General features: G+C 62.8%; 114 protein-coding genes and 4 tRNA genes (1 of these 118 cut by a window edge). 56 read left to right on the forward strand and 62 right to left on the reverse strand.

Going from position 1 to position 110,365, the window contains the following annotated elements; genetic code table 11:
- Nucleotides 1-551 (reverse strand): GTP-binding protein (locus RFM68_RS13705; RefSeq protein ID WP_224630379.1); only part of this gene is annotated, 551 nt, incomplete at its 3' end.
- 228 nt (nt 552-779) lie between these two features.
- Here RFM68_RS13705 and RFM68_RS13710 point away from each other — a divergent pair.
- Nucleotides 780-1,667 (forward strand): DMT family transporter, encoded by an 888-nt coding sequence (locus RFM68_RS13710; RefSeq protein ID WP_320233742.1) that lies wholly within the window; start codon nt 780-782, stop codon nt 1,665-1,667.
- A 62-nt stretch (nt 1,668-1,729) separates the two neighbouring features.
- Here RFM68_RS13710 and RFM68_RS13715 read toward each other — a convergent pair whose 3' ends face one another.
- The gene (locus tag RFM68_RS13715) at nt 1,730-1,987 is read right to left on the reverse strand and encodes a GlsB/YeaQ/YmgE family stress response membrane protein (protein WP_027170387.1); all 258 of its coding nucleotides are present in this window, start codon (nt 1,985-1,987) and stop codon (nt 1,730-1,732) included.
- Between the two features lie 128 nt (nt 1,988-2,115).
- Between RFM68_RS13715 and RFM68_RS13720 the strand changes: the two genes are divergently transcribed.
- Nucleotides 2,116-2,571, forward strand: coding sequence for a YidB family protein (locus RFM68_RS13720; protein WP_320233517.1), 456 nt, complete (start codon nt 2,116-2,118; stop codon nt 2,569-2,571).
- A gap of 77 nt (nt 2,572-2,648) precedes the next feature.
- Here RFM68_RS13720 and RFM68_RS13725 read toward each other — a convergent pair.
- Nucleotides 2,649-2,722, reverse strand: a tRNA-Gly gene (locus RFM68_RS13725).
- A gap of 87 nt (nt 2,723-2,809) precedes the next feature.
- A tRNA-Tyr gene (locus RFM68_RS13730) sits at nt 2,810-2,894 on the reverse strand.
- A gap of 198 nt (nt 2,895-3,092) precedes the next feature.
- On the opposite strand from RFM68_RS13730, the gene RFM68_RS13735 reads away from it, so the two are divergent.
- The gene (locus RFM68_RS13735; protein ID WP_320233518.1) at nt 3,093-3,956 is read left to right on the forward strand and encodes a TrmH family RNA methyltransferase; all 864 of its coding nucleotides are present in this window, start codon (nt 3,093-3,095) and stop codon (nt 3,954-3,956) included.
- A gap of 159 nt (nt 3,957-4,115) precedes the next feature.
- On the opposite strand, the gene RFM68_RS13740 is transcribed toward RFM68_RS13735, so the two are convergent.
- From RFM68_RS13740 to gcl, 3 genes are all read right to left on the reverse strand, one after another.
- Nucleotides 4,116-5,000 carry a 2-hydroxy-3-oxopropionate reductase gene (locus RFM68_RS13740; RefSeq protein WP_320233519.1) on the reverse strand — a complete coding sequence of 295 codons (885 nt, stop codon included), beginning with the start codon at nt 4,998-5,000 and terminating at the stop codon, nt 4,116-4,118.
- 107 nt (nt 5,001-5,107) lie between these two features.
- Nucleotides 5,108-5,905, reverse strand: a complete 798-nt coding sequence (otnI, locus tag RFM68_RS13745; RefSeq protein WP_320233520.1) for a 2-oxo-tetronate isomerase — start codon at nt 5,903-5,905, stop codon at nt 5,108-5,110.
- A gap of 27 nt (nt 5,906-5,932) precedes the next feature.
- Nucleotides 5,933-7,714, reverse strand: a complete 1,782-nt coding sequence (gcl, locus tag RFM68_RS13750; RefSeq protein ID WP_320233521.1) for a glyoxylate carboligase — start codon at nt 7,712-7,714, stop codon at nt 5,933-5,935.
- A 202-nt stretch (nt 7,715-7,916) separates the two neighbouring features.
- Between gcl and bhcR the strand changes: the two genes are divergently transcribed.
- Both bhcR and RFM68_RS13760 read left to right on the forward strand, forming a co-directional pair.
- On the forward strand, nt 7,917-8,738 hold the full coding sequence (bhcR, locus tag RFM68_RS13755) for an HTH-type transcriptional regulator BhcR (protein ID WP_320233522.1): 822 nt from the start codon (nt 7,917-7,919) through the stop codon (nt 8,736-8,738).
- Nucleotides 8,739-9,165: 427 nt separating this feature from the next.
- On the forward strand, nt 9,166-9,642 hold the full coding sequence (locus RFM68_RS13760; protein WP_320233523.1) for a hypothetical protein: 477 nt from the start codon (nt 9,166-9,168) through the stop codon (nt 9,640-9,642).
- Between the two features lie 117 nt (nt 9,643-9,759).
- Here the strand turns inward: RFM68_RS13760 and RFM68_RS13765 are convergent, their stop codons facing one another.
- Nucleotides 9,760-10,071: a BA14K family protein gene (locus RFM68_RS13765; protein ID WP_320233524.1), complete on the reverse strand. Its 312-nt coding sequence runs from the start codon at nt 10,069-10,071 to the stop codon at nt 9,760-9,762.
- A 293-nt stretch (nt 10,072-10,364) separates the two neighbouring features.
- Nucleotides 10,365-10,532, reverse strand: a complete 168-nt coding sequence (locus tag RFM68_RS13770) for a hypothetical protein (protein WP_320233525.1) — start codon at nt 10,530-10,532, stop codon at nt 10,365-10,367.
- Nucleotides 10,533-10,688: 156 nt separating this feature from the next.
- Here RFM68_RS13770 and RFM68_RS13775 point away from each other — a divergent pair.
- Nucleotides 10,689-10,764: transfer RNA gene (locus tag RFM68_RS13775), tRNA-Thr, on the forward strand.
- Nucleotides 10,765-11,035: 271 nt separating this feature from the next.
- A complete protein-coding gene (locus RFM68_RS13780; RefSeq protein WP_320233526.1) occupies nt 11,036-12,169 on the forward strand; it encodes an acyltransferase family protein in 1,134 nt (377 codons plus the stop codon).
- Here RFM68_RS13780 and RFM68_RS13785 read toward each other — a convergent pair.
- Entirely contained in the window at nt 12,072-12,686 is a 615-nt protein-coding gene (locus RFM68_RS13785) for a TetR/AcrR family transcriptional regulator (protein WP_320233527.1), read from the reverse strand. The two genes, RFM68_RS13780 and RFM68_RS13785, sit on opposite strands and share 98 nt — an antisense overlap.
- 93 nt (nt 12,687-12,779) lie before the next feature.
- On the opposite strand from RFM68_RS13785, the gene RFM68_RS13790 reads away from it, so the two are divergent.
- From RFM68_RS13790 to RFM68_RS13820, 7 genes are all read left to right on the forward strand, one after another.
- Entirely contained in the window at nt 12,780-13,862 is a 1,083-nt protein-coding gene (locus tag RFM68_RS13790; RefSeq protein WP_320233528.1) for a polyamine ABC transporter substrate-binding protein, read from the forward strand.
- 8 nt (nt 13,863-13,870) lie between these two features.
- The gene (locus tag RFM68_RS13795; RefSeq protein ID WP_320233529.1) at nt 13,871-14,716 is read left to right on the forward strand and encodes an ABC transporter permease; all 846 of its coding nucleotides are present in this window, start codon (nt 13,871-13,873) and stop codon (nt 14,714-14,716) included.
- Nucleotides 14,717-14,718: 2 nt separating this feature from the next.
- Nucleotides 14,719-15,501, forward strand: a complete 783-nt coding sequence (locus tag RFM68_RS13800) for an ABC transporter permease (protein ID WP_320233530.1) — start codon at nt 14,719-14,721, stop codon at nt 15,499-15,501.
- On the forward strand, nt 15,498-16,562 hold the full coding sequence (locus RFM68_RS13805) for an ABC transporter ATP-binding protein (RefSeq protein WP_320233531.1): 1,065 nt from the start codon (nt 15,498-15,500) through the stop codon (nt 16,560-16,562). The genes RFM68_RS13800 and RFM68_RS13805 overlap by 4 nt, the downstream gene beginning before the upstream one ends.
- Before the next feature lie 3 nt (nt 16,563-16,565).
- Complete coding sequence (locus RFM68_RS13810; protein WP_320233532.1) at nt 16,566-17,324, forward strand: MBL fold metallo-hydrolase; 759 nt, start codon at nt 16,566-16,568, stop codon at nt 17,322-17,324.
- A 439-nt stretch (nt 17,325-17,763) separates the two neighbouring features.
- A complete protein-coding gene (locus RFM68_RS13815) occupies nt 17,764-18,537 on the forward strand; it encodes an NAD kinase (RefSeq protein ID WP_320233533.1) in 774 nt (257 codons plus the stop codon).
- Nucleotides 18,538-18,830: 293 nt separating this feature from the next.
- Entirely contained in the window at nt 18,831-20,372 is a 1,542-nt protein-coding gene (locus tag RFM68_RS13820; protein WP_320233534.1) for a DEAD/DEAH box helicase, read from the forward strand.
- 88 nt (nt 20,373-20,460) lie between these two features.
- Here the strand turns inward: RFM68_RS13820 and RFM68_RS13825 are convergent, their stop codons facing one another.
- From RFM68_RS13825 to RFM68_RS13860, 8 genes are all read right to left on the reverse strand, one after another.
- Nucleotides 20,461-21,069, reverse strand: coding sequence for a hypothetical protein (locus RFM68_RS13825; RefSeq protein ID WP_320233535.1), 609 nt, complete (start codon nt 21,067-21,069; stop codon nt 20,461-20,463).
- Nucleotides 21,070-21,311: 242 nt separating this feature from the next.
- Nucleotides 21,312-21,962: a YiaD family glycine zipper/OmpA-like lipoprotein gene (locus tag RFM68_RS13830; RefSeq protein WP_320233536.1), complete on the reverse strand. Its 651-nt coding sequence runs from the start codon at nt 21,960-21,962 to the stop codon at nt 21,312-21,314.
- A gap of 144 nt (nt 21,963-22,106) precedes the next feature.
- Entirely contained in the window at nt 22,107-22,475 is a 369-nt protein-coding gene (locus tag RFM68_RS13835; RefSeq protein WP_320214026.1) for a GFA family protein, read from the reverse strand.
- A 153-nt stretch (nt 22,476-22,628) separates the two neighbouring features.
- Nucleotides 22,629-23,006: a hypothetical protein gene (locus tag RFM68_RS13840; RefSeq protein ID WP_320233537.1), complete on the reverse strand. Its 378-nt coding sequence runs from the start codon at nt 23,004-23,006 to the stop codon at nt 22,629-22,631.
- A 294-nt stretch (nt 23,007-23,300) separates the two neighbouring features.
- Nucleotides 23,301-23,705: a GFA family protein gene (locus tag RFM68_RS13845; protein WP_320233538.1), complete on the reverse strand. Its 405-nt coding sequence runs from the start codon at nt 23,703-23,705 to the stop codon at nt 23,301-23,303.
- Nucleotides 23,706-23,735: 30 nt separating this feature from the next.
- Nucleotides 23,736-24,867, reverse strand: a protein-coding gene (gene prfB / locus RFM68_RS13850) for a peptide chain release factor 2 (protein WP_320233539.1) whose coding sequence is annotated in 2 segments (ribosomal slippage) — nt 23,736-24,800 and nt 24,802-24,867 — 1,131 coding nt in all. Because the reading frame shifts where the segments join, the coding sequence is not laid out codon by codon here.
- Between the two features lie 126 nt (nt 24,868-24,993).
- Nucleotides 24,994-27,450 (reverse strand): penicillin-binding protein 1A, encoded by a 2,457-nt coding sequence (locus RFM68_RS13855; RefSeq protein WP_320233540.1) that lies wholly within the window; start codon nt 27,448-27,450, stop codon nt 24,994-24,996.
- A gap of 229 nt (nt 27,451-27,679) precedes the next feature.
- Nucleotides 27,680-28,966, reverse strand: coding sequence for an N-acetylmuramoyl-L-alanine amidase (locus tag RFM68_RS13860; RefSeq protein WP_320233541.1), 1,287 nt, complete (start codon nt 28,964-28,966; stop codon nt 27,680-27,682).
- 616 nt (nt 28,967-29,582) lie between these two features.
- Here RFM68_RS13860 and RFM68_RS13865 point away from each other — a divergent pair.
- Nucleotides 29,583-32,513: an Rne/Rng family ribonuclease gene (locus RFM68_RS13865; protein WP_320233542.1), complete on the forward strand. Its 2,931-nt coding sequence runs from the start codon at nt 29,583-29,585 to the stop codon at nt 32,511-32,513.
- A gap of 121 nt (nt 32,514-32,634) precedes the next feature.
- Here the strand turns inward: RFM68_RS13865 and RFM68_RS13870 are convergent, their stop codons facing one another.
- Together RFM68_RS13870 and RFM68_RS13875 are read right to left on the reverse strand one after the other, a co-directional pair.
- Entirely contained in the window at nt 32,635-33,564 is a 930-nt protein-coding gene (locus RFM68_RS13870) for a glutaminase (protein WP_320233543.1), read from the reverse strand.
- A gap of 5 nt (nt 33,565-33,569) precedes the next feature.
- Nucleotides 33,570-34,718, reverse strand: coding sequence for a pyridoxal phosphate-dependent aminotransferase (locus RFM68_RS13875; protein WP_320233544.1), 1,149 nt, complete (start codon nt 34,716-34,718; stop codon nt 33,570-33,572).
- A gap of 186 nt (nt 34,719-34,904) precedes the next feature.
- Between RFM68_RS13875 and RFM68_RS13880 the strand changes: the two genes are divergently transcribed.
- The 6 genes from RFM68_RS13880 to aat all read left to right on the forward strand — a co-directional run bounded on the left by RFM68_RS13880 (nt 34,905) and on the right by aat (nt 40,252).
- Nucleotides 34,905-36,317: a M48 family metalloprotease gene (locus RFM68_RS13880; RefSeq protein ID WP_320233545.1), complete on the forward strand. Its 1,413-nt coding sequence runs from the start codon at nt 34,905-34,907 to the stop codon at nt 36,315-36,317.
- A 59-nt stretch (nt 36,318-36,376) separates the two neighbouring features.
- Nucleotides 36,377-37,204, forward strand: a complete 828-nt coding sequence (locus RFM68_RS13885) for a DsbA family protein (RefSeq protein ID WP_320233546.1) — start codon at nt 36,377-36,379, stop codon at nt 37,202-37,204.
- 132 nt (nt 37,205-37,336) lie between these two features.
- A complete protein-coding gene (gene aroQ, locus RFM68_RS13890) occupies nt 37,337-37,771 on the forward strand; it encodes a type II 3-dehydroquinate dehydratase (protein ID WP_320233547.1) in 435 nt (144 codons plus the stop codon).
- Between the two features lie 26 nt (nt 37,772-37,797).
- Nucleotides 37,798-38,259 (forward strand): acetyl-CoA carboxylase biotin carboxyl carrier protein, encoded by a 462-nt coding sequence (gene accB / locus RFM68_RS13895; RefSeq protein WP_320233548.1) that lies wholly within the window; start codon nt 37,798-37,800, stop codon nt 38,257-38,259.
- A 19-nt stretch (nt 38,260-38,278) separates the two neighbouring features.
- Nucleotides 38,279-39,622 (forward strand): acetyl-CoA carboxylase biotin carboxylase subunit, encoded by a 1,344-nt coding sequence (gene accC / locus RFM68_RS13900; RefSeq protein WP_320233549.1) that lies wholly within the window; start codon nt 38,279-38,281, stop codon nt 39,620-39,622.
- 12 nt (nt 39,623-39,634) lie between these two features.
- Nucleotides 39,635-40,252 carry a leucyl/phenylalanyl-tRNA--protein transferase gene (gene aat, locus RFM68_RS13905; protein WP_320233550.1) on the forward strand — a complete coding sequence of 206 codons (618 nt, stop codon included), beginning with the start codon at nt 39,635-39,637 and terminating at the stop codon, nt 40,250-40,252.
- On the opposite strand, the gene RFM68_RS13910 is transcribed toward aat, so the two are convergent.
- The 3 genes from RFM68_RS13910 to RFM68_RS13920 form a co-directional block, all read right to left on the reverse strand.
- Nucleotides 40,243-40,629 carry a hypothetical protein gene (locus RFM68_RS13910; RefSeq protein ID WP_320233743.1) on the reverse strand — a complete coding sequence of 129 codons (387 nt, stop codon included), beginning with the start codon at nt 40,627-40,629 and terminating at the stop codon, nt 40,243-40,245. The two genes, aat and RFM68_RS13910, sit on opposite strands and share 10 nt — an antisense overlap.
- A gap of 63 nt (nt 40,630-40,692) precedes the next feature.
- Nucleotides 40,693-41,262: a DUF2155 domain-containing protein gene (locus RFM68_RS13915; RefSeq protein ID WP_320233551.1), complete on the reverse strand. Its 570-nt coding sequence runs from the start codon at nt 41,260-41,262 to the stop codon at nt 40,693-40,695.
- A 133-nt stretch (nt 41,263-41,395) separates the two neighbouring features.
- A complete protein-coding gene (locus RFM68_RS13920) occupies nt 41,396-41,794 on the reverse strand; it encodes an NADH:ubiquinone oxidoreductase subunit NDUFA12 (RefSeq protein WP_320233552.1) in 399 nt (132 codons plus the stop codon).
- 214 nt (nt 41,795-42,008) lie between these two features.
- Between RFM68_RS13920 and panB the strand changes: the two genes are divergently transcribed.
- Entirely contained in the window at nt 42,009-42,848 is an 840-nt protein-coding gene (gene panB, locus RFM68_RS13925; RefSeq protein ID WP_320233553.1) for a 3-methyl-2-oxobutanoate hydroxymethyltransferase, read from the forward strand.
- Nucleotides 42,845-43,696, forward strand: a complete 852-nt coding sequence (panC, locus tag RFM68_RS13930) for a pantoate--beta-alanine ligase (protein WP_320233554.1) — start codon at nt 42,845-42,847, stop codon at nt 43,694-43,696. Before panB ends, panC begins: the two co-directional genes overlap by 4 nt.
- 24 nt (nt 43,697-43,720) lie before the next feature.
- Here panC and RFM68_RS13935 read toward each other — a convergent pair whose 3' ends face one another.
- The 7 genes from RFM68_RS13935 to RFM68_RS13965 form a co-directional block, all read right to left on the reverse strand.
- Nucleotides 43,721-44,419: an AIM24 family protein gene (locus tag RFM68_RS13935; RefSeq protein ID WP_320233555.1), complete on the reverse strand. Its 699-nt coding sequence runs from the start codon at nt 44,417-44,419 to the stop codon at nt 43,721-43,723.
- A gap of 180 nt (nt 44,420-44,599) precedes the next feature.
- The gene (locus RFM68_RS13940) at nt 44,600-45,091 is read right to left on the reverse strand and encodes a GNAT family N-acetyltransferase (protein WP_320233556.1); all 492 of its coding nucleotides are present in this window, start codon (nt 45,089-45,091) and stop codon (nt 44,600-44,602) included.
- A gap of 4 nt (nt 45,092-45,095) precedes the next feature.
- Nucleotides 45,096-46,595 carry an Asp-tRNA(Asn)/Glu-tRNA(Gln) amidotransferase subunit GatB gene (gene gatB, locus RFM68_RS13945; RefSeq protein ID WP_320233557.1) on the reverse strand — a complete coding sequence of 500 codons (1,500 nt, stop codon included), beginning with the start codon at nt 46,593-46,595 and terminating at the stop codon, nt 45,096-45,098.
- A gap of 115 nt (nt 46,596-46,710) precedes the next feature.
- On the reverse strand, nt 46,711-47,142 hold the full coding sequence (locus RFM68_RS13950; protein ID WP_320233558.1) for a CBS domain-containing protein: 432 nt from the start codon (nt 47,140-47,142) through the stop codon (nt 46,711-46,713).
- Between the two features lie 201 nt (nt 47,143-47,343).
- A complete protein-coding gene (locus RFM68_RS13955; RefSeq protein WP_320233559.1) occupies nt 47,344-48,078 on the reverse strand; it encodes a rhomboid family intramembrane serine protease in 735 nt (244 codons plus the stop codon).
- Between the two features lie 233 nt (nt 48,079-48,311).
- The gene (locus tag RFM68_RS13960) at nt 48,312-48,662 is read right to left on the reverse strand and encodes a hypothetical protein (RefSeq protein ID WP_320233560.1); all 351 of its coding nucleotides are present in this window, start codon (nt 48,660-48,662) and stop codon (nt 48,312-48,314) included.
- Nucleotides 48,663-48,832: 170 nt separating this feature from the next.
- Nucleotides 48,833-50,236, reverse strand: a complete 1,404-nt coding sequence (locus tag RFM68_RS13965) for a S8 family peptidase (protein ID WP_320233561.1) — start codon at nt 50,234-50,236, stop codon at nt 48,833-48,835.
- Between the two features lie 358 nt (nt 50,237-50,594).
- On the opposite strand from RFM68_RS13965, the gene RFM68_RS13970 reads away from it, so the two are divergent.
- From RFM68_RS13970 to RFM68_RS14000, 7 genes are all read left to right on the forward strand, one after another.
- Nucleotides 50,595-52,130, forward strand: coding sequence for a tyrosinase family protein (locus tag RFM68_RS13970; protein ID WP_320233562.1), 1,536 nt, complete (start codon nt 50,595-50,597; stop codon nt 52,128-52,130).
- A gap of 55 nt (nt 52,131-52,185) precedes the next feature.
- Nucleotides 52,186-52,902: a copper chaperone gene (locus RFM68_RS13975; protein ID WP_320233563.1), complete on the forward strand. Its 717-nt coding sequence runs from the start codon at nt 52,186-52,188 to the stop codon at nt 52,900-52,902.
- A 365-nt stretch (nt 52,903-53,267) separates the two neighbouring features.
- Complete coding sequence (locus RFM68_RS13980; protein WP_320233564.1) at nt 53,268-53,906, forward strand: PAS domain-containing protein; 639 nt, start codon at nt 53,268-53,270, stop codon at nt 53,904-53,906.
- Between the two features lie 172 nt (nt 53,907-54,078).
- Nucleotides 54,079-54,696 (forward strand): PilZ domain-containing protein, encoded by a 618-nt coding sequence (locus tag RFM68_RS13985; protein ID WP_320233565.1) that lies wholly within the window; start codon nt 54,079-54,081, stop codon nt 54,694-54,696.
- Between the two features lie 269 nt (nt 54,697-54,965).
- Nucleotides 54,966-55,565, forward strand: coding sequence for a transglutaminase-like cysteine peptidase (locus RFM68_RS13990; RefSeq protein WP_320233744.1), 600 nt, complete (start codon nt 54,966-54,968; stop codon nt 55,563-55,565).
- 207 nt (nt 55,566-55,772) lie between these two features.
- Nucleotides 55,773-56,525: an NYN domain-containing protein gene (locus tag RFM68_RS13995; RefSeq protein ID WP_320233566.1), complete on the forward strand. Its 753-nt coding sequence runs from the start codon at nt 55,773-55,775 to the stop codon at nt 56,523-56,525.
- 93 nt (nt 56,526-56,618) lie between these two features.
- The gene (locus RFM68_RS14000; protein WP_320233567.1) at nt 56,619-57,170 is read left to right on the forward strand and encodes an ankyrin repeat domain-containing protein; all 552 of its coding nucleotides are present in this window, start codon (nt 56,619-56,621) and stop codon (nt 57,168-57,170) included.
- A gap of 24 nt (nt 57,171-57,194) precedes the next feature.
- On the opposite strand, the gene RFM68_RS14005 is transcribed toward RFM68_RS14000, so the two are convergent.
- Both RFM68_RS14005 and RFM68_RS14010 read right to left on the reverse strand, forming a co-directional pair.
- On the reverse strand, nt 57,195-57,722 hold the full coding sequence (locus RFM68_RS14005; RefSeq protein ID WP_320233568.1) for a gamma carbonic anhydrase family protein: 528 nt from the start codon (nt 57,720-57,722) through the stop codon (nt 57,195-57,197).
- Between the two features lie 19 nt (nt 57,723-57,741).
- Nucleotides 57,742-58,137, reverse strand: a complete 396-nt coding sequence (locus RFM68_RS14010; RefSeq protein ID WP_430694859.1) for a DUF6949 family protein — start codon at nt 58,135-58,137, stop codon at nt 57,742-57,744.
- Between the two features lie 60 nt (nt 58,138-58,197).
- Between RFM68_RS14010 and RFM68_RS14015 the strand changes: the two genes are divergently transcribed.
- Nucleotides 58,198-58,926, forward strand: coding sequence for a hypothetical protein (locus tag RFM68_RS14015; RefSeq protein ID WP_320233570.1), 729 nt, complete (start codon nt 58,198-58,200; stop codon nt 58,924-58,926).
- 37 nt (nt 58,927-58,963) lie between these two features.
- On the opposite strand, the gene RFM68_RS14020 is transcribed toward RFM68_RS14015, so the two are convergent.
- Nucleotides 58,964-60,067 carry an NAD(P)/FAD-dependent oxidoreductase gene (locus RFM68_RS14020; protein ID WP_320233571.1) on the reverse strand — a complete coding sequence of 368 codons (1,104 nt, stop codon included), beginning with the start codon at nt 60,065-60,067 and terminating at the stop codon, nt 58,964-58,966.
- 99 nt (nt 60,068-60,166) lie between these two features.
- Between RFM68_RS14020 and RFM68_RS14025 the strand changes: the two genes are divergently transcribed.
- Complete coding sequence (locus tag RFM68_RS14025; RefSeq protein WP_320233572.1) at nt 60,167-61,405, forward strand: cytochrome P450; 1,239 nt, start codon at nt 60,167-60,169, stop codon at nt 61,403-61,405.
- A 21-nt stretch (nt 61,406-61,426) separates the two neighbouring features.
- On the opposite strand, the gene RFM68_RS14030 is transcribed toward RFM68_RS14025, so the two are convergent.
- From RFM68_RS14030 to RFM68_RS14065, 8 genes are all read right to left on the reverse strand, one after another.
- A complete protein-coding gene (locus tag RFM68_RS14030) occupies nt 61,427-61,759 on the reverse strand; it encodes a type II toxin-antitoxin system RelE/ParE family toxin (protein ID WP_320233574.1) in 333 nt (110 codons plus the stop codon).
- Nucleotides 61,725-62,015, reverse strand: a complete 291-nt coding sequence (locus RFM68_RS14035) for a ribbon-helix-helix domain-containing protein (protein WP_320233575.1) — start codon at nt 62,013-62,015, stop codon at nt 61,725-61,727. The genes RFM68_RS14030 and RFM68_RS14035 overlap by 35 nt, the downstream gene beginning before the upstream one ends.
- A gap of 81 nt (nt 62,016-62,096) precedes the next feature.
- Nucleotides 62,097-62,441 carry a cupin domain-containing protein gene (locus RFM68_RS14040; protein ID WP_320233576.1) on the reverse strand — a complete coding sequence of 115 codons (345 nt, stop codon included), beginning with the start codon at nt 62,439-62,441 and terminating at the stop codon, nt 62,097-62,099.
- Nucleotides 62,441-63,721 carry an O-acetylhomoserine aminocarboxypropyltransferase gene (locus tag RFM68_RS14045; protein WP_320233577.1) on the reverse strand — a complete coding sequence of 427 codons (1,281 nt, stop codon included), beginning with the start codon at nt 63,719-63,721 and terminating at the stop codon, nt 62,441-62,443. Before RFM68_RS14045 ends, RFM68_RS14040 begins: the two co-directional genes overlap by 1 nt.
- 159 nt (nt 63,722-63,880) lie before the next feature.
- Entirely contained in the window at nt 63,881-64,402 is a 522-nt protein-coding gene (locus RFM68_RS14050; protein WP_320233578.1) for a CoA-binding protein, read from the reverse strand.
- Nucleotides 64,399-65,178 (reverse strand): GNAT family N-acetyltransferase, encoded by a 780-nt coding sequence (locus RFM68_RS14055; RefSeq protein WP_320233579.1) that lies wholly within the window; start codon nt 65,176-65,178, stop codon nt 64,399-64,401. Before RFM68_RS14055 ends, RFM68_RS14050 begins: the two co-directional genes overlap by 4 nt.
- Nucleotides 65,165-65,947, reverse strand: a complete 783-nt coding sequence (locus tag RFM68_RS14060) for an AAA family ATPase (RefSeq protein WP_320233580.1) — start codon at nt 65,945-65,947, stop codon at nt 65,165-65,167. The genes RFM68_RS14055 and RFM68_RS14060 overlap by 14 nt, the downstream gene beginning before the upstream one ends.
- Before the next feature lie 44 nt (nt 65,948-65,991).
- Nucleotides 65,992-66,813, reverse strand: coding sequence for an enoyl-CoA hydratase (locus tag RFM68_RS14065; RefSeq protein ID WP_320233581.1), 822 nt, complete (start codon nt 66,811-66,813; stop codon nt 65,992-65,994).
- A 152-nt stretch (nt 66,814-66,965) separates the two neighbouring features.
- Here RFM68_RS14065 and RFM68_RS14070 point away from each other — a divergent pair, with 152 nt between their 5' ends.
- The 4 genes from RFM68_RS14070 (at nt 66,966) to rpsI (ending at nt 69,065) form a co-directional block, all read left to right on the forward strand.
- Nucleotides 66,966-67,415, forward strand: a complete 450-nt coding sequence (locus RFM68_RS14070) for a PaaI family thioesterase (RefSeq protein ID WP_320233582.1) — start codon at nt 66,966-66,968, stop codon at nt 67,413-67,415.
- Nucleotides 67,416-67,462: 47 nt separating this feature from the next.
- Nucleotides 67,463-67,861 carry a type II toxin-antitoxin system HicB family antitoxin gene (locus RFM68_RS14075; RefSeq protein ID WP_320233583.1) on the forward strand — a complete coding sequence of 133 codons (399 nt, stop codon included), beginning with the start codon at nt 67,463-67,465 and terminating at the stop codon, nt 67,859-67,861.
- 269 nt (nt 67,862-68,130) lie between these two features.
- Nucleotides 68,131-68,595 carry a 50S ribosomal protein L13 gene (rplM, locus tag RFM68_RS14080; RefSeq protein WP_140684827.1) on the forward strand — a complete coding sequence of 155 codons (465 nt, stop codon included), beginning with the start codon at nt 68,131-68,133 and terminating at the stop codon, nt 68,593-68,595.
- Complete coding sequence (gene rpsI, locus RFM68_RS14085; protein WP_320233584.1) at nt 68,595-69,065, forward strand: 30S ribosomal protein S9; 471 nt, start codon at nt 68,595-68,597, stop codon at nt 69,063-69,065. The genes rplM and rpsI overlap by 1 nt, the downstream gene beginning before the upstream one ends.
- 91 nt (nt 69,066-69,156) lie before the next feature.
- Here the strand turns inward: rpsI and RFM68_RS14090 are convergent, their stop codons facing one another.
- Nucleotides 69,157-70,065, reverse strand: coding sequence for a LysR family transcriptional regulator (locus RFM68_RS14090; RefSeq protein ID WP_320233585.1), 909 nt, complete (start codon nt 70,063-70,065; stop codon nt 69,157-69,159).
- A gap of 95 nt (nt 70,066-70,160) precedes the next feature.
- On the opposite strand from RFM68_RS14090, the gene RFM68_RS14095 reads away from it, so the two are divergent.
- A complete protein-coding gene (locus RFM68_RS14095; protein ID WP_320233586.1) occupies nt 70,161-71,033 on the forward strand; it encodes an aldo/keto reductase family oxidoreductase in 873 nt (290 codons plus the stop codon).
- A gap of 195 nt (nt 71,034-71,228) precedes the next feature.
- Here the strand turns inward: RFM68_RS14095 and RFM68_RS14100 are convergent, their stop codons facing one another.
- A complete protein-coding gene (locus RFM68_RS14100; protein WP_320233587.1) occupies nt 71,229-72,287 on the reverse strand; it encodes a glycerophosphodiester phosphodiesterase family protein in 1,059 nt (352 codons plus the stop codon).
- 83 nt (nt 72,288-72,370) lie between these two features.
- Complete coding sequence (locus tag RFM68_RS14105; protein WP_320233588.1) at nt 72,371-73,585, reverse strand: acyltransferase family protein; 1,215 nt, start codon at nt 73,583-73,585, stop codon at nt 72,371-72,373.
- Nucleotides 73,586-73,710: 125 nt separating this feature from the next.
- On the opposite strand from RFM68_RS14105, the gene speB reads away from it, so the two are divergent.
- From speB to RFM68_RS14125, 4 genes are all read left to right on the forward strand, one after another.
- A complete protein-coding gene (gene speB, locus RFM68_RS14110) occupies nt 73,711-74,712 on the forward strand; it encodes an agmatinase (RefSeq protein ID WP_320233589.1) in 1,002 nt (333 codons plus the stop codon).
- A 29-nt stretch (nt 74,713-74,741) separates the two neighbouring features.
- Entirely contained in the window at nt 74,742-75,674 is a 933-nt protein-coding gene (gene argC / locus RFM68_RS14115) for an N-acetyl-gamma-glutamyl-phosphate reductase (protein WP_320233590.1), read from the forward strand.
- Nucleotides 75,675-75,680: 6 nt separating this feature from the next.
- Entirely contained in the window at nt 75,681-76,514 is an 834-nt protein-coding gene (locus RFM68_RS14120) for an aminoglycoside phosphotransferase family protein (protein WP_320233591.1), read from the forward strand.
- An 84-nt stretch (nt 76,515-76,598) separates the two neighbouring features.
- Nucleotides 76,599-76,916, forward strand: coding sequence for a hypothetical protein (locus tag RFM68_RS14125; protein WP_320233592.1), 318 nt, complete (start codon nt 76,599-76,601; stop codon nt 76,914-76,916).
- 3 nt (nt 76,917-76,919) lie between these two features.
- On the opposite strand, the gene RFM68_RS14130 is transcribed toward RFM68_RS14125, so the two are convergent.
- Nucleotides 76,920-78,011 carry a COX15/CtaA family protein gene (locus tag RFM68_RS14130; protein WP_320233593.1) on the reverse strand — a complete coding sequence of 364 codons (1,092 nt, stop codon included), beginning with the start codon at nt 78,009-78,011 and terminating at the stop codon, nt 76,920-76,922.
- Nucleotides 78,012-78,161: 150 nt separating this feature from the next.
- Between RFM68_RS14130 and RFM68_RS14135 the strand changes: the two genes are divergently transcribed.
- The gene (locus tag RFM68_RS14135) at nt 78,162-78,377 is read left to right on the forward strand and encodes a DUF2842 domain-containing protein (protein WP_320233594.1); all 216 of its coding nucleotides are present in this window, start codon (nt 78,162-78,164) and stop codon (nt 78,375-78,377) included.
- 6 nt (nt 78,378-78,383) lie between these two features.
- Here RFM68_RS14135 and RFM68_RS14140 read toward each other — a convergent pair whose 3' ends face one another.
- A complete protein-coding gene (locus RFM68_RS14140) occupies nt 78,384-79,442 on the reverse strand; it encodes a polysaccharide deacetylase family protein (RefSeq protein ID WP_320233595.1) in 1,059 nt (352 codons plus the stop codon).
- A gap of 90 nt (nt 79,443-79,532) precedes the next feature.
- Between RFM68_RS14140 and RFM68_RS14145 the strand changes: the two genes are divergently transcribed.
- Both RFM68_RS14145 and RFM68_RS14150 read left to right on the forward strand, forming a co-directional pair.
- Nucleotides 79,533-80,750, forward strand: a complete 1,218-nt coding sequence (locus tag RFM68_RS14145) for a GNAT family N-acetyltransferase (RefSeq protein ID WP_320233596.1) — start codon at nt 79,533-79,535, stop codon at nt 80,748-80,750.
- A gap of 127 nt (nt 80,751-80,877) precedes the next feature.
- Entirely contained in the window at nt 80,878-81,114 is a 237-nt protein-coding gene (locus RFM68_RS14150; RefSeq protein ID WP_320233597.1) for a metallothionein, read from the forward strand.
- A gap of 98 nt (nt 81,115-81,212) precedes the next feature.
- On the opposite strand, the gene RFM68_RS14155 is transcribed toward RFM68_RS14150, so the two are convergent.
- Together RFM68_RS14155 and RFM68_RS14160 are read right to left on the reverse strand one after the other, a co-directional pair.
- A complete protein-coding gene (locus RFM68_RS14155; RefSeq protein ID WP_320233598.1) occupies nt 81,213-81,647 on the reverse strand; it encodes an FKBP-type peptidyl-prolyl cis-trans isomerase in 435 nt (144 codons plus the stop codon).
- Between the two features lie 285 nt (nt 81,648-81,932).
- Nucleotides 81,933-84,158 (reverse strand): GumC family protein, encoded by a 2,226-nt coding sequence (locus RFM68_RS14160; RefSeq protein ID WP_320233599.1) that lies wholly within the window; start codon nt 84,156-84,158, stop codon nt 81,933-81,935.
- A gap of 264 nt (nt 84,159-84,422) precedes the next feature.
- Here RFM68_RS14160 and RFM68_RS14165 point away from each other — a divergent pair, with 264 nt between their 5' ends.
- The 5 genes from RFM68_RS14165 (at nt 84,423) to RFM68_RS14185 (ending at nt 89,229) form a co-directional block, all read left to right on the forward strand.
- Complete coding sequence (locus RFM68_RS14165; RefSeq protein ID WP_320233600.1) at nt 84,423-84,986, forward strand: polysaccharide biosynthesis/export family protein; 564 nt, start codon at nt 84,423-84,425, stop codon at nt 84,984-84,986.
- Between the two features lie 10 nt (nt 84,987-84,996).
- Entirely contained in the window at nt 84,997-86,127 is a 1,131-nt protein-coding gene (locus RFM68_RS14170; RefSeq protein ID WP_320233601.1) for a glycosyltransferase, read from the forward strand.
- 98 nt (nt 86,128-86,225) lie between these two features.
- Entirely contained in the window at nt 86,226-87,761 is a 1,536-nt protein-coding gene (locus tag RFM68_RS14175) for an undecaprenyl-phosphate glucose phosphotransferase (RefSeq protein WP_320233602.1), read from the forward strand.
- Nucleotides 87,762-87,850: 89 nt separating this feature from the next.
- Nucleotides 87,851-89,098, forward strand: coding sequence for an O-antigen ligase family protein (locus RFM68_RS14180; protein ID WP_320233746.1), 1,248 nt, complete (start codon nt 87,851-87,853; stop codon nt 89,096-89,098).
- Between the two features lie 54 nt (nt 89,099-89,152).
- A tRNA-Pro gene (locus RFM68_RS14185) sits at nt 89,153-89,229 on the forward strand.
- 132 nt (nt 89,230-89,361) lie between these two features.
- Here the strand turns inward: RFM68_RS14185 and RFM68_RS14190 are convergent.
- Nucleotides 89,362-89,595 (reverse strand): hypothetical protein, encoded by a 234-nt coding sequence (locus RFM68_RS14190; protein ID WP_320233603.1) that lies wholly within the window; start codon nt 89,593-89,595, stop codon nt 89,362-89,364.
- A gap of 34 nt (nt 89,596-89,629) precedes the next feature.
- On the opposite strand from RFM68_RS14190, the gene RFM68_RS14195 reads away from it, so the two are divergent.
- The 3 genes from RFM68_RS14195 (at nt 89,630) to RFM68_RS14205 (ending at nt 92,732) form a co-directional block, all read left to right on the forward strand.
- Nucleotides 89,630-90,127 carry a hypothetical protein gene (locus RFM68_RS14195; protein WP_320233604.1) on the forward strand — a complete coding sequence of 166 codons (498 nt, stop codon included), beginning with the start codon at nt 89,630-89,632 and terminating at the stop codon, nt 90,125-90,127.
- 21 nt (nt 90,128-90,148) lie between these two features.
- On the forward strand, nt 90,149-90,862 hold the full coding sequence (locus tag RFM68_RS14200; RefSeq protein WP_320233605.1) for an STM3941 family protein: 714 nt from the start codon (nt 90,149-90,151) through the stop codon (nt 90,860-90,862).
- A gap of 1,414 nt (nt 90,863-92,276) precedes the next feature.
- Nucleotides 92,277-92,732 (forward strand): YybH family protein, encoded by a 456-nt coding sequence (locus tag RFM68_RS14205; protein ID WP_320233606.1) that lies wholly within the window; start codon nt 92,277-92,279, stop codon nt 92,730-92,732.
- A 289-nt stretch (nt 92,733-93,021) separates the two neighbouring features.
- Here RFM68_RS14205 and RFM68_RS14210 read toward each other — a convergent pair whose 3' ends face one another.
- The gene (locus RFM68_RS14210) at nt 93,022-93,387 is read right to left on the reverse strand and encodes a hypothetical protein (RefSeq protein ID WP_320233607.1); all 366 of its coding nucleotides are present in this window, start codon (nt 93,385-93,387) and stop codon (nt 93,022-93,024) included.
- Between the two features lie 175 nt (nt 93,388-93,562).
- Between RFM68_RS14210 and RFM68_RS14215 the strand changes: the two genes are divergently transcribed.
- Nucleotides 93,563-94,891 (forward strand): alpha/beta hydrolase family protein, encoded by a 1,329-nt coding sequence (locus RFM68_RS14215; protein WP_320233608.1) that lies wholly within the window; start codon nt 93,563-93,565, stop codon nt 94,889-94,891.
- A 694-nt stretch (nt 94,892-95,585) separates the two neighbouring features.
- Here the strand turns inward: RFM68_RS14215 and RFM68_RS14220 are convergent.
- Nucleotides 95,586-96,125 carry a hypothetical protein gene (locus RFM68_RS14220; protein WP_320233610.1) on the reverse strand — a complete coding sequence of 180 codons (540 nt, stop codon included), beginning with the start codon at nt 96,123-96,125 and terminating at the stop codon, nt 95,586-95,588.
- An 80-nt stretch (nt 96,126-96,205) separates the two neighbouring features.
- Nucleotides 96,206-97,216, reverse strand: a complete 1,011-nt coding sequence (locus RFM68_RS14225) for a sugar-binding transcriptional regulator (RefSeq protein WP_320233611.1) — start codon at nt 97,214-97,216, stop codon at nt 96,206-96,208.
- A 153-nt stretch (nt 97,217-97,369) separates the two neighbouring features.
- Between RFM68_RS14225 and RFM68_RS14230 the strand changes: the two genes are divergently transcribed.
- Nucleotides 97,370-98,149 (forward strand): hypothetical protein, encoded by a 780-nt coding sequence (locus RFM68_RS14230; protein WP_320233612.1) that lies wholly within the window; start codon nt 97,370-97,372, stop codon nt 98,147-98,149.
- Between the two features lie 17 nt (nt 98,150-98,166).
- Here RFM68_RS14230 and ptsP read toward each other — a convergent pair whose 3' ends face one another.
- The 5 genes from ptsP to RFM68_RS14255 all read right to left on the reverse strand — a co-directional run bounded on the left by ptsP (nt 98,167) and on the right by RFM68_RS14255 (nt 102,932).
- Complete coding sequence (gene ptsP, locus RFM68_RS14235; protein WP_320233613.1) at nt 98,167-100,149, reverse strand: phosphoenolpyruvate--protein phosphotransferase; 1,983 nt, start codon at nt 100,147-100,149, stop codon at nt 98,167-98,169.
- Nucleotides 100,150-100,247: 98 nt separating this feature from the next.
- Nucleotides 100,248-100,628 carry a PTS glucitol/sorbitol transporter subunit IIA gene (locus tag RFM68_RS14240; protein ID WP_320233614.1) on the reverse strand — a complete coding sequence of 127 codons (381 nt, stop codon included), beginning with the start codon at nt 100,626-100,628 and terminating at the stop codon, nt 100,248-100,250.
- Nucleotides 100,629-100,653: 25 nt separating this feature from the next.
- Entirely contained in the window at nt 100,654-101,658 is a 1,005-nt protein-coding gene (srlE, locus tag RFM68_RS14245) for a PTS glucitol/sorbitol transporter subunit IIB (protein WP_320233615.1), read from the reverse strand.
- Between the two features lie 16 nt (nt 101,659-101,674).
- The gene (srlA, locus tag RFM68_RS14250; protein WP_140541310.1) at nt 101,675-102,442 is read right to left on the reverse strand and encodes a PTS glucitol/sorbitol transporter subunit IIC; all 768 of its coding nucleotides are present in this window, start codon (nt 102,440-102,442) and stop codon (nt 101,675-101,677) included.
- 52 nt (nt 102,443-102,494) lie between these two features.
- Entirely contained in the window at nt 102,495-102,932 is a 438-nt protein-coding gene (locus tag RFM68_RS14255) for a transcriptional regulator GutM (RefSeq protein WP_320233616.1), read from the reverse strand.
- A 191-nt stretch (nt 102,933-103,123) separates the two neighbouring features.
- Between RFM68_RS14255 and RFM68_RS14260 the strand changes: the two genes are divergently transcribed.
- A complete protein-coding gene (locus RFM68_RS14260) occupies nt 103,124-103,765 on the forward strand; it encodes a hypothetical protein (RefSeq protein WP_320233617.1) in 642 nt (213 codons plus the stop codon).
- Nucleotides 103,766-103,846: 81 nt separating this feature from the next.
- Nucleotides 103,847-104,521 (forward strand): HAD family hydrolase, encoded by a 675-nt coding sequence (locus RFM68_RS14265; protein ID WP_320233618.1) that lies wholly within the window; start codon nt 103,847-103,849, stop codon nt 104,519-104,521.
- A 19-nt stretch (nt 104,522-104,540) separates the two neighbouring features.
- Here RFM68_RS14265 and RFM68_RS14270 read toward each other — a convergent pair whose 3' ends face one another.
- The 5 genes from RFM68_RS14270 to RFM68_RS14290 form a co-directional block, all read right to left on the reverse strand.
- Complete coding sequence (locus tag RFM68_RS14270; protein WP_320233747.1) at nt 104,541-105,707, reverse strand: DUF930 domain-containing protein; 1,167 nt, start codon at nt 105,705-105,707, stop codon at nt 104,541-104,543.
- Nucleotides 105,708-105,847: 140 nt separating this feature from the next.
- Nucleotides 105,848-107,266 carry a pyruvate dehydrogenase complex dihydrolipoamide acetyltransferase gene (locus RFM68_RS14275; RefSeq protein ID WP_320233619.1) on the reverse strand — a complete coding sequence of 473 codons (1,419 nt, stop codon included), beginning with the start codon at nt 107,264-107,266 and terminating at the stop codon, nt 105,848-105,850.
- Between the two features lie 3 nt (nt 107,267-107,269).
- The gene (locus tag RFM68_RS14280) at nt 107,270-108,268 is read right to left on the reverse strand and encodes an alpha-ketoacid dehydrogenase subunit beta (RefSeq protein ID WP_320233620.1); all 999 of its coding nucleotides are present in this window, start codon (nt 108,266-108,268) and stop codon (nt 107,270-107,272) included.
- Nucleotides 108,268-109,296 (reverse strand): thiamine pyrophosphate-dependent dehydrogenase E1 component subunit alpha, encoded by a 1,029-nt coding sequence (locus tag RFM68_RS14285; RefSeq protein ID WP_320233621.1) that lies wholly within the window; start codon nt 109,294-109,296, stop codon nt 108,268-108,270. The genes RFM68_RS14280 and RFM68_RS14285 overlap by 1 nt, the downstream gene beginning before the upstream one ends.
- Before the next feature lie 2 nt (nt 109,297-109,298).
- Nucleotides 109,299-110,365 carry the 3' portion of an NAD(P)H-dependent oxidoreductase gene (locus RFM68_RS14290; protein WP_320233622.1) on the reverse strand. It continues 262 nt past the right edge of the window, so 1,067 of the gene's 1,329 nt are visible here — the last part of the coding sequence; its start codon lies beyond the right edge, outside the window; the stop codon is at nt 109,299-109,301.

Consider the following 110,365-nt stretch of genomic DNA (forward strand, 5'->3'; position numbering starts at 1 on the left):
TCCTCGCCGATGGTCTTGTTGGAATCTTCCAACGCCGCCAGCGCCGAACCCTTGACGATCGGAATGTCGTCGCCGGGGAACTCGTTCTTCGACAAAAGCTCGCGAACCTCGAGCTCGACCAGCTCCAGGAGCTCGGCGTCGTCGACCTGGTCGACCTTGTTCAGGAACACAACGATCGACGGCACGCCGACCTGGCGGGCAAGCAGGATGTGCTCGCGGGTCTGCGGCATCGGGCCGTCGGCGGCCGAAACCACCAGGATCGCGCCGTCCATCTGCGCGGCACCGGTGATCATGTTCTTCACATAGTCGGCGTGGCCGGGGCAGTCGACGTGGGCATAGTGGCGGTTGGCCGTCTCATACTCGACATGCGCCGTCGAGATCGTGATGCCGCGGGCCTTTTCTTCAGGCGCAGCGTCGATCTGGTCATAGCGCTTGTATTCGCCAAAATACTTCGTGATCGCCGCCGTCAGCGACGTCTTGCCATGATCGACGTGACCGATCGTGCCAATGTTCACATGCGGCTTGGTGCGCTCGAATTTACCTTTTGCCATAGTCTCTTTCCTTGGACGGCCTTGACCTTCAGTTCAGTCGAATGCGGGGCGATTAGCGACAACGGCTGAAAAACACAAGTGCCTTGTGGCTGAGCGAATTCTCGCTCGACCCGAACCAATGGTCGATTTCGGTGGGATATGGCGCGGATATAGGGACGCCGGACATAAAATCAAAGGCTCCGGGCTGGCCCATTGCCGCAGCAACGCGGCTCTGATCTTGTCCGCCGGATGCAGTTCATTCCGGCAAATTTCCGTGGCCCGTTGTTCATGATCGTCTCGACGGGATCCTACCTCGTCAACGACACGATGATGAAGCTCGCGACCGCCGGGCTGCCGCCCTATGAAGTGCTCCTGCTGCGCGGCGCGGCCGCGACGCTGTGGGGCGTGCCGCTGCTCCTGATGCTGGGTTATGCCAGGCATATCCCGCTGCTCTTCGAGCGCAAGGTGCTGCGCCGCAACCTGTTCGAGCTGCTGGCGATCCTCTGCTACGTTGTGGCTCTGGCCAACATGCAGATCGCGGATTCGACGGCGCTCGGGCAGGTCACGCCGCTCATCGTGCTGGTCGGCTCCTCGATGCTGTTCGGCGAAAAGATCGGCGCCACGCGCATGGCGCTGATCGGCCTTGGCTTTATCGGCGCCCTCATGGTGGCGCAGCCGACCATGCAGGGCATTTCGGTCTACGCCCTGCTGGCACTCGGCAACGCGGCCTTCGCGGCGGTGCGCGACCTTGCCGGCCGCAAGGTGGGCGCCGACGTGCCCGGCATGATCGTCGCCATCTCCGCGGTCGTGGTGGTGCTGGTCGGGTCAGCCGCGGCGCACCTTGTCTCCGAGCACTGGGTGATGCCGGAGGGACGTCATCTGCTCCTGATCGCGGGTGCAGGCCTGTTCCTGATCTTCGGCCACTTCTTCATCTTCATGGCCTACCGCGTCGGGCCGACAAGCGCGGTGGCACCGTTCTATTACTGCTTCACCGTCTGGGCGGTCATTTCGGGGCTGCTGGTGTTCGGGCAGTTTCCGAACGCGCTCGCCGTCTGCGGCATCCTGCTGGTGACGGCCAGCGGCCTGGCGATCGTCTCGCTCGACGAAAGAAAGCGCCGGCTGGCCATGGTCGCCTGACGACGGGCACGGCGCCGCCAGCCGGCAAGCCGGCCCTATACAGCCCAACGAGAGCTGCTTCCTTACAGCGTGCGCTTACCGGAAATCTGGTGGTAGGCCCAGAGCACGACGACCGAACCGATCACTGCCACGATCAGGCTCCAGATGTTGAGGCCGGTGACGCCCGATGCGCCGAAGGCGCTGAAGATCACGCCGCCGACGATGGCGCCGACGATGCCGAGCACGATATCCATGATCATGCCCTGCCCGGTCTTGTTGACGATCTTGCTACCGATGAACCCGGCGACGATGCCGAGAATGATCCAGCTGATGATGCCCATAATTCCCTCCAAATTCCCCGCCGCGCCATCATGGTCATATGATTGTCAAAAGCTCAAGACAGCTTGAAATCCCGCCCGTTTGCGTCATTCTGCGCCGGGGCGGACTTGGCTGGATAAGGAGATCCACGATGGGCCTTTTCGACAATGCCGTTCCGGGCGGCAATATCACCAAACCCCTGATGATCGCGCTTGGCGCGCTGCTGGTCGGCAAGATGCTGAGCGGCAGAAGCGAAGAGCCGGCCGCGCCGCAAGCGCCGGCACCGACGCCTGCTGGAACCGACACGTCCGCCGACGGCGGCCTGCTCGGCGGTCTCGGCGGCCTGCTCGACAAGCTGAAGGGCGCCGGCCACGGCAACGTCGCCGATTCCTGGGTCGGCACCGGCCAGAACCAGCCGATCAACGCCAATGATCTCGGCGCCGCGATCGGCCCGCAGGTCATCCGCGAGATCGCGCAGCGCACCGGTATGAACGAGCAGGAACTGCTGCAGCAACTGTCCACGGCGCTGCCCGGCATCGTCGACAAGCTGACGCCGAACGGCCAGGTGCCACAGAACCATCAGGTGGCTTCGGCCTTCAACAGCTGAGCGGCTGAATGAGACGGAAAACGCTGCGCGCCACGGCGCGCGGCGTTTTCGCGCGAATGGCAATCAGGCAGGAAATCTGGAGCGGGTAGCGGGAATCGAACCCGCATATTCAGCTTGGAAGGCTGCTGCTCTACCACTGAGCTATACCCGCGCCTTACACTGAAGTACCGGATTCACCCGAAAAGCGCCATGCACTTTCGGTCCGAGACTTTTCGTTTCAGGGCTTCCGGGCCGGCAGTGGTGGAGAGGGTTGGATTCGAACCAACGTAGGCTAAGCCAACGGATTTACAGTCCGTCCCCTTTAACCACTCGGGCACCTCTCCAGTCTGCCGCCGGAGCCATGCAACGAGGCATTCGCGCTGATCCGGAGCCCGAGTAAGATCTTCTCCGAAATCAGCGAAGCGCCTTATGGCGGCAAGGCCGATGGGTGTCAACCGCCGCGGCCCGGGTTTTTCGAGGATGTTCTTCATTCATTGCCGCAGGCCATATCCTTAGCCGGACGGGGCCGCTATAGAGGCCGCATGAGCGACGATAAAAGCAACAAGCCGGGCACCCCAAAGGATACCCATTACGCCAAACTCAGGCGCGCACATCGCGACCAGAAGGCCGGCGGCGCGCCGGCGTTCCGGCCGCGCCAGCCGGTGCCGTCGGGCGAAGGGCCGGCCGACGGACTGGTGCGACTTTACGGCCTGCACACGGTGCGGGCGGCGCTCGACAACCCCCGGCGCAAAATCAGGAAAATGCTGGTGACGCGCAACGCCGCCGAGCGGCTTTCGATCGGCGATCTTGGCGCCCTGCCCTTCAAGGCGGAACTGGTCGAGCCGAAGGACATCGACAGGATCACGGGTTCCGATGCCGTGCATCAGGGCGTGCTGATCGAAGCCGAACCGCTCAAGCCGAAGCGCCTCGACGCGCTTGGCGACACAAGACTGGTGCTGGTGCTCGACCAGGTGACCGACCCGCACAATGTCGGCGCCATCCTGCGCTCCGCGGTTGCCTTCGGCGCCGGCGCGCTGATCACCACCGCCCGCCACAGCCCGCAGGAATCCGGCGTGCTGGCGAAATCGGCGTCGGGCGCGCTGGAGCATATCGACCAGATCGAGGTGAAGAACCTCGCCGATGCGCTGGGACAATTGCACGAGGCCGGCTTCCTGACCATCGGGCTCGATTCAGACGGGCCGGCCGAACTGGAAAAAAGTTTTGCCGGAGACAAGATCGCACTGGTGCTGGGTGCCGAGGGCAAGGGCCTGCGGCAGAAGACGCGCGAGACCGTCACGGCGCTGGCACGGCTCGACATGCCCGGAGCGATCAGATCGCTCAACGTATCGAATGCGGCTGCGGTGAGCCTTTATGCGGCGAGGAAATTCCTAGCGAATAGCGAATAGCGAGTAGCGAATAGCGAATAGCGAGTAGCGAGTAGCGAGTAGCGAGTAGCGAATAGCGAATAGCGAATAGCGAATAGCGAATAGCGAATAGCGAATATTCGGAACACCATGCCTTTGGGCCTTCAACCCCTATTCGCTACTCCCTATTCGCTACTCGCTTCACGCCACGTCGTGGCCCGCCATGCGCTCCAGTGCCCTGACCAGCGCCGAGTGATCTTCCTTGGCGCCGCCATTGGCGGCGCAGGAATTGAAAAGTTGCTGCGTCGTCGAAGTGTTGGGCAGCGACACGCCGAGCGCCTTGGCGCCCTCCAGCGCGAGATTGAGGTCCTTCTGGTGCAGTTCGATGCGGAAGCCCGGCGCGAAGCTGCGTTTGATCATGCGCTCGCCGTGTACTTCGAGGATGCGCGAGGCGGCGAGCCCGCCCATCAGCGCCTGTCTGACCTTGGCCGGATCGGCGCCGGCCTTCGAAGCAAAGACAAGGGCTTCGCCGACGGCTTCGATGGTCAGCGCCACGACGATCTGGTTGGCGACCTTGGTGGTCTGGCCGACACCGTTCGGACCGACCAGCGTGATGTTCTTGCCCATCTTCTCGAACACGGGCCTAGCGCGATCGAACGCCTTTTCCTCGCCGCCGACCATGATGGTGAGCGACGCCGCCTTGGCGCCGACCTCGCCGCCCGACACCGGCGCGTCGAGATAATCGCAGCCGAGCTCGTTGATCTTTTTGGCGAAATCCTTGGTGGCGATCGGCGAGATCGAGCTCATGTCGATGACGAGCTTGCCCTTCGATAGGCCGCCGGCGACGCCATTCTCGCCGAACAGCACGTCGGCCACCTGCGGTGTGTCCGGCACCATGGTGATGATGATGTCGGCGGCCTTGGCCACAGCGTTGTGGCCGGTCACTGTCTTCAGCCCCTTGGCGACGAGGTCGGCCGGTGGCTTCGAGCGGTGGTCGCTGGCGACCACCGGATAGCCGGCGTCAAGCAGATGTCCTGCCATCGGCGCGCCCATGATGCCGAGGCCGATGAAACCGATGGTTTCCATTGATGTTCTCCGTCATATTTGTCGATGTCGCGTTCCTTCGCGCCCCCCTCTGGCCTCCCGGCCATCTCCCCCACAGGTGGGGAGATTGGCTGTTTCAACGCCGGCGCCTAAGCGGCCACGCTCCCCTGCCCGGCGAACTCGCTGAACCAGCCGAGCCCTGCCTCAGTGCCGGCCTTCGGTTTGTATTCGGCGCCGATCCAGCCGGAATAGCCGAGGCGGTCGATGTGGTCGTAGAGGAAGGGATAGTTGATCTCGCCCGTCCCCGGCTCGTGACGGCCGGGATTGTCCGCAAGCTGGATATGCGCGATGCGGGGAAGGTTTGCCTCGATGGTACGGGCGAGATCCCCCTCCATGATCTGCATGTGATAGATGTCGTATTGCAGGAACAGGTTCTTCGAGCCGATGCGGTCGATCAGCGCCAGCGCCTGATTGGAATAATTCAGGAAGAAGCCCGGGATGTCGCGGGTGTTGATCGGCTCGATCAGCAGCTTGATGCCGGCCTGCTCCAGCTTCTCGGCCGCGAAGGCGAGGTTTTCGGCAAAGACGTTCTCCAGCACGGCGCGGTCCGCACCCTGCGGCGCGATGCCGGCAAGGCAGTTGATCTGCTCGCAGCCCAGCGCGTGGGCGTAGCTGATCGCCCTGGCGACGCCCTGGCGGAATTCCGGCACGCGGTCGGGCAGCGCGGCGATGCCGCGCTCGCCCTTGCCCCAGTCGCCGGCCGGCAGGTTGAAGAGAACCTGTGTCAGGCCGTTCTTCTTCAAGCGCGCCGCGACGACATCGGGCGTATGATCATAGGGGCCGATATATTCGACGCCCTTGAAGCCGGCGCGGGCGGCGGCATCGAAGCGGTCGAGGAACTCGTGCTCGCCGAAAAGCATCGAAAGATTAGCTGAAAAACGCGGCATTCGTTTTCTCCTTCTTTCCGCTTTGCCCTAGTCGAGCATTACAATCGCCGTGGGGGCATCCTCATGGCTCTCGGCAAGTTCCTCGAATTCGGTGACCTTGTCGATTTCCGTGCCCATGGAAACGTTGGTGACGCGCTCGAGAATGAATTCGAGGATGACCGGAACCTGATGCTCCTTCATCAGCCGCTGCGCCTGCTTGAAGGCGCCGGCAAACTCTTCCGGCTTGCGCACGCGAACCGCCTTGCAGCCCATCGCTTCGGCGACCGCGACGTGGTCGACGCCGTAGCCCGCCTCCGGATCGCCCGCCCGGTTGACGTTCTCGAAGGCGAGGCTCACCTCATAATCCATCGAGAAGCCGCGCTGCGCCTGGCGGATCAGGCCGAGATAGGCGTTGTTCACCACGACATGGATGTAGGGCAGCTTGTGCTGCGCGCCGACCGCCAGTTCCTCGATCATGAACTGGAAGTCGTAGTCGCCGGAGAGCGCGACGATATCCCGGTCCGGATCGGCGGCGCGCACGCCGAGCGCCGCCGGCAGCGTCCAGCCGAGCGGGCCGGCCTGGCCGCAATTGATCCAGTTGCGCGGCTTGTAGACATGCAGGAACTGCGCGCCGGCGATCTGCGACAGGCCGATGGTGGTGACATAGGTGGTGTCGCGGCCAAAGGCCTTGTTCATCTCCTCATAGACGCGCTGCGGCTTCAGCGGCACCTGCTCGAAATGCGTCTTGCGCTTCATCGTCTTCTTGCGCTGCTGGCATTCCTTGGCCCAGCCCGACCAGTCGCGCAGCTTGCCGGCCGTGCGCCATTCGGTGGCGACGTCGAGCAGGATCTTGAGCGCGGCGCCCGCATCCGAGACGACGCCGAGATCCGGCGCGAAGACACGGCCGATCTGCGTCGACTCGATGTCGACATGGATGAATTTCTTGCCCTTGGTGTAGACCTCGACCGAACCGGTGTGGCGGTTCGCCCAACGGTTGCCGATGCCGAAGACGAAGTCGGCCGCCAGCATCGTCGCATTGCCGTAGCGGTGCGAGGTCTGCAGGCCGCACATGCCGGCCATCAGCCGGTGGTCGTCGGGGATCGCGCCCCAGCCCATCAGCGTCGGGATGACCGGCACGCCGGTGATCTCGGCGAATTCAATCAACAGATCGGAAGCATCGGCATTGATGATGCCGCCGCCGGCGACGATCAGCGGCTTTTCCGCTTCGTTGAGCATCGCCAGCGCCTTCTCGGCCTGGACGCGCGTCATCGCCGGCCTGAACGGGGCCAGCGGCTCATAGGCGTCGATGTCGAATTCGATCTCGGCGAGCTGCACGTCGACCGGCAGGTCGATCAGCACCGGGCCCGGCCGCGAGGAGCGCATCAGGTGGAATGCCTTCTGCAGCGCCATCGGCACCAGATAGGGCTCCATGACGGTTACCGCCCATTTGGCGACAGGTGCTGCGATCGAAGCGATGTCGACGGCCTGGAAATCCTCCTTGTTGAGGCGCGCGCGGGGAGCTTGGCCGGTGATGCAGAGGATGGGGATCGAATCCGCCGAGGCCGAATAGAGGCCGGTGATCATGTCGGTGCCGGCCGGACCGGAGGTGCCGATGCAAAGCCCGATATTGCCGGCCTTGGCGCGGGTGTAGCCCTCGGCCATGTGCGAGGCCCCCTCGACATGGCGCGCAAGCACATGACGGATGGTGCCCCGCGCCTTCAGCGCCGAGTAGAGCGGGTTGATCGCCGCGCCCGGCACGCCGAAGGCATTGGTGATGCCCTCCTTTTCAAGAACGAGAACCGCTGCGTCGACAGCGCGCATCCTGGCCATGGCAAGCCTCCACTTCGTTGGTTGGCTTGACAATGCCAGCTCGCTTTCGATTTTTCAATTTTTTCAGAATATTTTTTCATTTTCATGAAACGGTCTCTATTCATTGATTTCGCTTCACTTTTCGTTTTCCAAAGAATGCACGGCAGCGCTTATTGAAAAACTTTTTCATTGCATCCGACCCGAAATCGGCGAGAATGCGCGTATGAAAACGACGGAAAAACGCCAGCGCGGCCGCCCGCGCGCCTTCAACGGCCTATCCGAAGCGGCGTCGGTACAGTCGCTCGACCGGGCGCTGCGCATCCTGGCGATCGTCGCCGAGGCCAGCGGCCTGTCGCTGAGCGAGATCGCGGCGCAAAGCGGCATTGCCGCCTCCACCGCCTATCGCATGCTGACGACGCTGGAAAACCATGGCATGGTGGAATTCGATACGACCGACCAGCTGTGGTCCGTCGGCGTCGAGACCTACCGCATGGGCGCGGCCTTCCTGCGCCGGCGCAAGCTCGTCGACCGCGCCCGCATCGTCATGCAGGAATTGATGGAGAAGACCGGCGAGACCGCCAATCTCGGCGTTGCCGAGGACGATTGCGTGGTCTTCGTCAGCCAGGTCGAGACGCACCAGGCGATCCGCGCCTTCTTTCGCCCAGGCACGCGCAGCCCTTTCCATGCCTCGGGCATCGGCAAGGCGGTGCTTGCGCATCTCGAGCCGGAGCGGGTGGCGGCCATCCTGCGCAAGGCGGGCCTGCAGCGCTATACCGACAAGACGCTTTCCGACATCTCCGCGCTCGCTCACGATCTCGCTGTTATCAAGCATCGCGGCTGGTCGGTCGACGACGAGGAACGCCACCCCGGCATGCGCTGCGTGGCCGCCGCCATCTTCGACGAGTATGGCGAGCCGATCGGCGGCGTTTCGGTGTCCGGCCCGACGGTGCGGGTCACGCCCGAGCGGCTGGCCGAGATCGGTCCGCTGGTGCGCGAGGCCGCGGTCGAGGTGACGAAGATGATCGGCGGCGTGAAAGCCTGCTGACTGCGACGCGCCGGGCAGCGCGCTCTTCGCCGATATGTCGAAGAAATCGAGCAGTATCGCCATCCCGACACCGCAGGCTGTGAAGATGAGGCCGGCCATGAATATCCGGCTGGCACGGTCATGGATGCTGCGCCGCAGGGATTTGATGTCGAGCAGGATGGCGAGCGCCCGCATCTGCAGCGCAATGCCGATCAGTATCGTCACGACGGCAACCAGATGATAGGTCTGCCATGGGATCGGATTGGCCGCTCAGTGGGTGATGAAGCCAAGCGAAAAGGCCAGCAGAATGCCGACGATGGTGACGGTGCCGTTACGGAAAACCGGTTCGATCAGTTCTTGCTTCGGGTCCTGCTCGTCCAAACCACCCTCCCCTGCGTTGGCAGGTCCAGACTAGACGCTTGCAAAATCGCTGTACACCTTCGCGTGCATGGGCTTGATCGCCTTGCCGGAGCGTTCGAATGCGTGCGAAAGGGCACGGATGCGGAAAACAGTTCAGTTTTTATCTGCCGCCTCACTTTGCGGATGCGTGGCAGCGGCACCGCCGCCGCTCGAACCCGGCGGCAACCAACGCGTCGATCCCATGCCCATCTCGCTGGCCCTGGAGGAGATCATCACCGCCGGCGTTCGTCAGCACCTAAGGAACCCTATCGCGGCCAAGTTCGGAACAATGCTCGCCGGAGAGCGGACGTTGAACGGCCGCCACGAGATCGTGGTGTGCGGTTATGTCGACGACAAAGGTTCTCCCGGCGGTTCCGGTGGCAATGAACCGTTCATCGGCAAAATCTACACTGACAGCGGCAACAGTTTCGAGCTCGTGGCGATAAGCGACGACGCTACAGTTGACGGCGCCTGCCGCATGGCGGGATTGGCGATGCCCGACCCAAATCCCAAGCCTCATCTTTAGAATTGGCGGCGGCGGAACATTGCCCGCTTCAGATCAAGCCAATCCTGCGGAAGCGCTCAAACGCAAGAAAAGGGGCTGCGTGCAGCCCCTCTTTCCTGTCGATGGTTCGGCTCCCGGTTAAAGCCTGCAAGTGCGCGGGCCATCGTAGGTCATATAGGTGTCGGAGCGTTCATCGTAGCTGGCGTAGCGAGCATAGCAGCGGCGAATGTGGATCGAGTCGTAGCCGTCGTCTTCGACATAGACGGTATGGGACTGCTGCTGGGCGAGCAGGCTGCCGAGAACGAAGCCGCCGACGCCCGCGGCGATGCCGATGCCGAGTTCGCGGCGGTGATGATGGTCGTGGGCGGCCGAAGGCTGGACGGTACCGACGAGCGAGCCGGCGGCGACGGTGGTGGCGATGAGGCCGGAAACGATGGTGCGCTTGAACATGACGATCTCCTTGGTTTCGTCGGGGAGGCGAACCATCCGCCTCTTGAACATGGGTCGCCGCGGCCCGGAAAAAGGTTCGAGGATTTTTTGAGATTTTTTTCGCCGGCGGTTTTGCGCCAGGCTTCCGGCCGCCGACCGGCTCAGAATGCAAAAGCGCGGCCCGCGGGTCGTGGCGACGCGGCAAAAGGTTCAAGATTGAGCGAATAGGGAGTAGCGAATAGCAAGTAGGGAAAAGACGGCGGTGCTGAGCCCAAATCCCTATTCGCTACTCGCTATTCCCTATTCGCTCCGTCTCACCCCATTCCCGTCACATGGCGCAGCCAGAAGGCGAGCACGATGAAACCGACGAAGGTGGCGACGCCGGTCCAGTCGATGTTGGCCTTCTTCAGGTCGCCGACGACCTTCACCAGGAGAAGCCAGGTCACGACGATGAGCGGCAGGATGATGACAAATCTGATCATGCGACACCCCGTTCGACGCCATTGCACTTTGAAGAATGTAGGAAGCCCGCCGACGAATTTCAGCATGCCGCTCTTGGCGGCCGTGTAGGGTCCATTAGCAACCCAAAACGGAGTTTTGTCTTTACTGGCGTATGAAATATGCTACCGGAGCGCCATGCCCTTGTAGCTCAGCTGGTAGAGCAGCGGTTTTGTAAACCGAAGGTCGCGGGTTCGATTCCTGCCGGGGGCACCATAAATACAAGAAGAATCAAATAGTTGATGAAAGACGGTACCGCATAAGCGCCTTCTCGTCTTGTAACAGCTATATTGAAAACCGCGCATTTCCGGCCATTTTTAGGTGTGCACTTATTCCACGCCCGCCAGGTGACGCGCCCTCAAGCGCCCAGGCCGGATCGCGTGCGGCCGCCGACGGCATTGGTGTCCCTCCAGCTTCGTCCATTTGCATGACGGAAGCCTTAGCCGGCGCTGATATAGCAACGTCAGCCAGCGCTGCAGAGGATGCTGTGTCTGATACCGCGAATGCCCCTTCAGTGGGCCTTCCGCATTTGTCTTACTTGGACGGTTGGCGCGCCGTTGCGATCATGGGCGTTCTGGCTGACCACTACCTTGCACCTCGGATTATTAACCCCGGCCGCTTTGGCGTCGAGATGTTCTTCGCCCTCAGTGGTCTGCTGATGGCAGACATCCTGTTTGTAAGGCAAATGGCGTTGCCGAAATTCTTTGGTCGGCGGATAGCGCGTGTCTACCCTGCGCTCTTTGTGTTCCTGTCCGCGATGGGGTTGGCAGCTGCCACCGGCCTTTGGCAGATCGACCGGCCACAACTCATCAGCGCATTTACATTTACTTATAACTACTATGACATCGAAGTCGGACGAAGTGCCTCGATCGATCATATATGGACGCTCTGCGTCGAGGAACACACCTATGTCGTCCTGGCCATCATCGCCGCAATCAGTCGCCGATCTCAGGTCACTGGCGGCGTCGTGTGCCTGTCGCTTGCGGCGCTCGCGTGGAGCAACGGTGCTATCCAAACGCTGCTTGGCGGTGACTATTACACTGTCTATTGGCGTACCGATGTCCGCGCCGCCTCGATCCTCTTGGCAGCGGGAACCTATCTGCTATTTCGTTCGCATAAAGTGCCATCATGGGCGCCGCTTGCATTTGGGGTAGCCGGAGTCTTTTTCAATTTGGAGCAGATTCCAGACCCGCTTAAATACGGGGTAGGAACTGCACTTCTTGCCCTGGCCGTAGTCTATCTTCGGCAGGCCCCCGTCGCCTTCCTTCGCCTGCTCGGTTCTAAGCCGCTGGCAGCAATCGGCATTCTGTCCTTCTCAATCTACCTGTGGCAGCGGCCTTTCGCGCAATTTCCAGGGATAGCTGGGAGGACTCTCGGTCTTGGAGCGGCCATAGCACTCTCGGTGTTGAGTTACTTTTTCATCGAGCGACCAGCGCGCCGTTACCTCAACAAACAATTCGAACGTATGCGATCCACTTCGATCCTTCGCAAAGCCGATATTCGAATGCCTCCTCCCGCCACCCTCATCCCCCGATCGCCGCCACCAAAATCCTATTCTGCCTTCGTATCGCCGCGCGCAGGTCCGGTATCTTCGCCTCGTCGCGCTTCACGAACTCGATGAACATCATGTTCATGTTGTTGAAGATCAATTCGCCCACCGCCGGCCCATCTATGTCCGAGCGCGCCAGTCCGATCTGTTGCAGCCGCGCGATCAGGGCGCTTATTTGTTCGGTCAGCACGCGGTCGAGCGCCGTATAGGCCTGGCCGAAGGGGCTGTCGGGCAATTGCGTCGAGATCGCCATCGCCTGCCGCCACATCTCCTTGCTCAGGTAATTGAGCGAGTGCTCGATATAGATGCCGATCAGCGTATCCAGCGCGTCGCCGACATTGGCCGGCGGGCTGGCGACCACCCCTCGCCCGGCATTCAGCACCTCGTTGACCTCCATCGAAACGATGGCGCCGAGGATGTCGCCCTTGTTCTGGTAGTAGTTGTAGATGGTTCCGATCGAGACCTCGGCCTGCGCGGCGATCGCCTCGATCTTGGCCCCCTCATAGCCGGCGTCGCGGAACAATGTGGTCGCAGCATCGATGATGCGGCGATGCCGGTCCGCCTTCTGTCGTTCGCGCAATCCGCTCATATCGGCCTTCCTGCCACAAAATCATAATTGACTCAATTTTAGAATTGGTTCAACTTTTCTTCCAACAAGCCAGCAAGGCAGGGAGCACACTCGATGACCGTCAACGCCCGCAATCCGCTTTCCACGCTGAAGTCGCATCTCGGAGCCGCCTGCGCGGCCGCGGCGCTACTCCTCGCAGCGGGCGGCGCCCAGGCCGCCGATATCAACGCACTGATCTGGTGCGATCATTCCGATCCGGCGCTTTTGCAGCCCTTCGAGGAGGCCAACAACGTCAAGGTCAACGTCAAGGAGTTCGAGGGCACCGGCGCGGGACTGGCCATCGTCGAGCAGTCGCAGCCCGGCGACTGGGACGTGATGGTGATCGATTCCATCGACGTGCCGCGCGGCGTCGACAAAGGTCTGTTCGAGCCGCTGCCCGAAGACAAATTGCCAATCGCCGATCTCTTCCCGGAAGTGAAGATGGACAAGTCCACCACCATTGGCGGCAAGCGCTACGGCATCACCGAAAAATTCGGCTACAACACGATCGGTTTCAACAAGACCAAGGTCGATCCCGCCGACATGCAGTCGCTGGCCTCGCTGACCAGCGACAAATACAAGGGCAAGGTCGCGATCTATGATTACTACCTGCCGGTGATCGGCATGGCGGCTCTGGCCATCGGCAAGAAGACTGCCGACCTTACCGAGGCCGACCTGCCTGCCCTCAAGGCTGAGCTGCTCAAGATGAAGGCCAACGCCAAGCTGGTCGGCGAAGTCACCGCCAGCCAGACTGCTTTGGCCACAGGCGAAGTCGACATCTTGGTCGGCGGCGGCGAATGGGTGACGGCCGGCCTTGCCAAGGAAAATCCGGCGCTCGACTTCTCGATCCCGAAAGAAGGCGCGGTGCTGTGGTCGCAGTCGCTCGCCATGTTCAAGGACTCCAAGAACAAGGACATGGCGCTGAAGTTCATCCAGTACATCATGAGCCCCGAGGGGCAGGCGCGGCTTGCCACCTCCTCCTGCTACTGGGGCATGCCGTCGAACAAGAAGGCGGCGCTCACCGACGAGCAGAAGAAGACCCTGCGCTTCGACGAGCAGCCGGGATTCCTCGCCCGCGCCCAGGCCTATCCGGCGCCCAACCCCGATCTCGACAAGAAGATGCAGGATTTGTGGACCGAAATGCTGCAGGCGCAGTAAATCGGCCGATGAGCGTAGGAGGAAACAACAAGCGTGCCCTGCCCTGGGCGCTGGTCACGCCGGCGCTGGCATGGACGCTGCTGTTCTTCGTGCTGCCCTTCATCGCCATGGGGCTGTCGAGCCTGACGGCGCATGAGGGCGGCGCATTCACGCTGGCCAATTACCGCCAGTTCTTCACCGACCCGTCCTACTGGCGGGCGATGGTGAACTCGCTGCAGGTGACGGCGATCGTCACCGTGATTTCGATCCTGCTTGCCTATCCCTTCGCCTGGATCCTCGCCGAACAAGTGCCGGAACGCTGGCAGCGTCTGGCGCTGATGCTGGCCGTGCTGCCGTTCTGGACCTCCTATGTCGTGCGCTCCTACTCCTGGCTGCTGGTGCTGGCGCAGAACGGCATCATCAACCGAGCGCTGACCGGCATCGGCCTGATCGGCGAACCGCTGCAGCTCGCCAACACGCGTTTCGCCACCGTCACCGGTTTCGTCCACTTCTTCGTCATGCTGTTGACGCTGACGATCTTCGCCAACCTGAAGCAGCTCAGCCCAAGCTACCGCAAGGCGGCGGCCGATCTCGGCGCCGGGCCTATCCGCACCTTCCTGCATGTCGTGCTGCCGCTGACCTTGCCGGGCATCATGGTCGGTGCCTTCCTCACCTTCGTGCTTTGCATCGGCGACTACATCACGCCGCAAATCCTCGGCGGCAACAACGAGCTGGTCATGCCGCAGCTGGTGATGATGCAGATCGGCCGGCGCGGCGATTTCCCTCTGGCTTCGGCGTTGTCGATCATCCTGATGGCCGTCGTCACGATCGCCTATCTCGCCTGCGCGCGCTGGCTGAAGATCGAGCGGGCCTGACGATGCGCGCCGCCGTTCGCCTCGCCGCTTGGCTCTACGCGATCGCCATCTACGGCTTCATCTTTCTGCCTGTCGTCGTGCTGGTGCTGTTTTCGCTGCAAGCGACGTCCTTCCCGATCCCGCCTTTCACCGGCCCGTCGCTGCGCTGGTACCAGGCAGTGCTTTCCGATGCCCGGCTGACCTCGGCGCTGGTCAATTCACTGCTGGTGGCGGTGCTCTCGTCGCTTGCCTCCGTCACGCTCGGCTTCCTGTCGGCCTGGGGCTTCGCGCGTTTCGTGCTGCCGGGCTCGGCGTTGCTGCGCGGGTTGATCACGCTGCCGCTCACCGTCAGCTATCTCATCATCGGCATGGGCCTGCTGGTGCTGTTCAACTGGGCAGGTGTGCCGAAGTCGCTGCTTGCCGCCGGCATCGGCCATGTCGTGATCAACCTGCCGCTCTGCTTCGCCATTATCTACAGCCAGATGGGCGACCACCAGATCAACATCGAGCGCGCCGCGCGCGACCTCGGTGCGGCCGAATGGAAGGTGCTGATGATGATTGCCGTGCCGGTCCTGGCGCCGGCGATCTTCGCAGCCTTCTTCCTGTCGATGACCTTCTCCTGGGACGAGTTCGTCATCTCCTTCCTGCTCACCCGCTTCGATACGACGCTGCCCGTTGAAATCTGGAACCTCCTGCGCTCCGGCCTCAATCCCAAAACCAATGCCGTCGGCTCGCTGGTCTTTGCCGTGTCCATCGTCCTGGTGGTGTTGTTCGAACTGACGCTATTGCGGAGAAAGCCGGCATGAACGCGCCCCTGGTCGACATCCGCAACGTCTCGCACCGCTTCGGCCAGCTCCCGGTGCTGAAGAATGTCTCGCTGGCGATCGAGCCCGGCAGCTACACGATCCTGCTCGGCCCCTCAGGCTCCGGCAAGACGACGCTGCTTTCGATCCTGGGCGGCTTTCTCACGCCCAGCGAAGGCAAGGTGTTCATCCGCGGCGCGGACTGCACCGCCGTGTCGCCGGCCAAGCGCCCGACTACCACCGTCTTCCAGGACTATGCGCTGTTTCCGCATATGAGCGTCGGCGGCAATGTCGGCTTCGGGTTGCGCATGCAAGGTGTCGACGGCGCGACCCGGGCGGCGAAGGCGCGCGACGCGCTGGTCCTGGTTGGGCTGGCATCCGCCTTCGACAAGAAGCCGCACCAACTCTCCGGCGGCCAACGCCAGCGCGTGGCGCTGGCCCGTGCGCTGGTCATCGAGCCCGCGGTGCTTTTGCTCGACGAGCCGCTCGGCGCGCTTGATCTCAAGCTGCGCCGGCAGATGCAGGACGAGCTTAAGGCGATCCAGAAGCGGGTCGGAACCGCTTTCATTCATGTCACCCACGACCAGGAAGAAGCGATGGCGCTGGCCGACCATTGCGTGGTGATGAATGACGGCCGCATCGAGGACGAAGGCCCGCCCGAGCGCGTCTATGCGCGGCCGGCATCGCGCTTTTCAGCCACCTTCATGGGCGAGAGCACGATTCTTGCCGGCACCGTGACCGGGGCGAGGAACGGGACCGTCACGGCCTCGACGGCGGTTGGGCCGATTTCACTGCCCGGCGCGTCGCCTGCCGGCGCCCGTGTCGCTTTCGCCATCCGGCCCGAGCACCTGGTTCTCGGCGAAGCGAAAGGCGATGTCGCGCTCGGCACGGCCAACGTCGGCGATGTCGTCTTCCAGGGCAGCTTCAAACGCGTGCTTGCCGCCTCGACGCTTGATCCCGCACTGCAGTTCATCGCCAAAGCACCGGCTTCGGCCATCGTGCAGGCAGGCGACACGATTGCGGTTTCGTGCAACGCTGGCGACATCATCCTGCTGGCCGACTGATCCATGAGCACGCTTCCGGTCATCGAAGCTCCCGACTGGTACGAGACCATCCGCTTGGGCGACGACGTCACGCTCATCCATGAGCCGTGGATAAAGCCGTTCTTCCGCTGCAACATCTGGCACGTGCGCGGTCGCGATCGCGACCTGTTGTTCGACAGCGGCCTCGGCCATTTCAGCCTGAGACGCAATGTGCCGCTGGTGACCGAGCGCAAGCTTACCTGCGTCGCCAGCCACACGCATTTCGACCATATCGGCTGCCACCACGAATTCCCCGATCGCTGCGTGCATTCGGCTGAGGCGGCAATCCTCGCCGATCCGCGCAACGAATGGACGGTCGCCGACCGCTACGCCAATGAGGAGATGTTCGACGGCCCGCCGGCTGGCTGGGACACGGCGCGCTACCGCATCCTGCCGGCGCCAGCAGGCCGGCTGCTCGAACATGGAGACGTCATCGATCTCGGCGACCGCGCCTTCGAGGTCATCCACACGCCCGGTCATTCGCCCGGCGGCATAGCGCTTTACGAGAGGAAGACCGGCATCCTGCTATCCGGCGACATCATCTATGACGGACCGTTGATCGACGACGTCTATCACTCCAATATCGATGACTATGTCGGGACATTGCTTGCCATGCGCGAACTCGACGTGTCGGTCGTGCATGGCGGCCATTTTCCGAGCTTCGGCAGAGTGCGCTACCGGCGACTCATCGAGGAGTATGTCGCCGGTAAGCGGGAGCCTGGCTGTCACCTGCAGGGCAGCTGAGCGATCGTTCCGAGAAGCGAAGCTAGAGCGCCCTGTGCGGACATGGGGTTCCGGTGGCGTCACCACAGCGCGTGGCCGTGGGCTGCGGCCGCTGACTCATCTCTTCCGAATGGCGCACCAGTTCAGCGAACATCAGCGCGAAACTTCCCATCATCAGGAAGACTATGATCAGACGCGTTACCGGCAATAGACAGGTCTCTCGACTGGCCAGCCCCCGCCAACCCATCCACTATCGGCTAACATGATCGATCCGGCTTTACGAGTGCTTAAGCTTCGTCTTAACCATAGCGGCCATCACATTCGTTGCGCCTCTGTCATGAAGCGCGATAATCGTCCCTGCACCCTTTGACCGGCACGGCACGCCGCCCTTCACAGATATAGGCGGCGCATGCTACGCCGTCGCCGGCGCGGCCCTGCAGATGGTCGCCCTCCGGGAGCCATGAGCAAAGCCACCAGCCGTTTCGCCTTCGTCTCTTCCGACACCGATGATGCCCGCGCGGCACTGGAAAGCCTGTCGGCGCGCTATGGGCAGGTGCCTGTCGCGGAGGCCGAAATCATCATCGCGCTCGGCGGCGACGGATTTCTTCTGCAGACGCTGCGTGAGACGATGAGCACGGGCAAGAAGGTCTACGGCATGCACCGTGGCACCATCGGCTTCCTGATGAATGAATATCGCGCGGGCGGCCTCGATGAACGTATCGCCAACGCGGTCGCCGAGACGATCCGCCCGCTGGAAATGGTTGCCGAGACACATGACGGCGAAACGATTTCGGCGCCGGCGATCAATGAGGTGGCGCTGTGGCGCCAATCCTACCAGACGGCGAAGATCCGTATCACCGTCGACGGCCAGGTGCGGCTGGAGGAGCTGAACTGCGACGGCGTGATGATCGCGACGCCCGCCGGTTCCACCGCCTATAATCTGTCGGCACACGGGCCGATCCTGCCGCTCGATGCGCCGCTGCTGGCGCTGACGCCGGTCAGTCCGTTCCGACCGCGCCGCTGGCGCGGGGCGCTGTTGTCCAACAAGGCGACCGTACGCTTCGACATCCTGGAAGCCGAGAAGCGCCCGGTAAATGCCGCCGCCGACCATACCGAGGTCAAGGCGGTGGCCTCCATCACCGTGCGCGAATCGCCGACGGCGACGGCGACTTTGCTGTTCGATCCGAACCATTCCTGGAACGAACGCATCCTTGCCGAGCAATTCCGCTACTGAGCCGGCGCAACGATACTGTTTCGATTAATGCATGCCGCCCAAAAGTGCGCAGCGGTTTTAGGAAGACGATATGCATCAAACATGACTTAAGGCGCGTAGTCTGAATCCGTTTCGACGCGACGCGCTTTAAGCATCGCGATTAAGCTTACGTCTTCACAATCGCCAGATTTGCGCCCGTTTCTGTTGACAAATCGCGGACTTGCGCCTAACTGCAACCGCGATCTTGCAGGTGCGCGGCGCCTGCCGCAACACGTGTTGCGATTTTTCCCGAACCAGCCAAAGACAACAAACACTTGTCCTCAGACACCACGACCGCTCAAGAAGCGTTGACATTCACCGACCTCGGCCTTTCGCCGAAGGTGCTCTCCGCAGTCACCGATGCCGGCTACACCAAGCCGACCCCGATCCAGGCCGGCGCCATCCCGCATGCGCTGCTCGGCAAGGATGTGCTGGGCATCGCCCAGACCGGCACGGGCAAGACAGCTTCCTTCGTGCTGCCGATGCTGACGCGCCTGGAAAAAGGCCGCGCCCGCGCCCGCATGCCGCGCACGCTGATCCTCGAACCGACGCGTGAGCTGGCCGCGCAGGTCGAGGAAAACTTCATCAAATACGGCAAGAACCACAAGCTCAACATCGCGCTTCTGATCGGCGGCGTCTCCTTCGACGAGCAGGACAAGAAGCTCGAGCGTGGCGCCGATGTGCTGATCGCGACGCCCGGTCGCCTGCTCGACCACCGCGAGCGCGGCAAGCTCCTGCTCAACGGCGTCGAAATCCTCGTCATCGACGAGGCCGACCGCATGCTCGACATGGGCTTCATTCCCGACATCGAGCGCATCTGCGAGATGATCCCGTTCACCCGCCAGACACTGTTCTTCTCGGCGACGATGCCGCCGGAGATCACCAAGCTCACCGAGAAATTCCTGCACGCCCCGGTGCGCGTCGAGGTCTCCAAGGCCGCCTCCACCGCGACCAGCATCACGCAGCGGCTGGTGAAGTCCGGCAGAAAACCGTGGGAAAAGCGCGAGACGCTGCGCAATCTGATCAAGGCCGAAGACGCCGAGCTGAAGAACGCCATCATCTTCTGCAACCGCAAGGTCGAGGTGTCGGAGCTGTTCCGCTCGCTGCTCAAGCATGATTTCGACGCCGGCGCGCTGCATGGCGACATGGACCAGCGTGCGCGCATGCAGATGCTCGCCAATTTCCGCGACGGCAAGCTGCGCTATCTCGTTGCCTCGGACGTCGCCGCGCGCGGCCTCGACATTCCCGATGTCAGCCACGTCTTCAACTATGATGTGCCGATCCATGCCGAGGACTACGTCCACCGCATCGGCCGCACCGGACGCGCTGGACGCGCCGGCAAGTCCTTCACCATCACCACGCGTGCCGACACCAAATATGTCGACGCCATCGAGAGGCTGATCGGCAACAAGATCGAATGGCATGACGGCGACCTGTCGACCGTGACCGAAAGCGAGGGCGAGGAATCTCCGCGCCGTGGCCGCGGAGCGCCGCGTCGCGCCGGCCGCAAGGACGAGGACCGCAAGGACCGGGGCGAGCGCAAGAGGGACCGTCACGCCACGCGCGACGAGACGCCCGATGCCGCGCCCGTCGAGCAGCCGGTCGCCGAAGTGGCCGACATCGCCGAACGCCGCGCCCGCAAGGATGCGATCCGTTCCGAGAACGAGCGCAAGGGCCCGGGCAGCCGTCACGAGCAGCGCGGCGACGCCCGGCCGCAGCGCGACCGGCCCGGCCGCCATCGTCAGGAAGAAGACGACGGGACCGTAGGCTTCGGCGACGACGTGCCGGCCTTCATGCGGATCGTCGCGAAAGTCTGAAGTCGATTGCCCGGCATAGCCTGGAATGAACGGCCCCTAAGCGGGGCCGTTTCTTTTTTGCCGACGCTTCGCCGGAAAAGGCGATGTATCACATCGGCCCCGGCATCATCTTGGTCGGCTTCTCCAGCATCGGAAATTCGGCCTTGCTGCATTTTACGTTCGGATTCGTCGGGGTGAACATGCCGTTCGGATTGTCCCTGAACAGCCATGCATGCAGGTCGTAGTGGACGAACTCCCTCGGGATGAGAGGATAATGCCCCTCCATCGGCCCCATGAATTTCTGGCCAAACAGTGTCGGGGCCTCCTTGGTGTCCGGCGTCAGCGGCACCAGCCATTCCACGCCGACCAGTTTCAAGCCCTTTTTGGTCGGCTCGTAGATCAGGACGTTGGGCTTCATCGGGTCGAGCGGCCGGCCGATGCTCGGGACGTTGACGAAATGAATGCCCATGGCGCCCTTCGGATAGTACATCGCACCGTCTATCTTCTCGCCGCTATAGTGCACGCATCCGACGGTCGACAAATAGAGGTCGCGGACCGCGGCCGTGTAGTCCTCATATTTGGCCAGCGACTTCTTCAGGGCATCGATATCGGCCTTGTTGGCGTCTTCGGCCTGGGCCGCGACAGCGCCGAGCCAGGCTCCGAAAAGACCAGTCAAAACGAGGACGCCGCAGCGCCCGAGACGAGCTGTTCTTGTCATGTATTCCTCCCAGATTCCCTTGATCTGGCCGTGCAAGACCGGGGCGGCAGATGCTGATTGCGCGGCCGATTGACCACCCCATCCCTCTGGAACAGCAGAATGGTAGTCTCTTCCGTGGTTCTGGAAAAGTATCAATTAGGGCAAGCTAATGTCCTAAGACCTTCGACCCCTCCTTGGACGCACGCCAAATAAAAACGGCCCCGTGCGGGGCCGTTTTTGCCGTGTCGCTGCGCCCTTTTTTCTCAGGTGAGCGGCGACAGCTGGATTTCGACGCGGCGGTTCTGCTCGCGGCCGGTGGCTGTCGCATTGGATGCGATCGGGCGCGTCTTGCCGAAGCCGGTGACGGCGAAGCGGCGCTGATCGACGCCCTGGCCGGACAGGTAGTTGGCGACGGCGAGCGCACGACGCTGCGACAGATCGAAATTGTGCTGGTCGCCGCCGGTCGAATCGGTGTGGCCAAAGACGTCCACCGTGGTCTGGCGGAACTTCTTCAGCACCAGCGCGACCGAATTCAGCACCGGATAGAAGCCCGGCTTCACTGCGTCCTGGTCGACATTGAAGGTGATGTCGGACGGCATGTTGAGGATGATCTGGTCGCCGCTGCGCGTGACGCTGACGCCGGTGCCCTGCAATTGACGGCGAAGCTCGGCCTCGTTCTGGTCCATCGTCGCGCCGATCGCGCCGCCGGCCAGCGCGCCGATGCCGGCACCGATCAGGGCGTTGCGGCGGTCATTGCCGCCGGCGAGCAGGCCGAGGCTGGCGCCTGCCAGCGCCCCAAGGCCGGCACCGGCCGCCGTGTTGGAGATCTTCTGGTCGCCGGTATACGGATCGGTGGTGGTGCAGGCGCTCACCAGTACAGCCGTCGCCACGGCGACGAGCACAGTCTTTTTCATAAAGTGGTCCCTCTCGATTCACGGCCTTTGCGGCCGCGCCAAATCAGCCCTTCCGCGTGCCTTGTAGCATGAAATACGGCGAAAAGCGGAACGAGAAAAGCACCTGCAGCGGCTTTTCGCCGAGCCGGCAACCCAGCCGGCGGGCTACCAGAGGTTCTTGCCGTCGATGACCACAACCTCGACCTTGTCGAGATCGAAATCGTCGAACAGGCGGGAATTGACGCTGATCTTGGGATTGTCGAAATCGGGCTCGCCGGTCGACCAGTCCGGGGTCTCGGTGAAGGTGCCGCATCCGCAGGTGGCGCAGAAGCCGTGTTTGACCGTTCTCGAACCCCATTTGTAGAAGGTCACGTTTTCAGGCGGGCTGGTGAGCTTGAATTGCGACGGAACGTAGTAGGCCCAGAGCGACCCGCGCTTGGAGCAGAAGGAGCATGTGCATTGCGTCACGGTCTGCGGCGCTTCCGAAACCTCGAACGTCGTCGCCTTGCAGTGGCAGCTTCCTTTGATCGTCATCAAATCACCTCTCCGTTGTCCGCCGCCACGCCGGAATTCCCCTGGCGGCAGGGCAACATAAAGAAGCGATCCTGACAACTGTCTGCCGGCAGCTTCGGCAGATATCCTGCCGTGCTCGAAGTTCCTGCACGCTTCGCGTTTGCGTCGCGAAGTCTAGTAAGAAGGCGGCGGTACGAACAGGCAGATGGTCTTGCCTGCATCGAGCCCTGCCTGATGGGCGCACCAGTGGTACTCGCCATCAGGCGAGTTCTTGATGCGCTTGTCGGCATAAGCCACCACCTCGCCGGTGCCTTTTATGACGTAGCCTTCGGGCCGCTCGCTGATCGAAGATTGCGGCACCTCTTTGCAGTCGTAATTGGCGCAGCAGGCAAATGGGTAGCTCCAGCCCTGCGGCAACACCGCCGTGGGTTTGGCGTCGTGAGCAATGGCAGGCGCGCTCAGCACCGCGATCGCCCCTGTCGCGAACAGGGAAAACAAAAGTCGGCCAGCCGGTCGAACGGCTTGGGCCGATCTTGATTTGGCAGCAGACATCGAAGCATTCCTTTCGAGCATCAAGCGGTTTCGCTTGCCCGTTCCCGAAACGTATCTTCCCAGTGGCCGGATCGTCGGTCGCAGATATGCCGCATCCGGCCATAAATGCTTTTAACCCCAGCATAAAAGCTGAGCTGATTCCTTGGCCGGCGCAAGAAGTGAGCGCGCCTCGGAGCGCACCGGCTTCAGCATCGGCCAAAGAAAAGGGCGCGCGGCTTGCCTAATGAGAACCAGACGACAAGCCTGCGAGCAAGGTGCCTAAGAACGAAGTTCTGCTGACGGAGGTTCCCGCCGTCAGTCGTCGACATGTTCACGATATTGCGGCAGGTCGTCCGCAATCGTGAACCATGGCGCCTTGGAGCCGACGAAGATATGTGCAGTCGGGCGAATGCCTGGATCGTCCGTCAACGTTCCCATGGCGATATGGACGTGGGCACCCTCACGCACCAATGAATAGATGAGCGAACCGCATTGCCCGCAATGCGCGTCATGGCCGCTCTCCTCGCCGAAGATCAGCAACCTGTCGCCGCCCGCGGTGAGACGGAACTTGTCGCGCTCGATGCCGGCGAAGGATTTGAACGCCGAGCCCGTCGTGCGCCGGCAGTTCGAGCAATGGCAGTTCGCGGCGTAAACGAATTCGTCCGCTACCTCATAGCGGACGGCGCCGCAAAAGCATTTTCCCGCTAGTGTTCGAGACACCGGCTTCCTCCGCCCCTGTTAAGCGCAGCCCTAGTCGAGGTCCGCCACCGCTTCGCCCGCGCCGCCTTCGATGCGATGCGAGAGCGAGGCTTCCATGAACTCGTCGAGGTCGCCGTCGAGCACGCTCGACGGCGAGGTGCTTTCAACGCCGGTGCGCAAGTCCTTCACCAGCTGATAGGGCTGCAGCACGTAGGAACGGATCTGGTGGCCCCAGCCGATATCGCTCTTCGACGCCTCGGTGGCATTGGCGACCGCCTCGCGCTTCTTCAACTCTTCCTCGTAGAGTCGCGAGCGCAGCATCTCCCAAGCCTTGGCCTTGTTCTTGTGCTGTGAGCGCTCGGCCTGGCAGGCGACCGCGATGCCCGTTGCGATATGGGTGATGCGTACGGCCGAATCGGTGGTGTTGACGTGCTGGCCGCCCGAGCCGGAGGAGCGATAGGTGTCGATGCGGACGTCGGATTCGGAAACGTCGATCTCGATCGTGTCGTCGATGACCGGATAAACCCAGACGCTGGCGAAGGAGGTGTGCCGGCGCGCGTTGCTGTCATAGGGCGAAATGCGCACCAGACGGTGGACGCCGGATTCCGTCTTCATCCAGCCATAGGCATTGTGGCCCTTGATCAGCACGGTTGCGGATTTGATGCCCGCTTCTTCGCCGTCATGGACTTCCAGCACCTCGACCTTGAAGCGGCGGCGCTCGGCCCAGCGCGTGTACATGCGCAAGAGCATCGAGGCCCAGTCCTGGCTCTCTGTGCCGCCGGCGCCGGCATGGATTTCGAGATAGGTGTCGTTGGCGTCGGCTTCGCCCGAAAGCAGGGTCTCGACCTGGCGGGCCTTTGCCTCGCCCTGCATCGAGCGCAGCGCCGCCTCCGCTTCCGCGATGACGCCTTCGTCGCCCTCTTCCTCGCCGAGCTCGATCAAGCCGATATTGTCTTCCAGCGCCTGCGTCATTCCCTTGACGGCGGCAATGCCTTCTTCCAGCTCCTGGCGCTCCCGCATCAGCTTCTGCGCTTCGATCGGATCATTCCAGAGGCTGGAATCCTCGGCGCGCGAATTCAGGTACTCAAGCCGCTTTACAGCCGGATCCCAGTCAAAGATGCCTCCTCAGCAGGGTTATCGCCTGCCTGATCTCGTCGACAATGTTGAGCGTTTCCGCACGCATGGCTTTTCGTTCTGTCCTGTTCTTTCGGTCTTTGCGGGATAGGCGCGATACATAGGCACGCCGTCGCGGTCTGTAAAGCGAAATGGGCCGGCGCTAACTGCCGGCCCATTTCGAACCCTGGTAACGTCAGTAGAGGCCGCCGCCGCCGTCCTGGATGGCCTGGTTGGCTTGCGGCGACAGCCCTCCGCCGGAGCCGTTCGAGCCATCGGCGCCCATGCCGATCACCCAGTAGCTGTCGGCCGGACCGGTGCCGGGCTTGAAAGCCTCGATGATGGTGTTCGGATCGCCTTCGGCGGCGCGCATGCCGGTCTTGCGGTTGATGGCGATCAGCTTCATGCCGTCCGGAACCTGGAAGTCGGTGTTCGGCTTGCCGTCGAGCGCGATGCGCATGAAATCCTTGAAGATCGGGGCCGCCAGGCCGCCGCCGGTGGCGCCGTGGCCAAGGCCGCGCGGGGTGTCATAGCCCATATAGAGGCCGACGACGAGGTTCGGGGTGAAGCCGATGAACCAGGCGTCCTTCTCGTCGTTGGTCGTGCCGGTCTTGCCGGCGATGTGGCGGCCGAGCTCGCCGACGGTGGCGCCGGTGCCGCGCTGGACGACGCCCTCCATCATCGAGGTGATCTGGTAGGCCGTCATCGGGTCGAGCACCTGCTCGGAATTGTCGACCAGTTCCGGCTCAGGCTGGTTCTTCCAGTCGGTGGCGTTGCAGCCTTCGCAGCCGCGCTCGTCCTGCTTGAACACCGTCTTGCCGTAGCGGTCCTGGATACGGTCGATGAGCGACGGTTTGATCGACTTGCCGCCATTGGCCATGATCGAATAGGCCGACACCATGCGCATAACGGTGGTTTCGCCGGAACCCAGCGCCATCGGCAGGTAAGGTGCCAGATGATCGTAGACGCCGAAGCGCTCGGCATATTCGACGACCAGCTTCATGCCCATGTCGTTGGCGAGCCGCACCGTCATCAGGTTGCGCGACTTCTCGATGCCGGAACGCAAGGTGGCCGGGCCCGCGACCGTGCCGTCATAGTTCTTCGGCGTCCAGGTGGTGTTGCCGCTCTGGATGGTTATCGGGCCGTCCATGATCACCGAGGCCGGCGTATAGCCGTTGTCGAGCGCCGCCGAATAGACGATCGGCTTGAACGAGGAGCCGGGCTGGCGCATCGCCTGGGTCGCGCGGTTGAATTCGGACTGCGCGTATGAGAAGCCGCCGACCATGGCGAGCACGCGGCCGGTATGCGGGTCCATGGCGACGAGGCCGCCCTCGACCTCCGGCACCTGGCGCAGCATGTAGGTGTCGTCAGAGCCGTCATTCTTCTGCACGAAGACGACGTCGCCGGGCTCCAGCACGTCAGCCGGAGATTTCGCCCTGACGGACTTGCCGTTGACGAAGTGGCGCATGGCAAAGCCCATGTCGTCCTTGCTGACGGTGCCCTGGACGCGTTCCTTGACGAGATCGCCGGAGGCCTGGCGCGCCGGCTGCAGGCCGATAGTCAGGCCGGAAGCCGAGCTGTCGAGCACGACGGCAAGCGTCCATTCCGGCACGTCCTCGAGACCCTTCACATTGCCAAGCGGCACGCCCCAGTCTCCCGAGACGTCGATATGCTTCACCGGCCCGCGATAGCCGCGCAGCATGTCGTATTTGAGCAGGCCGTTCTGCAACGACTTGCGAGCGATAAGCTGAATGGACGGATCGAGCGTGGTGCGCACCGACAGGCCGCCCTCGTAGAGCGCGTTTTCGCCGTAGCGGGCGATGATCTGGCGGCGGACTTCCTCGGTGAAATATTCGCCGGCGAACAGATAGGAGCCGTTGCGGCGCGGCGTCACGCCGAGCGGCTCGGCCTTGGCCTTGTCGCCTTCCTCGCGCGTCACGTAGCCATTCTCGACCATCTGGTCGATGACCCAGTTGCGGCGCTCGATCGCGCGATCGGCATGCTTGAAGGGATGATAATTGTTCGGGCCCTTCGGCAGCGAGGCGAGATAGGCGGCCTCCGCGACCGTCAGTTCGTTGACCGACTTGTCGAAATAGGTGAGCGCCGCACCCGCGACGCCATAAGCGCCGAAGCCGAAGAAGATTTCGTTGAGATAAAGCTCGAGGATGCGGTCCTTGGAATAGGCCTGCTCGATGCGGAAGGCCAGGATCATCTCCTTGATCTTGCGCTCATAAGTCTGGTCCGAGGTGAGCAGGAAGTTCTTCGCCACCTGCTGGGTGATGGTCGAAGCGCCGACCTGGCGCCGACCCGAGCCAAGATTCTGCAGGTTGACGATGATGGCGCGGCCGAGGCCGGTGATGTCGATACCGGGGTGATTGTAGAAGTTCTTGTCCTCGGCCGACATGAAAGCGGCCTTGACGCGGTCGGGGATGGCCTGGATCGGCAGATAGAGACGCCGCTCGCGCGCATATTCGGCCATCAGCGAGCCATCCGAGGCGTGAATGCGCGTGGTTACCGGCGGCTCGTATTTGGCCAGCACCTCATAGTCGGGCAGGTCCTTCGCCACATGGCTGATATAGATTGCGACACCGGCAGCCACCAGCAGCGCCAGCGTCGTGCCGATGCCAAAGAAATAGCCGATGAGACGAATCATGCCCGCTCCAGTCCGAGGTTCGGGAATTTCCTAAACGAAGCCGACAGTCGCGCAAGCTTCCCGAGGCGGTCCCAATCCGCAATCACAGACCCATGTCGCGACCATGTGGACAAAATACGGCAGCGCGAAATTTGAGGACTCGGTTCCTTGATAATAACGCCGGGTGTTGTCGTCATGCAACGCTGCTTGTGGTTGTAGACGTCCGGCGGTTGTGAGCGGGTGCGGCCGCTCAGCCACCCGTCGCGGTTCCGGCCTTGGCCGCGGCAAACAGGGCAACGGCGTTGGATATGCTTTGCGCAGCCTTGCCGCGCCAGTCGGCATTGAGCAGTTGCGCTTCGTCCTTGGCGTTGGAGAGATAGCCAAGCTCGACCAGAACGGACGGCACGTCCGGAGCCTTGAGCACCCTGAAGCCGGCCGAGCGCTGCGGGTTGTTGATGAGGCCGACGCTGGTCGACAGCTGGCCGACCAGCGTGTGGGCGAAGCTCATCGAGAAACCATGGGTTTCACGGCGGATCAGGTCGATCAGGATGTCGGTGACTTCCTTGTTGTCGTCCTCGATCTTCATTCCGGCGAACTGGTCGGACAGGTTTTCTCGGTCGGCGAGCGCCTGGGCCTGCGGATCGGAGGCCTTGTCCGACAGCGTGTAGACGGTGGCGCCGCGAAGACCTTTGACGGCGATCGTATCGGCATGGATCGAGATCAGCAGATCGGCCTCGTGCTGGCGGGCGATGCGCACGCGCTCGTCGAGCGGCAGGTACACGTCGTCGTCGCGCGTCATGTAGACGTCGTATTTGCCGGTCGCGGCCAGCTTGTCGCGCAACTCCTTGGCAAAAGCGAGCGTGACGTCTTTCTCGACCGTGCCGGCGGAGCTTTCGGCGCCGCCGTCGACGCCACCATGGCCCGGGTCGATAACCAGCGTGAAGCGATGGCCGGGCGCCGAGATCGGACCGGTACCGACCCGTTCGCCCTTTTGGGTGGAAACCGTCGAACCGGTCGTCAGCGATTGGTTGGCCAGAGCGTCGTCGAACTCCCGCTCGGAAGCTGCCGAAATATCGATGGCGATGCGGTAGCCGCTGCCGTCGTCATTCTCGAGCACGTCGAACTTGTCGACGGTGAAGGGCCCCTTGCCGGTGAGGATCAGGCGCGACCCATGTCCCTGATCGCCATAGCGAACAGCCCGCACAAGGCCGCGCGGCTTGAGGTCCTTGGCATCAAGAGCGAACCGCGCGCGTGGCAGATCGACGACCAGCCGATTGGGGCCGCGCAGCAGGAACCATTTGACGTCCAGCTCGCGGTCGAAGTTCACGACGATGCGCATCCTGGTGGCGTCGCCGGCCATCTTGTAGCCGGTCGCGCCAAGGGGGGCGTCGGCGCGCGCGGCGGCCGTGAAACACAACAGGACCCCCAGCAGCAAGACGGCCCAGGCCACGCGCGGGAAATGCGCCGCGGCCCCAGCTCTCTTGTCTGCGATGCCTGCCAGTCCCATCTCTTTCCAGTCGCTCCCGGTTTGGCGCATTGCGCCCGGTCTTCTCGCAGAGTGCCTGTCAGGCCGCCAACTCGATTAACGATTGGTATTCAGAGAAGGTTAACCAAGCCTTTCATGGAGTGGACGAAGGCAACTTCCCCTGCGGAAGCGCTTTTTGCCGGCATCCGAAATCGGGGTTGCCTTCCATCCCGCCAAATCATAAAAGCGACGTTGGATCACTGCAATCCTGGAACCGCTCGCCTCAGCAGTTTCCTGCCATAGGTCGGATGCAAAGGCGGCTCCTTTACCCTTCCAGGCTCAGGTGGTCGCGACGATTTTCGTAGGCGTGCCCTCGTGGCGGGGGAATCGCTTGCGTGAGGAAAACGGCCGGGTTTACCCCGCGCCGGCTCTTTAGTGAGCAAACAAGCTGGTCCGGCTCTACCCGGGCTTTGGTTCAAAAGGTTCTGCTGGGTGCCGATGGCTTCAAGCGCAATCATGGAAAGGTCCGCATCAAACCGCGCCATATTGGCTGCGGGCGGCACCGCCATTGCGCTCAAGCGGCGGCCGGCGGACATTCAATTATCCGGCATGCACACACATACAGACGCACAGCGGCGGGCTCTGCCACGCCAGCTATGGCTGTCGGCTGCCGGCAGGAAACAAAATAATGCCCAACAAAATGCTGATAGACGCCTCCCACCCGGAGGAAACACGCGTTGTCGTCGTTCGCGGTAACCGCATTGAAGAATTCGACTTTGAATCTCAGGACAAGAAGCAGCTCAAAGGAAACATCTACCTCGCTCGGGTAACCCGGGTCGAACCTTCCCTCCAGGCGGCGTTTGTCGAATATGGCGGTAACCGTCACGGTTTTCTCGCCTTCAGTGAAATTCACCCCGACTACTACCAGATCCCGGTCGCCGACCGTCAGGCTCTGTTGCGCGCCGAAGCGCAGGAGGCCGAGGACGAAGACGACGAGGAGGCCGATAGCGGCGAAGAGCAGCAGGCGCGCGATCGCGGCGGCCGGCGCAACCGTCGGCGCGGCGGCAAGAACCGCGACCGCGGCGAGCACAGGCACGCTTCCTCGGGAAATGAGGAAAGCCCGACCGAGGCCGTAGCCGTTGACGAAACCGCCGCCGAGGTTGCCGGGAGCGATGAAGCCGGCGGCGAGACCGCCGATGCCCCGGCAGAGAATGCCGAAACAGTCTCCGAGGCCGTCGAGGCCGCATCGGAAACGGCTGAAGAACCCGGCGCCGAGACTGGCGACGACGACGCCACGGACGACGAGGATGGCAAGCCATCCGAAGGTGGCTCCACCTCGATTGCCGCGAGCGTCGAAGCCGATGTGATTTCCGAGGCGGTCCCTCAGGCGGATCAGCCCGAGCAGACCGGCGAGGCCGCCGCCAGCGACAACGATCGCGGCATGCTGGAGGATGTCTCGGCCTCGCATTCGGACGAGCACGAGGTCGAATCGGTCGGCGCCGAAGACGCGCTCGAGGAGATTCGCAACCGCCGCAAGCCGGTTCGCCGCCAGTACAAGATCCAGGAAGTCATCAAGCGCCGCCAGATCCTGCTGGTGCAGGTGGTCAAGGAAGAGCGCGGCAACAAGGGCGCGGCGCTCACCACCTATCTCTCGCTTGCCGGCCGGTACTCGGTGCTGATGCCGAACACGGCGCGCGGCGGCGGCATCTCGCGCAAGATCACCAACGCGCAGGACCGCAAGCGCCTGAAGGAGGTCGTGGCCGACCTCGAAGTCCCGCAGGGCATGGGCGTCATCCTGCGCACCGCCGGCGAAAGCCGCACCAAGGCGGAGATCAAGCGCGACTACGAATATCTGATGCGGCTTTGGGAAAACGTCCGCAACCTGACGCTCCAATCGTCCGCCCCGGCCCTGGTCTATGAAGAAGGCAGCCTGATCAAGCGCTCGGTGCGCGACCTCTACAACAAGGATATCGACGAAATCCTGGTCTCCGGCGAAGACGGCTACCGCGAGGCCAAGGACTTCATGCGCATGCTGATGCCGAGCCACGCCAAGGTGGTTCAGCCGTTCCGCGACACCACGCCGATTTTCGTGCGCAACGGCATCGAGGCGCAACTCGACCGCATGCTGCAGCCGCAGGTGACGCTGAAGAGCGGCGGCTACATCATCATCAACCAGACCGAGGCGCTGGTTTCGATCGACGTCAATTCCGGCCGCTCCACCAAGGAGCATTCGATCGAGGAGACCGCACTCCACACCAATCTGGAAGCGGCCGAGGAAGTCGCGCGCCAGTTGCGGCTGCGCGATCTTGCCGGCCTCATCGTCATCGACTTCATCGACATGGAAGAGAACCGCAACAACCGCTCCGTCGAGAAGCGGTTGAAGGATCACCTCAAGAACGACCGCGCCCGTATCCAGGTCGGCCGCATCTCGCATTTCGGCCTGATGGAAATGTCGCGCCAGCGCATCCGCGCCAGCGTGCTGGAATCGACCATGAAGCCCTGCCCGCATTGCGGCGGCACCGGCCATGTGCGCTCCGATTCCTCCGTGGCGCTGATGGTCGTGCGGGCGATCGAGGAATTCCTGCTTAAGGATTCGCGCAGCCACATCATCGTGCGCACGCCCGCCGCGACCGCGCTTTATGTGCTCAACCACAAGCGCGCGAACCTGGTGGAGCTGGAAGCCCGCTTCGGCCTGACGATCACGATCGAGTCTGATGAAACGCTCGGCACCCAGCACTACGCGATCTTCCGCAGCGCCGTTGCCGAAAAGCCGGAGGGTTTTGTCGAGGTGCGCAGTCTGCCGGCTTATGTCGAGCCGGAGGAGCCCGAGGACGAGATCGTCGTCGAGGAGGAAGAGGAAGTTTCGGTCCAGGTCGAACAGCCGCGCCACCCGCAGCAGGGCCAGCAGCAGCGGTCCGAGGACGGCGAAGGCCGGGATCGCAAGCGCCGCAAGCGCCGGCGGCGGCGTGGCGGCAGGGATCGCGACCGCGAGCAAAATGGAGATGCCGCGGCTGCATCGACGGAAGCTGGCGAAGCCGATGACGATGCAACGGAACAGGCCGCCGAGGAGGTGACCGCCAGCGGCGAGGTCGTGGTGGCCGCTGCCGACGACGGTTCCGGCAAGAAGCGCCGGCGCGGGAAGCGCGGCGGCAAGCGCAACCGCCATGATGACGAAGCTTCCGAGGCGGTTGCCGGCGAAGCTGGCGGCGACATCGAGGGTGAAGCAGCGCAAGGCGAGGACGCTGTCATTGCGCCATCAGCCGCCACCCCTGCTGAAGAACCTGCCGCTCCGGCGGCGGCTAATGACGATGCCGAGGCAGTCGAGAAGCCGAAGAAGCCCCGCCGTTCGAGAGCAAAAAAAGTTGCCGAGGAAGCCGTGGCCGAGACGGTGTCCGAACCTGTGGCGGAAGCCCAGGCCGCGCCCGTGGCCGCCGAGCCGGAGCCGGCGGCGGCCGTTGCCGAGGCGGAGCCGGCCGCCAATGCACGTCCGGCGCGGCGCAAGCCGCAGTCGATCGATGCGCCGGTTGTTCCCGTCGTGTCGTCGACTGTAAGCGACGAGGCAAAGACGGAAGACAAGCCGAAGCGCGCCGGCTGGTGGCAGCGCAAGGGTTTTTTCTAAATCTTTCAGATCGTTAGACTGACCTTTTAAAAGAATCCCGCGCCGCATCCGGCGCGGGATTTTTCATTTCGCCGGCAGCCTTCAACGCAAAAACCGCTGCGCACTTTTCCTGGAATTGCTTTTAAGGCGCGAAGATCGACCAGTTCATCATCCGGGCGAGCTTCTCCAAGGCGATGGAGCCTAGCTTTGAGTTTCCGTTCTCATTGAGGCCGGGCGACCACGCGGCAAGCGAAGCCACTCCGGGCACGATGCCGAGAATGCCGCCGCCGACACCGCTTTTGCCGGGGATGCCAACACGGAAGGCGAAATCGCCGGAACCGTCATAGTGGCCGCAGGTCAGCATCAGGGCGCCGATGCGGCGTGCCCGCTCGGCCGACACGACCGAATGCCCGGTCGCCGGGTTCATGCCGCCGTTGGCGAGGAAGCGGCCCGCCATGGCAAGCTGGCGGCAGTTCATGGCAATCGCGCAATGGTGGAAATAGACACCCAGCGCGAGTTCCGGCGCATGATGGAGATTACCGAAGGATTTCATGTAGTTGGCCAGGGCGAAATTGCGATAGCCGGTGGCCCGCTCGGATGCCGCCACGTCGCGGTCGATGATGATCGTCTCGTCATCGGCGAGGAACTGGATGAAACGCAGGATTTCGCCGATCGCCTCGCGCGGCTGATGGCCGGCGAGCAGGACGTCGGAGACGACGATGGCGCCGGCATTGATGAACGGATTGCGCGGGATGCCGTTCTCGTGCTCGAGCTGGACGATCGAGTTGAACGGATTGCCGGACGGCTCGCGGCCGACGCGATGCCAGAGCGCATCGCCGACCTTGCCGAGCGCGAGCGTCAGCGTGAAGACTTTCGACACGCTCTGGATCGAAAAGGGTTGATCCGCATCGCCGGCAAGGATGACGCGACCGTCATTGGCGACGGCGGCGATGCCGAATTTCTTCGGATCGACCTTACCGAGTTGCGGGATGTAGGTTGCCACCTCGCCGCGGTCTGTGCGCTCCGCCATTTCGGCGGCCACTTCCGCCAATGCTTGCTCGAGTTCCGGCATGGCTTCTATTTCAGCCAGCGTTCGATGCGCGCCAGCGCCTCGACCATGTCGTCATGGCTGCCGGCATAGGAAAAGCGCATGGTGCGGTGCCCCTGCAGCGGGTCGAAATCGCGGCCGGGCGTCGCCGCGACATGCGCCTCGGCAAGCATTTTGCGCGCAAAAGCCATGCTGTCATTGGTATGGCGAGTGACGTCGCAGAAGGCGTAGAAGGCGCCGTCCATCGGTGCGGCGAGCGCGAAGCCGAGCTCCGGCAGACGTTTCATCAGAAGGTCGCGGTTCCAGGCATAACGCGCCTTCACCGTTTCCAGCTCCTCGGTCGCCTTGAACGCCTCGATCGCCGCGATTTGGGACAATTCCGGCGGCGAGATGTAGAGGCTCTGGGCGACGCGCTCGACCGGCCGCACCAGTTCTTCCGGCAGCACCATCCAGCCGATGCGCCAGCCGGTCATGCAATAATATTTCGAGAAGGAGTTGATCACCGTCACGCCGGCGCCATGCGCCAGAGCGGTGACATCCGGTGCCGTATAGGCCAGCCTGTGGTAGATTTCGTCCGAGATCACGGCGATGCCGAGTTCCTCGGCCGTCTTCACCAGCGCCGCAAGTTCAGCCGCCGGAATCACCGCGCCGGTCGGATTGGCGGGGCTGGCGAAAAGCACGCCCTTCAGCGGCTTCTCGCAATGCGCGGTTTTCAGGTGCTCGGCATGCATGTAGGCATCCGAACCGAGCTCGATCTCGACGATCTCGATGCCTAGCGCGGCCATGATGTTGCGGTAGGCGGGATAGCCGGGTGCGGCGATGGCGACGCGGTCGCCCGGATCGAACATTGCCAGGAAAGCGAGGTTGAAGGCGGCCGACGAGCCGGTCGTGACGGCAATGCGCGACGGCGCGATGTCGATCCCGTAATGCTCGCCATAATGCGCCGCGATCGCCTTGCGCAGATCGGCCAGACCCAGAGCGTCGGTATAGCCGATGCGGCCATGTCTCAGAGCCGCCGCCGCCGCTTGTCGGACACCGGCCGGCGCCGGATCCGACGGCTGGCCGACCGCCATCGAAACCACGGGCACGCCGGTAGCCTTCAGCCGGTTGGCTTCGGCCAGGATGTCCATGGCGTGGAACGGCTCGACTTCCCCCCGGCGCGAAAGCGAAACGACCATTTGACCTCTTCCAACTGCCTTATTCGGAGAAATTCCGGACGCAAGCCATTCCTGACTTGCCCTTGAACTGCCCTAGTTAAAGGACAGCGCCGCACAAATGCCCGATTGATGTGGAGACCACAAGCGCGCAGGAAGTTACCGGCGCCGACTTTTCATCTTTCGCCCGCTCGTCTACCAGTGGACCTTATGTTGAGCCGACCCCGACCATTTATTGGCGAATCGACCTCCCTCGGCCGAACCGCGCGCGGCTTTGCGACGCTTCTGCTTGCCGCCGCCGTCGCCGTCTCAAGCTCGGTCAGCGCCTTCGCGCAGAACGTGCCGGTGGTGCGCGACGCCGAGATCGAGGCGCTGGTGCGCGACTATGCCCGGCCGATCTTCAAGGCGGCGGGGCTTGCCAATGACGGCATCGACATCGTTCTGGTCAACGATCAGAGTTTCAACGCCTTCGTCACCGGACGGCGCCTGTTCATCAACACCGGCGCGCTGGTAACCGCCGAAACGCCCAACGAGATCATCGGCGTCATCGCGCACGAGGCCGGCCATATTGCCGGCGGACACCAGCAGAAATTGCGCGACCAGCTCGACCGCGCCAAGACCATGGCCATCATCGCCACGCTGCTTGGCGCCGGCGCCATGGTCGCCGGCGCCACTACCAACAGCAAGGGCCTGGCAGGTGCCGGCATGGGCGTCGCCGCCGGCGGCGGCGAGATGGCGCAGCGCTCAATCCTTGCCTATCAGCGCACCGAAGAGATCACCGCCGACCGCTCGGCGATCACCTATCTGAACGGCACCGGCCAGTCCGGCATGGGCATGCTCAAGACCTTCGGCCGCTTCCAGAGCGCGCTGTCGCTGGCCGGCACCCAGGTCGACCCCTACCGGATCAGCCATCCGATGCCGCAGGAGCGCATCGCCAACCTCGAAGTGCTCGTCAAGCAAAGCCCCTTCGTCGACAATGTCGACCCGCCGGCGCTGCAGCAGCGGCATGACATGATGCGCATCAAGATCGCCGCCTATATGCAGGGCCAGGCGGCCGTTGCGCGGCTGATGCGCAAGAACCCGACCAGCCTCGCCTCACGCTATGGCGACGCGCAGCAGACCTATCTCTATGGCAATCCGGGCGCCGCGCTGACCAAGACGGCGGCGTTGATCAAGGAGCAGCCGAAGAACCCCTATTTCCAGGAGTTGCGCGGCGACATCCTGATGAAGGCCAACAAGCCGCAGGATGCGGCGGAAGCCTATGCCAAGGCGGCCAGCCTCGATCCCGCGCGCTCCGGACTGCTGTTGGTCTCTCTCGGCCAGGCGCTGATGGCGGTCGGCACGTCCGATTCGCTGAAGAAAGCGGTCACCCAGCTCAACAACGGCGTCGGGCGGGACAAGGAAAATTCCGAAGCCTATCGCTTTCTGGCGCAGGCCTATGGCGAACAGGGTGATATCCCGGCCGCCGACCTCGCCACCGCCGAGGGTCATTACTATGCGGGCGACTACAAGAACGCGAAGATCTTCGCCATGCGTGCTCAACAGAAATTGAAGCGCGGCGAACCCCGCTGGGTCCGCGCTCAGGATATTATAAACTACACGCCATCGAACAAACTCAAATGAACCTCCCGGACGTCGGCGACGACCAAGGCGGACCGGAACAGGCAAAAGGAACGACGATCATGAACAAGGCAATCCTGCTTGGCACTGCTGGCGGTCTGGCGGTGGCGCTCGGCATGTTGGCCTTCGGCTTCGTGGCGGGAAGCCCGCAGGCGGCGAAGGCCGACACCGTGCAAGTGGCTCAGGTCACGTCCTCGACCGACATCAAGTCCTCCGCCGACACCAAGATCGATCGCAAGGAAGTCGAAGGCATCATCCGCGATTATCTCTTGAAGAATCCGGAAGTTCTGCTCGAGGTGCAGGACGCGCTCGAGGCCAAGCAGAAAGAAGAGCAGCGGCTCGCCGCGCTCGGCGTCATCAAGAATTCCAAGGCCGAGATCTTCAACTCCACCTTCGACGGCGTCGTCGGCAATCCGCAGGGCAAGGTCACGATCGTCGAGTTCTACGACTACAATTGCGGCTTCTGCAAACGCGCCATCGAAGACATGAAGGCACTGACTAAATCCGACCCGGACCTGCGCTTCGTGCTCAAGGAATTCCCGATCCTCAGCCCGGATTCGCAGAAGGCCAGCGTCGTTTCCATGGCGTTCCATTTGATGAAGCCGGAGAAATACGGCGAGTTCCACACCGCGCTGCTCGGCGGCCAGGGCCGCGCCACCGAAGCGACCGCGATCAAGGTGGCGCTTTCGCTCGGCGCCGATGAAGCGACGCTGCGCGAGAAGATGAAGGATCCCCGTATCGCCGAAACGCTCTCGCGCACCTATGACCTTGCGACGAAACTGTCGATCACCGGCACGCCGTCCTATGTGGTCGGCAACGAGGTGATCTTCGGAGCGCTCGGCCAACAGGTCCTGGCGGAAAAGATCGAGGAGGCAAAGAGCGCGCTTTAAGCGCCCGCGGGTGCAAAAGCCGGCCGCTGTGGACAGCGAAAGAACGCACTTGCGCTCTTTTCGCGGGCGGTTATGCCCATTATAGAGGCCCAGTGCGCCGGCTTGGGGTCGGCGTAGAACAAGGTCGGCATATTGAAAACGATTTTCGTCCTCAACGGTCCCAATCTCAATGCGCTCGGCAAGCGCGAGCCGGGGATATATGGCGGCAAGACGCTTGCGGCCATCGCCGAAGACTGCAAGGCGGCCGGCGCCACGCTCGGGCTCGAGATCGATTTTCGCCAGTCCAATCATGAGGGCGACCTGGTCGACTGGATCCAGGAAGCCGGCGACAAGGCGGCAGGCATCGTCATCAACCCCGGCGCCTACAGCCACACTTCGATCGCCATCCACGACGCCATCCGCGCCGTAGCACCCCTGCCCGTCGCGGAGGTCCATCTTTCCAACATCCACGCGCGGGAGCCCTTCCGCCACGTCTCCATGGTCTCGCCGGTCGCTGTCGGCATGATCTGCGGGTTCGGGCCGCTCGGCTACACGCTCGCGCTGCAGGCATTGGCGGCACGCCTGTGACCGGCCCCCAAACAGAAGGCTCGAAAATGTCGATAAAAAAGACCGGTGTTGACCAGCAGCTGATCCGCGATCTGGCGGGCATTCTGAACGACACCAACCTGACCGAGATCCAGGTTGAACTCGGCGATCTCAAGGTGCGCGTCTCGCGTCAGGCGCAGGCCATGCATGCGGTTGCCGCACCGCTCGCGGTTGCGGCCCCGGTGGCGGCCGCAGCGGCGCAGGCGGCGTCTGCGGCAGCGTCGGCCGACCTGTCCAAGAACGCCGTGCCTTCGCCGATGGTCGGCACGGCCTATCTGGCGCCCTCGCCCGATGCCAAGCCGTTCGTCGAGATCGGCCAGAAGGTGAAGGAAGGCCAGACGCTGCTCATCATCGAAGCGATGAAGACGATGAACCAGATCCCCTCGCCGCGCGCCGGCACGGTGACGGCGATCCTCATCGAGGATGCCCAGCCGGTCGAATACGGAATGCCGCTGGTGGTCCTTGAGTAGAGCCGGGAACAGCCAGGAGATGTTCCAGAAAATCCTCATCGCCAATCGCGGCGAAATCGCTCTGAGGGTGCTGCGCGCCTGCAAGGAGCTCGGCATCCAGACCGTGGTGGTCCATTCGACGGCGGATTCGGACGCCATGCATGTGCGGCTTGCCGACGAAAGCGTCTGCATCGGCCCGCCGCCCTCGCGCGAAAGCTATCTCAACATCCACCAGATCGTCGCCGCCTGCGAGATCACCGGCGCCGACGCCGTGCATCCGGGCTACGGCTTCCTGTCGGAAAACGCCAAGTTCGCCGACATCCTCGCCGCCCACAACATCACCTTCATCGGCCCGTCGGGTGACCATATCCGCATCATGGGCGACAAGATCGAGGCCAAGCGCACGGCAAAGCGGCTCGGCATCCCCGTCGTGCCCGGCTCCGACGGGGCGATCAACGACGACAAGGAAGCCAAGCGCGTCGCCGCCGAGATCGGCTACCCGGTGATCATCAAGGCCTCCGCCGGCGGCGGTGGCCGCGGCATGAAGGTGGCGCGCACCGAAGCCGATCTCGAGATCGCGTTGCAGACCGCGAAATCGGAAGCCGGCGCGGCTTTCGGCGATGACGCCGTCTATATCGAGAAGTTCCTGGAGAAGCCGCGCCATATCGAGGTGCAGGTGTTCGGCGACGGCGCCGGCCGCGGCGTGCATTTCGGCGAGCGCGACTGCTCGCTGCAGCGTCGTCACCAGAAGGTCTGGGAGGAAGCCAATTCCCCAGCGCTCAATGCCGAGGAGCGTTCGCGCATCGGCGGCATCTGCGCCACGGCGATTGCCGATCTCGGCTATTCGGGCGCCGGCACGATCGAATTCCTCTATGAGAATGGCGAGTTCTATTTCATCGAGATGAACACGCGCCTGCAGGTCGAGCATCCGGTGACCGAGGCGATCACCGGCATCGACCTCGTGCATGAGCAGATCCGCGTCGCTTCGGGCGGCGGGCTGTCGGTCAGGCAGGAAGACATCAAGTTCAACGGCCACGCCATCGAGTGCCGCATCAACGCCGAGGACCCGCGCACCTTCATGCCCTCGCCCGGCACGATCACGCATTTCCACACGCCGGGCGGCCTCGGCATCCGCGTCGATTCCGGCGTCTATTCCGGCTACAGGATCCCGCCCTATTACGACAGCCTGATCGGCAAGCTCATCGTGCATGGCCGCAACCGCGTCGAATGCATGATGCGGTTGCGCCGCGCGCTCGACGAGTTCGTCGTCGACGGCATCAAGACGACGCTGCCGCTGTTTCGGGACCTTGTCGGCAATCCCGACATCGCCAACGGCGACTACGACATCCACTGGCTGGAAAAATACCTGGCCAAGGGTGAGTAGCACGGGGATGCGATGACCCGCCCCTACGCGCCAGGCTATCGCATACCGACCGACCTGTTGTTGAGGGCCTACGCCTCGGGCGTCTTCCCGATGGCCGAGAGCGCCAATGACCCGGAAGTGTTCTGGGTGCGGCCGGAAACGCGCGGCATCATTCCGCTGGACGGATTCCACACGCCGCGCAGCCTGAAGAAGACGGTCCGCAAGCACCCGTTCGACATCCGCTACGACTTCGATTTCGAGGCAACGATCGACGGCTGCGCCGAAAAGCGCGATGAGCGCCGCTCGACCTGGATCAACGCGCCGATCCGCGAAGCCTATGTCGAGCTCTATCGCCTGGGCCATTGCCATTCGGTCGAAGCGTGGCGCGAGGACCGGCTGGTCGGCGGCCTCTATGGCGTCTCGCTCGGACGCGTGTTCTTCGGCGAAAGCATGTTCGCCAGGGAGACAGATGCTTCGAAGACCTGTCTCTACTATCTCGTCGAACGGCTGAAGGCGCGCGGCTTCGCGCTGCTCGACACGCAGTTCACCACCGAACACCTCAAGCGCTTCGGCGCCGTCGACGTGCCGCGTGGCCAGTATGAAAAGCTGCTGGCCGAGGCGCTGAAGGGCGAGGCCGTCTTCTACCCTTGAGCCTCAGTCTCTAACGGCGTCTGCGCATGGAACATCATCTTCCAGCCGTCGGCGCGATGGACATAGCCGGTGCTGACCAATGCCGCGTAAGGCTCGCCGTCTTCGCGCGTTGCATGAGCCTCATAGGTCAGCATGACGATGTCGCTGCCGGGTTCGACCATGCCCTTCAGCTTGATGTCAAGGTCGCGCCACTTATTGGGCTTGGTTGCGGTCCTGGCAAGATCGGCATTGGTCATGGCCTGGGCCATCCGCGGAAACGCGACAAGGCACTCCACGTCCGCGTTGGCCTCATAGTAAGCGCTATCCCCGATCCAGAACCCTCTCTCCAGATCGAGGAGCTCTTCCTTGTTGGCGGTAATCGGCCTGCTCTTGGCCATCATCGAGCTCTCCTCGGCGTCCGCTATCCAGAAACGGGTAGCGAAAAGGAGGGTTCCGAAAAATCAGTTCGAATCGGTCGTGCCGTCCGGGTCCGGCGTCGCGTCGGCAGGTGCGGCTTCTGCCGGCGGGGTTGCGGTTGCCTTCGGTTTGGCAGCCTCCGTCTTCGGCTTGGCCGTATCGGCCTTGGCCGCGGTCGGCGGCGGCACATCGGACTTCTGCTTGCAGCCCTTGAGCCAGACGTCATAGACGGCGTGCTCGACGGCGTTGAGGCCGGGGCTTTCGGCAAACATCCAGCCGGTGAAGATGCGGCGGATCTTGCGGTCAAGCGTGATCTCGTCGACCTCGACGAAGGAATCGGTCTTGGGCTGTTCCGTATCCGGCCGCGAATAGCAGACGCGAGGCGTCACCTGCAAAGCGCCGAACTGCACGGTCTCGTCTACATAGACATCGAAGGTGATGATGCGGCCGGTGATTTTGTCGATGCCGGCGAACTCGGCCACCGGATTGGTGATGCGGTCGGAGGCCGCAGGTGCTGCGGCCGGCGCCTGCGCGGCGGCGAAGACCGCCGTCGGGGCAACCAGAATGGACGTCGCCGCGATCAGCGCCTTTGAAATTTGGCCAAAAGATCTCATGCAAAATACCGGTGGTTGTGCCCGGGTGATTCTTCAGAGCCCAAGGCTAATCATGGCTGCGCAGTCGGCAAGCAGCTAAATGCCAATTGTGGCGATAAAGGACCGAAGCGGCGCCTTAGATTACGATCCGGGATTACGATCCCGGCGTCCAGGCGTCATAATCGCCGGTCACCTGCGGGCGATGCTGGTTGGTCAGGATCGAACCCTTCGGCCGATAGGCCGACGGTGTCCCGGTTGGATTCGCCTGATGCGGCTTCTGCCATTCGCGCGGCTTGTAGCTCTCACTGGCGGGAGCTGTGTCGACGCGGTGGTGGATCCAGCCATGCCAACCCGGCGGGATCTTCGAGGCTTCCGAATAGTCGCGATAGATGACCCAGCGACGGGTGCGGCCTTCCGAATCGATGCCGCCCTCGTAATAGACGTTGCCGGCTTCGTCCTCGCCGACCTTCTTGCCGAAGCGCCAGGTGTGGAAGCGGGTGCCGAGCGTCTGGCTGTTCCACCAGGTGAAAAACTGCAGCAGGAAAGTTTTCATCCAGATCCTCACGGCGGCAGCGGCTGCGCCTTTATCCTGCTTATGGCGTTCCGCCACCGCGAAGGCAAGGGTTTTGCCATGGCGTGAGTATAAACGCTTCGTGCGCTAAATCGATACAACCGTGCTGCCGGCGACAGCGCGGCTTGCCAAGCGCTGCCGGTCTTTCTAAAGCTCGACCCGCCTCGTTTTGGGGGCGCCTTGAGGGAGGTGACGATTGACCCGTGATCCGTCCGCCGACAGCCGGATCAACGCCGAAGACATCCGCCGCCGCAAGGGCGGCGTGCCGATCGTCTGCCTCACCGCCTATACCTACCCTGTCGCCCGCCTGCTCGATCCGCATGTCGACCTGCTCCTGGTCGGCGACAGCGTCGCCATGGTCCTGCACGGCCACGCCACGACGCTTGGCGCCTCGCTGGAGATGATGATCGCCCATGGCCAAGCCGTGATGCGCGGCTCGGCCAAAGCCTGCGTCGTGGTCGACATGCCGGCCGGCAGTTACGAAACCTCGCCGGCCCAGGCCGCGGCGTCGGCGAGGCGTATCGCCGAGGAAACAGGCTGCCAGGCCGTGAAGCTCGAAGGCGGCGTCGACATGGCCGCCCAGATCGCAGCGATCGTTGCCGAAGGAATCCCGGTCATGGGCCATATCGGCCTGCAGCCGCAGTCGGTGGAGAAGGATGGCGGCTACAAGATCAAGGGCCGGACGCAGGAAAATATCGCTGCCCTGTTCCGCGATGCCGAGGCGGTGGAAAAGGCCGGCGCCTTCTCGGTCGTCATAGAGGGCACGATGGAGGCGGTGGCCGCGAAGCTGACCCATCATATTTCCATACCGACCATCGGTATCGGCGCCAGCGCCGACTGCGACGGCCAGATCCTGGTGATCGACGACATGGTCGGCATAACCGTCGACCGCGTGCCGAAATTCGTCAAGGAATACGCGGATTTGCGCAGTGTGATCGCGGATGCCGCGGCGCGCTACGCCGCCGAGGTGCGCAGCCGCGCCTTTCCCAGCCCCGACCACGTCTTCACGACGGCATCCGGCAAGGACGAGACATGAACGGGCCAACCGTCGTCGACAGCGTCACCGCCCTTCGCGCGCAGGTCCGGGACTGGCGGCGGGCCGGTCTCAGGGTCGCCATGGTGCCGACCATGGGCGCGCTGCATGAAGGCCATGTCTCGCTGGTCAGGATCGCGCTCGAACGGGCCGAGCGCTGCGTCGTCTCGATCTTCGTCAATCCGACCCAGTTCGCGCCGACGGAAGATCTCGACAAATACCCGCGCCAGCTGGCGCGGGATCTCGACCGACTGCGGGATGCCGGCGCGCATCTCGCCTTCACGCCACGCGTGAGCGAAATGTATCCCGCCGGCTTCGCCACCAAGATCTCGGTGGGCGGCCCCTCCGGCGGCCTCGAAACGGATTTCAGACCGAGTTTCTTCGACGGCGTCGCGACCGTGGTGGCCAAGCTCTTCATGCAGGCGGCGCCCGATTGCGCCGTGTTCGGCGAGAAGGATTACCAGCAGCTTTGCGTCGTCAGGCGGCTCTGCCGCGATCTCGACCTGCCCGTCGAGATCGTCGGCGCGCCGACCGTGCGCGACGCACACGGTCTCGCCATGTCGTCGCGCAATGCCTATCTCGGCGAGGCCGAGATCGAAATCGCGCGCAAGCTGAACGTGATCCTGCGCCAGACCGCCGAGGAACTCGCGACCGGTGCCGATGAGACCAAAGCCACCGGCGATGCCGCGAAGGCGCTAATCGAGGCGGGCTTTCAAAAGGTCGACTACGTCACCGCGCGGCAGGCCATGACGCTCGCGCCCTGGCAGCGTGACCGCAATGGCCGCCTGCTCGCGGCAGCCTGGCTCGGCACGACCAGGCTGATCGACAATGTGGAAATCCTTCCCGGCTGAGGCTCGCTCCGGCCGAGTTCCGCGCTACTCTTCCGACGGCATATGCAGATACATCGACTGGATGCCGACGCGGCCCGGCCCGGTGAAGCGGTTGACGACGAAGTTCATGTTGGCGCCGAAGAAGCCGCTGGAAAGGCGGTCGATCCTGGTGTCCATCCTGACCGAGGCATCCTTGAACAGCCAGCCGCCCGGCTCGATGTCGATGGTTTCGCCGGGCGCCAGCACCTTTTCAAAGACGTTGCCGTAGCCGTGCAGCCAGACGATGCCGTCGCCTGTCTCACCACGGAAGCGGTCGATGAAGAACCCGCTCTGGCCGAACAGCATCGTCCCAATGCCGCGCACGCGCTCGAAGGTGTAGTCGACGCTGGCGGTGGCGGCGAGAAACTGGTGCTCGCGCACCTGGATCTCCTCGCCGCGCCGAAGATGGATCGGCACGATATGGCCCGGTCCGTCACGGCTGAAGGCGATGATGCCCGGCCCTGACGCCTCGGTGACGAATACCTGCATGCCGGCGATCATGCGTTTCAGCGCGCCCTTCAGCGATTTCAGGCCGATGGTGATCGTGGTGTTCTTCCACAACAGGATGTGGTGCTCGAAATAGACCGGCATGTTGGTCACATCGACCGACAGCACTGGCACAAGTTCGCCGGCGACGTGATAGGTCACGCCGCCAAAAGTCTCGTCCGACACCTCGGTCGGCATCAGTTCCGGCAAGCTCGGCATGGTATTTCCCCCCGCGCCGCCCTGTGTGCGTGTCTATGTGTGCGTGTCGATCTATTTTGGCTTCCGCACAGGTCGGCTGCAGCAGCTTTGGTGCCACACAGTCGGGCCGTCAAACGAAAACAGACACCTGCCGGGCCGCTCGCGCGAAGGTGATCCAAGGATAGGCGAGGCAGGCGGAGGTCAGCCGGCAAGAGGCCGGCGATAGACGAGCGCCGGCTCTCCCGAGGCACCGGCGTGCTCGCCGAGATCAGCGGATATCACGAAGCCGTTCGCCTCGTAGAAGGCGATGGCGCGTGTGTTCTGCTCTTCCACCTCAAGGCGGATGGCATGGGCTTCGGGGAAACTTTCGATGACCTCATCCAGCAGCATGCCGCCAATGCCCCGTCCCTGCAGGCTTGGAAGCACGTAGAGCTGCTTCAGCGCGATCAGCTTGCCGCCATCGACAGCTTCGGCAAAGGCCACGCCGCCGATGCGCTTGCCGTCGTGGGCGACAAGAAACTCGCTGTTCGGCTTCGCCAGCCGCGCCTTCAACGAGGCGACCGAGTGCCACTCATCGGTGATCGCGGTGACCTTGTCGGCGCCGTAGATCGCGTCATAGGTCGCGTGCCAGGTCTCGACCAGCAATGCCCGGATTGCAACGAGATCGCGATCCCCGGCGGTGCGGACGAACATGACGCTATTCAATGCCGAGCTTGGCCTTGACCAAGTCGTTGACCGCCTGCGGGTTGGCCTTGCCGCCGGTCGCCTTCATGACCTGGCCGACGAACCAGCCGGCCATGGTCGGCTTGGCGCGCGCCTGCTCGACCTTGTCCGGGTTGGCGGCGATGACCTCGTCGACCGCCTTCTCGATGGCGCCGGTGTCGGTGACCTGCTTCATGCCGCGGCTCTCGACGAGCTCACGCGGATCGCCGCCCTCGTTCCAGACGATCTCGAACAGGTCCTTGGCGATCTTGCCGGAAATCGTGCCTTCCTTGATCAGGTCGATGACGGCGCCGAGCTGTTCGGGCGAAAGCGGAGCATTTTCAATGTCCTTGCCCGCTTTGTTCAGGGCGCCCAGCAGATCGTTGATGACCCAGTTGGCGGCGAGCTTGCCGTCGCGCCCGGAGGCCACCTTCTCGAAATAGTCGGCGATCGGCTTCTCCGACACCAGCACCGAAGCGTCGTAGGTCGACAGGCCGAGCGACGCAATCAGCCGTGCCTTCTTGTCGTCCGGCAGTTCCGGCAGGTGCTTTGCCAATGCATCGACATAGGCCTGATCGAACTCCAGCGGCAGAAGATCGGGATCAGGGAAATAGCGATAGTCGTGCGCCTCTTCCTTGGAGCGCAGCGAGCGGGTCTCACCCTTGGCCGGATCGAACAGACGGGTCTCCTGGTCGATCTTGCCGCCGTCCTCGAGGATGGCGATCTGCCGGCGCGCCTCGGATTCGATGGCCTGGCCGATGAAGCGGATCGAGTTGACGTTCTTGATCTCGCAGCGTGTGCCGAATTCGCCGCCCGGCCGGCGCACCGAGACGTTGACGTCGGCGCGCAGCGAGCCCTCGTCCATATTGCCGTCGCAAGTGCCGAGATAGCGCATGATCGTGCGCAGCTTCGTCACATAGGCCTTTGCCTCGTCGGCCGAACGGATGTCGGGCTTGGAGACGATCTCCATCAGCGCAACGCCGGAGCGGTTGAGGTCGACATAGGACATGGTCGGATGCTGGTCATGCATCGACTTGCCGGCATCCTGTTCCAGATGCAGGCGCTCGATGCCGACCTCGATATCCTCGAACTCGCCCTGGCGGTCGGGCCCGACGGAGACGATCACCTTGCCCTCGCCGACGATCGGCTGCTTGAACTGCGAGATCTGGTAGCCCTGCGGCAGGTCCGGATAGAAATAGTTCTTCCGGTCGAAGACCGACTTGTGGTTGATCGCGGCCTTCAGCCCGAGCCCGGTGCGGATCGCCTGCTTGACGCATTCCTCGTTGATGACCGGCAGCATGCCGGGCATCGCCGCGTCGACGAGGCTGACATTGGCGTTGGGCGCGGCGCCGAACGACGTCGAGGCGCCGGAGAACAGCTTGGCTTCCGAGATGACTTGCGCATGCACTTCGAGCCCGATGATGATCTCCCAGTCGCCAGTGGCGCCGGAGATCAGACGTTTTGCGTCGGGGGTGCGGGTGTCGATGATGCTCATGGAGGCCTGCGTGCTCGCGAAACGTGACTTTCACGTCTAAAGTGAAAGTCACTCGCTAGTGCAAACCGCCTTGCGAGACAAGCGCAAAGCCGCGCGCCGTCCTTCCGCGGCCACCTCAAGCGGTGGCGATATAGGCCCTGATCTCCTCGGCTTCGCGCTCGACGTCCTCGATGCGGCGCTTGACTACGTCGCCGATGGAGACGATGCCGTCGAGCTGACCGCCCTTTTCCACCGGCAAATGGCGGAAGCGGCCTCTCGTCATGATCTCCATGACCTCGTTGACCGTGTGGTTTTCGTTGCAGATCTTGACCTTCGGCGTCATCGCCGAGCGCACCGCGATGTCGAGCGCGGCGGCGCCCTCCTTGGCCACCACCCGCACGATGTCGCGCTCCGAGAGGATGCCGACGATCTTGCGGTCGCCATTGGTGATGACGAGCGCGCCAACCCGATGCTCGGCCAGCATACGAATGGCCTCACTCAGTTTTTCATTGGGCCCGAGCGTGAACACGTCATGGCCCTTGCTTTCAAGAATTGCCTTAACCGTCATGGCGTCCTCCACTGCCTTTGGCGCCGGCTCCCGCCCCGACCGGCTTTCGTGCCGGCGCCCTTAGGAAGACACCGGGTGGTTTAAAGCGCGTCGAAGCGCGCTTTAAGTTTGTGTTTTGATGCATGTCGTTTTCCCAAAACTGCGACATGCATTGGCAACATCGTGCGCCGTGATTGGTTGCATTTCAAGTGGAAGCGGGTCTCAGACCTGCGGCTGAGGGCGGTCGAAAAACCGCAGCCCGAAAAAGCCGGCGACGAAGCCGCCGATATGGGCTTCCCAGGCGATCTGGCCTTCGATGCCCGGCGCGAAGCCCAGCAAGCCGGTGCCGAGATTTATGACCATCCAGACGCCCAGGAAGGTCATGACGCCACGCGAGCGCAAAACCGCCGCGATGGGCAAGGGTTCGCCGGCGAAGGCCGCCCCGCCGGACAAACGGTCGACGCGGAAGCCATATCGCGCCGCCGCGCCCATCATGCCGGAGATTGCACCGGACGCGCCGACCAACGGCACCTCGCCGAGCGGATGGAGCGCCCAGAAGAGTGCAACCGAAGCGAGGCTTGTGACCGCGAAGAACAGCGCGAAGCGCGGCGTGCCAAGTCGATTGGCCAGAGGTGAACCAAAGGCGGCAAGCCAGATCATGTTGATCAACAGATGAGCCACGCCGCCATGCAGGAACGCATAAGTGAAGGGGCTGGAAAAGGCATAGAAATCAAGGTCGTATCGGCCGGAATAACGAATGGGAACGAAGGCCGCGCGAACGAGCAGGGCGAAATCCTGGTCATCGGTGAGCAGATAGACGCGCACCAGATGGACCGCGATGCAAATGCCGATCACTGCCAGCACCGCGGGCGGCAGGTTGAATACAGGTTCGCGGCGCGGCTCAGGGGCCTCGTCCGGCAGCGGTTCGGTTTCAGAAGGACTTACCGGCTCGCTCATTCACATCGGTTCCAGGGATTCGATGCCCGAGCATCTAGAGCAAAGCGAACTGGAACGGGAATTTTTCTCCGCACGCCTGCGCCCGTCGTGTCGCCCCACATGGCCGGGCACCGCCGCTTTCGCCTGGTCACATGGCCGGAGGCACCAGTTCTTGGGACTTGAGCGGCGCCGGTCCTTCAGTGGACACCTGGATGGGCTCGATTTCGCACGGTCCAGAGAAGCTCTTGGAAGCCCTAGCGCAACTCGCGCTTGACCGGTTTCGGCAAGATGTCGTCGACGACGTTCGGCAGCACGGCTTTGACCTCGGTGCTCTCTAGCAAGGCGCCAATGGCGCCAGGATCTCCACTGACGGACGCGGAGTTGGCCGAAGGACGCACCTTTCCCAATGTCACCGCGCCAGGTTTTCCTACGCTGCGTTCGGCCTGCTCGATCACGCGCGAAACGGTCTCCGGCAAGGCTGCGGCGGCGACGTCGTCGTTAAAGAAAACCTGTGCACTCACCGGCTTGCCGGAGCGCGCCTGACGCTCCAGCTCGTCCTTGATCGCCGCCGGGCTCCATTCCTGAGATGTCTTTTCCTCGGCCATCTTTGCCAGCCTCCGGTCTGCCTGCAGCAATATATAGGGCCGACTTTGAAAATGACAGGATCGTCGTCTTCGACGGCCGCGAATCCGAAATTCGCCGGCGCGCTGAGGGCGATGCGAATTTCGGAGCCGCCGCACGGCGGAGGCCCGTGCATCCTTTGGCAGTGCAGCAGCTACACTCTGGCGGCCGCCACTTTCCTGCGAGCCGGTTCGCCGGCGCGGGTCTTCGCAGACTTGGTTTTCGAAACCGCCCTCCGCGAAGCCGAGGCGACGACTGCACCCGCCGGCAATGGCGAGCCCGTCAGCAACTCGAAGGCGCGCCGCACATCGGGCAACCCGCGATTGCCACGTGCCTTCAGCATACCCGCCGGCAGGGTGCAGGAGCCGATAATTGCCTGTTCGATCTGGTCGATGGTCGCGGTCGGCTTGGCCTGTTTGAGCAGCGCCGCCAACCCCGCGACATGCGGCGTCGCCATCGAGCTACCGTCCATTTCGGCGAATCTTCCACCCGGGATGCAGGACAGGATGCCGACCCCAGGCGCCACAAGATCCGGCACCAGCGGATCCGCCGGGCGGTCGAATTTCTGGCTGCTTGAGAACGACGCCACCGTGTCCGACTGATCCATCGCGCCGACCGAAAGCACGTTGTCGTAATTGCCAGGCGAACGGCTGGTCAGGGGACCTTCGTTGCCCACCGCAAAAACCGGCAGCACGCCGGCCGCGCGCAGCGCGTTGATGATCTGCTGGAATGCGGGCGTGAAGCCGCGCAGGCCCAGCGACATGCTGAGGATGGGGCACTTCTTTTCAATGATCCAATCCATCCCGGAAAGAATCCGGTCGATCACCTGGCCGCCTTCGATCACCATGGCGCTGGCAATCTGCGCGCCCGGCGCGATACCGAAGGCGCCCTTCTCTCCCGCCCGCCCGACAATCGTGCCCGCCGTGTGGGTACCATGTTCGTCGCTGTCATGCGGCTTGGCACCGGGAACCTTGTCACCGGCTAGGTCGAACTCGGCGAAGTCGAAGATGGCGCCCTTGAGAGCCGGATGCTCGCCGTCGATGCCCGTATCGAGATGGCCGACGACGACGCCCTTGCCGTCGAATCCGGCATTCCACATATCCTCTACGCCCAGCCGGTGCAGCCCCCAGCTAATCACTTTCCTGGCCCGTGCCGGCCGGACGCTCGTCGGCCGGATAAGGCTGAGTTCCGGCGCCTTGACGATGCTCGCCGCCGTTGGATTGGTCTCGAGGCCGGCTATTCCGGCTGCATCGACAAAGCCGGTGGCGAGGCCCAGGTGGGGATAGACGCGCATGCGGCGCGTGGCCGGGTCCACGGCGCGTCGGAAACTGCGGCTGGCGGATGCCCGCGCGTCGAGCGCAAGGCTTTCCTGCTGCGCTTCGCTGGGCACGATGAAATGATCCCGCAAATCCGCCTCGGCGGCGAGTGACGCCGAACTGTCGACGCCGCCCTTGGCGCCCGCGGCAAGACCGGCGCCAAGCGCGGCCGGGCTGAGCGTTACAATGACCTTCGCGTAACCGACCGACGCGATGGTTTCTGCGATGTCCTGATTGGCCATGATTTCCTCCCGTTTGAGATATCAAGCTGCCTTTGCACTACTGCACTGCTGCTGATGGGTGGACGCTAGCCTCGGCGGGCCGCGTCAATCTGGTCCCCGGCGAAGTGATGCCAGTGACCACGAGGCGCGCCTATTAACTTCTTAATTCGATTTCTAAAAATTCAGATTGACCGCAAGCGTTTTCGAACTTATCCGGCGTTCCCTCGCCATTCTAGTCAATCGATTTATCACGCAATGTGAAATTATTCACATATCAAAATATCTTCCAAAGCAACAGTTGCTTCGCGCGTGCGTCAATGTTTTTTCCGACACAACATATAGCAAATATTCCTAACAGAACTGCTTGAGGGAGGCAATCATGCAGTACATCCGCGAGGACGTATGGGAACTTGGCAATGACTGGGCGGCGCCGATCCTGTGGTACGCGCGGGGCGTCGCGGCGATGAAGTCGCGGGCGCTGGCCGTGCCGACGAGCTGGCGCTTTTATGGCGCAATCCATGGCATCGACCGGCCGCTCTGGAAGGCGCTCGGTTATCTGAGTGCGGCCGATCCGCTGCCGCGCAGCGCCGACGTCAAGCGTTTCTGGCAGCAGTGCCAGCACGGCAGCTGGTATTTCCTGCCATGGCATCGCGGCTATCTCCTGGCCTTCGAAGCAAACATCCGCGATGCGGTGATCAAGCTCGGCGGGCCGAAGGACTGGGCGCTGCCATACTGGAATTACTTCAAGCCGAACCAGTTCAAGCTGCCGCCTGCCTTCGCATCACCGAACTGGCCCGACGGCAAGGGCAACAATCCGCTTTTCGTCCCGCAACGCTACGGACCCAACAGCGACGGCAAGGTCTATGTGCCGGTCGACCAGATCAATCTCGATGCAATGAGCGATCCGGACTTCACCGGTGTTTCGAGCGGCGGCAGCCCCGGCTTCGGCGGCATCGACACCGGCTTCGAGCATGGCGGGTCGACGCATGGCGGCATCGAGACGCAGCCGCATGACTGGGTGCATGGCCTTGTCGGCGGCGAGAATCCCAAACCGCCCCACCTGCCCGGCCTGATGTCCGACCCGGACACTGCCGGGCTTGATCCCATATTCTGGTTGCATCATGCCAACATCGACCGGCTATGGCAGGTATGGCGGCAAAATCCCCTCACCGACATCGACCCGACCGACGCCAACTGGCTCAAAGGTCCGGGCAGTGTCGGCGAGCGCATCTTCTCCATGCCGATGCCGGGCAACGTGCCGTGGAACTACACCCCGGCCGACATGGTCGATCTGGCGAAGCTCGGCTATAGTTATGACGATCTGTCACCAGCCACGGCCGGGCTGATCGCAAGCCTGCGGCTGGAGAGGCTGGGCGCGAGCGCCGCAGCTGCGAATGTGACCGAGGGAGCACCGGCTATGGCAAGCGGGAAGAATGTCGAGCTGGTTGGCGCCAATCGCAAGGCGTTGCCAATCAGCGGCGACCAGGTCAGCACGTCCGTCCAGCTCGATGCGGGCATGCGCAACAAAGTATCGGCGAGCCTTGCGGCAGCGGCCACGAGCGGCACGCCCGACCGCGTATTCCTCAACCTCGAAAATGTCCGCGGCCTGTCCGACGCGACGGCATTCCACGTTTATGTCGCGCTGCCCGAAGGGGCCAACCCCGCCAACTATCCCGATCGGCTGGCGGGCAGCATCGCCTTGTTCGGCGTTCGCAAGGCGAGCCTTGCCGACGGGGAACATGCGGGAAAAGGTCTGACCTTCGTGCTGGAGATAACGAAGATCGTTGACGCGTTGCACCTCGGGAATGCGTTCGACGTCAACACGCTCGACGTTCGCATCGTGCCGACAAAGCCTGTCCCCAAGAGAGCAAAGATCACCATCGGGCGCGTCAGCATCTTCCGCCAGGGCGGTTGAGCGGAATTTCGCCATGACGCCAGCCGGCCTTGAGCGCCTGCGTATCCAGGCGCCGGTGCTGTCGATCAGCGCAGGCGCCTGGATTCTCGTTGCGATGGAGGCGACGGGGATGGCGCTCCCCGCTTTTTGCTCGACCGGAGCGCTGTGGACAGCACCCTCCGCTTCGCTCGATCTGGTCCTGGCGCTCAATCCGCCAGGATCGCTCGCGGCCGGCTGGGCGCTGATGCTTGCGGCCATGATGGCGCCTTTGCTGATCGTGCCGGTACGCCACATCCGCGATCGCTGCCTGCCCCGAGGCCGTGCGCGTGTCGTGGCGCTGTTCGTCGCCGGCTATGCCACGAGCTGGATGGTTGCGGGCGCCATGCTGCTGGCCCTTGCTATCGCGATGCGACTGGCCGTGCCCCGGGCGTGGCTGCCGCTGAGCGCCGCGGCGCTGCCAGCCCTTGTCTGGCAGATTTCACCCGCCAAGCAGATTTGCCTCAATCGTTGCCACCTTCAGCCGGAATTGGCCGCGTTTGGATTGGCGGCCGATGTGGATGCCCTCCATTTCGGCCTGACCCACGGCATCTGGTGCGTAGGCTCCTGTTGGGCATTGATGCTTTTGCCGCTGCTGGTTCCGCACGGCCATGTCGCCACCATGGCCGCTGTGGCACTATGGCTTTTCAGCGAGCGTCTGGAGCGACCGACGTCGCCACGCTGGATTTGGCGCGGCCCGGGCAAAGCCATCCGCATCGTGGCCGCAAGGGCAGGGATGCGGCCCCGACACAGGTGACGGAGCGATCGCGGCGCTTCTGATCGGCTGGGCCTCAACGGCGAATCGCCAAGCGAATCGCGAATCAAAAAGAAGGCCGTCCAGGATTTCCCTGAACGGCCGGCCGAGCCCCCTGCTCCCCATAACTTGACTGAAAGTGCTGCCGATCGCTGCTGAAACGATCGTTTTGGAGTGATTTCGGTGTGCCACAGGCTTCGGCGGCACGCAACGTAAACCACTTGTTAACCTTAACGGCCCCGAAGCGTGAACAAACGTTAACGATACTGGCACGCATCCTGCTCCGCACCGCATGAAGGTCATCGGAGGGCGCCCTGTCTGTTCGCCGATGGGACATCAAAAGACAGATTGTGCGGAGCGGAATGGACATGAAAGAAAAAGGATCAATCGCGCTGTTCCAATATTGGAACCGGCTGCGTGATGGTCGCCCTGCCCCGAAGCGATCGGAAGTGGAGCCGGCGGACATCAAGTCGCTTTTGGCCGACACCTTCATCCTGGAACGCGACACGCGTGGCGAAGCGGTGTTCCGGTTGGCCGGCACAAGGCTTTGCGCATATTACGGCCGGGAGCTCAAGGGCTTCTCCTTTCCGTCGCTCTGGCGCGAGAAGGACCAGCGGCTGGTGTCGCGGCTCATGCAGGGCGTTTTCGAGCAGAAATCGGTTCTGCTCATGACCTTCGAAGGGTTCAGCTGCAACGGCCGTTCCAACAAATTCGAGCTCCTGGCGCTGCCGTTGGACGGGGGCGCCGAGAACCAGCGCAGCCTCGGCATCACCAGCACCGCCGAAAAGCCGTTCTGGCTGGGCGCCGACCCGCTCGCCGATGCGCTCATCGACACGATCCGGGTGATAGATCCCGAGAAAGAGCCGATGTTCCTGAAGAACCGGCCGGCGATCGACGTTCCTTCACTCGTTCCCGCCGAATTCGAGCCCCCGGAAACCATTTCGGCGCTCGGCCGCGTGCGCCGCATCCGCCATCTCGTCGTCCTCGACGGCGGGCGTCAGGAATGAGCTCCGCCGGGCGCGGCTTTCGCCTCGCCAGCGGTTGGTTTTTTCGCCTGGCGCCGGCCTCCAGGCTTAGGTATTCGCGGTCGATTTTTCCCGTTTGTTAACCTGCTTCGCTGTAGTTTTGGGTGAAATTCCTCGCATCGTCGCGCGGAATGCGAACGGGGTGTAGGCGGTCATGAGGTCAGCGGCGGTAGAATATGTGCCGTCACGAGCTGAGCGGCGCAACTTTCAGCGTGTCCGGGTCAAGATCTACGGGCGTTTCATGCTGGAAGACCGCACCGAGCACCCGTGCCAGGTGATCGATATGTCACCCGGCAACGTTGCGTTGCGCACGGACCGTATCGGCATGCCGGGCGAGAAGGTCATCGCCTATATCGACCATATCGGCCGTGTCGAAGGCGTCGTGACACGCACTTCGCAGGACGGTTTTGCCATGACCGTCATCGCCTCGGATCGCAAGAAGGACAAGCTTGCCGCGCAGCTCACCTGGCTTGCCAACAAGCATGAGCTCGACCTGCCCGAGGACCGTCGCCACGAGCGCGTGGCACCGCGCAATCCGATGAGCGTCCTGCAGCTCACCGACGGGCGCCAGTATCAGTGCCGCATCATCGACCTGTCGCTTTCCGGCGCCGCGGTCGAGATCGACGTCAAGCCGGCGATCGGCGTCCAGGTCACGTTAGGCACGATGCGCGGCCAGGTGGTGCGCCATTTCGAGGACGGCGTCGCTATCGAGTTCGCCGTCATCCAGCGGCCGGAAACATTGGATTCGGAGTTCAACGCGCCGCGATCCTGAAGCAACCTTGTCAGGCAAGCAACGAACCGGCCGCCAGCGGCCGGTTTTTTGTTGCCTCGATCGGCGCTCGTGCGCGGCCATGCGCCAGCCTTTCAAAACATCGCGAACGCCGGAAAATCGCCGCCGAATCTCAACAATCCCAAATCGAGATAGTTCAAATTTTATGTTTATTCTACCGGCGTTTTACTCAATATCTACTTCGGGTTTTTGCGTCAAATAAATCCCAACGTGGCACAGTCTTCTCAAACGGGGAGACTGCCACAATGAAAATGACGAGGGGCAAGCTGTTGCTCTTGGCAATGGCGATGCAGCTGTCCGCGTGGGGAACGGCAAGCGCAGCACCGGCTTCAATGCATACAGGTGGCCGCACGACCCAGCCAGTTGGTCACTATGATTTCTGCCAACGCATTCCGGCCGAATGCAACGAGCGGACGCCGAAGGGTTCGCCGGTCGAGCTGACGCGCAGGCTGTGGGCGACGATCGTCAACGTCAACAATTCGGTCAACACCCGCGTCAAGCCGCGCACCGACATGGAGATCTACGGCGTCGAGGAATACTGGGCCTATCCCGACAAGGGCGTTGGCGACTGCGAGGACTACGCGCTGGAGAAGCGCCGCGAGCTGATGGCCGTGGGCGTCCCTGCCGGTGACCTGCTGATGACTGTCGTGCGCCAGCCGAACGGCGACGGCCATGCGGTGCTGACCATGCGCACCAGCCTCGGCGAATTCATCCTCGACAATCTCGAGCCGAAAGTGCTCGCCTGGAACGACACGGTCTACACCTACCTCAAGCGTCAATCGACCGAGAATTCGGGCGTTTGGGTCACCATCAACGACGGCCGCGACGCCGCCGTCGCCAGCGTCCGCTAGGACGCGACGGAAAAACCCGGTCGAGTCCCCACCCTCCCCGTCCCCAACGACCGGGTTTTAGGAGCCGGCCCCTGTCCCCGGGGCCGGCTCCACTATTTCTGGCGAGCGGATCGACGACATGCCCACTGGTTGCTACCTTCTGGCTGCTGCGTGAACGCGTCAGCCAAGCAACAAACAATTGCACACAGAAGCGACCGAAAGCGTTGAATGCCGACCGAGCCCAGATCCCCGCGCCTTGCCGTTCTTATCGATGCCGACAATGCCTCGGCGAAAATCGCCGACGGGTTGTTTGAAGAAATCGCAAAGATCGGCGAAGCCAGCGTCCGCCGCATCTACGGAGACTTTTCGAGCACCAGATCGAAGGGGTGGGCGGACGTTCTTTCGAAATATGCCATCATCCCGCAACAGCAGTTCGCCTACACCACGGGAAAGAACGCATCCGATATCACCTTGGTGATCGATGCCATGGACATGCTTCACAGCGGCCGCTTTGACGGGTTCTGCCTGGTTTCGTCCGATAGTGATTTTACCAGGCTTGCAGCCCGAATCCGCGAACAGGGCGTCGATGTCTTCGGCTTCGGAGAGCAGAAAACTCCGGAAAGCTTTCGGCAAGCATGCCGCCGCTTTGTCTACACTGAAAATCTCCTTCCCGGCGCGGTGAACCCTCAGGATGCGGCCCCGGCCGCAAAGCCGCTTCAGGCGCCAAGCGCCGCTGCGCCTATGCTCAAGAAGGTCATAGGCCAGATGGAGAGCGAGGATGGATGGGTCCTCCTCGGCACCTTCGGCAAACAGCTTTCAAACCTGTTCTCCGATTTCGATCCTCGCACCTACGGCTTCGGCAAACTCAGCGACCTCGTGAGGAAGACAGCTGAATTCGAAATCGAGACCTCGAAGAGTGGCGCCATGCGGATACGGCTGAAGCCCAAGCCGGTGAAAGGATCAAGGAACAAAACCGGATAAATAAACCAGGAAACCACTGTTCAGTTTCCCAAGACTGACAGCTTTCCAAGACCGAACGATCGAAGCACTATCGTGCTTTCCGGACCACTGGCCATGCTGGAGATACCTGAGGACCGCTGCGAGCGTCATCGGCTTTTCAAGGCCATCGACGACGCCTTCAAGGCTGGAGATTTCGAGGGCTTGGGAACGGCGCTTGGCGGCTCGGCGCGCTGGTTCGACGCGCGGATGCCGTTCGATCTCGGCCTTGGCCATCCGCTGGAATATGCCGTCTACTGGAGCCCGGCCACGTTCATCACCGCCTTGCTCGACGCCGGCTCGAACCCGAATTATGAGGATCTTGCCGGGTTTCCCTCGATCATTGCCGCGTTATCGACGGAACGGCCGGACCGGCTGGACGCCATTCGTATCCTGCTCGAGCATGGCGCCGACCCGGATATGCGCGGCGTGAACGATTGGACGCCGCTCCACTATGCAGTGTCCCGGCGTGACACTGACGCGATCCGCCTGCTGCTGCTCTCAGGCGCGGACCCGTCACTGAGGACCCGCATCGACGACTGTGAAACGGCGCTGGAAGGCGCGGAGCAGGCCGGTTTCGAAGCCGGTGCTTTCCTGCTGCATGAAGCGATGAACAGCCACCGCAGATGATGCCGCGCGAGCGGCCCGCCACCGTTACACTGCCTTCAGCTTGGCCTTGAAGCGTTTGCCGTTGGCGACATAGTGGGCTGCCGAGACGCGCAGGCGCTCGATGGCCGCTTCGTCCAGCGTTCTTATCACCTTGGCGGGCGAGCCGACGATCAGCGAGTTGTCCGGGAAAATCTTGTTTTCCGTCACCAGGGCGCCAGCGCCGACCAGCGAGTTGTTGCCGATCCTGGCGCCGTTCAGCACGACGGCGCCCATGCCGATCAGGCTGTTGTCGCCGATCGTGCAGCCATGCAGCAACGCCCGGTGGCCGATCGTGCAGCCCTCGCCGATCGTCAGCGGAAAGCCCGGATCGGTGTGCATGATTGTATGCTCCTGCACATTGGTGTCGGCGCCGATCGTAATGGGCTCGTTGTCACCGCGGATGACGACACCGAACCAGAAGCCGGCGTGGCGGCCGACCTTGATATCGCCGATCAGCGTCGCGTCGGGCGCGATCCAGTTCGTATCGGCGTCCACGAACCGGGGCACTTTCCCATCGATCGCATAGACCGGCATTGTTCGTCTCCGATTCGGCTCAACCAGCGAATTGGAAAGACCCTAGGTTGGCGGTCGCCCAGGATGCAATGGCGATGAGCACGACACCGAGGGCCAAGGCCCAGGCGATGGCCGTACAACCGCAGGACAACAGCGCCATGGTGCCGATGCGGCCCTCGCGCCGGGCGGCCAAAGCCTCGTTGGTGAGCATGAACGGTCCCGCGCATGCGGTCGCCGCCAGCGAACGCAGGATATGGACGGGCGAAACATAGGGTTCCGCAAAGGCCAGACGCCGGCCGGACAGCAGTTCCATGGCCGATCCGGCCAGTCCGCAAGCCGTGAGACCAACCGCAAAAGCGTAAAGAACGAGCACAAAGGGATCCATGTTTACCAACCGTTTACCATGAAAACGCACAGTCGTGCCAACGCGCTGCAAGAGCCATGCCGCGCAAGACTGTGCCGCCGAAGGACAGGTCGGCGGATCGGGAAAGAGCGGATGAGACAGGCAACCGTCGCGGAGAGCCCAGACTTCGAGGTCGTCGATTCGACCTTGATGAAGCGGGTCTTCTATGCCTTTGCGGCGCTGGCGCTGCTTTCGGTGGCGATCAGCGTCGGCGGCAAATGGCTCGGCCGGTCAATCGCCATGGCCGGGTATTCGGATGACGCGACGGTGCGCCAGATCGTCATGGGCAACAATCTGATCAGCGTGCCGGCAAACTTCATCCGCTTCGACCAGGCCAGGCGCGACGGCATCGCCTCGCGGCTCGATCTCTATCTGCGCTACCCCGAGATGGACGGCTACAGCACGGCCGCGCGCGACGACTTCAACCACACGACGACCAGGAAGATCGTTTTCCTGTCGTTCGAGCCGCGGATGATGTCGCGCGACATGAGCGGCCGCTTTGCGCCGATCTACAGCGCCCTGATCGAAAAGCCGGGCACGCCCGGTCCTGGCGGCACGACGGTTTACGCCTTCACGGAAAAATCAGGCTATCTGAACGAGGTGCTGGCCGTCGCCGAACGTCCCGGCAAGGATCCGTTCGTCGCCCGCTGCCTGAGCGGGCCGAGCGCGGAGGAATCGCTGGCGCCTTGCGAACGCGACATCCAGGTCGGCGACGATCTCAGCCTCACCTACCGTTTTCCGCGTGAGATGCTCTCGAATTGGCCGGCGCTCGACGCGGCAATCGCCGCCAAGGTCGCGAGTATCCTGAAGACCGGCCACTGATGTACAGTTCACGTCGATCGATTAGCCGGCTATCAAACTAGATCATTTCGGCGCGCAACCAGCGTTTCAAGCCGGCAATATCGCCGTCTCCGATGGCCTTTGCCACACGCCGGCCGACGCTCGCGCCGAATTTGTAGCCGTGGCCGGAACAGGCCGAGACGACCAGGCATTTGCCTTTCTCATACGCAAGGAATTTCTCGTCGGCGGTAAAGGTGTAGGCGCAGGTGACGACCTCGGTCACCTTGTATTCGGTGATGCGGGCGATCGGCGGCGAGAACAGGTTGCGGATCACCTCGCCCTCGCCCGGCACCGGCTGGCGGTTCCAGTCGGCGTCGCTGGTCGGCACCTTGTGCAGGCCGGAACCGAATTTCATGCCGGCGCCGCGCGTGATCGGGATCATGTAGCCGTCGGTGACGCCGCCGACATCGAGGATGACCGGCGCCACTTCCCAGACAGCCTTGAGATCCGTCGGCGGCTCGACGTAGGCAAGCGCGGTGCGAAAGGTCTTCAGTTCGCCGCCGAGCTCCGGAAAGAGTTTCAGCACCCAGGCGCCGGCCGCCACCACGACGCGGTCGGCCTGCATGGTCTCGCCGCTTTCCAGCACGATGCGGCCGGCATCGGCGTCGACCTCGACCACCTTGCTGTTCTCATAGACATTGGCATCGTGGGCGCGCAGCCATTTTGCCAGGCCGACGGCGATCTTCTTGCAATGCAGCGCGCCGCCTTCCGTGGAGAAATAAGCGTAACGGAAGGTGCCTGGCTCGAGGAACGGCCAGCGCTCGACGGCGGCCGCCGGATCGAGCAATTCGAAGGAAAAATTCCCCTCCTCCAATCCCTCGCGGTATTCCTCGGCCTCGTCGCCCGGCTCGCGCGAGACACAGAGGAAACCGCGCGGATCGAGGTGATTTTCGCCGAGGTCGGCCCAGAGCTCGTCCCAGGCATCATAGGCCTCGCTGATCAGCTGGCCATAACCGGTGCCGGCGCGGTAGGCACGACGGATGATGCGATGATGGTCGCCGGAAGCCGCGAGCGGATTGGGGATGGGCCCTTGCTCGACAATCGAGACATTGTGGCCGGCCTTGACCAGCGACCAGGCGGTTGACAGCCCCGCGATGCCCGCGCCGAGGACGATCACATTCATCAAAACATCCTTCCCGGCTCGCCTGGCTCAACGCTTCGGCTTCACGGGCGCCAAGATACGGTCTGGCATCGGGCTGACAAGGCGCGCTAATGGTCAACCATGATGCCAGCCTACCTAGCTTTCGATCCCGGCAGAAGCCGTCTGCGTCTCGACCCGCACGAGCCGGCCTTCGTGCAGAACCCCTATGAGGCCTACGCCTTCCTGCATGGCACTGCCAACGCCTTCTTCTGGGAAGACTATGGTTTCTGGTGCTTCGGTGGTTTCGACGACGTCAGCCGCCTGCTGCGCGACCGCCGTTTCGGCCGCCAGAACCCGGTCGGCATTCCCGACAGCCGCGGCGTGAGCGACGACCGCTCACATCTCGTGGCCTTCGATGCGATCGAGGCCAATTCCATGCTGGAGCTCGAACCGCCGGTGCATACGCGGTTGCGCACGCTGGTCAACCGCGCCTTCGTCTCGCGCCAGGTCGAACGGCTGCGGCCGCGCATCGAAGTTTTAGCCAATGAGTTGATCGACCGTTTCGAGCCAAACGGCGTCGACCTTCTGCCAGCCTATGCATCGCCCTTGCCGATCACCATCATCGCCGAGATGCTCGGCGTTCCGGTCGAGATGGGGCCGCAACTGCTCGACTGGTCGCACCGGATGGTCGCCATGTATATGCATGGACGCACGCGCGAAACCGAGGATACGGCCAACCGCGCTGCAAACGATTTTGCCGCGTTCCTGCGCGGCTACGTGGCTGAGCGGCGCAGGAAGCCGGGCGACGACCTGCTTTCGCTGCTGATCGAGGCCCAGGACAACGGCCAGAAGCTTTCCGAGGACGAGCTGGTTTCCTCGGCCATACTGCTTCTCAATGCCGGCCATGAAGCGACTGTCCACCAGACCGGAAATGCGGTGCGCTCGATCCTCGCGCAAGGCGGCGATCCGCGCCGCTTCTTCGAAACGCCGGAGAAAACCGCCGCTGCAGTCGAGGAATGCCTGCGCTACGACGCGCCGCTGCATATGTTCCTGCGCTATGCATATGAGGAGATCGAGGTTGCGCCGGGCATTTTGGTCAAGCCCGGCGAGATGATCGCGCTGCTGCTCGGCATGGCCAATCACGATCCCTTGGCCTTTGCCGAGCCCGACACCTTCAATTCGGCCCGCACGGACCAGAAGAACGTCTCCTTCGGCGCCGGCATCCATTTCTGCATCGGCGCGCCGCTGGCCAGGCTGGAACTGCAAGTGTCATTGAAGACGCTGTTCGAGCGCTTGCCAAAGTTGCGCCTGGGCGAGGAGCCGCGCTTTCGGGACAGCTATCATTTCCACGGGCTGGAAAAGCTCGCGGGAAGTTTCTGAGCGGGGCCGCACGAGATAAGCTCACTCTTCGTCGGGAAGTGCCAACGTGCGCCCGGCATACAGCACCCGCAGTATGATCACCGTGTTGTCGGTGACTTCAAAAGCGATGGTTGCTCTTCGCCGCCAGCCCACGGTCCGCAAGCCATGGGCAATCTCATCGTGGCGAGTGCCTCGTTCGGGGAACGTCTCAAAGCTCAGGCAATAGTCGACTATCCGCCCGACGAAGCTCAACGCCGCGCCGGCACCCGCCTTTGGTGCCAACTGTGTTAACAATTCCGCGATGTCTCTTGTGCTGCCGGGTGAAACCTGACGTGGTACTTCATGGTCCGGAGCGTGATTTTCCAGTGATGGCACGGACACGATCAGAGAGATTCTTGCGAACCTCTTCGGCCGTCAGCAGCCGCTCGGGATGAGCACGAGCATCCTCAAGGGTTGGCACCACCTCCTCCAGCAACCAGCGATCGAGAGCAGCGTCGCGAGCCGCCAGAGTACGTAGTCCATCCCGGATGAGCTCGCTCTCGCTGGCATATTTGCCCGAGGAAACTTTGTCTTTCACCATCTGCGCGAGGTCCCGCGGCAAGGTGATGGTCAGCGGTTGAGTCGTTCTCATATTTCGTCCTTCTGGCCACATCTGCACCGGAGTGTGACTTAGTCACACTCCGGTGCAGATGTAAGCACGGCGTGAAGAACTCTACAGCCGGATCACATATTCCTTGCGCGTTGTCTCGAGCACCTCCCAGGTGCCCTTGAACCCAGGCCTCAGCACGAAACTGTCGCCCGCCCGTACGGTACGCGCCTCGCCGCCGTCCTCGGAGATCACGGAAACGCCGGACAGGATGTGGCAGAACTCCCATTCGTCGTAGGCGATGTGCCACTTGCCGGGCGTCGCTTCCCAGACACCGGCATAAAGGCCGCCATCCCGCTCCTCGACATTCCAGGTGCGGAATTTAGGATCGCCCGAAATCACCCGGTCCGGGGCCGGCGCGCCGGCCTCCGGTTCAACGCTGTCGACATCGACCGCAAGGAAGGTGGACATCAGACCTTCCCAAGCGCCTGATCGAGATCGGCGATGATGTCATTGACGTCCTCGATGCCGATCGACAGGCGCACCGTATCGGGGCCGGCGCCGGCCTTGACCTTCTGCTCGTCGGAAAGCTGGCGGTGCGTGGTCGAGGCCGGATGGATGACCAGCGACTTGGTGTCGCCGACATTGGCGAGATGCGAGAACAGTTCCAGCGCCTCGACTAACTTGATCCCCGCTTCATAGCCGTCCTTGAGGCCGAAAGTGAACACCGCACCGGCGCCCTGCGGCGAATATTTCTTCTGCAGCGCGTTGTTCTTGTCGCTTGGAAGGCCAGGATAGTTCACCCATGCAACCTTGGGATGGTCGGAGAGCCAGCCGGCGACGCTCGCCGCATTATCGCAATGACGCTGCATGCGGAGCGGCAAGGTCTCCAGGCCGGTCAGGATCAGAAAGGCGTTGAAGGGCGAGATCGCCGGGCCGATGTCGCGCAGGCCGAGCACGCGCGCGGCGATGGCGAAGGCGAAGTTGCCGAAGGTCTCGTGCAGGACGAGGCCGCCATATTCGGGACGCGGCTCCGACAGCATCGGATATTTGCCCGACTTCGACCAGTCGAAGGTGCCGCCGTCGATAATGGCGCCGCCGATCGAATTGCCGTGGCCGCCGATGAACTTGGTCAGCGAATGCACGACGATATCGGCGCCGTGCTCGATCGGCCGCACCAGATAGGGCGAGGCGAGCGTGTTGTCGACGATCAGCGGCAGGCCATGCCTGCGAGCGATATCGCCGATCTTCTCGATATCGACGAAGATGCCGCCGGGATTGGCAAGACTTTCGATGAAGATCGCCTTGGTCTTGTCGTCGATCTGGCTTTCGAAGGTCGCCGGATCATTCGCTTCGCCCCAGCGCACCTCCCAGCCAAAGTTCTTGAAGGCATGGCCGAACTGGTTGATCGAGCCGCCATAGAGCTTGTTGGCGGCGACGAAGTTGTCGCCGGGCTGCATCAGATTGTGGAAGACCAGCACCTGAGCGGCATGGCCGGAGGCGACGGCGAGTGCCGCGGTGCCTCCTTCCAGCGCGGCAAGGCGCTCCTCGAGCACCGCCTGCGTCGGGTTCATGATGCGAGTGTAGATGTTGCCGAAGGCCTTCAGCCCGAACAGCGAGGCGGCATGGTCGGCATCGTCGAAGACGAAGGAGGTGGTCTGGTAGATCGGCGTGGCGCGGGCGCCGGTTGCCGGATCGGGCTTGGCGCCTGCATGAACGGCTAAAGTGTTGAAACCGGGCGTACGGGTCATCGAAACCTCCCTCTCAAATCTTTCGAAAATCGCCGGGCATTCTTGGCGAAGCCCGAGTTGGAATGCAAAGAAGAAAATACCTTTCGGGGCGCGATCTGCGCCGAACGCCGGGGAAAATGCATTTCGTCCCGGAATAATTTTGCGCGAGCAGCCGCCCGCTTATTTCTGCCGCACGCCGAAGCTCTGAAACCCCGGGCGCATCAAAGGCTTTTTCGACGACAGAACGCCGGAGTTGACGCCGGTCCAGCCGATCTCGCCGGACAGCTTGCCATATTCGATCTTCGGGCAGCGGTTCATCACCACCTTGATACCGGCCGCCTCGGCGCGGGCAGCCGCCTCGTCATGGCGCACGCCAAGCTGCATCCAGACGACCTTGGGCAGCGGATCGAGTTTCAGCACCTGGTCGACGATGCCGGGCACCGCCGAAGAGGCGCGAAAAATGTCGACCATATCGACGGGCTGCGGCAGGTCGGCCAGGCTGGCATAGACCGTTCGGCCGAGAATCTCCTTGCCGGCATGGCCGGGATTGATCGGGAACACCGAAAATCCCTTCGACAACAGATATTTCAGCACGAAGTAGCTCGGCCGCACGTCATTGGGCGACGCGCCGACCATGGCGACGGTCTTCACCGAATTCAGGATGTCGGCGATGTGGGCGTTGTCGTAGGTTTCGTGGTTCATGCTGCGACGGTTTTCCTGCGGTAATGGTAACGATAGAGTTCCCGGTTGAAGCCGAGAGAAGCGTAGAGCGCGCGTGCCGGCGCATTGTCGGCGACCACCTGCAGGCAGCCTGACTTGGCGCCTGCCCGAGCCGCCCAGCCGATCAAACCGCCGACCGTCCTGCGACCAAGCCCCTGCTGCCTGAATCTGGCGTCGGTTTCAACCGCCTCGACGACAAGCAGCCCGTCGCGGATGACGCCGAAGGCAAAGGCGGCTACTTCATTGTCGCGCTCGCACGACACGAATGCCTTGTCGCCCGCAATCAAGCTCGTCATCTCGCGAAAGATACGACGCTCCGCGCCGTCATAGCCGCCCGTGCGAAAACGTGCCTCGAATGAGCGCTCGCTTGGTGTCGGGGAAACCGTGACGTCGTCGAAGAGGCCTCCCGCAAGCGCCTCGATGTCGGCATGGAGGTGGATCGTCCCGCCTTCCCGGCTGTAACCGCGGCGGTCAAGATCGGGTTCCAGTTCGGCGGCGATGTCTGGGATCCGAAACAGCGGGGTCTGGCCGTGGCCGGCGTAGAAAGCTTCGGCAGCGTCGATTACCCTCCACGGCGCGCCGCGCTCGCCACGCAAGGGGTTGGCGGAATTGCTGCGCCGGATGCGGCCGCCGGAGCGGCGCAGCAACCAGCCGTCGACCAGCGTCTCGAGCGCCGATGGCCATGCCTCGCGACAGGCCTCTTCGATTCGCCAGTCGAGATCGTCCGGGCTTATGCTCTCGCCGTCACTCATCGCCATCCCGCAATGCGTCTGCCATAAACATCCCGGGATCGCTGCAGAAGTCGCGCATCATGCGAAAATGATCGGTGTCCTGAAAATCGATCAGATCGAGGCCGAAGCGACTGATGCGGAAGAGCCGCGCATTCGGACAAGCCATCAGCAGCGGCGAGTGCGTGGCCATGATCACCTGTGCTGTGCCGGATTGCTCCATGCGGCGGAGCAGTTTCAAAAGCTCGATCTGGCGCGTCGGCGACAGCGCGCTTTCGGGCTCGTCGAGGATGTAGATGCCTTGCCGGCGGCAGCGCTCCTCGAAGAAGCGGATAAAGCCTTCGCCATGCGACCATGACAGGAAATCAGGCGGCGGCGGTCGGAACGGATCTTCCAGCGCGGCGCGATCGAGGTAGCGCGCAACGGAATAGAAGGACTCGGCGCGGAAGAACCAGCCGGCAGTGACCTTTGGCAGCCAATGAGCCCGGAATGTACCGGCAAGTGCCGTGCCGCTCCTGTCGATGGCAATGGAATGATCGACGGGCATGTAGCCCTTGCCGCCACCCGCCTCGTCATAGCCGGCCAGCGCGCCGATGGCTTCGAGCAATGTCGATTTGCCGGTGCCGTTCTCGCCGACGATGATGGTGATGGCCGAAGCGAACTCGAACTCGAATTCGCGGCCATGGAAGATCGGCAGGCTCCAGGGATATTTTTCCCAATCCGCGACGCGCGATGGCTCAAGCAGGATACGCTTGAGATAGGGCGCTTTCAGCCGCGTCAGTTGCTTGCGGGCAGCCACGTCGAACCTTCAGCGATGGAATGGGGCGGCTGCATTCAACTCGGCTACTTGTCGGTCCATTCGGGCTTGCGCTTGCCTATGAAGGCGCCGATGCCTTCCTCGGCGTCGCGCGCCAGCATGTTTTCCACCATCACCCGACTGGTATGGGCATAAGCGTCGGCCAGCCCCATTTCGGCCTGGGCGTAGAAGGCCTCCTTGCCGGTCTTGACGACCAAAGAAGATTTGGATGCAATGGTTTGCGCGTATTTGTTGACAACCTGATTCAGATATTCGCGCGGCACGATGCGGTTGATGAGACCGAACTCCTTTGCGGTCGCCGCATCGATCGTCTCGCCGGTGAGCAGCATTTCCATTGCCTGCTTGCGTGACACGTTGCGCGACAGCGCCACCATCGGCGTCGAGCAGAACAGGCCGATATTGACGCCCGGCGTGCAGAAGGTCGCCTCGTGCGAAGCGATGGCGAGGTCGCAGCTCGCGACCAATTGCAGGCCGGCAGCGGTGGCAAGGCCATCGACTTCCGCGATCACCGGCTTCGGATGGCGCACTATCGTCTGCATCAACAACGCGCAGGCCGCGAAGGTCTTTTCGAAGAAGGCCTTGCCCCGATCAGGCTCGGCGCGGTGCGCTGTCATTTCCTTGAGGTCATGACCGGCGCAGAACACCTTGCCGGACGCCGCCAGGATGACGACGCGCACGGATTTGTCGGCCTTCACGCGATCGAACTCCGCCTGAAGCGCTGCCATCGTCGCCAGCGAGAGCGCATTGGCCGGCGGGCTGGCGAGCGTCAGGCGCAAAACGCCCTTGTCCTGGCTGACAAGAACGGGGCCGTCGGCGACGGCTGGCTTGATGGCAACGACTTCAGCCATTTTGGAACCTCACAATCAGCGCTCGCGGACCATGGAGCAACAGAACTAGCACGCTGCCGGTTGAAGAACAGCCGCGAGACGTGTTTTCTCCGTCGCACCGTTTGGTCCAGGCATATCGCCAGGAGCTTGCCATCTCATATAGGACGCCGCCCATGCCTGCCCAAAGCAATCTGAAGCCAGTGCTCGACGCGGCTGAAGTCAATGCGCTGATGGCAAGTGTCTATCCGCAGCTCAACGACCACTTCACCTCCTATGAGGCGATCGATGTGTTTGCGGGCGGCTGCACGGTGCGGCTCAATGCCGATGAGCGGCATCTGCGCCCTGGCGGCACCGTCTCGGGCCCAGCCCTTTTTACGCTGGCCGATATCGGCGGTTATGTCTGCGTGCTCAGCCACGCCGGACCGGACGCGCTTTCAGTGACGGTCAACCTCGACATCAACTTCATGCGCAAGGCCGGGGCCGGACCGATCGACGGCCATTGCCGGATCCTTAAGCTCGGCAAGAGCCTGATGGTGTTCGACATCGACATCGTGGCAGGCCCCGATGGCCACACCGTCGCGCACGCCACCGGCACCTATTCGATCCCGCGTAAATCCACTTAACTTGATATCGGGCGACTTGAATTCGCTTGTGCAATCAGGAGACTGCGATGAAGAACTATTTCGCGCTGGTTGAAAAGGATGCAAACAGCGCGTTTGGTGTTCGCTTCCCCGATATTCCGGGCTGCTTTTCGGCTGCGGATGCACCGGAGGATATCGTGCCGAATGCTGTCGAGGCTCTGCAGCTTTGGGCCGAGGATATGTCCGTTCCTGAACCGTCCAGCCATGAGGTGATCGTATCGCTTCCCGAAATCCGTACCGCGCTGTCGGAAGGAGCATATCTGGTCTCGGTGCCGTTGATCGACAATGACAGCGCCGTGGTCAGGGCGAAAGTGACATTCGAACGTGGCGTGCTGCGCGCGATCGATGCCGCCGCGCGCGAGCGCGGTATCACCAGATCCGCGTTTCTCTCGAGCGCAGCCCGCAAGGAAATCGAGGCCAAGCACTAGCGCGAGGGCAATTGGCGCCGATCAAGCTTGTGGTAAAATAATACCATTCAACCAAGCTATTGTTTTTGCTTTATTTTATTCTCTGAACTCGCTTTCCATTGTCTTGACGCACCAGATGCCCTCGCCTATAAGCCCTGACGAAGCAGCGGCCCGCAAAGGCCGCCGTTTTGTTATTGGTGGGTGGCTCCGGCTGCTCAGTCAATCCAAGCAACAAGAAACGCCTTTTCCTGCCCTTGGCGGACGGGGAAGGTCAACCTGAGAGCAAAACCATGGCTACCTTTTCGCAGAAGCCTGCGGATGTGGTGAAGAAGTGGGTGCTGATCGACGCCGAGGGTCTCGTCGTCGGTCGTCTGGCCACCGTCATCGCCAACCATCTGCGCGGCAAGCACAAGCCCACCTTCACCCCGCATGTCGATGATGGCGACAACGTCATCGTCATCAATGCCGACAAGGTGGTGTTCACCGGCAAGAAGTACACCGACAAGGTCTACTACTGGCACACCGGCCATCCCGGCGGCATCAAGGAGCGCACCGCGCGCCAGCTGCTCGAGGGCCGCTTCCCCGAGCGCGTCGTCGAGAAGGCCGTCGAGCGCATGATCCCGCGCGGCCCGCTCGGCCGCCGCCAGATGAAGAACCTCCGCGTCTATGCAGGCGCCGAGCATCCGCACATCGCCCAGCAGCCCGTCACGCTCGACGTGGCCAAGCTGAACTCCAAAAACAAGAGGGCTTCGTAATGGCTGAGCTTTCCTCGCTCGCAGAACTCGGGACTGTCGCCGCGCAGCCGGCCGCGCCCGTGCACGTCCAGAAGCTCGACAAGTCGGGCCGCGCCTATGCCACCGGCAAGCGCAAGAACGCCATCGCGCGCGTCTGGGTGAAGCCTGGCTCCGGCAAGATCACTGTCAACGACAAGGAATTCGCGGCCTATTTCGCGCGTCCGGTGCTGCAGATGATCCTCAACCAGCCGATCGTCGCGGCCAACCGCGCCGGCCAGTACGACATCATCGCCACCGTCATCGGCGGCGGCCTCTCCGGCCAGGCCGGTGCGGTGCGTCACGGTATCTCCAAGGCGCTGACCTACTACGAGCCGGGCCTGCGCTCGGTGCTCAAGAAGGGTGGCTTCCTGACCCGCGACAGCCGCGTGGTCGAGCGCAAGAAGTACGGCAAGGCGAAGGCCCGCCGCAGCTTCCAGTTCTCGAAGCGGTAATAAGCGCTTGAGGCCAAGTTCTCGAAGCGCTGAGCGCTTCGAGGTCGAAGCTTTTCGAAAGGCCGCCTCCGGGCGGCCTTTTTTGTTTCTGCTACCAGTGTCCGGCCGACGTTTTGATGTAGTCGATGAAAGCGCGCAGCGGTGCTGGCACCAGGCGGCGGCCGGGGTAATAGAGAAACGGTCCGGAGAAGCTTTGCCACCACGGCTCCAACACGGGTTCCAGAACGCCGGCCGCGAAATGCGGGCGCACCCAATCCTCGAAAAGCCAGAGAATGCCCACGCCGGCGATCGCCGCATCGACGGCGAGATCGACGCCGCCACCGATGCCGACGACCAATGGCCCCGTGGGTTCGACCCGCACCACCTCGCCGTCGCGCTCGAACTCCCAGGGCGTCATGGCCCCGCTCGGAAAGCGGCCGCGCAGACAGGCGTGGCAAAGCAGGTCGCGCGGGTGTTGCGGCCGGCCGTGCCGATCCAGGTAGGCCGGCGCGGCCGAGGTGGTGAAGCGCTGCGTGCGCGGCCCGATTGGCACGGCGATCATGTCCTGCTCCAACCGCTCGTCATAGCGGATGCCGGCGTCGCAGCCGGCCGCCAGCAGATCGACAAAGCTCTCCTCCGCAATCACCTCAAGACGAATGGCAGGATAGGCAGCGAGAAATCCCGGAACGATCTTGGGCAGCACCAGCCGCGACGCGCTTATCGGCACATTGAGGCGTAAGGTTCCGGCCGGCCGGTCGCGAAAGCCATTCACCACATCGAGTGCGGCCTCGACTTCACCCAGCGCAGGGCCAAGCCGGGCCAGGAGGCTCGCGCCTGCCTCGGTCAAGGCGACACTACGCGTGGTGCGGTTGAAGAGCCGCACACCAAGTTGCGTTTCCAACCGGCGGATGGCCTCGCTGAGCGCGGACGCGCTGCCCGCCGTCGCGCGGGCGCCCTCGCGAAAACCGCCGGCGCGTGCCACGGCCATGAACGCTTGGAGATCGCTGAGCTCAGCTGCCATTGTTCTTAGTTCCGCACAAGCTGTCCCAATTATATCGGGTTATCAGGACAACAGCCATGCCCTATCTCCCTCGCCGACAGCGAAGGAGAACTGCAATGTCCAGTGTAAACAAATCCGGCACCTACAAACTCGGCGGCCGTTCGGTTCATCGCCTGGGCTACGGCGCCATGCAGCTTGCGGGCAAAGGCGTGTTCGGTCCGCCGAAAGACCATGACGCGGCCATCGCCGTGCTGCGCGAAGCGGTGGCGCAAGGTGTGAACCATATCGACACCAGCGATTTCTACGGCCCGCATGTGACCAACAAGCTGATCCGCGAGGCACTGGCGCCCTATTCCGACGACCTCCTCATCGTCACCAAGATCGGCGCGCGCCGTGGCAGCGATGCCTCATGGCTGCCGGCTTTTTCGCCGAAGGAACTCGAGCAGGCCGTGCACGACAATCTCAGCAATCTCGGGCTTGAGGCGATGGATGTCGTCAATCTGCGCCTCATGTTCGATGTGCACGGGCCAGCGGAAGGCTCGATCGAGGCACCGCTGACGGCGCTCGCCGAGCTGCAGCGCAAGGGTCTCGTGCGCCATATCGGCCTGAGCAACGTGACCCGCGCGCAGGTCGCGGAGGGCCGCAGGATCTGCGAGATCGCCTGCGTGCAAAACCAATACAATCTGGCGCATCGGGACGATGACGCGCTAATCGACGACCTGGCGCGCGACGGCACGCCCTACGTGCCGTTCTTCCCGCTCGGCGGCTTCAGCCCGCTGCAGTCCTCGACCTTGTCGGGTGTGGCGAAACGGCTTGGCGCGACGCCGATGCAAGTGGCGCTGGCGTGGCTGTTGCAGCGTTCGCCCAACATCCTTTTGATCCCAGGCACGTCGTCGGTTGGGCATCTGCGGGAAAATCTTGCTGCTGCGGAGCTGACGCTGTCGGCGGATGTGCTCGACGAACTGGATGGCATGGCGAAAGCCGCGTAAGGTCGGCGCCATCACCCCGCCCGCGCCTGCGGCGCGACCTCCCGATCAAGGGGAGGTAGGGGCGCCGCCTATCTTTCGACGGCCATCCCCAACCTTTGCAGATGTCGACCGTTGGCGAGTTTGCCGCAACCTCCTACCTCCCCTTGATGGGGAGGTCGGCGCGAAGCGCCGGGTGGGGTGAAGCGCCAACGCCGGCTAATTGATACTGGCTGTATGCGCCGGCTGAGCCGGTTTCGCGTCCGTCGTATAAGGCACGCGAAAACCGTTCGCCGTCAGCCATGCGATCGCCGCCCTTGGCTCATCCGTCTGGATGATCGTGGCGCCGCGGTCGACCCAGAAACCCCAGGCCTCGCGCGGCAGGCTGGCGGCGACGGCCAGTTCGTCGCCGCGGCCGCCGGCGAGGAAGCCGCCGGGCTTGTTTACGATGGCATAGGTGTCGGCCCAGAGATGCCAGCCGCCCCGCGCTGCCTCCGCCCGCATGCGCGTGCTGAACAGCGGACCGCCGGTCGAAGTAAGCGTCTCGGCACCGTTGCGCCAGTTGATCAATTCGATGGCGCGCGGCGCAAACGCCTTGTCGACCTCACCGGCGAAGGCGGCATCATGCACGGCATCGTCTGCAAGGATCGGCATGAACTCAAAACCGCCTCCGGCCTGGGCAAGCGCGGTCCTGGCGGCATCGATGCGCTGGCGGTTCCAAAGGTTCTCCTTGACGATCACCTGGTCGGTCATGCCGAGATCGCGCGCCACCGCGATCATGCCCGGCAGGTCGGTCACTTCCAGCTTGTTGTCGAGGTTGATCAGGATCCTGCCCCTGGTGGCAAGCAGCATCTCGCGCAGCGTCGATACCGTTTCGTTGGTAACAGCGCCTGTGCCTTCGATCACCAGCCGGCACTTCTTCAGCTCCGTCAGCGTGTAGTTCACCACCTCGCCTTTGCAGGTGGTGGTGCGGTCGAGCCAGCTGTCATGCATGATGACAAACGCACCGTCTTTCGCGCGCCGGACGTCGACCTCGACGATCTCGGCGCCGATAGCGATCGAGCCTTCGACCGCGGCCAGCGAATTCTCGGCGTAAAGCGTCTTGCCGGCCTGCATGCTGCCGGCCCGGTGCGCCGCGATCATCACATGATCGCGCCACTGGTTTGCGTGCGCGAAACGGTCGAGGATCTGACTGGCGCGTGTCTCGCCGGCTAAGGTTTGGTTCGAGCCAGCCGCAAGCGCGGCGGAGAGAAGAAGACTCAGCCAGAGTATTCGCATCGGGGAATCGCTCCGTTCCGTATCGAGCCCCGGTTAGGCGATGCCCATGACAAGGCGGTGAACGAAGCCGGCTAGTTTTTAGCTCAGATCCGCTTGGAAGCGCGGCGGAACCAGGCCAGAGCCGGCATTTCGACGAAGCGCCAGGTGAACCAGGACGCGACGATGACGGCGATCAACATCGCGATCAAAGCCACGAAACCGATCCATGGCGAGCCGGTGCCGAACCCGGTCGCATGGTCGCCGCGCAGCGTCAGATCGCCGACAATGCCGAGCTCGAGCCTGCGTTCGATGAGGCCGCCGACATTGATCATGCGGGCCTGGACGAAGATGTGGACCATGTAGATCGAATAGGAGAGCGAGCCGAGCAGCAGCATCGGCCGGCTGCGCAGAGCCAAACTGACCCAGCCGCCCTCATGGGCAAAAAGATAAAGCGCCAGCGCGAAGACGACCGGCGCTGCGATGCCGGCGTCATTCATCCCCGCAACCGAGACGAACAGCGTGATCACCGCAATCATCGCAAGCTCGGCCAGCGTCCAGGCGAGGCGCCCTGCCCCACCGCTAAGTGCCTGTCGCGCCTCTGCAATGGAATCGTGCTGAAACCAGGCAAGCAAAGCGCCGAGCGAGAAGCCGTAAAGGCAGCGGATGAAGCCGAAATCGAAGGACACGTCCATATGACGCGTCGAGGCCGCAAGCAGGAAAAGAGGCGCTGTCACGGCGGCGGCGACGAACCATATCCAGGCGCGTTGGCCGGCGGCGAAGACGACGGCGGCAAAGAGCAGATAGGTGAAGAACTCGGCCGAAATGCTCCAGCTCGGCGCGTTCCAGCTCAGGTGATCCTCAACGCCCATGCCCTGCAAAAGGAAGAGATTGGCGACGAGGCTTTTCAGATCGAAACCGCCGGTGAAGGGCGCGACACCAGTTCCGTGCAGCGCCGGCAGAACCAACCGCAGCGCCTCGAAGCCCGCAAAAGCGGTAAGCATCAGGACATGCAGCGGATAGATGCGGCCGAAGCGCACCAGTGCGAACCGGGCAAGGTCGTCCTGCTCGTTCAGCCGGCTGCCATAGGCGCTGGCAATGACGAAACCGGAGAGCACGAAGAAGAAATCGACGAACAGGTAGGAGCCGCCGACAAACGCGCTCTGCGAAACTATCGAGGTCGTCGGAAAGTGGAACAGCGCCACCAGCAGCGCGCAGATGCCGCGCCAGGTATCCAGCACCAGGAAGCGCTCGCCGGCCACCGTGCCGACACGGGTCGCCGCGGGTGCGGATGCAAGGTTGAGCAAAGCGGTCTCAGCCATAATGATACAGGTCCTGTGTTGCCGTGGCACTCGCCGAGCGCCGCCCCGTTTCCGCAAGCTGTGACTGGCATGTTGCGTGCCGGTTCGGTAGTTGTGGCTGCCCCGATGAAAACCGAGGATTCCTAATGGCGAACAATGAGATCGACCACGCCTTCACTGCCCGCTCCAAGACGGGCGCGTCGTTCGAGCCGACCTATGCCGGCGCGCTGTCGTTCATGCGGCGCAAATACTCGAAGGATGTGAAGGGCGCGGACGCCGTGGTATGGGGCATTCCTTTCGACGCCGCCGTCACCAATCGGCCTGGCGCTCGCTTCGGGCCGCAGGCGATCCGCCGTGCCTCGGCGATCCTCGACAACGATCCGCAATATCCGTTCTCGCGCGACCTGTTCGAGCATCTTTCGGTCGTGGACTATGGCGATTGCCTGCTCGACAGCGGCAATCACCAGAAGACTCCCGGCACGATCGAGCGCGAGGCGGCCAAGATCCTGAAATCAGGCGCGTTCCTTTTGACGCTCGGCGGCGACCACTTCGTCACTTGGCCGCTGCTCAAGGCGCATGCCGCGATCCACGGGCCGCTGGCGCTCGTGCAGTTCGACGCGCATCAGGACACCTGGCCGGATGACGGCAAGCGCATCGACCACGGCTCCTTCGTCGCCCGTGCGGTAAAGGAGGGCATCATCGACCCGGATCGCTCGATCCAGATCGGCATCCGCACCCATGCGCCCGACACGTTCGGCATCAAGATCCTCTACGGCCATGAGGTCGAGGAGATGCGGGCGTCGGACATCGCCTACGCGATCGTCGACCGGACTGGCGGCAGAAAGACCTATCTCACCTTCGACATCGACTGCCTCGATCCGGCCTTCGCGCCAGGCACCGGCACGCCGGTGGCCGGCGGCCCCTCCTCGGCAAAGATGCTGTCGACCCTGCGCCAGCTCGGCCAGATCGACATCGTCGGCGCCGACATCGTCGAGGTTGCGCCGGCCTACGATCATGCCGATATTACGGCGATCGCCGGGTCGATCATCGCCATGCACTATCTCGGCCTGTTGGCGGAGCGAAAGGCACGGCTCGACGAATTGGGCAACGGCAATCATGCCGCCGTAAATCACGCTAACGGCATATAACATTGGAATCGCAAGGAATTTTATAAGCGATGAAACCGAAAATCTTCATTGACGGTGAACACGGCACGACGGGCCTGCAGATCAGGGCGCTGCTGTCCGACCGCGGCGACCTGGAGATCATCTCCATCCCCACGGAACGCCGCAAGGAAGCCGCGGCGCGGGCCGAATTCCTCAACGCGGCCGATGTCGCGATCCTTTGCCTGCCGGATGCGGCGGCGAAGGAAAGCGTGTCGCTGATTACGAACGACGCGACCAAAGTGATCGACGCCTCGACCGCGCATCGCGTGGCCGAGGGCTGGGAATATGGCTTCGCCGAAATGGACAAGGACCAGGCGAAGAAGATCGCCAGCGCGAAACGCATCGCCAATCCAGGTTGCTGGCCGCAAGGGCCGATCGCGACGCTGCGGCCGCTGGTTGCGGCCGGTCTGCTGCCCCCCGACTTTCCGGTCACCGTCAACGGCATCTCCGGCTATTCCGGCGGCGGCCGGCCGATGATCGAGGACTATGTCGACAAGGGCGAGGACGCGCCCGAGTTCCTGCCCTACGGGCTGACGCTGCAGCACAAGCACGTGCCGGAGCTCAGGGCCTACGCGAAGTTGTCGCACGACCCGATCATGCAGCCGGCTGTCGGCAATTTCGCGCAAGGCATGATCACGGTGGTGCCGCTGCATCTGGCCGGTCTCGCCCGCGTGCCGACAGGCGCCGAGCTCCACGCGGCGATCGCCGACCATTACGCCTCGATTGACGGCGGCGTGGTCGAGGTAGCGCCTTACACCCATACGGAGCGCATGCCGGAGATCGACCCGGAGGTCTATAACGGCACCAACCGGATGAAGGTCTATGTGTTCGCCAATGACGAGCGGGCGCAGGCGCTGCTGATGGCCGTCTACGACAATCTCGGCAAGGGCGCGTCCGGCGCCGCGGTGCAGAACCTCGACCTGATGCTCGGCATCAAGCACTGAGCTCTCATGCAAGCATTGCCTGAGCGCTGGCAGGTCAGCGCTCCAGAACTCATCGCCGAGACGTTTTCCAGCCGCATCTGGAAGGTGACGCGCGAGGATGGTTCGCCGGCAATCGTCAAGGATCTGAAACCCTTCGACGATGTCGCGGACGAGTTGCGCGGCGAGCATTTTCTTGCCTGGCGGCGCGGCGAAGGCGCGGTGCGGCTGCTCGGCCGCGACGGCAATCGCATGCTGCTCGAATATGCGGGCGATAGGCTGCTCTCGCAGCATCTTGCGGAGCGCGGCGACGATGCGGCCACTGCGATCGCGGCCGAGCTGCTGGCGAGGCTGTTATCGCCCTCGCAGCACCCTGCCCCGCCGGACCTGCAGCCCCTGCGCGAACGATATGCCAGCTTGTTTCGAGCGGCCAAGGCTGATCGGGATGCCGGTCGACACGGCCTCTATGTCGACGCCGCCGACATTGCCGAGCGGCTGCTTTCCAACCCGCATGACGTCAGGCCGCTGCATGGCGACCTGCATCACGACAACATCCTGTTCGGGCCGCGCGGCTGGCTGGCGATCGACCCCAAGGGTGTGCTCGGCGCCCCCGGCTTCGATGCGGCTAATATGTTCTACAATCCGCTCGACCGCGACGATCTCTGCCTCGATCCGCCCCGGATCGCGCATATGGCCGAAGTGTTTGGAAAAACGCTCGGGCAGTCGCCGCGGGCCATCCTCGACCACGCGCTCGCCTATGGCTGCCTGTCGGCCGCGTGGCATCGCGAGGATAAAAACGCGGTCGATGAGAATCGTGAACTCGCCGTCGCCGAAGCAGTTCGCATGGTGCGGGCAAAGCTCTGACCGTTGAGGCGAAACCCGCGATGGTAACCGAGGATTCACCATAATCGGCTACTGATGGGGTTCGGCTTCCACAAAGGATTTCCCATGGTCAGCGCGATCTCGAGCTCCGTCCAGTCGGTGCAATATTCGTCGTCCACATCGTCTGACGACGCAGCCCAGGAGGCCGCACTCGAAAAACAGATCCAGACTCTCGAAGATCAGGCCAAGGCAGCTCAGGATCAGGTCGATGCCGCCAGGCTGCAGCAGCAGATCGCGGCGCTTGAAGCGAAGCTCAACGCGCTCAAAGCCGCCGACGCGGCGAAGCAGGCCGATCAGAACCAGTCAACGACGTCCGCCGCCGCTACGCGCCAGGCCGAATTCGACAACAAACCGACGACCCAGTCGCATCTGTTCTCGATGTGACCGTCAGCTTCTGACGTTTACCTCGGTGGGCAACGGATAGGCGCCCTTGGTGCCTCGCCAATGCGCGGCGGCGAAGCCGAGCAACACCAGCGCGATCGCCTGATGCGTCAACGCCATGTGCAGCGGCACCTGCATGAGCAGCGTGCCGATGCCGATCGAGGCTTGGACGACCACCAGCGCGAACAGAAGCGCGGCCCGGCGGGCATGGGTGGTGCCGGGCCGGCGCCGCCACGTCGCGATCATATGCCAGAGCGCCACGACAAAGACCGTGTAGGCGCCGAGCCGGTGGACGAACTGAACCGTCTTCGGATTTTCAAAGAAGTTCAGCCAGGCGGGTTCCAGGAGAAGCAGATCGGACGGGATCAGCTTTCCGTCCATCAGCGGCCATGTGTTGTAGCTAAGTCCCGCATGCAGCCCGGCGACCAGTCCGCCAAGATAGATCTGGATCAGCGCCAGAAGCACAATGAAGCCGGCGAGCCGCTGCGTCGAGCGGTCGGCGGCGGGCTCGGAATGCGGTGCGAGACCTCGCGCGACCACCATGGTGGCGGTGAAGATCAGCGCGGCAAGAGTCAGATGCGTCGCCAGCCTGTACTGACTGACCGAGACACGGTCGACCAGGCCCGACGCCACCATCCACCAGCCGATAGCGCCCTGCAGGCCGCCAAGCAGGAGGATGCCGACGAGCTTCGGGCCGAGGCCGCGCTCGATGCGCCGCGTCGCCCAGAAGAACAGCAGCGGCAAGGCAAAGACGACGCCGACGCTGCGGGCCAGGATGCGGTGCGCCCATTCCCACCAGAAAATCGATTTGAAGGCCTCGATGCTCATGCCCTTGTTGAGTTCGGTATATTGCGGGATCTGCTGGTAACGCTGGAACTCTTCCTGCCATTCGGCAGCGTTCAGCGGCGGGATCACGCCATGGATAGGCTGCCATTCGGTGATCGACAGGCCGGACTCGGTCAGCCGCGTCGCGCCGCCGACCAGCACCAGCGCGAACAGCACAAGCACCACGACGTACAGCCAGCCGCGCACCAAGGCGCGGTTGGTCAGGTCGCGGTCGCGTGCGGCATAAGGAGCCGCGGTGGTGATGGCTGCCATTTCGCTTTCCGGCGGTTGAACCGCGCGATTGGTGGACCAAGGCTCGCGCCGTGGCAAGACTGGACAGCGCGGCACGCCGTCGCGCCGGGCCGCCATGGTTGCGCGCGCTCTCCATTCGGCCTAAGCGAAACCGGTCAACGGAACCGCGACATGCCCATTCGCCTGAAAAAGCTGATAGGAACCATATTGCTGGTGGCGCTGGTTATCATCTACGCGCTGATCGCCTCCGCCGTCGCGGTCACCAGGCTCGCCGAATATGGTCCGACGGCGCATTTGCTGTTCTTCCTGCTTAGCGGCTTTCTCTGGGTGCTGCCGGCAATGGGCATCATCAAATGGCTGATCCTCGAGCCGTCTTCGAAACACTGAAGTACCTTAGATCGTAACGACCATCTTGCCGGCATTGGCAAGCGGCGTCGTGATGCCGGACAGCATCGTGCGGATATGGGCTACGCTCTGGTAGCGGCCATTGACGGAGATGCGCGGCAGCGCGTGCAGGAAGCCGGCATGCTCGGCGCGCAGCACACCGTGCCGCGTGGTCACCGCCGAGGCATAGCCGGCGTCGCGGGCGAAGCCAACTTCGCGGCAGCCGACGGCGCTGGCATAGCCATATGGGTAAGCCAGGTGCCGCGGCTCCTCGCCGAGCTTTTCCGTGAGGATGCGGCGGACGTCGCCGATCTCATGGCGCGCATCGGCTTCGGGCAGCCGCTTCAAGTTCCTGTGATTGACGGTGTGCGCGCCGATGGTCACCAGCGGGTGCGCGGCCATGGTGCGAAGTTCATCCCAGTTCATCAGGGTGCACGGGCGGTCCGCGCCGAATTCGAACCCATTCGAACGAGCCAGTTCGCGCAGCGCGGCGCCTTGCCCTTCCTCGGGGACTTCCACGGTCAGCCAGGCGTTCAGCCGCGCGACGGCCTGGACCTTACTGCCTTGTGTCGAGCAATCGATCACCGTCAACTTGCCCGCCATATTCAGCATCAGGCGCGAGCTGGTGTCGACGATGTCTTCGATCACATCCCACCAGAGGTCGGCGGCGCCGTCGATCAAACCAGGCGCGACGTAGATGGTGATCGGCGCGCCGTGCTTTTCCAGCACCGGCAGCGCTTCCGTCATGTTGTCGCGATAGGCGTCGTCGGCGGTGATTGTGGCGAACTGGCCGCCCTTGCCGCCGATCTTGATGCGCTCGATCGCCTCATCGAGAGACACAAAGGCATAGCCTCTTGCCTTCATGTCGGCGACCAGCCTGTCGAGGAAGGCGGGGGCGATATTCAGGTGGCGGTTGACGCTGTTAGGCTTCTCAGGTGTCGCGGTGACGCGGTGCAGCATCAGGATGGCGCCGATGCCGCCGAAAAACGGTCGCGCCAAGGGCGCAAGGCCGGAGTAGCGGGCAAGGTTCAATGCCAGCTTCCGGATTGCCTCGCCCCCGTCGATCATTCCTTCACCTTTTACGCCTAGGCTTATTCAAGCGCGACATTCGCCTATGCGAACCTCAGGTTGCAACCAATATGTCTTAAGGATTGAGGGATGGTTGACGCCACCGCGTCATTTGACGGCAATCGGGTCGCGGCCAACGAAAGCCCGGCGCTCGCCTCGAGCCAGGGTCGATTGACGGCAGCGGTGAGTACCGGCATCGCGGACTATGCGGAATTCTGCGCATCGGCGCTGTTTGCCCCGGCGCAGGGCGCCTCCTGGATCCGCAATTGGGCGGCCGAAACCAAGGCCGATATGGTGATTGGCACACTGTGCGCCGAAAGCCGGCCAGCGCTTTCGCTGGCGGTGGAAGTCGTCCGACATGGCCCGTTCCGCGTAGCCCGTTTCGCAGGCGGTCGTCACGCCAACGGCAATTTCCCTGCCGCCGACGCGCGGCTGCTGCCAAGGATCGACGGCCCGGCAATCCGCTCCCTCTTTGTCGCCATCGCGAAGGCGCGGCCGGACATCGACCTGATCTCGCTGGAAAGGCTGCTTCCCGACCTCGATGGCGTCGCCAACCCGCTCGCCGCGCTGCCCAGCTTCCCAAGTCCGAACCTCGCGCTCGCGGTCGACCTCGACGGAGGGTTCGACGCGTTGCTGTCGCGCGCCAGCGGCAAGCGCAAGCGCAAGAAGCACCGCTCGCAGACGCGCAAGTTCGAGGCTGTCGGCGCCTTCCGCCGCATCGAGGCGCGCACCCGCGAGGAGGTCGACAGGCTGCTCGATGCCTTCTTCGACATGAAGGAGGCGCGCTTCGCCAAGATGGGCATCGCCAATGTCTTCGGCGATGCTGGCGTGCGCGCCTTCTTCAGGGCGCTGTTTGCCGATGCACTCACCGAGGAAAAGCCATCGTTCCTGCTGCACGGGTTGGACGTCGCCGGGAAACTGCGCGCGGTCACCGGCTCCGGCCGTTCGGGCAAGCGGCTGATCTGCGAGTTCGGCGCCATCGCCGAGGACGATCTCGCCTTCACCAGCCCCGGCGATTTCCTGTTCTTCGACAACATCCAGGAAGCGTCCGAGCTCGGCTTCGACGTCTATGATTTCTCCGTTGGCGACGAGCCTTACAAGCGACTCTGGTGCGATATCGAGATCCAGCATTTCGAGGTGCTGGCGCCGCTGACGCTAAAGGGCCGCGCACTGGCGACAGCGATGCGGCAAGGCGCGCGGGCGAAGGGCTTCATCAAGAACAATCCGACGGTCTGGAAGCTGACCAAGATGCTGCGCCGCAAGGCGGCGGGTCAGGCTGCGCCTGCTGCAGCCGAGGACGACAGCTAGGCTTGGCAAGAGAGGCACAGTCGCCGTCGCGTTCGGGGGCGATGCAGGCAAGCGGGCCGAGACACTGAGGGACTCGACGGAACCTATCGAGCGCCGGGAGGTTTTCGCACCCAGAAGGAGAATGGCCATGGCTAAGTGCGACCAGTGCGGCAACGACTATGACAAGGCATTCCTAGTGAGCTTGGGCGGGCAAACCTACACGTTTGACAGCTTCGAGTGCGCGATCCAGAAGCTTGCGCCGATCTGCCCGCATTGCAGGGTGCGGATCATGGGACATGGCGTCGAGCAGGGCGATATCATCTATTGCTGCGCGCATTGCGCCGGGCAGGAAGGGGCCAACGCCCTGACCGATCGCGCGCCGTGACAATCGCGATTCCTCTGCCTCTCCCTTGGAGGGCCACGCGGAAACAACTTTCTCGTAGCGCTCTTGACCGCGATCCTGGGGCAGTCGTTCAGTTCTAACTACGCCGCCTGAACGATCTCGACCAATTCAACGTCGAACACCAGGTCCTTTCCGGCCAACGGATGATTGCCGTCGAGCTTGACGCTGGCGTCGTCCGCGCCGATGACCGTTACTTGCATGGGACGTCCCTCGCGGGTGCGGGCCTGCAATCGGGTGCCAATATCGACGTTGATGTTTTCCGGCACGCTGGCGCGGTCGATGGTTACGACCGCTTCGGGGCGATGGGGGCCATAGGCGGCGTCAGCGGGAACGGTGACGGTGCTTTTCGTGCCGACCTCCATGCCTTCGACATGCGTTTCCAGACCAGGAATTACCTGTCCTTCGCCCAGTGTAAACTGCAACGGTTCACTGCCGGAAGAATCGAATTGGGTGCCGTCGACCAGACGCCCAGTGTAGTTGATACGTACAGTGTCGCCATTCTTGGCCTGTGTCATAACAGCCATCCTTTGGGAGTTTCGAGGAACCGGCCTAGGGTTCACGGTCCGCTCTCGATCATCCACGCACGAAAGTGCGCAGCGCGAAACATCAAAACTAGGTGCTATGCCGCCGATGTAAAGTGCGGGAGCCGCCGAGAAATGCCCCGGTTCGGTCTTGCACCTAAGGACTGTCATGCCCCCGACTGAGCCGTGCTCGATTCGCTGCGGTCTCGGCCTCCGGTACCTCGCGGTTATCCTAGCAAGCGTCGCGGCAGCGCAGGACAGCCTTGTCGGCCTCCAGCCTTATGCAGCCGACCGGCGTCCGGGCAATGGATCTCCCGGTTCATGGCCGACCGGCGTGACCAGCGTGAGATTCGGATAGCCATTCTCGATCAGCTTGACCGCGGCCTGCGCCACCTGGTCGTCGGCCTCCAGCATCGACAGGAATACCTCGGTGCCGTCGCCAACCAGGCGGCCGATGCCTTGCGCGTCGGCCGGGCCGCATTCGACCACGACGAGGTCGTAGGCCGTGGTCAGCGACTGCATGATGATCGGCAAGCGGTCGGCGGCGCGCATGGCGCGCACCGGATCGGCGGTGCCGACAGGGACGACATGCGCGTCCGAATAAAGATCGGGATGGATGACGTCGCTGAACTGCGCCTCGGAAGCAAGCAGATTGGTGACGCCGGGGAAGAGGCTTGAGTCCAGCATCGGCCGCGACGCCGCACCCGATGCGGTGAGATCGAGCAGCAGTACGCGCAGGCCGGCGTCCGAAACTTCGCGCGCCACCAGCACGGCGGACGCGGCCGCCTCGTCGCCTTCGGGCGACACGAAGATCGCGCGCGCCGCACCGGAAGCGATGAGCTTCTCCGCTGCCTTATCGACGTCGATCTCACCGAGCCTGGACGGAAGCGGTTCGGGTTTCGGCTCGGGCATTGATTGCTCTGCCTCAAGGGGCTCCACCTCAGTTGCATGGCTCTCCGGCATCCGAGACTGCCTTTCCGCCAATCGCTCGCCGGGCATGGCTGCCTCATAAGGGGCGAAAGGGCCGTCCTCGACTTCGGCGACCACCGGTTCGGGGCGCGCCACGGGCATCGCCACCTGCTCTATGTTCTCAAAGCGGGCACCCGGGGCCGGGCGCATGGCGCGGCCGGAGAACAATTCGGCAAGCAGCGTGCCGATCGCCATCAGCAGCAGCGACGCGGCGGCGGCGGCCCCCGTGATCGGCCCGATCTTCGGGAAATAGGGTTGCGACGGCACCTGGGCTTTCGCAATCAAGCTCGCCGCGACAGGCAGGTATTTGCGATCCTTGCGGGAAGCCGCCGCGTTGTAGCTTGCCATATAGGATTCAAGCTGTTGGCGCTGAACGTTCGCATCGCGCTGCAGGGCGTCCAGTTGCACCTGCTGCTCGCCGGCGCGCGCTGAGGCGGCCTTCAGGGTGTTGACGTCCGCGATCAACTGATCCTCGCGGGCCTTGGCCGTCTGGGCCTGGGCCGACAGGCCCCGGATGATCTTTTGCGCCTCATTGCGAATCTGGCCGTCGAGGTCGGCAAGCTGCGACTTCAGCGCGCGGATGCGCGGATGGTTGTCGAGCAGGGTCGTGGAAAGATCGGCTATGTTGGCCCTGAGCTCCACCTGGCGCTCGCGCAGGCGCTGGATCAGGTCGGAAGACAGGACTTCCGGCACGCTGTCCAGCGAAGCGCCGTTCTGCAGCGCCCGGCGCACGCTCTCGGCGCTGGCCTCGGCAGCGCCGCGACCGGCGCGCACCCGAGACAATTCGCTCGACAGTTCAGAGAGCTGCTGAGTCGGAAGCACCGAATTGTTGCCGCCCATCAGAAGGTCGGACTGGGCGCGGAACGCCGCGACCTTGGCCTCGGCGTCCTTCACGCGATTCTGCAGGTCGGCGATTTCCGGCGCCAGGAAGTCGGTGGCGGCGGCATTCGATTCGAGCTTGGCGTCGCCCTTCGACGCGATATAGGCGTCGGCAATGCCGTTCGCGATCGCCGCGGCAAGCTTGGGATCCTGCGAGGCGAACTCGATCGCGATCGCACGTGTCTTTTCGACGGCGTAGACATTGAGCTTGTCGTGCATCGCATTCAGCACGCGCTCCTCCGGCGGGATATCGAAGGGATCGCTCTTCAAGCCGACAAGGACGAGCACACGCCCGAGCGCCGACATCTTCAGCGTCTCGTCGAACTCCGGCAACTTGTCCAGGTTGAGCTTTGTCGCCACCTGCTTGAGGATGTCGGGAGAGGAAATAATCTGGACCTGGGTAGCAACCCCCTGCTCGTCGAGAATCGGCTTGTCGTCATCGTTCGTGCCCGGCGGCCGGGTGAATTCCGATTCGCGCGAGCCGATCTCCAGCTTGGCCGTCGCCTTGTAATATGGCGTCGCGAGCCACGCGAAAGCGAAGGCCAGTCCCGTGACCAGAAGCGTGATAAAAACAATGCGCAGCCAGTTCCGCCCCAGGCTGGCGAAAAGCTGTCTCAGGTCGACATCGACATCTGCGGCCGCGGATTGAACGGACATGCATCCTGCTCCGGAACTTTTGAGTCTTGGATGGACCGTAAACAACTATGGTAACTCACCCGTTAAGATGAGGGTGGAGGCTTATTAGAGGGCACTCAAAGAATGTTGGGCGAAAGCAATAGAACAATTCAGCTTTTTGCCAATCTCCGCTGCCCCGAACCGCACTCCTTTACCGCCCATTAACCCTAACAGGATGATAACGGACGCACGTTCCTGGGGTTGGCCGCGGCTTGCGGCAAGAGCGATGAAGGTTCCTGGCCGGTCATGAAAAGCACTGCTTCCCTCTTTCGCGCTTTGCTTGCTCTGTCGCTGCTCACCGGCTGCTCGAGCTACCGTCCGACACCCGCCGCCTTCCATGAAGTGCTCGACCAGCCCTACCGACTCGGCGCCGGCGACCGCGTCCGGGTCACGGTGTTCGAGCAGGACGGGTTGACCAACACCTACAGCGTCGACCAGTCCGGCTATCTTTCCTTTCCGCTCGTTGGCGCCATTCCGGCGCGCGGCCACACCGCACAGCAGCTGGAAAAAGAGATCGCCGACAAATTGCGCCAGGGCTATTTGCGCGATCCCGACGTTTCGGTCGAGATCGACCGCTATCGGCCGATCTTCGTCATGGGCGAAGTCGGCGCCGCCGGCCAATATTCCTACGTGCCGGGACTCACCGTCCAGAAAGCCGTCGCCATCGCGGGCGGCTTCACACCGCGCGCCAATCAGGGGAGCGTCGACATCACCCGCGACATCAACGGCAAGGTGATGACCGGACGGGTGCTGACATCCGACCCGCTGCTGCCCGGCGACACCGTCTACGTCCGCGAACGCCTGTTCTGAAAAAGCCGTCGTGGCGGTGACCCTCAGGATCGTCCACTGCTTTCGCTCACCTGTCGGAGGAATCTTCCGGCATGTGCGCGACCTGACCGAGGCACAGGTCGCCGCCGGCCATTCGGTCGGCATCGTTTGCGACTCGACGACCGGCGGCGACTATGAAGAGCGCTTGTTCGAGGCGATGAAAGACAACCTGGCGCTCGGCATCCATCGCACGCCGATGCAGCGCCATGTCGGGCTGGGCGACCTCGCCTCGGCCTGGCGCACTTACCGAATCATCCAGGAATTGCGGCCGGACGTGCTGCACGGGCACGGCGCCAAGGGTGGCGCCTATGCCCGGCTGTTCGGCTCACTGTTGCGGGTATCAAGGTCTCGCGTTGCCCGCCTTTATTCGCCGCATGGCGGCTCCCTCCACTATGACGAAACCACGGCGACGGGAAAGCTGTTCTTCGGCCTGGAGCGCTTCATGGCGCGCTTCACCGACTGCCTGCTGTTCGTTTCCGACTACGAGCGCAACACCTATCGCCGCAAGGTCGGCGAGCCGCCCATACCCAACACGCTGGTCTATAACGGCCTGCGCGCAACCGAGTTCGAACCGGTGGCGACGGCGGTGGAAGCCGCCGATTTCTTGTACATCGGCATGATGCGCGACCTGAAAGGCCCGGATATCTTCATCGATGCGCTGGCGCTGGCCGGCAGCGAGCTTGGACGCCCCTTGAGCGCGGTAATGGTCGGCGACGGCGACGACCTGCCGCGCTACCACGCGCAGGTCGAACGGCTCGGTCTCAGGAGGCATGTCCGTTTCCTGCCGCCTATGCCGGCGCGGCAGGCCTTTGCACTGGCGGAACAGATCGTCGTGCCGTCCCGCGCGGAGGCGATGCCCTATATCGTGCTCGAAGCTTTAGCCGCCGGCATGCCGATGATCGCGACCGCGGTCGGCGGCATTCCGGAAATCTTCGGCGAAGGCTCCCCTGCCCTGATCCGGCCGGATCCCGGCGAGCTTGCGGGCAAGATGGGGACGGCGTTCGGCGATCGCGACGCTTACCGGAAGGTGATGCCGCAGACCGACGAGCTCAAGGCCCGATTTGGCGCCGACGTGATGGCGGCCGAGATCGAGAAGGCCTATTTCTCGGCGCTGAACAAATAGGCTTGCGACGGCCTAACAGCTTTAAAACCACCGGTTGTTTCAAGGCTTTCTTAGCTCTCTTTTGCTATGCAGTTCCGCGAAGCTCGCGGACAGTTGCCATGAATGAGATCGACCCCGCGCACCGCTTTTCCATAGATGCGGTGCGCAACTACGACGCTCCCGCCGACGGCGACAAGGCCGGAGGCATCAACGATGTGGCGCGCCAGGTCGCCTCGCAATACCGGCGCGATACCATGTCGCCGATCATGGTCAGCGGCGTGCTGCGCATGGTCGAGTTCGCGCTGCTGTTCCTGTCGGGGCTCGGCGTCTATTTCCATTATGTCGGCTTCTTCAATTACCTGGCCTGGCAATATCCGCTGGCAATGGCGGCGACATCGTTCCTGGCCGTGGTGCTGTTCGACGTGACCGACTGCTACCAGATCGCGGCGCTGATGCGCCCGTTGGCCAATTTCGGTCGCATGCTGCTGGTCTGGGCCGGCAGCTTCGCGCTGATGGCGCTCACCGCCTTCGCCATCAAGGCGTCGGAAGACTATTCGCGCCTGTTGTTCGGCACCTGGTTCGTGGCCGGTTTCTTGCTGATCTTCGGCCTCAGGCTGGTAATGTCGACACTGATCCGGCGCTGGGCGCGCGACGGCCGCATGGAGCGCCGCGCGCTTATCGTCGGCGGCGGCAAGGCGGCCGAACAACTGATCCGCTCGGTGGAGAAGCAGCCCTACAACGACATTCGTATCTGCGGCATCTTCGACGACCGCAACGACAAGCGCTCGCCGCCGATCGTCGCCGGCTACCCGAAGCTCGGCACCATTTCCGAGCTGATCGAATTCGCCCGCATCGCGCGCATCGACATGCTGATCGTGTCGCTGCCGCTGACCGCCGAATCGCGCGTCCTGCAGCTCCTCAAGAAACTCTGGGTGCTGCCGGTCGACATCCGGCTTTCGGCGCACTCGAACGCGCTGCAGTTCCGGCCGCGCGCCTACTCCTACATCGGCTCGGTGCCGATGCTCGACATCTTCGACAAGCCGATCAACGACTGGGATTCGGTTGCCAAGCGCGCCTTCGACATCGTTTTCTCGCTGATCGGCATCATCGTCTTCTCGCCGGTGATGCTCGCCACCGCGATCGCCATCAAGCTCGACAGCAAGGGGCCGGTGCTGTTCAAGCAGAAGCGGCACGGTTTCAACAACGAGATCATCGAGGTCTACAAGTTCCGCTCGATGTTTACCGACCGCTCCGACCCGACCGCCAAGCAGACGGTGACCAAGAACGATCCGCGTGTCACCCGCGTCGGCCGCTTCATCCGCAAGACCTCGATCGACGAATTGCCGCAGTTCTTCAACTCGCTCTTCGGCTCCCTGTCGCTGGTCGGGCCGCGCCCGCATGCCATCGCTGCGCAGTCGCACAATCTGCTCTACAACGAGGTGGTCGACGGCTATTTCGCCCGCCACAAGGTCAAGCCCGGCGTCACCGGCTGGGCGCAGATCAATGGCTGGCGCGGCGAGATGGACACCAATGAAAAGATCCGCATGCGCACCGAATACGACCTCTACTACATCGAGAACTGGTCGATGCTGTTCGACCTGCGCATCCTGTTCCTGACGCCGGTCCGCCTGCTGAACATGGAAAACGCCTATTGAGCGCCATCGCCCATCAGTTGCAGCCGCAGGCTGTCAACAAATTGCCGGCGTCGGCGATCAACAAGCTGCCGCCTCCGGCGGTCAGCAGGTTGCCGCTTCCAGCGGTCAACGCCAAGCTGATTTCGCTGATCGCGTCGGCCGCGATCGGCATCGGTATCCTGCTCTCCGGCTTCGTCATCAGCGAACCCGCGCCTTACGAAATCTATATGGCAGGGCTGATCGCGGTCTGGGCGCTGTTCGGGCTCAGGATCTCGCGTGCCATCGTGCCGTTGCTGGTGCTCCTTGTGGCGATGAACATCGGCGGCATGATCGCCATGACGCAGATGGCGGATCTCGCCAACACGCCGCTCTATCTCGCCGTGTCACTGTTTCTCGCCTTCAGCGCGGTGTTCTTCGCTTCGGTGACCTCGGTCCAACCCAGCCTCTACCGGTTGATCTTCATCGCTTACGTCGTGTCGGCCGTGGCGACGTCGTTGCTCGGTATCGCCGGTTATTTCCATGCCTTTCCGGGCGCGGAGATGTTCACCAAATACGACCGCGCCGCCGGCGCCTTCCAGGACCCGAACGTGTTCGGGCCATTCCTGGTGCTGCCCGGAACCTATCTGCTCTATCTGCTCCTGACCGGTCCTTTATCGCGCATGCCGCTCTTGGCGGTACCGCTGCTCATCATCACGGCCGGCATCTTCTTTTCCTTCTCGCGCGGCGCCTGGGGCATGTTCGCGGTGTCGGCGGTGCTGCTCACCGCCTGCCTGTTCCTGCAGAGCGCCAGCGGCAAGTTCCGGCTGCGGGTGGTGGTGATGACCATCGCGGCCTTGGCGCTGCTGGCCATCGCCATCCTGGTCATCCTGCAACTCCCCGGCGTGTCGGACATGTTCACCCAGCGCGCGCAGCTCGAGCAGAGCTACGATTCGGCGCGGCTTGGCCGCTTCGCCCGCTATACGATCGGCTTCCAGCTGGCGATGGAGCACCCGTTCGGCATCGGCCCGCTGGTCTTCGGCACGATCTATGGCGAGGACACGCACGACATCTGGCTGAAGACGCTGATGGATTATGGCTGGCTGGGCTTTGTCTCGTTCCTGACGCTGACGCTATGGACGATAGGCGCCGGCTTCCGCATCCTTCTGCGCGACCGGCCATGGCAACCCTATCTGCTTTGCGCCTATGTCGCCTATCTCGGCAATATCGGCCTCGGCACCTTCATCGACATCGACCACTGGCGCCACCTCTACCTGCTGCTCGGACTGATCTGGGGCGCGATCGCGCTGGAGTACCGGCACCAGCGGGAATTGCGGCTGGGAGCGCCTGCGTCTCTCCTCGCGATTTCACCTGCGCGATAGGCACCGAATTCGGTTGACCGGCACCGCCTTATCACGATACATCGCCACCCGGTCCGGAGTGTAGCGCAGCCCGGTAGCGCACTTGACTGGGGGTCAAGGGGTCGTCGGTTCGAATCCGGCCACTCCGACCAAAATAGATCAAGGACTTACCCCCAAAGTCCAACCTCGAAGAAATCACTGAAAAGCCGCTCTGGTAACGTTCTAGGTAACAAAAGGCCCGGAGCCGAAGCCGCCGGGTCTTCCGCAGTGACGTTCCGTTGCGTTCACATGCAAGGTGCGATCAAGACAAATCCGGAAGTGCGGTCGATGTGGACGTGGGCCAGGTCGCACTGGTCACCATGAAGCGCCTGCACCTTCTCGGCAATGATCCTCGCAAGCGCTTCGATGTCGTTGCCAGGGTCTTGGGCCACAATCGGCCAAGTCTTCGCCCTGGCAGATTTCCAATTCCAAACTTTACCAGAATATTTGTGGTCGCTTGCAGAGATGTAGACTTTCATAGATGCTGCCTCTTGGCCTTGGGAGGGCTAGGGGATGAAAATAAAGGGGCGGATGGCACTCGCTGCCGTCGCAGCGCTTTGCGGCTGCCAGACAAGCAATCAAGCCGACTACATGCAGATTGGCTACGGGCCAAGTTTCGATGTGGCCCATGCCCAATGCGAACTGCAAAAGGGTTCGGCTGACCAGGGCTATATTGCCATAGGGTCACCGGGCTTTGTAGCGGGTGCGGGAATTGGCAACGCTCTCGGCAACTTAGCTGCCGAAGATCAGTACATGAAGAACTGTCTCATCCTGAGCGGATGGAAACGCGCGCCGCATGGCCAGGGTGACGCGGCAGCGGCGGTCGCTTCCGGCGTCCCGCCGACGACTTACGGGATTGCACGCGCACCTGGTAGCTGGATAAACACTGCCTTGCTCGACTGGTCCGACGCGAACAACAAGTGCATCGCTGGCGACAAGACGGCTTGCGCCACGAAGGCAAAGTTGGGCGCGAAGCTAAAGGCTGCCGGCATCAACCCTTCACCAGTATAGAAATTCTCCAAGGGCGAAGCAATGATCCACGCTATCGAGCCGGTCCAGCCGAAGACCATAAGAGGGTCACGAGTTAAGAGCCTTTTCTATCTTCTGGGAGGCATAGTCCTCGTTTGGGTGGGATCTCATGCGGTCCAGGACTCTGCGTCTCGCTCAGGCCTAATCGCGGTCAAGCTCGTAGTTGCCGGATGGGCTGGCATCGTCTTTTTCGGACTATCTGCACTGGGCGGCGCATTATCGTTCATCCGCCCGCGTGCTTTGATCCTGGACCGCGATGGCTTTGCGATCGGCGGCGGCATTATTCGATCTCCATTGAAAATTGCATGGCGGGATATTCAGGGGTTTCACGTCCGGAAGCAGAACCGCTACAAGTCGATCGGCTTTCGCTTCGAACTTAGCGCCAAGACGCGGTTGAACAGAAGGCCCGGGATTGAGCTTAGCGTGTCTGGTGCGGGATGGCCGCTATCAACCGAGAAGATGGTCGAGACCCTGAATGCTTATCGGCTGCAGGCTCTGAATAGCGAAGCCGAGCCGATGAGCATGGTGACCGGGACTCACTCCGCCAAACTTTCAACGACCGGGAATTTGCCTCCTCGTCGGCTGCCGGAAATCGCTATAGAGTTTGATGACAGGGCGCGACAGCGAAGGCCGGTCGCCACTTCGGCCATGCTGCTACTGTTCGTTACGGTCGCTTCGCTCGCGGGTTTCATTACGAGCCGGTTTCTCGACTGGTAGGCCCCTCTGGCGTCGCACTGCATCGAGAGCGTCACGACACCGCCGCCGATATTGAGGGATTCACAGATTCCGAGTTTCGATCTATTCTGAGGGCATGGAACGGGCCTTCGATGACACCGCCGCAGCCCTGAGAGCCCCGCAAGCGCGGTTGCGGGCTCGCTACGGTGCGTTGGTCCGGCGACTGGCTGAAGGCCTCGCCACTGATCTTGCGATCGGCCTAGGCATCGCCATTGTTCACCTTCTTCGCTGGATAATCGACAGGTGAACCCCACGATCAAGGGCGCCCTGATCATTGCAGTGGCGATTGTGATCGCGACCGCCATGTTTATCTATTTCGGCCCGTATCAATCGTGCGTTCGGGAGCTACGGGTGTCAAATCCTTCCCCGGCAGCCACGTGCGCAAATTTAGTCCGGTAAGAATCCGGTAATATTAGCACACGCTTGAATTCTGACTGAACCAGGAGCATTGTGGCCGATGGATGCCACCCGAAAAGTGGTGGTGAAAGGGATAACGTCATGGAATCGGTTTGCTACATCCCCGGCGGGATTTGCCTTGCTTCCGTTATCGTCAACATTGCGATGGCCCTTATCGTCATGGCACCGTTTGCCGCTACCCGGCTGTTGGTGTTGAGAATGCGAGAGCACTCGACCGTAACACTTCAGCCTGCGTAGGCTTGGGAGGCGGTGCGATGCGACCGATGCTATTGATTGTCGCTGCCATTGCCGCATTCTTCGTTTGGGACGGATTGGCAAATAAGAGCACCTATAGAATTGCGCTAATGAAGAGCATTGACCAAGCCGAGAACTTCCAGGGCCTTGTCAGGGTCTCCTGGAATTAGCTTCTCTGAACGCCGCTGTCGCGTGATCGAAGGTGGGAGCGAGCAGCGGGTTCGCAACGTCCTCTGACCCATAATGGCATATTGGGGGACTGCGCGATACGCGGTCGCATGAGCAACGCGTAGATACCTGGAACTAAGCTGCGGCGATGACCACGAGACCCGGATGCTCGTCCGAAATGGGTCAAGCCCAGGGGAGTTCCGTTGAAGGTCCGCTGTGAGGCAGCAACCCTGACCCGGAGATGTCCGGCAGGGAACACCTTGATCAGATCCCGATGCAGGCACCCATGGTCAGGCCCGAGTCGCTTGACCAGTTCAGCGACATCAAGACCGGCCTTCCGCTTGCATGTGAGGCAGTCGACCGAAAGGCCCGTCCCGGCCTCTAGCTTTTTGCCGGGCTGGCCTTCATCGCCGCCTGCCGGTTGGTCTCCGCTATCCCTATAGCCAAGTTGAATCGAGCTTTAGTGGCTGCTAATATCTCTTTGGCTCGCCGGTGCTGAGCCGGGACTGAACGGTCGAAACCGCGCGGGCTGTGAGCCGATTTCGCGCGACGCTAGCACCCACCAAGGGAGGTCGAAATGAGGTTCAAGCATGGTCTGCTGATTGTTGCTATCGGGGCGCTGTGTCTCGGACCGGCCAATGCCCAGTCGGCCAAAGACGCCATCGAAGCCAGCAATGCCGAGTTCATGAAATCGCTCAACAGCAAGGATGCCGCGGGCGTGGCATCGCACTACACTGACGACGCGGCCGTGTTGCCGCCGAATGGGATGCGAGTCGACGGGCGTGAGAACATTCAAAAGTTTTGGCAGGGCATAATTGAGTATGGAGTTTCCGACCTCAAGCTCACAACTGTTGAGGTGGAAGAGCGCGGAGATCTGGCGTTTGAATTAGGCAGTTTTACATACAAGGCGCCGGGCAAAGACTCCAAACCCATGGACGCCTCCGGCAAGGCAATAGTTATCTGGAAGAAAGCACAAAACGGCAGCTGGCAGCTTTATCGCGACATCTGGAATGACGATCCTGCGAAAAAATAGGCATTGCCCCACGCCCAGGCCGGCCGCCTGCCGCTGACCGTGGATGAATCGGCAGCGGCTGCAGCCTGCCTTGAGGGAACCTTAGTGCGCAGCCGGTGTTCGGCGGCATGCGCTATTCGTGACCACCTTGTGTCCGCCAGTTTCCCGCCGAGGTGGTCTGGGACCCAAGCCTGATCCCTGGTGGGTCCTGAGCGTTGTCTTCACGTTGGGGCCGGATCGCCTGGTGAATCCGAGCGTCACTGCTCGTCGACCCGCCTCGCTGCACTTAAAGGCTCGGCGTTCCTTTTTTCTACATCGTGTCGGCTGGCGCGAAGAAACAGTTTTCGTCTTCTTCGGTGGGATGCAGGCAGATGTGGAAGTTATCATCTCCCGAAGGAATCACGACATCATAAGGAACGAAATAGCGGTTCTGGTGAGTGACCTTCTGATGATCGCCTGGACGCAAGATGATGACATAGCCGTCCGGTCGCGGCGTCACGGTGCTGGCGGGAATCTTGCCGCATTCACCGGTGACCGTATCGCCGTGACAACAGGCAGGTGGATACGTCCAACTTCGACTGGCGCTGTGTGCTGAGGCAATACCGCTCTCAAGGGCTGCAACCGTGACCACCACGCTTGCCAGCCCTGCGCGTTGTCGCGCGCTGACCGTATGCATCGAAGGGCCCCTTGCAGCGACCGCAGTCGTAATCACCCAAACTCGCGGACTCGCTAGGTGGCCCGCTGGACTTATGCCTGGGCGATGCGACTTCCTCTCCTAGATTAGCATTCACTAATATGCTATGCAAATGCCCCGAGCCCGTCCATGGAACAGCCACAGAGGAGGCATCGATATGACGGGCGACCGGATGATCGCTCACCTACTCGCGGCAGATGCTGTTGCCCGCGACGCCGCCGAAAAATGGCTTGGACGACATCGGCCACCGCTTGGGGACCATTCGGTGCATGCGGTCGGAGAACGATACTTGGTTGGCCTGGCAGGCGTGATCGTCACGGCTGCGGCACTGGTGTTTTTGAAACGTGATCGTCATGGGCCGAGGATGGTTGGCCCGCGGGGAGGTGAAATTATGGGTCGGTTCACTCTTTTGCTGACTGGACTTGCATTGTGGCTTGTGGCGTTTGTTACGCCTTCAAATGCTGAAGACTATACCAAGCCCGGACCGTTTGCGGTTGGCCTCCAGAAGTTTACGTTTTCCGACACGTCCGGCAAACGTTCAATGGCAGCCATGATCTGGTATCCTGCCGCCGGTCCCGTGCCAGACCCCAACGCGGTTCTAGATGATTCGATTGATGCGCCTGCAGCGACAAGTGGTCCCTATCCGCTGGTGGTCGTGATCCATGGGCTTTCAGGCCTCGGCTACATGTTCGGTTCGGTGGGCCGGCACCTCGCATCCCATGGTTTCGTCGTCGCTGCTGCCGATTATGATACCGGACCCTTGGATTACGGAGTTTCCTGGGAAGATCGACAGACGGTCTGGCTGCTCTACAATCGCCCGGCCAATGTGGTGCGAGTGATTGGGTACGCTGATATGTTGGGCGCCCCGGGTGGAAAGCTCGCCGGGGTCATCGACACCTCTCGCATTGGCGTCTGGGGATTGTCGACCGGTGGTACCACCGCGTTCCAGGCGGCGGGCGCACAAATCGACCTAAAGGCGCTGGATGCCTGGTGCGCTGTAAACAAAGAGGATGCCAAAGCTGATGAAACGTGCCAATTCGTCGGCCACGAGCAAGCCATCGCAACGCACTATGGCGTTTCTGATCCGTTTGCGGCGCCAATGCCGCCCATTTGGGACAAGCGCGTGGCGGCTCTCGTCGCCGCAGCTCCGGGCGGCGAACTGCATGCGTTTGGCGACAAAGGCATTGCGGCGGTCAAGCTGCCGACACTGATAATGTTCGCTTCCGATGACACCGATGTCTCGCCTAAATTCAACGCCTTGTGGGCGTATGACGGCATCGGTAGTCCAGATAAAGCGTTGGCTACGTTTGATCATGGCGGGCATACGTTTTTCATGAATTCATCGACGCCCAACTTCCGTGAGGCGACAGCACTGGCTACCGCGTTCTTTCTCGCCGTCCTCAAAGGCAACCCCGCCGACAGGGCATCGTCGATGCGTGATGTGGCGTCGTTTCCAGGCCTAAGCTATCGAACGACACTACATTAGACTGGGTAAGTTGACGTCTAAATGGAGCTTTGAATTGGGCTGCCGCCGATCTGGGGATCAACATAGATTTTGGTGGCGATTCGATTTCAGTGCCGAACCAATCTACACACTCACTGGACACTCGGACTCCGGATAAGGTTCGAATCCGGCCACTCCGACCATTATAGAACGAGGACTCCCCCCAAAGTCCTGTCTCCCATACATTGCCGAAGAATGTATATGGGTAGCAAAAAGGCTTGGAGAGCGGGGCTCGGTAGGCTTTTTATTCCAGCGATTGTGCAGCCAAATTCCCCTGATACCAAGGTACCCTAGGGGATTGGGCAATATGTTGGCCACGCCTCTGAACTGCGGTATTCAGTTATGGCCACAAAACAGCGCAACAGCCACCAAAATATAAGAGGCGGCAACGATCAGATATGCAATTTGAAGGAAGGTCATCCGGGTCATCCTGATTGAGAACGACCTTCCAGATATTCGCATAAAATCAGTCCCGCAACGGGATAATTTTGACGAAGGGGCATGCCCCACTATCAGAAAAATTGAACTGACTTACGTGCGCTACCGCGCTCACTTGCGTGCGATGGTACCATATCGTCGCGAGGATTGCCCATCGGCGACATCTGTGTTGGCGTGGCGATGCAGGAGAGATGGCCAATTGATCGGCGCTGGTGGCGTAGGATGCGCCTCGAGTTTGCTAAGAACGATTCGGCTTGCTGGGGGGTGTCTCGTGCCATGGGAAATGCGTGTCTTCGTCCCAGCGAGAATTCTTAATCCTATATTGCTGCATCCTGGCTTCAACCTCCCATGCAAGGCGCGAATAATAGGAGAGCCAATCTTCCGAAATCTCGGTGGGCTTACGCTTCTCGAGTGGAACTTCCGCTCGCCACACACCGACCGTCCCAGTGTTGGGGCTATACCAGCCGACTTCGTCGTGGATAACGCGATGCCTAAAATCCGCGATCTCCATGAACTGATCAGCGAGTTTGGCCACCTTTTTTCGATCAGCTTCGCTCTCGATACGCCTCGAAAGCCAACCAAGAAGGTTGGCTCGCGGTCTGTAATTGGTGACGCTTGCCGTAAAAGCTCGGCCCGCTAATTCGTCCAGTCCTGCTACGTGCCAAATCAGCCTATTTAGCTCTGCATCCAAGGAACCGAACCTGACCACGAGTAAGCCGATTAGAGGCAGAAGGCGTTCCGGGACTAAGGTGCCAGGAACATATTGAGGGTTTGCCATGGGCTACTCCAGGTATGGCTTACGCATCTCGAACGAAGTATCCAAATCGTGGCAGTTTCGGTTTCTCCTAACCGCGATTGCTAAACACGACTGTCATGCGCCAACATGCGGCGCGCGCTTTCCTCGTCGGTGATCAGGATGGTCGGCGCGATCAGGTTCATGGCGCCGAGCAGCGCCTCGGTCTTCTCTACGCCGCCGGAAGTGAGGATGCGGATCGGCGCCTTGCGCAGGCGGTCGACATCCACCGACATCACGTGGCTGTTGACGGGATGGTCGACCAGATCGCCATTGCGGTCGAAGAAATGGAACAGAAGGTCGCCGACTGCGCCGCGCGCAAGCAGGGCCTCGCGGTCCGCTTCCTTGAGAAAGCCGCCGCGCGAGAAGGTGGTGGCCGAAGCGATGCCGCCGACGCTCAGCAGAACGGCATCGAGCGCGTCGGCCATCTCAAATATCTCCTGCAGACCGCAGCGCTCGACCAGCGCGATCTTGGTTTCGACGCTGTCGACGACGGCCGGCGTCGGCATCAGATAGCCGTCACCCTGGAATATCTGGGCAAAGCGCCAGGCGAACTCGGCCGGATTGGTCCGGCGCGCGACACCGACGCCGCCAAGCAGCGAAATCACGCTGAAATCGGTCAGCGATTTGGCGCTGATGAACGGCAAGGTATGGAACAGCGTCACGCCCCAGCCGACGCCGACCCGCATGCCCGACTTCATCGCGTCGGACAGGAACATGCCGGTCTTGGCAGCGATTGCCGGGATCGGATCGGCAAGGGGGTCGGTGAGCGGCGCCACCAGCGCCTGCTGCAGGCCGAAGGTCCTTTCCAACGCGCGCTCCAGCCGCACGATCTCCAGGAGCTCGCTCTCGATGGTGATCTTGACCTCGTTGCGCGCCCTCGCCTCGGCCAGCATGCGCACGATGGTGACGCGGCCGACGCCGAGCACGTCGGCGATCTCGTTCTGCGTCATCTGCTCGACGAAATACATCCAGGCGGCGCGGATCCTGAGGCGGTCGGTCCGGCTTTCGTTGACGACCTGTTCGGATACCTCAGCCCTGCCGTTTTCGGGTTCGCCCTGCCGTCGCCTGCCCAAGTTCCCCTCCACTGCGGTGATGAAGCTGCCATCGCCGATTCTGCATGCTGGTTAAATATTGCCTATTGATCTACCAATCGACACGAACAATCTAGAGAGGGCGACTGGTGCCCCCGAGCCGTGACCGGCTTCGGCATTTCGAGGCGATTGGCGATGCTGCGACAAATATCCGAAGATGTCCGCGTCAACCTGAAGGACCGGCTTCGGGAACTGCGCGACGCCATCCGCCAGAGCCGCCACGACAACGCCGGCGAAACCTCGCACGATATCGCCGGCAGTTTGCCTCCCTTTCCGGGCCGCAGCCTGCTTGGCCATGCCGCGAGCGCCGTCGACGAGGCGCTGACGATCGCCGAATCCTTCGTTCCGCATTCCCGGCCGCTCAAGGTCGACGGCACGACCGTCAAAAGCCTTAGGGCCTATTTCCCGGAAGGCGATGAAGACCGGCAGATCAGCGGCGAACGCCAGTTCAGGCGTGACATGTATTATCTGACGCGTGCGGTTCTCGCCGGGCTCGGCATAGACAACCCGAGAGTCCATGAGGCGGGCTTTTCGGCCGTTCATGCCGCGATGCGCAAGCGCCATGCGGATCTGCTCGCCGCCGCGACAGAAGCCGCGGCCTCCACGGATCAGATCGCAGCGGCCTGCTCGGCCCTGCTTGTGGAATGCCTCAACCACCACCCTGTCCAGCTTGGCGAAACCGGCTCGGCCGCAACGATCTCCGCAGACCGTTCGTTCGACATCGATTGCCTTGCGCCGATCGTGCTTGCCTGCGGTCTCGCCACCAAAGGCGACACGTCCGAGCCGGATATCCTCGAAATCGCCTTGCTCGCGACCGAAGCCCGCGAGGATCGCATCCGGCAGGCCTGCGCCCAGGCGAACGCGGTGCAGGAGCTGACACCGATCCTCGCCACCCTGCTTGCGCATCTGACGTAACCGTCGCGAGGGATCCGCTATCGCTCGGCCGCCATGGCCGCGATGGTCTTCTTGGCGCGCTGGATCGAGGCCGGACTCATGCTGAGCTCGGTCAACCCCATTTTGATGAAGGCCGGGATCAGATCCGGGCGGCCGGCTGCCTCGCCGCACATGCCGACCATGATGCCGGCGGCGACACCGGCCCTGGCCGTGAGTTCGATCGCCGACATCACCGCCGGGTTGGTGACGTCATTGAGCTTGGCTACCGTCGGATTGAGGCGGTCGGCGGCCATGACGTACTGGGTCAGGTCGTTGGTGCCGATCGAGAAGAACGCCACTTCTTTCGCCAGCGCCGGCGCAATCAGCACGGCGGCCGGCGTCTCGATCATGACGCCCAGGTCAAAGCCCGCATGCGGCACGCCTTCAGCCTTCAATTCAGTCGCGCACTCCTCGACCAGCGCGCGCGTGCGCGTCACCTCGGCGATCTCCGAAATCATCGGCAGCATCACCTTGATGTTGCCGTGGACGGCGGCCCTGAGCAGCGCGCGCAACTGGCGCTTGAAGATGTCGGGCCGGTCCAGGCACATGCGGATGCCGCGCCAGCCGAGAAAGGGATTTTCCTCGTCGGGGAATTCGATGCCGGCGATCGGCTTGTCGCCGCCGATGTCGAGCGTGCGCACGATGACCGGATGCGGCGCGAAGGCCTTGGCCAAAGCGCTGTAGGTCTCGGCCTGCATGTCTTCCGACGGCAGGTGCATGTGGCGCATGAAGAGCAACTCGGTGCGGAACAGCCCGACACCCATGGCGCCGGCTTCCTGCGCCGCCTCGATCTCCTCGAGTGAACCGATATTGGCCGCGACCTCGATCACCGTACCGTCGGCGCGCATCGGGGTCACGCCCTTGAACACCTTCAGGCCCTCGCGCTCCTGCGCCGCCTGCTCAACACGGCGGGTGAAATCGGCACGCGCGGCCTCGTCCGGATCGATGATCACGTGCCCGGCATTGCCGTCGATCGCCACCTGCTTGGCGTTGCGCAGCTCGTTGACCTTATCACCGAGCCCCAGCACCGCCGGGATGCCATGCGAGCGCGCGATGATGGCGATGTGCGAGGTGGCGCCGCCATGGCCGCAGACCACGCCGCCGATGCGCTTCAGCGGCGCGCGCGCCAGATCCCAGGCGCCGATGTCGTCGGCAATGAGAATCGCGCCCTGCGGAATGGTCTCAAGGCTAATGTCGTCCTGGCCGAGCAGCACCAGGCAGATCTGGCGCCCGACGGCATGGACGTCGTCGGCCCGGGCGTTGAGATAGTGGTCGTCGACCGCGCTGAAATCGGCGGCGATGGTGGCCGCGGCCACGATGACCGCCGAAACCGCGTCGTCGCCTCCCCGGATCAGTCTTTCGACCTCTCCGGTCAGACTGTCGTCGGCGGCGATGTCGCGCAGCGCCGCGACGATGCCACGGTCGCCGGCCGAGAGATTATCTTCGGCAAGTGTACGATCCATCCGCGCCTGGACCGTGGCGACAGCGCCGCGGAAGCGCTTGAGTTCGCCTTCGATCTCATCGGCCTGCAGGCGCCGTCCCGGCCCGGCGATCTCGGGCGGGAAATGGGCAAAGGCCGGTCCTATGGCCACGCCTTCGCTGGCGGCGACACCCTGGAGTTTCGGCGTCCCATCCGCCGGTGCGGCAGCAGGTGGCGGGGCCTCGGGAGCGGCTGCGGCCGGCGCTTCTGAAGCCGCCTCGCCCGCCTCGCTAGCGTCATCGAGACCGGCGCGCGGGTTCTCCAGATAGCCGATCAGCGCCTCGATCGCCTCGATCGCGTCGGCGCCGTTGGCGCGCACGGTGACTTCCTGGTTCTCCTTGACAGCGAGCAGCATCAGCTTGACCGAGCTCTTGGCACTGACCGCCTTGCCGTCCTTGACCAGCTCGACATCGGATTCGAAACCCTTGGCGAGTTTTACGAATCGCGTGGCGGGACGGGCGTGCAAACCTTCATGCACTCTGACGATGGTCGAGCGTTCCATGGCAAAACTCTTTGTTTTGACGCAATTCCCGACGGAAAAACCGCTTTTCCTGGAATTGCTCTGGCTTATGGCGCCATCTTCGGACGGCGCTGATCCTATCAGGCGGCAATGGTGATGACAGCGCCTGGCGTAAGCGCCGCCACGAGCGCTCCGGTATCGACCTCGGATGCGCAGACTTCGCCGGGCCTTTCGGCCTCGGATGCTCCGTTGAAGGAGATGACGACATGGCCCATCTCGCGGACCTTGCTCCATGCGGTGGAACCGACCGCCGTTATCGTCGCCGACACCGGTCCGAGCGTGATCGAGGCGCCCTTTTGCGGTGCGTCGTCACTGGGTCCCTGCTCGGTCAGGTGAAGTACGGAAACCTCGGCCAGTTCGGGAGGCGAGCCATCCGCGAACAGGATGACCACGCCGCCCTCGGCGAGGTCCGCCACTTCGGGTCCTATTGCCGTGACCCGTGTCTTGAGAAGAACCGACATATGGCGAACCTCGTTGTTTAACGCCTTAGAACACGATCAGGGAGACGACCCATGCGATCAGCACGGAGACCGGGCCCATGATCTGGCGGCTGATGAGCACAGCCGGCACGCCGATTTCGATCGTCTTCGGCTTGGCCTCGCCGAGCGCCAGGCCGACGGGAACGAAGTCGCAGCCCACCTGGGTGTTGTAGGCAAACAGCGCCGGCAGCGCCATTGCCGGCGAGATGGTGCCGTTGGCGATCTGCGGGCCGATGATGGCGACGCCGATGACCTGGGCGATGACCGCGCCTGGCCCGAGGATTGGGGACAGGAACGGCAGGCCGCAGATGGCGGAGATGATCAGCAGGCCGACAATATTGTTGGCCAGCGGACCCATCGGCTGCGCCAGCACGTCGCCGATGCCGGTATAGAGGATCAGGCCGATCAGCATGGTCACGAAGGCCATGAAGGGCAGCACGTTGCGGATGACCTGGTCGATGGTGCGGCGGCCGGCGTTGAAGAAGATGCCGACGACGCGGCCCATGACGCGGCCGATCGAGCTGATCAGGCCGATAAGCCCGCCTTCGCTCGGCAACGGCTGTGGCGCCGCAGCTGCAGTGTTGTTACCTGAACTCATCGATGCTGCTCCCCCCGCAGTGGTGACCGCTTCGGATCCGTCCGCCATTGTGACGTTGGCCGGCTTCACGCCCGAAACGTAGATGTCTTCCGTGATGAACTGGGCGAGCGGCCCAGCCTGGCCGACCGGCGTCAGATTGACGGTCGGGATACGCTTGCGCGGATAGACGCCGCAGCGCGCGGTGCCGCCGCAGTCGACGACGACGACCGCCATCTCGCTTTCGATCGGCGGCGCCCTGAAGCCGTCGACGGCCTCGGCGCCGGTCATGTCGGCGATAAGTTGCGCCACCGGATGAATGCCGCCGCCGGTAACCGACACGACCTTGCTGCGCTGCTCGGTCGGTTCGATGACCAGCGGGCCACCCCAACCGGTGGAGCCCCTCGAGATCTTTACTGCCTTGTATGTCTTGGCCATGGTATCCTCCCCGCGCTCAGAGCTCGACGCCTTGGCGGCGCGCCATGATGGCCGTGATGCGCTCGGTCAGCATGCCCTTCAGCAGGATGACGACGAGGCCGACAAGGGCGTACCAGATGGCCACCTTGACGTGATAGCCGTTGGCGATGACGCCTCGCTTCTCAAGGTCGAGCAGCGCCACGAGCATGCCGCCCCAGACGAAATATTCACCGGGATTGATATGCGGGAAGAGGCCGAGCGGCGGATGCACATAGGACACCGCCGCGTCGTAGAAGGCGGGCTTGTGCTTTTCTTCCAGGAAAGAGCCGAAGGTGTAGGCCATCGGGTTGGTGAGGAAGAATACCGACAGCACCGGCAGCACGGTATAGCGGGTCAGCGCGATGCGGCCGGCGCCGCGTGCCAGGCCGTGGACGCGCTCTTCGCCGACCAGTTCGGTGACGGCGTAGAAGGCGGTCATCAGCACGACCAGCGTCGGGATGATGCCGGTGACGAAGCCGGCGAACACTTCGCCGCCCTTCTGGAAGATGCCGATGAAGTATTTGCCGATCGCGGTCAGCCAGCCGAGCTGCTCTTCCTGCTGCACATTCTTCAGCTGTTCCTTCAGCTGATCGGCGGTGACCGGCGCGTTGTCGGTCGTCGCCTGCGCCAGGACGACGAGATGGTCGGTGGCATGCTCGACGCCGAGCTTGCCGTGCCAGGCAGCATCCGAGACCATGGTGCCTGCCACATGCAGGTTATGCACCGCCAGGTCGGCATGCTGCGCCAATAACGAAATCACAGACATTTCTCCTCCTTATGACCCCTGCCGGTCATTCCCAGCCGGCTGCCGGCGTCGTTTAAGCCCTTGCTACGTTCAAGCCGGACAGGCCCGGCTTCTTCCCCGGCTCCGACCGCGCGCGGTCGATCTGCTCGATCGCCCGTTTCACGGCCTCGGCCACACCGGGTTCCCCCTCCCCCATGATCGCAGGGTTGGACCGGAGTCGATCGAGGGGGACGCCCTCGAATTCTTCATGTCGCTTGAACTTGGTCAGCACCGAGCGGCCGCTCATGATCATCGCGCGGCGCACGATGAGATCCGGCGTCACGACGATGAGTGCAATGGTGCCCTTGGCGAGCCGGCCGCGGAAATTGCCCGCGCCGACGAAACCGTCCTTGTACTGGTTGGTGACACCTTTGAAGACGTCCGAATAATGCCGCATCTGCAGCCAGACGCCGAGCGATTGCAGCGCCCAGACAACAAACAGCAGAAGCAGCGCCCACTGCCAGATCGCCATTTTCGGTTTCCTCCCGAGTCTCTTTCTCCCGGCACATATTGGACGGAGACGAGATGACCCGAAAGTGAGAACATTTGTTTCCTCGAATGTCAACATGTATTATATTAGCCGCCATAACGCTCCACAGGCGGCTGGCCGATTTCGGCATCGGCAGCGCCTGTGCTAGCCTGTCCTCAAACGGGATATGAGACATGGATCTGCCCTTCAGGCACGAACTTGCGCTTATGCCGGACCTGCGTCACCGGCTGCGGCAGCTGCGCTGGTTCCGCGCCACTTTCCGCAGCAGTGCGAAGGTGGTGTCGGAAACGTTCGGCGTGCGCTTCGAGATCGACGAGGCCAAGCTGACGCGCGCCTTTCTCGACTGGATCGAGGTGATGGAAGCGCAGAAGCGATTCGCCGATGTCGACCGCGCGGACTTCATCGTCTTCGCCGCCGGGCTGGTGCTGCGCGAGCTGATCCGGCAGGCGCCGGCGCGCGAGGTCTCCGGCCTCACCGAAATGATCGAAACCGAGGCCAATGCCGGCACGGCGGAAATCGTGCGCTTCTGGCCGGAGGGATTTCTCTATACCAACTACTGCGTGTCGGCGATCCTGGCCGTGCACGAGCAGGAGTTCGGCACCGCGCCCAGCATCGACAAATGCGCCGACGACCTGCGCACATGGTGGTCCTATCGAGAGAACGCGACGGAAATGCCCGCCTATGCCGTGGCCTTTCTCGACCGCTTCCTCGGCGCCGAGCCCAACTGGATCACGCCCGACCGCGCCCAATCGCGCCAGGCCATGCAGCGCGCGCTTGGATCCTCGCCCGTCAGCGAGGCGCTGCGCCAGCTTTGATGATTGGCCGCCTTACTATTGAACATCTGACTTTTTATCGATAGCGATGTGCAACATTGATATCGAAGCCGGGAGAGGCGCGTGGCGCGATCCAGACTGATGATTTTCGACTGCGACGGGGTTCTCGTCGACAGCGAGCCGCTGGCCGCCAAGGCTTATGAGCGCGTCTATGAGAAGCATGGCATGCCCGGCGTGCATGGCGGGATCATCGCCCAATGCATCGGCATGAAGCAGTCCGACATCATCGTCAAAATCAAGGAACTGACCGGCCATCAGTTCCCGCCCGCCGCGGATGGCGACATCTGGGCCGAAACCAAGCTGCTCTTTTCCGAGGAGCTGAAGCCGACGCCGGGGATCGTGCCTTTCCTCAGCGCGCTTGCCGGCGACCGCTGCGTTGCTTCGTCATCCTCGATCGAACGCATCAACCACAGCCTGTCGGTGACGGGACAGTCGCGCTTCTTCGGCGAGGCGATCTTCTCCTCCTCGATGGTCAAGAACGGTAAGCCGGCGCCCGACATCTTCCTGTTCGCGGCCGAGAAGATGGACGCGAAGCCTGCCGACTGCATCGTCGTCGAGGATTCGCCTTTCGGTATTCAGGGCGCGGTTGCGGCCGGCATGATCGCCATCGGCTATACCGGCGGCGGCCACACCTATCCCGAGCATAGCACGCGGCTGAAGGCTGCCGGCGCCGATTTCGTCTGCGCCGACTGGCGTGAGGTTGGTCGGCAATTGGCTGGGCTCGGCGTGCCGGCCTGATCTAGCGGAGACTCCTGATCTAGCGGAGACTGGGGAACTTACGCTGGCTCCATTCGCCGGGCGGTATCGTTGGTCCCACACGGAAGTTGAAGGACAAGACCCTCGTCGCATCGGCGTCGACCTCACAGCGAAAGCTCAAATCGAACCATTGTGTTGTCGTGCTGAACGCGGCCTTCGGCGGGTTAAGAACATTACCCAGCTTCAGCGGAATGGTTGGCAGCCATTTGGGAGAATAATCGGCACTTTGCAGTTCCTGGTTCAGAACGTTGGCGCAAAGATTGGCAACGCGCTGATCTCGCGGCACATTCTCCATTGAGCTTGTGGCCAGCGCGTTGCCGGTTGCACCCGGCGAGTAAAGCTTTCTGACGCCCGGAAGGCCGGAATAAATCGGCGATCCCTCAGCCTCGGCGTTGGTGGGATTTGACCTCCCGCTTGGGGCTTTGAAGGCTCGCGCGGATTTGAACTTCATCGCTTTGGAAGGTTTAGGCTTTGCCTTTTCGACCGAGGATTGAGGCGCAGGCTTGTCGCCAGCCTCGGCTGTCAATGGCTTTGGTGGCACGACCGATTGCTCTTCGGTGGTTTGCGGCGCCGCCTCCTGTTTGTCTGCCTGTTGTTTGTCAGTATCCTCGGTCGCCTGCTTCTCCTCGCTTTGCGCAGGTTTGGCGTCCGGCGCGGCGGTTGCCGGTTTCTCGTCGGCCTTGCCGGACTCTGCCTGCTGCTCGGGAGTTGTGGGTGGTGCGGCCTGGTTCGGCGCGGGCTTCGGTACGACCGGCGGCTTCGCGGCCTCATCCTTGGCCGGCGACGGCGCATTGGCTGGAGCGCTGCCTCCGTCTGGAGATTTCTCCGGCCCGGTATTCTTCTCGCCATATTGAAAAACGCGCTTCAAAACCGGGATGTCGGGTGGCTTGGGCCGCTCTGGCGGCGGCTTTTCAACCTTCTGCTCGGGCGGCTTTTCAGCCTTCGGTTCCGGCGGTTTCTCGGCCTTGGGCGGCGCCCGCACAGGTTTCGGCTTTGGCTGATCGGGCGGCGGCACGATCGCGACATTCACCGGTTGTTCCTGATCCGGCAGTTGGGCGGGCCTCGGCAGGCCATAGAGCAGGAACGCTGCGATCAGCACGTGCAGAAATAGCGATGCGGGCAAGGCCCACCGCAAATTCCGAACTCGATCTGCTGCCTCGCCCTTCATCCCGACCGATGTGGAACGAAATGGCGGCAGCTTCAAGCATGAGAATCGGATCGGCGCGAAGCAGCCGCCTGACAAGTCGGTGATCGGGTGGCCAGCGCCGTGCGGTCAGGGCAGATACGGCTCGCACCGCCTTTCCCTTCTTACACCAGCATGCCCATCGGGTTTTCGATCATGCGCTTGAAGGCGCCGAGCAGTTCGGCGCCGAGCGCGCCGTCGACGGCCCGGTGATCGGTCGAGAGCGTCACCGACATCACGGTGGCGATCTTGATCTCGCCGTTCTTCACCACCGCGCGCTCTTCGCCCGCGCCGACCGCCAGGATCGTCGCATGCGGCGGGTTGATGACGGCGGCGAAGTCCTTGACGCCGAACATGCCCAGATTGGACACCGCCGTCGTGCCGCCCTGGTACTCTTCCGGCTTGAGCTTGCGGCTGCGGGCGCGGCCCGCCAGGTCCTTCATCTCGTTGGAGATGACAGACAGCGTCTTTTCGTCGGCATGGCGGATGATCGGCGTGATCAGGCCGCCGGGGATCGACACGGCGACGCCGACATCGGCGTGCTTGTGCTTGACCATGGCGCTTTCGGTCCACGAAGCGTTCGCATCCGGAACCGCCATCAAGGCCATCGCCATCGCCTTGATCACCATATCGTTGACGGACAGCTTGTAGGCCGGCGCCTCGCCCTTGTCGGTCTTCTTCATCGGGGCTGCCGCATTGAGCTGCGTGCGCAGCGCCAGCAGCACATCGAGCTCGCAGTCCAGCGTCAGATAGAAATGCGGGATGGTGGACTTGGCCTCGACCAGGCGGCGCGCAATCGTCTTGCGCATATTGTCGTGCGGCACGAGCTCATAGGAGCCTTCGGCGAACAGTTTCAGCACCTGGTCGTCCGACATCGGCTTCGGCGCGGCGGCCGGCGCCTCAACTGGCGTTTGTGGTGCGGTATCGGCAGTCGGCTGTTCGGGTGCGCCGGCGCCTTTCGCGGCGATTGCAGCTTCTATATCGGCACGCACGACACGGCCGTGCGGGCCGCTGCCTTTCACGTCCGCAATCGCGAGACCCGCCTCGCGCGCCAGACGGCGAGCGAGTGGTGTTGCGCGCCCACCCGACGGCGATTGGCCAATCTCCCCCCTTGTGGGGGAGATGCCCGGTCCACCCTCCGTAGCTGCAGCGCCGCTGCTGCGGAGGAAGGGCAGGGCAGAGGGGGGCGCGACAGACTGAGACGCCGGCGGGACAGCGCCCCCCTTTGTCGGCTTTGCCGACATCTCCCCCACGAGGGGGGAGATTGGAGCCCCGTTCTGCGTCGTCCCTGCTTCATAAACCTCATCGTCGGCATATATCCATGCCACCGGCGCGCCGACCGGAATGTCGACGCGCTCCTTACCGGTGACGTCGCGTAGCGTGCCACTGGCCGGCGCATCGATCTCCATCGCCGCCTTGTCGGTCTCGATCTCGAAGAGCACGTCGCCCTTCTTGACCTTGGCGCCCTCCTCAGCGAACCAGCGCGAGATCTGGCCGGTCGCCATGTCCATGTCGACCTTGGGAAGAATGACTTCGGTCGGCATCGCTCAGCGGACCCCTTTCACGAGGTCGCGGGCGGCGGCGATGATGTCTGGAACCTGCGGCACCGTCGCCTTTTCCAGGTCCGGATTGTAGGGGATCGGCGTCTCGGCGCCGCCGAGGCGAACGATCGGCGCATCGAGATAATCGAACGCCTCGCTTTCGGCCACCAGCGCGCTTACTTCCGCGCCGATGCCGAGCGTCTTCACCCCTTCGTAGACACAGAGCAGGCGCGAGGTCTTCTTCACGCTGTCGATGACGGTCTGCCGGTCGAGCGGCCTGATCGTGCGCAGATCGACCACTTCGATGTCGATGCCCTCGCCTTCCAGCGCGGCTGCCGCGTCGAGCGCCTTCTGCACCATGATCGATGTGGCGACGATGGTGAGGTCGCGGCCCTCACGGCGGATCTCGGCCTTGCCGATCGGCACGATATAGTGGCCTTCAGGCACATGGCCCTTCATCTTATAGAGCAGCTTGTGCTCGAAGATCATGACCGGGTCCGGATCGGCGACAGCGGCAAGCAGCATGCCCTTGGCATCATGCGGCGTCGCCGGCTGGATGACCTTCAGGCCGGGCACATGGCCGAGCCAGGCTTCGAGGCTCTGGCTGTGCTGCGCAGCCGCACCGGTCCCGGAGCCCGCCGGGAACCGCATCACCACCGGCACCGAGACCTCGCCGCCGAGCATGAAGCGCATCTTTGCCGCCTGGTTGACGATCTGCTCCATACCGAGCGTGGCGAAATCCGAGAACTGGAATTCGAAGATCGGCCGCATGCCGGTGACGGCTGCACCCACCGCGACACCCGCGCCGCCCAGCTCCGAGATCGGCGTGTCGATCACCCGGTCGGTACCGTAGCGCTCCACCAGATCGCCAGTGACCTGGAAGGCTCCGCCATAGACGCCGATATCCTCGCCCATCAGGAAGACGCGCTCGTCCATGTCCATGGCGATCGCCATGGCTTCCTGGATCGCCTGGGCGTAGCTCAGTTCGCGCATGGCGGCGTCCATCACGCATGCTCCGTGTAAACATAGTTTTCGAGGGTGGCGATCTCGGGCGCCGGGCTCGCCTTGGCGAACTCGATGCCGTCGGCGATCTCGCGGGCGACCGCGTCGCGGATCGCCTCGATGCCCTGGTCGTCGATGAAGCCGAAATCGCGCAACTCGTTCTCGAAGAGCGTGATCGGATCGCGGTTCGCCATCCAGTCCTCGATCTCTTCCTTGGTGCGGTAGCGGTTGCGGTCGCTCTTGGAATGGCCGCGATGGCGGTAGGTCTTCGATTCGATCAGCGTCGGCCCCTCGCCGGCCCTCGCGCGCTCGATAGCCTTGAAGGATGCCTCGGCGACCTCGGAGAAGATGTTGCCGTTGACGATGACACCGGGCATCGAATAGGCAGCCGCGCGCTCGGCGATGTTCTTCACAGCGGTCGAGCGCGCCGTCGAGGTCGACATGCCGTAGCCGTTGTTCTCGCACACGAAGACCACCGGCAGCTTCCAGATCGCCGCCATGTTCAACGCCTCGTGGAAGGCGCCTTCATTGTTGGCGCCATCGCCGAAGAAAGAGACCACGACCTTGCCGGTCTTCATCATCCTGGAGGAGAGCGCAGCGCCGACCGCAATCGGAATGCCGCCGGCGACGATGCCGTTGGCGCCGAGATTGCCCTTGGCGACATCGGCGATGTGCATGGAGCCGCCGCGGCCCTTGCAGTAGCCGGTGGTCTTGCCGAAGAACTCGGCGAACATGCGGCCGACTTCAGCGCCCTTGGCGATACAATGGCCATGGCCGCGATGCGTCGAGGTGATCTGATCATCCTCGGCGAGCGGCATGCAGATGCCCATGGCGCTCGCTTCCTGGCCGATCGACAGGTGCATGGTGCCGTGGATGAGGCCGCGCGTGTAGCACTCTTCCGCACCCTCTTCGAAGCGGCGGATGAGGTACATCTTGTGGAGCACTTCTCGGAGCTGCTCCGGGCTGTACTGGCGGTAGACGAAAGGCAGGTTGGCGCGGCTATCGACGACGGCTTTGCTCGCTCCGGCCATGATCACGCCTCCACGGTTCCGTAGACGAGCTTGTCCTGGCGGGCGCGCAGCTCGGCGATCTTCGAGCCCGGTGCGGGCGCCGCGTTGGCATAGGTGATGAGCTCGCCCTTCTTGATCGGCCGGGTGACCGAACCGCCCTGCAGCAGGCCGCAGGGAATGGCCCTGGCTGCATGGGCTTCCGGGGCCGTCATTATCCAGGCGCGATAGCAATACTCACCGATGGCATCGAGCTTGTCGCCAGGCTTCAGATCCTTCTTGGCGACAGCGCAGACCTCGGCTACTGGCTTGGCCAACGGCACCATGTCGGCCTTGCCGTAAAGCACGACGCGGGCGCATGTCAGCGGCACTTCGAGCGAAGTCAGGTGATAGGGGCGATGGAAGGTGAAGTACGGGCCCTTGCCCATCTTCAGATCCTCCATGCGTTCCGAGATGCGCGGATGCGACATGTCGGCGACCACGAATACGCCGGGCGCCACACCCTTGCCGATCGAATAGTCGACGACGCCGACCTTCGACAGCACGCCGCCGTCCTTCTCAGGCACCAGCACCTTGGACAATTCTCCAAGCGTCGCCGCCGGACCGTGCATGCCCGGCTTGTCAGGCACCAGCCCGGTCGCGTTGGCGATCGCCGCCATCTCGACCATGGTCTTCGAGCCGTCGACGAACTCGACCAGCATGCGCACATTCATGTGCCGGCGCTTGGCCTCCTCCTCATAGTCGGGAGGCGTGGCGTCGATGTTGAGCGGGTTGTTCTTGCCCTTGCCGGCGGCGACGATCGGGTGGCCCATGGCGGAGACGAACTCGATCAGTTCCATGCAGGAAGACGGCTCATCGCCGGCGCCCAGCGAATAGGTGACGCCCAACCGGTCGGCTTCGGCCTTGAGGTAGGCGCCGATGGTGACGTCGGCCTCGACATTCATCATCACCAGGTGCTTGCCGTGCTCCATGGCGCGCAGACCGATCTCGGCGCCGACGGCGGGAACGCCGGTGGCATCGATGACGACGTCGATCAGCTCGTTGCCGATGACAAGGCTGGAATCGTTGGTCACGGCGATCTTGCCGGCCTCCA

Source organism: Mesorhizobium montanum (assembly GCF_033977145.1).
Taxonomy (GTDB): Bacteria; Pseudomonadota; Alphaproteobacteria; order Rhizobiales; family Rhizobiaceae; genus Mesorhizobium; species Mesorhizobium montanum.

Bases quoted from the DNA above. Each gene is read 5' to 3' on its own strand.
- RFM68_RS13710 (WP_320233742.1), top strand. From the start codon at position 780: ATGCAGTTCATTCCGGCAAATTTCCGTGGCCCGTTGTTCATGATCGTC.
- RFM68_RS13715 (WP_027170387.1), bottom strand. From the start codon at position 1,987: ATGGGCATCATCAGCTGGATCATTCTCGGCATCGTCGCCGGGTTCATC.
- RFM68_RS13720 (WP_320233517.1), top strand. From the start codon at position 2,116: ATGGGCCTTTTCGACAATGCCGTTCCGGGCGGCAATATCACCAAACCC.
- RFM68_RS13735 (WP_320233518.1), top strand. From the start codon at position 3,093: ATGAGCGACGATAAAAGCAACAAGCCGGGCACCCCAAAGGATACCCAT.
- RFM68_RS13740 (WP_320233519.1), bottom strand. From the start codon at position 5,000: ATGGAAACCATCGGTTTCATCGGCCTCGGCATCATGGGCGCGCCGATG.
- otnI (WP_320233520.1), bottom strand. From the start codon at position 5,905: ATGCCGCGTTTTTCAGCTAATCTTTCGATGCTTTTCGGCGAGCACGAG.
- gcl (WP_320233521.1), bottom strand. From the start codon at position 7,714: ATGGCCAGGATGCGCGCTGTCGACGCAGCGGTTCTCGTTCTTGAAAAG.
- bhcR (WP_320233522.1), top strand. From the start codon at position 7,917: ATGAAAACGACGGAAAAACGCCAGCGCGGCCGCCCGCGCGCCTTCAAC.
- RFM68_RS13760 (WP_320233523.1), top strand. From the start codon at position 9,166: ATGGGCTTGATCGCCTTGCCGGAGCGTTCGAATGCGTGCGAAAGGGCA.
- RFM68_RS13765 (WP_320233524.1), bottom strand. From the start codon at position 10,071: ATGTTCAAGCGCACCATCGTTTCCGGCCTCATCGCCACCACCGTCGCC.
- RFM68_RS13770 (WP_320233525.1), bottom strand. From the start codon at position 10,532: ATGATCAGATTTGTCATCATCCTGCCGCTCATCGTCGTGACCTGGCTT.
- RFM68_RS13785 (WP_320233527.1), bottom strand. From the start codon at position 12,686: ATGAGCGGATTGCGCGAACGACAGAAGGCGGACCGGCATCGCCGCATC.
- RFM68_RS13790 (WP_320233528.1), top strand. From the start codon at position 12,780: ATGACCGTCAACGCCCGCAATCCGCTTTCCACGCTGAAGTCGCATCTC.
- RFM68_RS13795 (WP_320233529.1), top strand. From the start codon at position 13,871: ATGAGCGTAGGAGGAAACAACAAGCGTGCCCTGCCCTGGGCGCTGGTC.
- RFM68_RS13800 (WP_320233530.1), top strand. From the start codon at position 14,719: ATGCGCGCCGCCGTTCGCCTCGCCGCTTGGCTCTACGCGATCGCCATC.
- RFM68_RS13805 (WP_320233531.1), top strand. From the start codon at position 15,498: ATGAACGCGCCCCTGGTCGACATCCGCAACGTCTCGCACCGCTTCGGC.
- RFM68_RS13810 (WP_320233532.1), top strand. From the start codon at position 16,566: ATGAGCACGCTTCCGGTCATCGAAGCTCCCGACTGGTACGAGACCATC.
- RFM68_RS13815 (WP_320233533.1), top strand. From the start codon at position 17,764: ATGAGCAAAGCCACCAGCCGTTTCGCCTTCGTCTCTTCCGACACCGAT.
- RFM68_RS13825 (WP_320233535.1), bottom strand. From the start codon at position 21,069: ATGACAAGAACAGCTCGTCTCGGGCGCTGCGGCGTCCTCGTTTTGACT.
- RFM68_RS13830 (WP_320233536.1), bottom strand. From the start codon at position 21,962: ATGAAAAAGACTGTGCTCGTCGCCGTGGCGACGGCTGTACTGGTGAGC.
- RFM68_RS13835 (WP_320214026.1), bottom strand. From the start codon at position 22,475: ATGACGATCAAAGGAAGCTGCCACTGCAAGGCGACGACGTTCGAGGTT.
- RFM68_RS13840 (WP_320233537.1), bottom strand. From the start codon at position 23,006: ATGTCTGCTGCCAAATCAAGATCGGCCCAAGCCGTTCGACCGGCTGGC.
- RFM68_RS13855 (WP_320233540.1), bottom strand. From the start codon at position 27,450: ATGATTCGTCTCATCGGCTATTTCTTTGGCATCGGCACGACGCTGGCG.
- RFM68_RS13860 (WP_320233541.1), bottom strand. From the start codon at position 28,966: ATGCGCCAAACCGGGAGCGACTGGAAAGAGATGGGACTGGCAGGCATC.
- RFM68_RS13865 (WP_320233542.1), top strand. From the start codon at position 29,583: ATGCCCAACAAAATGCTGATAGACGCCTCCCACCCGGAGGAAACACGC.
- RFM68_RS13870 (WP_320233543.1), bottom strand. From the start codon at position 33,564: ATGCCGGAACTCGAGCAAGCATTGGCGGAAGTGGCCGCCGAAATGGCG.
- RFM68_RS13875 (WP_320233544.1), bottom strand. From the start codon at position 34,718: ATGGTCGTTTCGCTTTCGCGCCGGGGGGAAGTCGAGCCGTTCCACGCC.
- RFM68_RS13880 (WP_320233545.1), top strand. From the start codon at position 34,905: ATGTTGAGCCGACCCCGACCATTTATTGGCGAATCGACCTCCCTCGGC.
- RFM68_RS13885 (WP_320233546.1), top strand. From the start codon at position 36,377: ATGAACAAGGCAATCCTGCTTGGCACTGCTGGCGGTCTGGCGGTGGCG.
- accB (WP_320233548.1), top strand. From the start codon at position 37,798: ATGTCGATAAAAAAGACCGGTGTTGACCAGCAGCTGATCCGCGATCTG.
- accC (WP_320233549.1), top strand. From the start codon at position 38,279: ATGTTCCAGAAAATCCTCATCGCCAATCGCGGCGAAATCGCTCTGAGG.
- aat (WP_320233550.1), top strand. From the start codon at position 39,635: ATGACCCGCCCCTACGCGCCAGGCTATCGCATACCGACCGACCTGTTG.
- RFM68_RS13910 (WP_320233743.1), bottom strand. From the start codon at position 40,629: ATGGCCAAGAGCAGGCCGATTACCGCCAACAAGGAAGAGCTCCTCGAT.
- RFM68_RS13915 (WP_320233551.1), bottom strand. From the start codon at position 41,262: ATGAGATCTTTTGGCCAAATTTCAAAGGCGCTGATCGCGGCGACGTCC.
- RFM68_RS13920 (WP_320233552.1), bottom strand. From the start codon at position 41,794: ATGAAAACTTTCCTGCTGCAGTTTTTCACCTGGTGGAACAGCCAGACG.
- panC (WP_320233554.1), top strand. From the start codon at position 42,845: ATGAACGGGCCAACCGTCGTCGACAGCGTCACCGCCCTTCGCGCGCAG.
- RFM68_RS13935 (WP_320233555.1), bottom strand. From the start codon at position 44,419: ATGCCGAGCTTGCCGGAACTGATGCCGACCGAGGTGTCGGACGAGACT.
- RFM68_RS13940 (WP_320233556.1), bottom strand. From the start codon at position 45,091: ATGTTCGTCCGCACCGCCGGGGATCGCGATCTCGTTGCAATCCGGGCA.
- gatB (WP_320233557.1), bottom strand. From the start codon at position 46,595: ATGAGCATCATCGACACCCGCACCCCCGACGCAAAACGTCTGATCTCC.
- RFM68_RS13950 (WP_320233558.1), bottom strand. From the start codon at position 47,142: ATGACGGTTAAGGCAATTCTTGAAAGCAAGGGCCATGACGTGTTCACG.
- RFM68_RS13955 (WP_320233559.1), bottom strand. From the start codon at position 48,078: ATGAGCGAGCCGGTAAGTCCTTCTGAAACCGAACCGCTGCCGGACGAG.
- RFM68_RS13960 (WP_320233560.1), bottom strand. From the start codon at position 48,662: ATGGCCGAGGAAAAGACATCTCAGGAATGGAGCCCGGCGGCGATCAAG.
- RFM68_RS13965 (WP_320233561.1), bottom strand. From the start codon at position 50,236: ATGGCCAATCAGGACATCGCAGAAACCATCGCGTCGGTCGGTTACGCG.
- RFM68_RS13970 (WP_320233562.1), top strand. From the start codon at position 50,595: ATGCAGTACATCCGCGAGGACGTATGGGAACTTGGCAATGACTGGGCG.
- RFM68_RS13980 (WP_320233564.1), top strand. From the start codon at position 53,268: ATGAAAGAAAAAGGATCAATCGCGCTGTTCCAATATTGGAACCGGCTG.
- RFM68_RS13985 (WP_320233565.1), top strand. From the start codon at position 54,079: ATGAGGTCAGCGGCGGTAGAATATGTGCCGTCACGAGCTGAGCGGCGC.
- RFM68_RS13990 (WP_320233744.1), top strand. From the start codon at position 54,966: ATGACGAGGGGCAAGCTGTTGCTCTTGGCAATGGCGATGCAGCTGTCC.
- RFM68_RS13995 (WP_320233566.1), top strand. From the start codon at position 55,773: ATGCCGACCGAGCCCAGATCCCCGCGCCTTGCCGTTCTTATCGATGCC.
- RFM68_RS14000 (WP_320233567.1), top strand. From the start codon at position 56,619: ATGCTGGAGATACCTGAGGACCGCTGCGAGCGTCATCGGCTTTTCAAG.
- RFM68_RS14005 (WP_320233568.1), bottom strand. From the start codon at position 57,722: ATGCCGGTCTATGCGATCGATGGGAAAGTGCCCCGGTTCGTGGACGCC.
- RFM68_RS14015 (WP_320233570.1), top strand. From the start codon at position 58,198: ATGAGACAGGCAACCGTCGCGGAGAGCCCAGACTTCGAGGTCGTCGAT.
- RFM68_RS14020 (WP_320233571.1), bottom strand. From the start codon at position 60,067: ATGAATGTGATCGTCCTCGGCGCGGGCATCGCGGGGCTGTCAACCGCC.
- RFM68_RS14025 (WP_320233572.1), top strand. From the start codon at position 60,167: ATGATGCCAGCCTACCTAGCTTTCGATCCCGGCAGAAGCCGTCTGCGT.
- RFM68_RS14035 (WP_320233575.1), bottom strand. From the start codon at position 62,015: ATGAGAACGACTCAACCGCTGACCATCACCTTGCCGCGGGACCTCGCG.
- RFM68_RS14040 (WP_320233576.1), bottom strand. From the start codon at position 62,441: ATGTCCACCTTCCTTGCGGTCGATGTCGACAGCGTTGAACCGGAGGCC.
- RFM68_RS14045 (WP_320233577.1), bottom strand. From the start codon at position 63,721: ATGACCCGTACGCCCGGTTTCAACACTTTAGCCGTTCATGCAGGCGCC.
- RFM68_RS14050 (WP_320233578.1), bottom strand. From the start codon at position 64,402: ATGAACCACGAAACCTACGACAACGCCCACATCGCCGACATCCTGAAT.
- RFM68_RS14055 (WP_320233579.1), bottom strand. From the start codon at position 65,178: ATGGCGATGAGTGACGGCGAGAGCATAAGCCCGGACGATCTCGACTGG.
- RFM68_RS14065 (WP_320233581.1), bottom strand. From the start codon at position 66,813: ATGGCTGAAGTCGTTGCCATCAAGCCAGCCGTCGCCGACGGCCCCGTT.
- RFM68_RS14070 (WP_320233582.1), top strand. From the start codon at position 66,966: ATGCCTGCCCAAAGCAATCTGAAGCCAGTGCTCGACGCGGCTGAAGTC.
- RFM68_RS14075 (WP_320233583.1), top strand. From the start codon at position 67,463: ATGAAGAACTATTTCGCGCTGGTTGAAAAGGATGCAAACAGCGCGTTT.
- rplM (WP_140684827.1), top strand. From the start codon at position 68,131: ATGGCTACCTTTTCGCAGAAGCCTGCGGATGTGGTGAAGAAGTGGGTG.
- rpsI (WP_320233584.1), top strand. From the start codon at position 68,595: ATGGCTGAGCTTTCCTCGCTCGCAGAACTCGGGACTGTCGCCGCGCAG.
- RFM68_RS14090 (WP_320233585.1), bottom strand. From the start codon at position 70,065: ATGGCAGCTGAGCTCAGCGATCTCCAAGCGTTCATGGCCGTGGCACGC.
- RFM68_RS14095 (WP_320233586.1), top strand. From the start codon at position 70,161: ATGTCCAGTGTAAACAAATCCGGCACCTACAAACTCGGCGGCCGTTCG.
- RFM68_RS14100 (WP_320233587.1), bottom strand. From the start codon at position 72,287: ATGCGAATACTCTGGCTGAGTCTTCTTCTCTCCGCCGCGCTTGCGGCT.
- RFM68_RS14105 (WP_320233588.1), bottom strand. From the start codon at position 73,585: ATGGCTGAGACCGCTTTGCTCAACCTTGCATCCGCACCCGCGGCGACC.
- speB (WP_320233589.1), top strand. From the start codon at position 73,711: ATGGCGAACAATGAGATCGACCACGCCTTCACTGCCCGCTCCAAGACG.
- argC (WP_320233590.1), top strand. From the start codon at position 74,742: ATGAAACCGAAAATCTTCATTGACGGTGAACACGGCACGACGGGCCTG.
- RFM68_RS14120 (WP_320233591.1), top strand. From the start codon at position 75,681: ATGCAAGCATTGCCTGAGCGCTGGCAGGTCAGCGCTCCAGAACTCATC.
- RFM68_RS14125 (WP_320233592.1), top strand. From the start codon at position 76,599: ATGGTCAGCGCGATCTCGAGCTCCGTCCAGTCGGTGCAATATTCGTCG.
- RFM68_RS14130 (WP_320233593.1), bottom strand. From the start codon at position 78,011: ATGGCAGCCATCACCACCGCGGCTCCTTATGCCGCACGCGACCGCGAC.
- RFM68_RS14135 (WP_320233594.1), top strand. From the start codon at position 78,162: ATGCCCATTCGCCTGAAAAAGCTGATAGGAACCATATTGCTGGTGGCG.
- RFM68_RS14140 (WP_320233595.1), bottom strand. From the start codon at position 79,442: ATGATCGACGGGGGCGAGGCAATCCGGAAGCTGGCATTGAACCTTGCC.
- RFM68_RS14145 (WP_320233596.1), top strand. From the start codon at position 79,533: ATGGTTGACGCCACCGCGTCATTTGACGGCAATCGGGTCGCGGCCAAC.
- RFM68_RS14150 (WP_320233597.1), top strand. From the start codon at position 80,878: ATGGCTAAGTGCGACCAGTGCGGCAACGACTATGACAAGGCATTCCTA.
- RFM68_RS14155 (WP_320233598.1), bottom strand. From the start codon at position 81,647: ATGACACAGGCCAAGAATGGCGACACTGTACGTATCAACTACACTGGG.
- RFM68_RS14160 (WP_320233599.1), bottom strand. From the start codon at position 84,158: ATGTCCGTTCAATCCGCGGCCGCAGATGTCGATGTCGACCTGAGACAG.
- RFM68_RS14165 (WP_320233600.1), top strand. From the start codon at position 84,423: ATGAAAAGCACTGCTTCCCTCTTTCGCGCTTTGCTTGCTCTGTCGCTG.
- RFM68_RS14175 (WP_320233602.1), top strand. From the start codon at position 86,226: ATGAATGAGATCGACCCCGCGCACCGCTTTTCCATAGATGCGGTGCGC.
- RFM68_RS14190 (WP_320233603.1), bottom strand. From the start codon at position 89,595: ATGAAAGTCTACATCTCTGCAAGCGACCACAAATATTCTGGTAAAGTT.
- RFM68_RS14195 (WP_320233604.1), top strand. From the start codon at position 89,630: ATGAAAATAAAGGGGCGGATGGCACTCGCTGCCGTCGCAGCGCTTTGC.
- RFM68_RS14200 (WP_320233605.1), top strand. From the start codon at position 90,149: ATGATCCACGCTATCGAGCCGGTCCAGCCGAAGACCATAAGAGGGTCA.
- RFM68_RS14205 (WP_320233606.1), top strand. From the start codon at position 92,277: ATGAGGTTCAAGCATGGTCTGCTGATTGTTGCTATCGGGGCGCTGTGT.
- RFM68_RS14210 (WP_320233607.1), bottom strand. From the start codon at position 93,387: ATGCATACGGTCAGCGCGCGACAACGCGCAGGGCTGGCAAGCGTGGTG.
- RFM68_RS14215 (WP_320233608.1), top strand. From the start codon at position 93,563: ATGACGGGCGACCGGATGATCGCTCACCTACTCGCGGCAGATGCTGTT.
- RFM68_RS14220 (WP_320233610.1), bottom strand. From the start codon at position 96,125: ATGGCAAACCCTCAATATGTTCCTGGCACCTTAGTCCCGGAACGCCTT.
- RFM68_RS14230 (WP_320233612.1), top strand. From the start codon at position 97,370: ATGCTGCGACAAATATCCGAAGATGTCCGCGTCAACCTGAAGGACCGG.
- ptsP (WP_320233613.1), bottom strand. From the start codon at position 100,149: ATGGAACGCTCGACCATCGTCAGAGTGCATGAAGGTTTGCACGCCCGT.
- RFM68_RS14240 (WP_320233614.1), bottom strand. From the start codon at position 100,628: ATGTCGGTTCTTCTCAAGACACGGGTCACGGCAATAGGACCCGAAGTG.
- srlE (WP_320233615.1), bottom strand. From the start codon at position 101,658: ATGGCCAAGACATACAAGGCAGTAAAGATCTCGAGGGGCTCCACCGGT.
- srlA (WP_140541310.1), bottom strand. From the start codon at position 102,442: ATGTCTGTGATTTCGTTATTGGCGCAGCATGCCGACCTGGCGGTGCAT.
- RFM68_RS14255 (WP_320233616.1), bottom strand. From the start codon at position 102,932: ATGGCGATCTGGCAGTGGGCGCTGCTTCTGCTGTTTGTTGTCTGGGCG.
- RFM68_RS14260 (WP_320233617.1), top strand. From the start codon at position 103,124: ATGGATCTGCCCTTCAGGCACGAACTTGCGCTTATGCCGGACCTGCGT.
- RFM68_RS14270 (WP_320233747.1), bottom strand. From the start codon at position 105,707: ATGAAGGGCGAGGCAGCAGATCGAGTTCGGAATTTGCGGTGGGCCTTG.
- RFM68_RS14275 (WP_320233619.1), bottom strand. From the start codon at position 107,266: ATGCCGACCGAAGTCATTCTTCCCAAGGTCGACATGGACATGGCGACC.
- RFM68_RS14280 (WP_320233620.1), bottom strand. From the start codon at position 108,268: ATGGACGCCGCCATGCGCGAACTGAGCTACGCCCAGGCGATCCAGGAA.
- RFM68_RS14285 (WP_320233621.1), bottom strand. From the start codon at position 109,296: ATGGCCGGAGCGAGCAAAGCCGTCGTCGATAGCCGCGCCAACCTGCCT.